Genomic DNA, 115,343 nt, shown 5'->3' with positions numbered 1-115,343 from the left:
CTCTTCCTCCGTGCGCTTCATCTGCCGCAGCGCCTGCACCTTCAGCGCGTAGCCGCTGTCGGCATCATAGCTGTCTGGCAGCAGTTCGATGAGCTTGTCGGCGAGTTTCAGCACTTCAGTCCATTTTTTGGCCTCGATCATTGCCTCCGCCTCCTTGTGCAGAGCCCAGAGATTGGTGGGATGTTTCTTGAGAAAATCGGCGAATGAGCCAGGCTCAAATGGATTGAGCTCTTCCGTTTTGGGCTCCTCCCAGTCGGCCTTGGCACCGAAGTTTTTGGCCTTGGCCGTGATGAACTGGGCAAACTCTTTCTCCACTTTCTCGATGTCACCCACATTTGCAGCGATGGCGTCATTGATCCGCTTTCCATCAGCGAGGTCGCGAAGGATGCCCTGAAACTTGTCCTTGCCGAATTTTTCCAGCAGAAACTCCACCGCCTGGCTGGACTCATAGTAGGCAAACATCAGGTGGTCCTGGGTCTTTGCCCCCATGAAGGCACCACTCAGTCGGGACATGGGCGTCAGCGTTTCCTCATCGATCACCATCTCGCGAAACTTCGCATCCATCGGCATACCCCAGGCGGGATCGCGCTGCCGCTCTTCATAAACGCTGATGCCCTCGCTGAGCCAGCGCGGCATGCGGTTTTTGGTCACGGTGAGTGTGATCACATGGCAGAACTCATGCCAGAGGGTGCTCTCCCAGTTGTTGCGGCCATGAGCCAGACTGCCGGGGCTGTTCATCGTCACCACGGTGCCAAAGCACACGCCCAGCATCCCCTGCCCGCCCAGTGCGCCGAAGGTGCGGATGGCAAAGTCCTGCTGCGCGCCGAAAAATTCCACCAGCACAGGCCGCTTCAGCTCCAGGCCATACTTCGCACCCAGCACCGTCTTCGCATCCCTCAGCAGCGCGAGCGCACGCGCACCATAGATGGGCCAGTCACGCTTGGGCATTTTCAAGATGAAGTCCTCAAAGGTCTGCGTGGTGTAGCCGTTCATCTCCTTCTCCAGCAGCGCCAGATTGTACGCCTGGATGTTGTAGCCGTCCTCTTTGCGAATCAGTTCCGCCAGCTTCCAGGCCTCCTCTTCTTCTCCGAGGCGAAGCAGGTCATGGCAGAGCTGCATCTTCGCCGGCAGATAGTTCGGCTCAAACTCCAGCGCCTGGCGCTGCCGGGCCGCGCTCTCAGCAAAGCGGTACGCACGTGAGAGACAACGCCCGATGGTGTGGTCCACCTCGGGGTTTTTGCTCCACCGCTCCAGGGCATGCTGCCGGGCCTGCTCCATCTTGCCGGCATCCGCCTGAAACAGATACGCCACCACCGCGCGCAACGACCATGCCATGGGGTGCTTCCCATCCAGATCCAGCACCTGCTGGATGGCGGCCTCGGCTTCGACAAATTTTTCACCTCCGATGAGCTGCTCCGCCCGCAGCAGATGTGCGCCTGCAAGGTGGGGATTCAATTCGAGCGCCTTCTTCAAATTTTCCATGGCCTTCTCACGGTCGCTGGACTGAAAGGCCTTCGCCAAGCCCAGGCGCAGAGCGGCCGTTTCCCCATGTGCCTTGAGGCCGGCACGAAACACATCTGCAGCACGCTGCGCGTCGTCCTTTTCGAGCGCCAGATTTCCCTCGGCCAGATAAGCCGCCTCCAGCTTGGCATCCTTGCCCTGCGCCACCTTGAAATACTGCGCGGTCACTTTCTGCGCATCAGCGCCCAGCATCAGCGCCGCCCGGCCAAGCACCACGGACTCCATGGCCGTACGATCCTTCGCAGCTTTGGATTTTGCGGCCGCATTGATCCCTTTCAGGGACTCCGCCATCACATCGGCCCGACCCAGCGCCTGCGCGAGGTCATGGCGCAGCAGGAGCATTTCAAAATGGCCCGGGTACAGCACCAGGGCCTTTTCTGTTTCTGCCAGCGCCGTTTCGAGCTGACCCATCTCCCGCAGCGCCTTGAACCGCAAGATCCGCCATTCCGGAGCCTTCAAGCCCTTCTCCGCCGCCGCCTCGCCGATTCGTGCCACGAGTTCATAGTCCCCGCGTGCGAGCAACTCCCCCACCGGCCCCAGATTGCGCTCCTCAAAGATTTTCTCGAGGTCGATCTGCTGCGCCTGCAAGGACGCGGCAAGCAACAGGAAGGCTGAGGCAAGCGTTCGGATCATGTGATGGCAGGATGGCGGCGCAAAAATCACGCCACCAGCAAAACGATCCACAGCGCCAGAAATAGCAGGGCGGTCGCAAATCGTACGCTGACGGTGTGGCGCTTCTGGAACTCGATCAGCGCGTCGCTGGTCATGCCCAGCCAGGCGAGGATGAAGATGACCACCAGCGGCAGCACAAAGGCGGTGTTGTAGAGCAGCAGATACGCCACGGCCCCGAGGCTGCCCTGCTTCATCATGTAGATGATGGTGGGCAGGTACACCTGGCCAGTGCAGGCCAGCTCCAGCAGGCTGATGACGATGCCGCTGACAAACGCGGCGATGACAAAGCGGGAGCTCTTCGTCTGCGTGCGGATGACGCCGCGTATCCGGGTCTTTAAAAACTCGGGCAGCTGCAGCGTGGCCTCCCCCATGCGCCCGCGCCACGCGCGCAGGCCATCGCGGAAGCTCAGCCATGCCAGCAGCAGGGCAAAGAAGGCCAGCAGCCGGTTCAGCCAGACCCGCACCCAGGCAAAGGCCTCCAGCCTGGCCACGAGATGGCTCAAACCGAGGCCCACGGCAAAGTAAGCCACAAACACCGCCGCGATGAACGCCGCGCCAACCATCAGGATCTCACGCGGGCTGCGCCGGGCGATGCGCAGGTAGCTCAGGAAGAAGATGATCGTGGCAAAGGCGCAGGGATTGATGCCGTCCAGCAGACCCGCCAGCACCACCCAGCCGATGCTGAAGCGATCAAACCGCCGCGCGATTTCCGCGCCCGCCTCGGCACGCTCCGTGTCGGCCATGCGGTACCAGGTGTCTTCCGGCGCCTGCTCGGCGGTCTTTTCAATGAGCCGCTGAAGGGCGTTGAAGGTGACGGCGGTTTTCACCAGCGCCCCCGCCTGCGTGAAAACAGCGGGGGTCACCTGGTGCAGCTCCGGAGTCACCTTGAAGCGCACGCACAGGGCCTCGTTGCGCTCCGCGCCGTCGCTGCGCTCCACGTTGTACTCCTCCAGGGCCATCGGCTGGTCCGCCTGAATGCTGCGCAGCATGTCGCGGATGCGCTCGCAGTCCTTGCACCCCGGCTTGTAGAAGAACAAAACACGCACAGGTCCGGCCTGGGTGGCTGCGGGGGCGGGAGCCACCGCCGCAGGTGCGGCAGCAGGCGCCGGGCTCGTGGTGGGGGCGCGGGCTTTCACCAGCGAGGCAAAGCTGGGCAGCACCCAGTCGAGCTGATCCTGAGCATCAGGATTCAGCCGATCCTGCATCCGCTTCCAGAGATCTTCATCAAACCATTCCTTGTCCACCTGATCGAGCAGGAAGCCGTACTGCGGCGAGAGATTGAGATAGGAGTGCTGCAGAAAGTTCCGCAGCAGTCCGCGACGATCTTCACTTTCGGTGAGTCCGGAGAGCGCCTCGCGCAGGGCCAGCGGCTCCACTTTCTGCCCATGGCCCAGCAGTGTCACCATGGCCTGCAGCTTGACCTGGAGGTCCGTGTCCCGTGTCAGGTTCACCAGCAGGGGCATGAGGGTTTCTGGTATGTTGTACGCCTTGGAGCGCTGGCGGTAGGGCATGGCCTCAGGCTTGAAGTCGCGCTCGCCGAACCACACACGCCAGTGATCTTCGCCATCCGTTTTGAGATAGGCCGCCGCCAGCACCTCGCGCACCCGGGGGGAGCTGTCTGCAGCCACCTGCGCCGCCCTGGAGGCAAAATCTTCGCGATCCAGCCGCAGGAGGGAGTGCCATGCCGCGCGGCGCTGCCAGACATTCGGAGTCACCAGGGCAGCCTCCACCAGGGCTTTGTTCTCCGCCTTGCCAATCGTGCCCAGCAGCACCAGCGCCAGTGTCCGGCACTCGTCCTTCGCCTGCGTCCGGGCCAGAGTCTCGGTGCTCCATGTCTGCATGACGGACCTTGCTGGCGCGTGCTCCACCGCATTGGCCAGGCTGTAGTCATACACATCCGAGGCCTCCAGATGCCCCTCGGGCCGGTCCAATTCCTCCAGCAGGAGCTTCACCTTGTCGGCCTTGTTGTTGCGCATGGCCGCATAGACAGCGTCCGTGCGCACCTCGGGCGACTCATCCTGCAGCAGGCTGCGGAGCAGGGCTGTGCCGGCCCTCAGTGCAGTGAGCCGCGAATCCTCCTGCATGAACTCCGCCAGACGCGCACGCTCATGGGGCTCCAGCCTGGGCAGCAGGCGGAGGAGCTCCTCCACCGCGCGCCGCTGCCCGCCAAAGGCCAGCTGGGTGGCCGCGTGAAACGCCAGCTCCGGGCTTTCCTTTTGCGTCATCGCCTCCACCAGCAGGTCGTGAAATTCTTTTTCCATCGGCTGCCACAGACGCCCGCCCGGTTCAGCAGGCACAGCGGCGGTCTTCACCGCAGGCGCCTCGACTGCGACACCAAATGCAGCATAGACCGCCTCCTGCACGGCATTGCGCGGCGGCGGCTCGCGCAGGATCAGCGAGTACACATCCCCTTCACCGCCTGCGGCCACACCGCTGTCATCCTCCGGCTCGTCGGCCATCGACTCACGGAAATCAAACGGCCCGGGCTCCATGCTTTCCAGCATGGCTATCCTGCCTTCCACATTGGCTTTTTGCAGCGCTTCAAAGACCCGCTTCTTGTCCTCGGGCTCCACCATGACGGCGGCGAGGTACTGGATGGCCAGACTGCGCACGTCTGGGTCCCGGTGCACGGACAGCATGCGGACGATGTTCAGCGCCTGCATCGCGGCATCGCGCTCTTTATCTTCACGGGAGCCTGAGCTTGGCTCCGAGACCTTGTACCACTCGATGTGCTCGCCATCATGCCCCGCCTGTTTGCCAAAAGCACGCAGAACTCCGAGCAACGACTCCCCCCCTTTCTCCGGCAGGACCTTGACCAGCTCCGGGGGCAGCAGGCGTCCCATGCGCACAATCGCATCCGTGGCGGGGCCCAGCAGGGTGTCATCCGCCAGTGCCATCTTGGTGATGAGCTGCACGGCATTGTCCAAAGACATGTCAGCCGCGGCCTTCATGGCGGCGTAGCGTACGAATTCATCCTTGTCATTGAAGGCGGCGGTCACCGCAGGCCCGGCGGCCTTGAGGCGCAGCTTGCCCGCGTACTCCAGCGCCGCCACACGCACGCGCCAGCGCGGGTCTGAGATGCAGGCCATCACGCCATCCTTGCCCGCCTTGGAGCGCCCGTCGGAGAGGGCATTGAGCGCCGCCACCAGCAGGTCCTCGTTCTTCGACTTCATGAAGCCCGCGATGAGCGCTGCACCTCGCTCCGACTTGGTGCTCACACGCCGCAGCACAGCGTGGATCACATTCTGATCTGTCTCCGTCTTCAGGCGCTCCTGCACGAGATCATAGACCGATTCCTCCCCGGCCTGTATGAGCGCATCCATCGCCGCCTCACGGATCAGCGCGTCCTCATGCGTCAGAAACTCCGCCAGGATGGGCACAGCCTTGCTGCGGCAGCGGGGCAGCGGCTGCATCGCCGCGAGTTTTTGATCCCGCGTGCCGAAGACCAGATCCCGCGAAAGCCGCAGCGCGTCCTTGGGCAGCGCCTCCGCGATCACGATGCGATACTGCGCCTGCTTTACCTTGGCCCGCACGCCTTCTGTGAGCTGAGGGGTGTCGTGCAGATACTGCTCCAGAAAAGCCACCGACTTCATGCCCGCCAGCGCCATGGACTCAAACGCGCGCTCCTGCCTGCCCACGTCATTGCCCACAAAGTCCACCAGATAGGCCCTCATCCGAGCTTCATCAAAAGCAGGCGTCACCTTGGGCTCTTCCGACGGCTTCTTTCCGGTGGCCCAAGCCTGCCACTGCCGCAGCGCCTCCTGGCTTTGAGCAGATTTCGGTGCCCACGGATCAAAGCTGGAGTCCTGGTTGGTGCGCTCCTCCAAAATCTCCAGCGCACCCATGCGCACGGCAAACTGCGGGTGCGTGAGCAGCCCCACAGTCACCTCGGCGGGAAAGGGCTTGGCCGCAGCCGCGTAGCCGCGCAGGCTCACATGCAGGCCGCAGGCTTCGCACACCACCGCCCACTGCTCCCGCGTCGGTTTCAGCTCATCCTCACGCATGGCATCCAGCGTGGCCGCAGCCGCGCGGAGCTTGGGATTGAGCTCGCTGGGGTCCACCCGCACGCGCTCCGGCCCGGCATCCAGCACAGGGCCGTCCTGGGCCTGCGCCAGCACCCCCGAAAGCAGCAGCATGATGGCGGCGATTTTAATGCAGCAGCGCATAGGCGACGATGTTCACATTCACTTCGAGCGAATTGCCGATCTCATTCCCCCCGCAGCAGCAGCAGCCGCTGGTGTTGGCAGTGTTGTTCAGCCCCTGGCCGGAGTACACGACAACCAGACGCCCGTTGTGCTCCACGCCCTCCAGCTTGGCCTCTCCGCTGGATTTGGAGAGCTTCATTTTGTCCAGCTCATAAACAGTGCGGAAAAGCGCATGCGTGCTCGCGATGGCCTTCATCGGCTCCTTGGCCATCACCTTCTTCATCTCGCGGCGGAAAGCGTTGTCCCAGTCCTTGTTGGAGCAGCCCGCGCTGGCCAGCAGAAAGCCGCCGTTGCTCAGGTACTTCTGCAGATTCTCACGCTCACGCTGGCTCAGGGTGAAGTCCCCCTCCCCCGTCATCACCACAAAGGGAAACGCGAAGAGGTCGTCCGTGCCCATCTTTACAAACTTGAAGCGCCGCTCCGTGGCGATGCTGGTCTTCTGCTGCACCGTGCTCAAAAACTCATCGCTGAAGCAGCGGGAGGTCTTGGTGCCCGCATAGATCAGCATGCCGCACTGGATGGCGCCGTCCTTGGCGGGAAGAGGATGCAGGAAAATGAAAAATGCCGCGTGCAGCATGAAGGCGGCAGCCCATCGGCTCATCCTTGTTTTCCCTCGGTCAATGGTCATCGCATTCATGGCTTTGCCTCCTTGGAGCTTGATGTTTCCAGCACGGCGTCCTCACCGTAAAATTTCCGCACGGCTTCGCGATAGCGCTCGGGCACGTCGCGCAGCGAGATCTGGCGTTTCGCAGCGGCACGCACGGCCTCGGTGGAAATGGAGTCGGCGCGCTGTGGTGTGACCACGATCTGGCCCTGGCCGCTTTTTCCGCGCGAGTTGTGATTGCCGCGCATGGAGCTGTCATCATTGAAGGCCATGCGTTCAGGGCCGTACACCGGCGCATTGAGCATGGGGTCCCCCTCGGTGCTGAAGCCATCGCCATTGTCCCCGTCTCCGCCGGCAGGACTTTGCCCGGGCTGCTGCCCCGGCTTCTCCCCTTTGCCCATGCCACGGCGCTTGCACATGCCTGCAAGCATCTGCGCCAGCGTCTCGGAAAGGCCCTCCTTGGTCATGAAATGGATGCCGCCGCTCTTGCAGCTCTGGCACAGCTTGTTGTCGCTGTTCATCAGCGTGTCCATGCCCACGAGCGCGAGCTGTGAATTTACAAAGGTGTTTGGCGTGTTGTCCTTCTTCGCCTGCTGCATGGCCGTCTCCATGCTGCGCTGAATGCCTGCGCTCTCGGCGGCATTGGCAAAGTCCAGCGACTCCTTTTTCAGCTCCCCTTCGCTGGCGGGCAGCGCCTCGGCGGCGGCGCGCAGCTCGGGCAGCCACTGCTTCCAGCGGTCCAGCACGGCCTGCTGCTGGCGTGCCAGCTTGTCGAGCTTGGCGGCATTGCGCATGTCCCCGATCATGATCTCACGCGCCAGCTCTTCGAGCTGCTTGGTCAGGCGCTGCTGCTGCGCGTGCATGGACTTGAACTCCGCCGCCATCTCCAGCACCCGGCCGATCTCCGCCAGCTGCTTCCCCTTGTCCTTGAGGTCCTGCGTGCGTCTGGCGGCTTCACCCAGCTCCTGCTTCATCTTTTCCATCTCCTCCTTCGAGCCCCCGGCAAGGCGCTGCTGCATGCCCTGCATCATCTGCGCGATCTTCTGCGCCTCCTGCGCGACCTGCTTCTCCGCATCAAAGGCCTGAAAATCCTTCGCCATGGCCTCGGCGAGTTCCTGTGCCTGCTGCATGGCCTGCTGCGCTGCGGCGCGGTCTCCGCTGTCGAGCGACTCGCGCACCTGCTGCACGGCCTCATTCAAGGCGCTGAACCGCGCCTGAAACTCCTTCAGCGTCGTCCGCGCCTGCATCAGCTCGGCATAGTCCTCGGTGCTGATGACCTGGATGCGGCCCACACTGGAGCTGGCGATGCCCATCAGGGTGGGATTGTGATCATGCGCCTCGGCATGCAGTTCCAGCGTCTGCCCCGGCTCCACACCGAGCTTCTTCATCTCCAGCTTTTCATCCAGCGCATACACCTGATCCGCCGCATCTTCCGTCAGGCGGCGGCCACGGTCACGGAAGCCGGTGAGTTTTCTAACAAGATCGATGCGCGCGAGGCCGAGATCGTCCTCCACCTCGATCTTCAGCGGCACTTCGCTTTCCGGTGTGGCGAGAGTCACGCCTGCCGGTGACTCCAGCGAAACCACTGGCGGATTGTCCGGCAGCATCTTCTGCTCCAGCTCCACGGGTGCCGCCGAGCTCGCCCCGGTGATGTCCTTCAGGTCCAGCCGCACGAGGCAGGGAGATTTCACCTTCCAGCGCAGCGTCACCTCCCGGCCGCCGCTGGCGCGTGCGACCACGGTCTCGGGCTTGTCGCGGCTGAGGCTGCGCGGAGGGGTCAGCGTCACCTCGCCACCGCTAAGAGGGCGGTTGCTCGTGATGCGCGCCTCGACCTCCGAGCCCGCCAGTGCCACGAGCTCCGAAGTGCCCAGGGCAAACTCACGCGCAGGTCTTTTCGAGTATGCCGGCGGAATGATCTTCAGCATCACGCTCTCCACACGCGGCTGTCGCATCACATCCACGGTCAGCCAGGGGCTGCGCGCCGCGCCTGCGGCAAAGGCGATCTGCACCGGCTGTGTGACGCGCTGCAGCCGCTGGCCAAAGCGACCGCCGCCCATGGCAAACGCGCCCGCCGTGCTGACCGGCGCACCGGCGTCTTCACGTGTGAGCAGCACCACGCCCTCCGGCACGGCACCGCCCGTGACGCGCACCTCCAGCTCCGCATCCGCGCCATACACCACCTTGGGCCGGGCGGGCGTCACTTCAAACTGCAGCGGCGAATACGGCGGCACATCGGCATAAGGGTGCAGCAGGCGTGCGGAGATGGTCTTCACCGCCGCAAAATTCGCCACGCACAAGGCCGCAAAGACCAGCAGGACGGCCAGACTCGTCAGCGCCGCGCGCCGGATGGACCGCCTTGGCAACATCGAGAAAAATGACAGCGCCTCAATCTCCCGCTCCCCGTCCCACAGCAGCTTATCGACCAGGAACTGCCGCAGCGGCGTTGCCTCCGCCTGCTGCTGGGAAACCTCCAGCGCCGTCGTCACGGGCCGCCGCGCGCCGAGGGTCTCGTCCGCATGCGCGGCTGCGCGCGCGCGATTCAGCCGCAGCAATGGCAGCAGATGGCTCAGCGCCAGCAGCACCAGCACGCTGCACCACGCCATGAACACCACCGGCCTCACCTCATCACTCAGAGGAGCCACAAAATCAAAGCCCCCCAGCAGCAGCAGCACCAGCCCGCCCATGGCCAGCGTCATCAGCACGGCCACCAGCAGCAAGCCCAGCCGCCAGAGTGCGGCGAAGCGGGAAAGCGCGGAGTCAAACGAGTTCATGAAAAGCAGATGGGTTAAAGCAGGCCCAGACGACGACGTGACCACCACTCCACGGCAAGCAGGAGGATGAGGGGAATGAGCAGCCAGGACTGCGGCCACAAGGGATGCCAAAAAGCCTGCGCACGCTCCTGCACCTGATCCAGCGACGGTGCGAGCAGCAGCTTCGCAAGTTCCGAAGCCTGCGCCGGTTTCCAGGCTTTGCCACCCGTTGCTTCCGCCAGCTCATTCAGAAAGGCGGGGTCTGCGGAGAGAGACTCCTGCTCGGTGGGTGGAGCGAGCACATTCAGCACGGCCTCGGGTCCGGCCTTGTCGCCGTTGAATGCCTGCACGCGATACGTGCCGGGATTCTCCGGCTGCAGCAGCGCAGCCCAGGAGCGGCGGCCTTCGGCATCGCTCTCAGCTTCGCTGGCGCTGACGTCCGGCAGTTGTTTGCCCTCATAAAACACACGCAGCTTTGGCTGCGGCACATCCTTGCCGCCGCGCCAGCCGATGCTCGCACGCACGCCCCGGCCGAGTTTCACATTCGACTCTCCCAGACGCAGAGAAAGCTCCTGCCCCGGCAGAAACTCCGCGTAGCTGGCGGTCCATTGCAGGAGCTGGGTCCAGAACTCCTCATACATGTTGCCGAGCTTGCGGGCCTGGGGATCGAAGTCCCACTTCCACAAGCCATCCGCGTTCAAGGCCACGACCACACCACGGCCAAAGTGGCGGGTCGCCAGCAGAGGCACGCGCTCCTCACGCCCCACGGCGGGCTTCACGCCCATGGCCATGACCTGTGTAAAAGGCTTCAGCTTCGCGATCGTCACCACATCACTCAGCGGTGGGAGCTGCCTCCACAGCGGGTCCTGCGCCTCAGGCAGCGCCTGGCCGAAGAGGCCTGCGGCTTCGCCGACGCTGCCGGGTTCAAAGCGGAAGTCGCCGGTCATGGTGGTGCCCCATTCCACCGGCTCCAGCACTTCGAGCTCGGCCAGCCGGTCGGCGTAGGATTTGCCACGCGCGAGCAGCAGCGCACCGCCGCGATCGCGCACAAAACTCTTCATCGCCTCGATGCGCTTCGCATCGAGAAATCCCTCCGCCCCCTTGCCAAGCACCAGGAGGTCGATCTTGGCAAAGTCCTCCGCTGTTTCAGGAAAGGTCGAGTCGCCGCTGACCACCGGCTCGGAAGTTCCGGCATCCACGCGGAAGTAGCGTTCATCATTGAGGCGGTAGATCGCGCGCACATCCATGAAGCCCTGCTCGCGGAGCAGCTGTGCGAGGAATTTGCTGTCCCAGTACGGCGCGCCTTCGGCGATGAAGACACGGGTGCGGCTGGTGAGCTCCTGCACGCGCACACGGTCCTCGTTGTTGCGCGTGATGTCCTCCCCCTGCTGCGGTGCAACGATGACGCGGTAGTCACCTCCGGCGAGCTTGGGCATTTCCAGCGTGATGTTTTTCCGCGCGCCGCTGTCCATCTCCACATCGCGCTCGGCCTGCGTCTTTCCATTGGCATCGACGAGCTGCACGCGCGGCTTGATGAGACCCAGGCCGCGATTCTCCAGACTCACGCCCACAGCCACCGGCTTCCCGGGCAGCGCCATGACGAGACGACGCGTGGCGTGCAGAATGAGATCGCGCCCGCCCCAGTCTCCGCCGAGAGGGACGACGTGCAGCGGCACATGCGCGGCGCGTGCGCGGAGGATGAGTTCGGCGGCGGGGTCTTCGCGGGTTTGATGGCCGTCGCTGATGATGGTGATGCTGGCGAGCTTGCGGCCGAGTCCCGAGGCACCGCTGAAGAGTGCATTGCCGCTGTGAACGATGGCGCTCGCCTGCCCGTCTGGTTTGAGCCCGGTTTTGAGCGCATCGCTTTCGAGGGTGTCGCTGAAGGTGAAGGCCTTGAGCTGATCGCCGCCTGACTTTGCGAGTGCCTGAGCCATGGCAAGTCCATCCGACCAGCGTGTGGCATCCCCGGCATCGCGCACGGCCATGGAGGCGCTGCGGTCCAGCAGCACGGCGTGCAGCTTTTCCTCCTGCTGCTCCGGCTGCTTCCATTCGCCCGGATTGAGCAGCAGCAGCGCCAGTGCGGCAAAGGCAAGCCCGCGCAAGGCCATGAAAACGCAGCGCCTGCCCGTGCTCAGCGTTACGCCGGAGCGCCAGGCCAGCCAGCCGCCGGCCAGTGGCAGCACCACGAGGGCGATCCAGGGCCAGGGTTCGGGAATGGCGGGGGCAAAGGTCATGCGTGTGAGGGATGGCGGATGGCGCTGCGGGCCACGAGGCTTTCAAGAACGAGGGCGCACAAGGCGACGCCCACGCACCAAGGCCACAGCGGCAGGCCATCGCGCTGGGCTGCGAGTGCGGCGGCGGCGCTCAGCGTGAGCGATTTGCCAACGCCGAGTGAAGCCGGGTCCAGCGTGCGGAGATCGCTCTCGGCATCGGCGGGAAAATTTATGCTGGCACGCTCAACGGCCTGGGCATCGAGCAGCCATTTGTAGTTGCCGGGTGGCAGCGCCTCGCGCGCACGCAGCACGGCGGGAGACTGCGAGGCGTCGTAAATGAAAGGATGTTCAGCACCAGTGTCATCCTGCAGACGCACCTGATCCGCCGCGACGGGCTGCTTTGGCTGCCAGAACAGATTTTGCGGTGGTATGAACTGCCTCAGCGCGGAATGCCCCCCGGTTTCGCCATGGTGCAGCAGCAGCTCTCCGAGCAGCACGAGGAAAGACGGCTGTTGCACGCGGTCGCTCACGGCTTCATCCAGATCGATGTTCCAGAGCACGAGCCAGCCTTTGCCCGCGCGCTGCACAGCGAGCGCGGGCACTCCGTCCTTGTAGCTCAGCAGTGCCTGTGCATCGCCAGCGGTGAGCTTCAGCCGCCGCCAGACGCTGCCGCCTGCGGGGTCTCCATACTCGCCGCTGCTGAAGATCTGCCACAGCGGGTGATCCTCCTGCACGGTTTGCAGCGTCCACGGTTTGTCCTTGTCGCGATTGAGCTGCTCGGCGTGCAGCGCCGCCTCTTTCGCGCCTGCATTCCAAAAGGCCATCCAAGCGTTGCCGCTCCAGTCCTCCCCCGGCTGGCAGATCACGGTGGCACCACGCTCGGCAGCAGCGCGCAGCTCTGCGGCACGCTCCGGCGCAGCATGCACGGCCAGGCGCACATCGGGGTCTGGCGCAGCGCTTTTCAGATCCAGCCAGCCCAGGGAAGCCAGCGCACGCTGCCACAGCAGGAGTCCTGCATCCTTCGGCGGCCCCTCGACGCCTACCCGCCAGCTTTCGCGAATCTCCACAGTGGCAAAGCGGCGGTCGTCCGCAGGAAAGGCATCCTCCGGCAGGGATGCGGTGATGCCCTGCAAACCGGCCGCGCCACAGGGTACGCGAAACTCCGCCACGCCCTCCCCCCAGGCCGGCAGCGTGAGAGCCCGCGTCTGCCGCACCTCGGCAAAGGCGAGCTGCACCGTCGTCTTGGATTCAGCACCGCTGAAGTTGCGCACGCGGCAGAGCACGCGCGCTTCGGTACCGCTGACCGGACGCTCCGGCTGCACCACCAGGCTGGTGAGCGCCGCATTGGCGGCATCCGTGGTGGCCACGGGGATGGTGAGCAGCTTCACATTCGGCGGGATGTTCAGGTCCGCCTGCTTCCAGGCCGTGCTTTGAAAATCACTGATGACATACAGCTCCTTCGCGCCCTCCCCACGGCCCAGCTGCTCCATGGCGCTGCGCATGGCAGCACCCACCTCTCCTGCTTCCAGCGTGACCTGCGCACGCCGTAGGGATTCGCGCAGCGCCTCCACATTCACCGCAGGATCAGGAAACTCCGCCTCCGGCTCGGCGTCCATCCAGATGATGTTTGCCAGCGTCTGGGAGCCCGCTCCCTGCAGCACCGCCTCAGCCTGCGCGCTAGCACGTGCAAAGCGTGACTGCCCCTGCTCCACAAATCCCATGGAGGCAGAGCGGTCCACCACCAGCACAATCGTCTTGCGCGCATTGGCGGCGGTGAGCTGTGCCCCGCTGAAAAGAAGCGGCTGCAGAAAGGCGGCCACCAGCGCCGTAACGATGAGCGTGCGCAGGAAAAGCAGCAGCCAGTCCTTGGGCTTGCGCAGCCGGGTGGTCTTGCGCTCCACCTGCCGCAGCCATTGCAAGGAGGGGAATGGAAACTCACGCGGCCTGGCCTTCGCAAACAAATGCGCCAGCAGCGGCACAGCGACGAGGGCCGTACAGAAAAGCAGCGCAGGATTGAGCAGCGAGAGGTTCATCCGTGGAGTTGGGTGAGGCGGTCCAGCAGAGCAAAGTAGCTTTCATCCGTTCTTGCGAGCATCCAGTCCACGCGGCGGCTGACGGCAAGGGAGCGCAGCGTCTGGATGCGCTGGCGCACCGCCTCGCGGTAGCTCTCCCGCACCTGCTGACTGTGGATGGTGAGCTTCTCGCCGGTTTCCAGATCGGTGAAGCGCGCGAGACCGACTTCGCCGATGTCGAGCTCCATCGGTGTGAGCACCTGAAAGAGGTGGATGCGGAAGCCGCGATGGATGTAGGGATTGAGCGCCTTGAACACCGCGGCGGGGTCTTCGTAGAAATCACTGAGAATGACGAGGGTGCCACGGCGGTTCAGCACGGGCAGAGAGCGCTCCAGCGCTGCGGCGAGCGAGGTCTTCTGACCCGGCTTGTTGTTTTCCAGCGCGCTGAGGCACTGGTGCAGGTGCGTGCGCGTGCTGCCCAGCGGCAGCGCAACGCGGATGCGGTCGTCAAACAGATGCAGGCTGACCTTGTCCGTCTGCCGCACCACCAGCCAGGCAAGGCAGGCGGCGAAGAACGAGGCGTGATCCAGCTTGGTCACACCATCGGTCAGCGGAAAGCCCATGCTCGCACTGCTGTCCACGAACAGGTGCATCTCCATGTTCGTCTCCTGCTCGAAGGTTTTCAGAAACACGCGGTCCGTGCGCGCAAAGACACGCCAGTCCACCAGCTTCGGGTCATCCCCCGGCGTGTAACCGCGATACTCGTGAAACTCGATGGACGAGCCGCGCTGCCGCGAGCGGTGCCGGCCGCTGAGCCAGCCCTCCACCATCAGACGCGCGGAAAGCTCATAGTTCTTGAGCTTGCGTACGTCCTCGGGCCGGAGGTGTTTGAAGGTGCTGGCCACGGCGGTGTGAGATCAAAGTTTGCCGAGCAGGTGCGTGATGATCTGCTCCACGGTGATGTTGTCGCCGGTGGCGTTGTAGTTTGGCAGGATGCGATGCCGCAGCACGGGTGCGGCCACGGCCTTCACCTCCTCGATGGATGCTGCGGCCTGACCGCGCAGCAATGCCAAAGCACGCGCGGCACGGACCAGCGACTGCGAAGCACGCGGGCCCGCGCCCCAGGCAACGTAGTTTTTGATGAAGTCATCCGCCAGCTCGCCAGCCGGGCGTGAGCGATGCGTGAGCTGCAAAATCGCCTGCGTGACGTGGTCCGGCACCGGCACCTCCACCACCGCCTCCTGCAGCGCCATGAGGCTGCTGGCGTCCAGCACCGCCTCCGCAGCAGCCACGGTTTTGCCCGTGGTACGCGCGAGCACCTCCGCCTCCTCCGCCATTGTGGGGTAGTCGAGACGGATCTCAAAGAAGAAGCGGTCGAGCTGCGCCTCCGGCAGCGGATAGGTGCCCTCGTGCTCGATGGGGTTCTGCGTGGCAAAGACCAGAAAGGGCTCTTCCAGCGCACGCGTTTTGCCAGCCACGGTGACCTGCTTTTCCTGCATGGCTTCGAGCAGTGCGGCCTGCGTCTTCGGGGGTGTGCGGTTGATTTCATCCGCGAGGATGAGGTTCGCAAAGATGGGGCCGGGGACGAAGTTGAAGCTGCGTCCGCCGCTCGCGGCCTCCTGCAGCACCTCGCTCCCCAGGATGTCCGTGGGCATTAAATCAGGTGTGAACTGAATGCGCTGAAATTTGAGGCCGAGGATCTTTCCGAGCGTGGAAACCAGCAGCGTCTTCGCCAGCCCCGGCACGCCGACGAGCAGGCAGTGGCCCCGGCACAGCAGCGCGGTGAGCATCTGCTCCACCACCGCGTGCTGCCCCACGATGACACGGCCGGTTTCTTCGCGAATGCGGGCGACTTGCTTGAGCACGTGCTCCCAGGAGGGTTGTGGAACGGGTGATGGCATAAGGATGGGGCGGTTAGTCTTTGTCTTTCTTGACGAGTGCGGTGGTGGGAGCGCCGATAAAGATGATCTGGGTGGGAACTGCTTTGGGATTTTCCACAGCCTGGGTCAGAGCCTTCCATGCCGTCTGCTCCTCCTCGCGCATTTCCTGAAGTGACTCGGCTGCTTCATCGTCATCGTCCCCGGCTTTGGGGGTTTCCTTGACTGCCTCGACCTTGGGCGAGTCCAGCCACAGCCATTGGGCATTGGCACGCGCCTGCTGAAAGCTGGCGGCAGAAAGGCGGTTGCCGAGTTTGGGAAGCTTCCCGCCCAAATTTTCAGCTGTTCGTTCCAACTGCTGCGCCTGCCACAGGCCTTTGAATTTCGGCACTTCGCTCACCTGAAGATTGAAGCCGAAAAGCGGCGCACCACGCTGAAGCTGGACCACGAGCCGCCCTCCGCCGTAGGAGGACACCTGCCTGGCGAGAGCCACGAGTGTGTCCTTGCTCCATGCCTTGCCCCGAAACGCCTGCCAGGGAGCGGCATCTGCCACGGCTTTGATCTGCACCGTTTGAATGAGGCCTGCATATTCCTTGAAGCTGCCGGGCAGGTCCGATGCGCGGGCGAGTGTTTCATTGAGCGCCAGCAGCTGGTCCACAGGAAGCGTCTCCAGACCACGGCTGATTTCTTCCGCCGACTTCTTGCTCCATTGATCGAGGAGTTTTTGGCGCTCATCGGCTTTGATGGCGGCAGCACTTGGCAGCGGCTCCACCTTCTGCCCGGCAAGCAAGGTGGTGGCGCGCTGCCGGAGAATGGCGGCGCCCCGGCTTCCCAGAAGGGATAACTGGGAGAGCTCGCCACGCTGATCCTCCCCAGTCACCATGTCTTCGAGCACCGACACGGTCAGGATGAGCAGTCTTTCCGGCTCGTCATTCGACTCTGCGGCGTCTTTCGCCGAAGCATCCAGCAGCTTCTGCCATTGCGGCCGGGTGCGCTCCAGCAGCGCCTGCCGCTGCTCAGGCCTGAGCTTTTCCCCGCCCTCCGCCTGATCTGCACGCAAGGCGAACTGAAGCAGGTTCACCGCCAGCGCCGCGGACTTGAAATCCGGCAGCGCTGCGAAGATCAGTTCGAGGCGCTCACTGGCAGACCGTTTCTGCATGAGCTTGGAGAACTCCTCATAGGCCTCCCGCACTTCCATCTGGTCCTCAGTGGGCTCTGCCGGATCGTAGGCCGCGAGCACCGCCAGCACCTCTTTGATCTCCGGCTTCTTCTTCTGCCCGCTGGCCGCTGTTTCCAGGCGCCTGAGGTTGGACTCCATCTGCTTGCGCTGCTGGCTCTGATCATCTGCGGAGCCATAGCGGCTGAGTTCACCCTCCAGCTTCTGGCGCACTTTCTTCACAAAAGCGGGCGCTTTTTCAGGACCAAGCTTTTCCACAAAGGGGACCAAATTGCTCAGGTCATAGATTTGAGCCTGCTCGAGCATGCTGTTTTCCAGCCGGGCGAACTTTTTCGGATCGGTCACTTCCAGCGCCAGTTTGAGGATGTTCTGGTCGTTCTCCCCCGCCTCCAGATAGGCGAGCGCCAGCTCCGCCGGAGGAGCGTCCTTGAGGCTGGTGTACCAGGAGAGGATCTCACCCGCCATTTCCTTGTGATTTTCAGAGTTTGAGTTGAGCAGGTCTCTCGGCAGCACTCGCGCCAAAAGCATCCAGGCCAGCTCGGCGCGGGTCTTGGGCTTGGGCAGCCGTTCGTAGGCACGCTGCAGCTTTGTGACTGCATCCTCATCGCCCCCGCCATAGTAGTGGCTGCCGAACTCCATCCCCTGCCCTTGGTTCAAATCCACAAGCGTCAGGGTGTCATCCCCCAGCAGCGCCGTCAGCAGAGGAATGGCGGCCAGTCCATGGCTGCGCGGGAAGGCCGCATGCGCGACCTGATTGAACCGACGCTCCTCGCCATCTTCACCCGCTGTCTCAGGCAGGGACCAGCGCGAGTATTCGATCTGCTTGCCGTCTTCGAGCTCCTTCAGCCACGCCAGCAGCACTTTCTGGTCTGCGTCAGAGAGCGCGCGCAGAGTCTTGAGCGGCGGCGCGGCGGGCAGCTTGGCGCGTTCGGTGACGTTGTGCAGCAGCACACGCACCGCGTCGCGGAGCTGCCAGCCGAGCGGGTACTGGCTCACCAGTTTGGCCAGCGCGTCGCGCAGCTTGCTCCAGTCGTGCTGCCCGTTGAAATCCTTCATCACCTGCTGAAAGGCCTGGTTGGCCCGGCGGTCAAAACAGCCGTCGAGCAGCTGCTTGCGGCGGGTTTCATCGGCGTTGGTCATTGCCGCATGGGCGAGCGAGAGGGCCTCGGGCTCATGCCCCGTATGCAGCAGGACGGAGGCCCACAGGAGGGCTGTCTGCTGGTGCAGCAGCAGCTGGTTGGCGCTGCCGTCATCGTCAAACCCCCGCCCGTTCATCTGAGTCGCGGCAGTGCCGGGTTTGACACGGCTGGCTTCTTTCTTCAGCCACTCCGCTGCCGCCGCCACATCCTTGGCCACGTCCGCCTTTTTCCAGGTGGCGCTGAATCTCTGCTCCTGCATCTCCTGCGGCTCCCGCACGGGACCTCCCCCTTCCCGCTCTGCATAGACCGTGAAAACCGAGCCTGCATACAGGATGAGCACGCGGGCCTCGGAGCCGGGCTTTTCATCAAAGAGGAAGGCGTTGCCCTCGGTGCGGAAGACATCCTCCTCCTGCGCGAAGATGCCAAAGCGCCGTCCCTGGCTCTCGACGAGCACCCAGCGCGCATCCTTCGGCACATCCACCGCCAGCAGGGAGGCGAGCTGCGTCAGCCCGCTGCGGAGCTGCTCATCGGAAAGCTCCGCGCCCACCACGGGCAGAGCCCACAGAAGACTGGCAAGAACCTTAAGCTTGAGCAGCGCCTTTCTGAATCGCATGATTTTTCGCCATCTTGATCAGAGCGAAAAATTTTGTCGATAAAAAGCCGCAAAAAAATGATGAATCATCCCACATCAGAAACTCACCCCACCTAAGCAAACAAGCTAGTAATGGGCTGCCCCTTGTCGGTCACGGTAAAGGGACGCTTGGTGCTGGAATAGAGAACCAGATCCAGCGGCAGGCCGAGCGCGTAGGCGATGGTGGCGTTGAAGTCGGGGACGCTGACTTTGTTTTCGGTGACTTCGATGCCTTTGTCCGTCTTGCCATAGACCTGGCCACCGGCAATGCCGCCGCCCCAGAGGACGGAGCTGAAGGCTTTGGGATAGTGGTCGCGGCCTTCGTTTTGGTTGATCTTCGGGGTGCGGCCAAATTCGGAGGTGAGGACGACGAGGGTGTCATCCAGCAGGCCGCGGCGTTCGAGGTCGGTGAGGAGGGTGCCGAGGGCTTGGTCGAGATCGCCGCAGCGTTCTGGCAGGCGTGCACCGATGTCCTGGTGCATGTCCCAGCCGCCGAGGTTCACCTCCACAAAGCGCACACCGTGCTCGACAAGGCGGCGGGCCAGGAGGCAGCCCTGGGCAAAATTGCCCGGACCGTATTCCGCATGCGTTTCGGCAGATTCCTTGCTGAGATCAAAGGCCTCCAGGTCTTCGCTCTTCATCACCTTGATCGCGTCTTTGTAAACGTCGGCATAGGCCTTCACGTTTTTGTAGTTGTAGGACTGCTGGAAGCTCTGGTCGAGCTTGGCGGAGAGGCCGAGGCGGTAGTCAAAGTCGCTTTCGCTCAGCGCGGCAGGGCGGTGGCTGTTTTGCAGGCCTTTGGAGGGATCGTTGAGAATGAGCGGCTGATACGCGGCCTCAAAGAAACCACCGCCGGGATGCTTGCTGTCCCCCGTGATGATGACGGAGCCGGGCAGGTCGGCATTCCCCTTTCCCTGAAACTTCTGCATCCAGGCGCCCAGCGTGGGGTGCCGCGTGGCACCGCGCATGGTGTAGCTGGTGTGCTGGAAGTAATTGCCCTGGGCATGCGCGCCCTGGGTGGAGGTGAGCGAATTGATGATGGCACCGCGGTGCATCATCTTCGCGGTGTGCGGCAGCAGCTCGCCGATCTGCACGCCGTCTGCGCTGGTGGGAATGGTCTTGGTGCCGCCCATGGTGTCTGCACCGGGGACGCAGCCAAAGGTGTCCAGGTGCGTCATGCCGCCGGACATGTACAGATAGATGACGCGCTTGGCCGTGGCGGCCTGCTTCGCCTTGCTGGAGCCTTCAAAGGCAGCATAGCCGCGCGGTGCGAGGGCGCTCATCACGGTGACGCCCAGGCAGGTCTTGGCGATGTTTTTGGCAAAGTCACGGCGGGTGACATCGTCACAGGAGTTGAGAAGCGTTTTCATGGGGGGCGCGTGGGTGGGGAATTACTGGACAAAAAGAAACTGCGAGCCGGTGATGAGCGCGTGGGTGACGTCCGCCACGGCCTTGTCTCCGCGCTCCTTGATGACGGTGTCGAGGATGGCCTTCTCACTGGCCGTGGGCGCACGGCTGAGCAGCGCATGGTAGAGAGTGTCGATCTTCTGCGCGGGCGATGACGCATGGGCAATGGCCTGGTTCAGCTTGGAGGCCGGGTTGCTGAGCACATCGGCAGCGGGGCCGTTGAGAAGTGTGAGCGCCTGGGGCACGGAGGCGTCGTCGCTGGCGTTCTGGATGAGCTCGCGATCGCTCTGGCCAAAGGTGCGCAGGAAGGTGCCGGGGCGTGCGGGGCTGGGCTGCTCGGAGGCGCGGGAGGTGAGGCCCATGGCGTCCTTGCCGTTGCTGCCACGCTTGTAGTTCTTCAGGAAGTCCTTGCGCTGTTCCTTGGTCATGGAGGCGAGCGTCTTGGGATCGACCTGCGGGCGCTTTTCCTGCGCCGGTTTCTCGGGGCGGTAGCCCTGGCGCAGGTCATCCGCGCGTTCCTTGCCCAGCAGGGCGACGAGGATGTCCTTCTCCGAGGACTTGCGAAGGGCGCTGGCTTCCTTGGCCAGCTTCTTCGCCTCCGCCGTGGTGTCGATGCCCTTGGCCTTGTCGGCTTCGAGCTTCGCCTTCATCTCGTCTATGCGTTTCTGGTTAGCATCCAGCTTGGCCCGCCCCTCCTTGGCGATCTGCACCAGCCCCTCCGCCCCCTTGGATTTGACGGTGCCGAGGAACATGGAGAGATCGTCGAGATACTGGTGCAGGCGGGCGTTTTCATCATCGACGCTGTCATCCACGTTGCCCTTGGAGAGCGTGACAAAGGAGTCCCAGATCTGCTCCGCGCTCATGCGGCGGAGGATGGGGCCGGTGAAGTGGTAGGTCTCCCCAAGCGGCACCTCGTTTGCCGTGGCGGCACGCTGGTAGGTGTCGGTATTGTAGAGCACGCGGAGGAAGGATTTGAGGGAGTACTGCTTTTCGACCATGAGCTGGGTGAGGTAGTCCATCAGCGCCGGATTGCTGGCCACGGTGCTGTCGGTCATTTCATCCACGGGCTCGATCAGACCCACGCCGAAGGCTTTCTTCCACATGCGGTTGGCGATGACGGTGGTGAAGCGCGGATTCTCCGGGCTGGTCATCCAGTCGGCAAAGGCGGCGAGCTGCGTCTGGCCGGGCTTGAGCACGGCGTCCTGGCCAAACATGGTCTTGGGCTCCACCTTCTGGCCGGGCTTGGCATCGGGGTATTTGTAGTCTGCAGGGAGGGAGGGCAGCCTGCCTTCCTGCCACTCGGCGCTGGTGTAGCGCAGGGGTTTCATGACGTCCTGCATGGCCCGCTTGACCTGCGCCATGTCCTCTTTGCTGATCTTGGATTCCTCGGCCTTTTTCTCGGCCTGCATTTTGGCACGGTAGGCTTTCTTTTCGGCGGCGCTCATGGCCTGCACGGTCTTCTTGTCCAGCTCCATGCTCTTGCTGGCGCTGCTTTTGAAGTCCAGCCCCCGGCTCTTGGTGTCCATGCCGTAGGTGAAGGCGGCCATGTGGTAGTAGTCCATCTGCGACCATTTGTCGAAAGGGTGGTTGTGGCATTGCGCGCAGACGATGCTGGTGCCCAGAAAGACCTGCACGGTGTAGGCGAGGTGGTCGAGCTTGTTTTCATCCCGCTGCCAGAAGCCGATGCTGCCGCTGTCCCACACACCGCCGTCGGTGGTGAGGAGGTTTTTCACGAACTTGTCATACGGCACGTTGGCTTTGACCTGCTGCTTGAGCCATTCCTCATAAGCCTCGGCAGTGATGCGGCCCTTCACGTTGTCCGTCAGGCGCAGTACATCGGCCCAGTAGTTGAACATGTGGCTGGTGTAGCCGTCGGAGGCCAGGAGGGTGTCGATGAGCTTGCCACGCTTCTGCGGGTCCTTGGAGCTGATGTAGGCCTGCGCCTCCTCCAGGGTGGGGATGCGCCCGGCGATGTCGAGGTAGAGCCGACGCACCAGCACCTCGTCGCTGGCGGGCGGGTTGGGCTTCAGGCCGGCCTTTTCCCAGTCTTTGCTGAGAAGCTGGTCGATCTTCTGGCTTTCTGGCAGAGGGGCCGCTTGCAGCGTGGCGGTGGCGAGCAGGCACGCGGAGAGGAGGCGGAGTGAGGTCATATGCAAAAGGGGCTAAGGGGGCGTCCGGCGCAGAAACGTGAGGCTTCCCTGCTTCTTACCATTAAATGTGAAAAGTGTATGGCGGAGGCCGCGACACCGCCCCAGCCGCCCGGCACGCACAAATTTATACAATGATCTGGCGGCTGAGCCGTTGTGTCGGGTAGTTTTAAGATCGAAACGACCAACCCAACCGCCCTGCATGCTCCTGCCACGCCGCTTCCTGATCGCCTGCCCCGCCCTGCTTCTGTCCCTGTGCGAACTGCCCGCGGCAGCCGAGGGCAAACCGGAACCCAAACCCGCTCCCAAGCCTGCTCCTGCCAAACCCGAGCCTGCCAAGCCTGAGCCCAAACCGGAACCGCAGCGCGATCCGAAGCCGGAGCCCAAGCCTGACCCTGCGAAGCCCGAGCCCGCCAAGCCGGAACCTGCCAAGCCAGCGCCGACGCCACCGGCACAGCCCTCCGCCCCGGCGCAGACGCCACCCGCACCCGCTGCGCCACAGACCACCAGCCTGACCAAGAGCAGCACGGACGCGGACAACAAGCCCAAGCGCAAAAGCGTCGCGGAATTCACCAAGACCTTCAAGCGCATCGACGGCCTGTTCCGCACCTACCTGGACTTTGAGCATGGCAGCCCGTGGCTCTATGTTCAGAAAAGCCAGCTCGGCCCGGAGTTCATCTACTTCAACCACAGCGTGGACGGCCCCGTGGCCTCCGGCCACAATCGCGGCCGCTACGGCGACTCGCTGGTCTTCACGCTGCGCAAGATCTTTGACCGCATCGAGCTCATCGAGCAGAACACCAAGCTCTACTTCGATCCGCAGAACGCGCTGGCCAAGGCGGACAAGGCCAACACCAGCAGCGCCATCCTGAACAGCGAGACCATCGCGGCTGAGGACGAGGAGGGCTACCTCATTCCGTGCACGAACCTGTTTCTGCGCGAAAGCCTGGCGCAGGTGAAGTTCAGCCACAGCGGCGGAGACAAGGCGGTGCTGGGCAGGCTCTCCGAGACCAAGTCCAAGATCCTGCGCATCAACGGCTACCCGAAGAACACCGCCGTCACGACGGAGTACGTGTTTGAAAACCCCACCCCCACCTGGGAAACTGAAGCTGATGTGGCCAACGCACGCTACATCACGGTCAAGGTGCAGCACACGCTGATCGCCATGCCGGAGAGCGACTACAAGCCGCGCCTGGACGACCCGCGCATCGGCTACTTCACGCACCAGATCACGGACATGACGAGCACCGATGTCGCGCCCTACCGCGATGTCATCCACCGCTGGCGGCTGGTGAAGCAGAAGCCCGGCACCGCGCTGAGCGAGCCCGTGGAGCCCATCGTCTTCTGGATCGAAAACACCACGCCCGTGGAGTTCCGCGACACCATCCGCACCGCCGTGCTGAAGTGGAACGAAGCCTTTGAAACTGCCGGCTTCAAAGACGCCGTCGTCGTCAAGCAGCAGCCCGATGATGCCAAGTGGAGTGCAGATGACATCGAGCACAACGTGCTGCGCTGGACCAGCAGTGTGGCCCCCCCCTTCGGCGGCTACGGCCCCAGCTTTGCCAATCCGCGCACCGGAGAGATCCTCGGCGCAGACATCATGCTGGAGTACAGCTTCATCACCAAGCGGCTGCTGACAAAGAAGCTCTTTGCGGATCTGGGGACCGAAGCCGGCACCAAGGCCTTTGACCCCGCTGCGTGCGACGCCTGCGGCTCCGCACGCAACGGCCTGCAGTTTGGCCAGACCATGCTGCGGCTGCAGAAGAGCGACCGCGTGGAGATGGACCGGCTGATCAAGGAATCGCTCTACTACCTCTGCCTGCACGAGGTGGGGCACACGCTGGGGCTGAACCACAACTTCCGTGGCAGCCAGCTTCACAGCCTGAAGGACATCCACAATGCCGAGATCACCGAGAAGACCGGCCTCACCGGCTCCGTGATGGACTACCCGCCCGTGAACATCGCGCCGAAAGGCGTGAAGCAGGGCCAGTACTTCACCACCAAGCCCGGCCCGTATGACCACTGGGTGATCAACTACGGCTACAGCGAGGCGCTGGAAGACCCCGTGGAGGAGGCGAAGCGCCTCGAAGAGATCGCCGCAAACTCCCACAAGCCGGAGCTGGCCTTTGCCAATGACGCCGACGACATGCGCGCCCCCGGCAAGGCCATCGACCCGCGCGCCATGCTCTATGACATGAGCAGCGACGCCATCAGCTACGGCGAGCAGCGCTGTGAGATCGTGCGCACCGAGATCGGCAACATCATGAAAGATGTGTCAGATCCTGGCAAAAGCTGGCAGGAGGTCTCACAGGCCTTTGCCTCGCTGACAAAGGAGGCCAGCAGCTCGCTCAACGCCATTTCGCGCTACGTGGGCGGTGTGTATGTGGAGCGTGCGGTGCAGGGCCAGGCCCCGGGCACAGTGCCCTTCAAGCCCGTGGAGGCGGACAAGCAGCGCCAGGCCCTGGCAGCGCTGGCAAAGCACGCCTTTGCGCCTGACGCACTGGCCGGACCGCCGGAGCTCTACGCGCACCTGCAGCTGCAGCGCCGTGGCTTTGACCACCGTGATGAAGGGGAGGACCCCAAGCTGCATGAGCGTGTGTTCCAGATCCAGCGCTCCTTGCTCGATCAGCTCCTGCACGCCCGCACGCTGCAGCGCATCGAGGACACCACGCTGTACGGCAACCAGCTGAGCCTGGATGAAGTGATGAACACACTGACGACGGCCATCTGCACCGGGGACGACCCCGCCAAGCCGGTGAGCATCGCACGCCAGAACCTGCAGCTCGACTACATCAACCGCCTGCTCAACATCGCCCACAACGGCGGCTACTACCATGCCGTGCAAAGCGTGGCGCTGCTGCAGCTGGAGCGCATCAAGGGCCTCACCTTTGCGAACTCCCCGGCGCATCAGCTTGCGATCAAGTACCGCATCCGCCGCGGGCTGGATGAGAAGTAGGCGGGCTTCAAAGCCATGGACAAAAGAGAGGTTCGCGATGGTGCCGCACAAGACTGCGGCACCAGCCGACGTACCCTCCCGCATGAAATCCCTCACCACCCTCCTCTGCCTCCTTGCCACCGCTTCCCATGCGGCGTTTTCAGACGGCTGGGTGCTGTGGTCTCCGCGTGATGAGGCGAAGCCTGCTGCGAGCACCAGCCAGACGGGCGGGCATGATGGCAAGGGAGCACTGATTCTTGAAACCGGCGAGGGAGAGCAGTGGATCGGCTGCTGGACGCACACGCTGCCGGTGGAGGGTGGAAAGCACTACCAGTTCAGCGCATGGAAAAAAGCCAGCACCATGCCCACGGCGCGCCGCAGTGTGTATGCACGCATTCTTTGGCAGGATGAAAACGGCAAGCCTGTGAGCTGGGAGGAGCCTGCCAAGCAAGGCTACGCCAAAGGCACCGTGCCGCGAGCGGAGCCGGAGTATCCGAATGTACCAGACGGGGAGCCCAAGCAGTGGATTCATTGTGAGAGCACCCTGCGCGCGCCGGCGAAGGCGAAGCAGGCAAAGATCGAGCTCTACCTGCAATGGGCCGCGAATGCGCGTGTGGAGTGGAGCGATGTTTCATTCGCAGCCGTGCCCGCCCCAGCCCCGCGCAAGGTCAGGCTGGCGACGATCCACCTGCAGCCGAAGGACGGCAAGAACCCCGCTGACAAACCGCCGCAGTATGCGCCGCTCATCGCGCAGGCCGCGCAACAGAAGGCGGACCTTGTGGTGCTCGGCGAGACGCTGACCTACTACGGCACCGGCAAGACGATGGCCGAGTGTGCCGAGCCTGTGCCCGGACCGAGCACGGAGTACTTTGGCAAACTGGCCAAGGAGCACCATCTCTACATCGTGGCCGGACTGGTGGAGCGCGAGGGCAAGACGCTGTACAACACCGCCGCGCTTCTCGGCCCAGACGGCACGCTGGTGGGCAAGTACCGCAAGGTGACGCTGCCGCGTGGAGAGATCGAGGCGGGCATCACCCCCGGTCATGACTACCCGGTGTTTGACACCCGCTTTGGCAAGGTGGGCATGATGGTGTGCTACGACGGCTTCTTCCCGGAAGTCGCCCGCGCCCTCACGATCAAAGGTGCGGAGGTCATCGCGTGGCCGGTGTGGGGCTGCAATCCCATGCTCGCTGCTGCGCGTGCCTGCGAAAACCACGTTTACATCGTCAGCAGCACCTACACGGACTCCCGCAAGAACGAGTGGATGATCTCAGGCATCTTCGACCACTACGGCGATGTGCTGGCCAAGGCGGAGGAGTTTGGCACGCTGGCCATCACGGAGGTGGATCTCAACGCGCCCACGCACTGGAACAGCCTTGGGGACTTCAAGGCGCAGATCCAGAGCCACCGGCCTCCGGCGCTCAAGGAGTGATACCACGATCTGTTAAAAACGGGTCTAAAGGTGGAGGCACGAGCTGACGGAGGGGGATCATCTTGATCCCCCCACCTGCAGCGTGTTCGCGGATGTGCGAGAGCGCTGGATGATGAGGGAGGCTCGGCTTTGCGGAGGCACGAGTATGCAGGGCGATGCGGGAGCGTGAGGGATCGGGACGATCCCTCTCCGCCAGAGGCTTCGCCGCAGAGACGGAGGGGGATCATCTTGATCCCCCCACCTGCAGCGTGTTCGCGGATGTGCGATGGCGCTGGATGAAGCGGGAGCCTGTGGGATCGGGACGATCCCACTCCGCCAGAGGCTTCGCCGCAGAGACGGAGGGGGATCATCTTGATCCCCCCACCTGCAGCGTGTTCGCGGATGTGCGAGAGCGCTGGATGAAGCGGGAGCCTGTGGGATCGGGACGATCCCACTCCGCCTGAGGCTTCGCCGCAGCGACGGAGGGGGATCATCTTGATCCCCCCACCTGCAACGTGTTCGCTGATGTGCGATGGCGCTGGATGAAGCGGGAGCCTGTGGGATCGGGACGATCCCACTCCGCCAGAGGCTTCGCCGCAGCGACGGAGGGGGATCATCTTGATCCCCCCACCTGCAGCGTATTCGCGGATGTGCGAGAGCGCTGGATGATGAGGGAGGCTCGGCTTTGCGGAGGCACGAGTATGCAGGGCGATGCGTGAGCGTGAGGGATCGGGACGATCCCTCTCCGCCAGAGCGCTGGCTAGCCGCATGGGATGCTGGCTTACATCCATAAGACCCGTTTTCAACTGTCCGTGGTATGAGTCCCTTAGCCGCTGAAAGGAGGTCTGGTGCAGGCAGGGCCGCCGCTCATGGGGCTGGCACCATCCACACCGGGCGGCTGCCTCTGGGCTGGGCCTTGATGAAGGTGGCGCGTCCGGCGCGCAGGAGGGGGGTGTTGTTCAGAGATTGCATGGTGGCATCTGCCAGCGAAACCCAGAGGGGCGCAGGCATGCCGGGAAGCTGGAAGAGCCAGAAGCCCTGGTAGCCGGTCGCGGCGGCGGCAGTGTCTCCTTTCCAAAGCTGCAGCTGGTCCGCCAGGGCGATGGAGGTGCTGGCCACGAGGGCGGAAGACGTCAGGCCAGCTCTGGCGGGTGTGGTGTCGAGCGGCCAGGGATTGGCAAAGAGGTTGTACCCCGCCTGCAACGGACGGGCGAAAGGCGTGGTGCGCACACTTCCGGTGGTGAGCAGAGGGGCGGGCGCGGGGCGGGCGATCTGCAGCATGACGCCCGTGCCGGGTGGGATGAGAGTGTCATTCACGCTTTCGTGGCTGACGCCTTCAGGCACCCACTGGCGTATGCCGCCGGAGGCGTAGAGCCAGCAGGGGACGTAGCCTGCGGGTGCGTAAAACAGGACCTGGTCGGCGCTGGCGGAGGTGGGGCCGCCCTGAAAGAGGGCGGGATCAAAGACCTCGCCCAGGGTGCGGTGCGGGCGCAGGCTCACGAGAGCCCCGGTCAGACCGGCGATGGCGCTGGCTGGCAGCGTGGTGCATGGAGAGTCTGCGGCAACGACGCAGGCCGTGGAGGTGATGCCCTGGAGATCCAGGCGGTGCCCGGCCTGCGGGCCGCTGAGAATCTCAAGGTAGTAGCTCCGGGCGGGGTCCATGACGGACACCACGGAGGTTTGCTCGCCGAGAGTGACGCCGGTGGCACCTGCTGCGCTGATGCGGCCGGTGAAAAGCGCCTGATGGGTGAGATTGAGGCCGAAGCTCTGCGTGCCGGAATTCAGAGCGGTCTGCTGCCAGCCCACCGGCGTGGTGGTGCTGCTGCCACCGCCTGCCTGCGTGATGCGCAGACGCACGATGCCGCGCGCGAGGCTCTGGCCCGGCAGACTCTGCAGGTCTGGCCAGGTCACGCGCTCCCAGCCGCCGCCCTGGCTGGTGACGGTGGGCGTCACGCTGAGCGGGGTCCAGGTGGCGAGGTCGCCGCTGCTTTCCAGCGTGAAGGTGAACGCCCCCTGCCCTGACGGGCGCAGCACGCTGGCGTCGATGCTGGTGCCACCGCCACGTGCCACGACCTGCAAGCCCGTGGCCGGCTGGACGACGCCGCTGGTGAGCGAGGTGCCGAGCGCGACTTCGAGGAGGTCTGAGGCGCCGTCCTCATCGGAGTGGCTCGCGGCCAGATTGCCGGAGAGTGAAAGGATGACGGGTGTGAGGGAGGCGAGTGTGATGGTGTTTGGCGAAGCCGCCGGCGCTGCGCCTGGCGCACTGACGAGCCACTGGCTCTGGGGGATCACCTCGCGCGTCTGTCCCGGGCTCTCCCACAGCAGCCGCGCGGTGGCGCCGCCGGTGCCTTCGTAGTACTCCATCACCACGGGCACGGCCACGCCCGCCTGCAGGGCGATGACGCCGTTGTTCCAGGTGTCGCCGTGGTCGTTCCAGTCATTGACCAGGAGCTGGCCGTTCACCCACAGACGCACGCCGTCATCCGTCACGGGGATGAGGGTGTAGGTCTGTGTGTAACGCGGGATGAGGCAGCCATGCCAGCGCACGCTGAAGCCATCGGCAGGTATCCGTGAGTCGGGGCTGCCGGTGCCCCAGGCATTGTTGAGTGTGGGCTCTGTGCGGGCAAAGCTGAACTGCTCGAAATTTTTCCCGATGTAGTAGTCCCCGGTGAGGCCATGCGTGCCACCGGCCAGACTGTAGCTCACGGTGACGGGATTGGAGGCGGTGTTCGGATTTCCCGCCGTGTCCTGCGCCATGCCGGCCGGCAGGCTGACAGTGACACTGCCCGCAGCCGCAGGCGCAACCGTGGCTGACCACACCGCCCCGGCGGCGGAAAGCGCGGTGACCGTGCCATTGCTGACGGCAAACTCGGAAGCGAGCAGGCCGCTGACGCTTTCGCTGAAGGTGGCCGTGACCACAAACGGGCCGGTGACGCTGGCTGCGGAGGTGCTGAGCAGCACGGTGGGCGGTGTGGTGTCGGGCGTCGGGGTGGTGTTGACAAACTCCATCCAGTTGAAATTGACGTTGCCGTTCGGGAACTCGATGCGCACGACCGCCGGACCTGAGTTTGCCACGGTCACGCCAGTGAAGGAGTAGGTCTTCCAGGTGTAATAGCTGCCGGAGCTGGTGATGCTGAGCGTCTTGGCCAGCGTGCCATTGATCAGCACACGCACCGGCACCGGGACTGCTGACGGGGTGCTCATGCGCACATTGAGGGTGTAGGTGCCGGCCGTGAGCGCCGTGGTGTAGCGCAGCCACTCGCCCGGGGCGATCCAGCCGACGGAGGGCGTGGCATCGGTGTCTTTGGAGGGCTCAATGTCCACCCCGCTGTCGCGGTAGCGGAGGCCGGAGACGTAAGCGCCGAGGTTGATGGCCTCCGCATCGTGGTAGGCCACCCCTTCCCCGCCCTGGTCAAAATCCTCCGCCTGGAGTTTGACCGACTGTCCGGCGACAACCGGAGCATAGGTGACCGAGAGCAAATTGGAGACGGTGTTCGGATTTCCCGCCGCATCCTGCGCCATGCCTGCGGGCAGCCGCACCGTCACCTTGCCCGCCGCCGTGGGCGTGACGGTGGCAGACCACACACTACCAGAAGATGACAGGGTGGTGACGGTGCCGTTGGTCGCCACAAACTCGGACGCGAGCAGGCCGGTGACGTTTTCACTGAAGGTGGCGGTGACCTCAAAGGGGGCGACGACGACGGCAGCCGGTGTGGCGAGCACGACGGAGGGCGGCGTGGTGTCCACAGGGGCGTAGGTCACGCTGAGCACATTGGAGGCGGAGTTTCCCAGGCTCGTGCTGTCGGTGGCGGTACCGGCGGGGACGCTGATGGTGACTGCGCCTGCGGTGGCGGGGGTGACTTTGAAGGTGTAGCTGGAGCCGCTGCCGCTGAAGCCGGAGACGGCACCATTCGCAACGGCCACATCCCCCAGCGTGAAGCCCGATGCGGAGGAACTGAACGTTGCCGTCACGGTGAAGGCGGTGGTCACGGTGCTGAGCGGCGTGCTGAGCGCGAGGGTGAAGGGCAGCGGCGCGGTGGTGGGTGCATCGTCGATGCTGGCCACGAATGCGACGAGGCTGGACAGGTCCGTGGCCGTCAGCGTCACGCCCTGGTGCGCGGTGATGGCGTCTGCCAGCGTGGCCGCAGAGCCATCGTGCAAATACGGGGCGGTGGCCCAGCTTCCGCGCAGCGTGGGCACATCCAGGCCGGTGAGCGTGCCGCCGAGGCGTTTGCCGCTGGAGGGCTTGAGGGTGCCGATGTTCGCAAAGACATTGGGCGCGCTGCTGGTGAAGTTTACCCCGCTGTGGCAGGAGGCGCAGTTTTGCGTGCGGAAGACCTGCTGCCCCGCGGTGGCGGCGGTGCTCAGCGCGCCGCTGCTGGTGCGGCTGGGGCTGGTGCCGCTGGTGGTGAGAGATTTCACATACGCGGCCAGCGCATCGAGATCGGCGCTGACGCCCGCCTTGGGATCTCCCAGCGGCTGGCTGCGCGTGCCGGTGTTGAGCTGCGTGTCCGTCATCAGCCCGGTGCCGCCGGCCAGGCTGCGTATCTGCCCTTCAAAATCCTGCACTTCGTCAAAGTTGCCGCTCCAGTGCAGCATGCCGTGATTGGCATGGCCTTTCAGCGTGATGGTGTTGCGCAGCCCTTCGCCAAAGCCGGTGAGATCCCACACGCGGCCGTCGTGACCGCCGTCGTTGTGGCAGACGGCGCAGCTCATGTACTGCTGCAGCGCGAGGCGCGGGTCCTGCGCGTCGTAGAAGAGCTGCTTCCCCTTCAGCACCTGGGCGCTGAGTTTTTCAGTGGTGACGGCATTGAGCGTGGCCGTGGTGACGGGTGCGGTGCTGCCGCCCTGCAGGAGGCCGCGCACGTCATGCACGGTGACGGTGCGGTCCATGAAATTCTGCACATACAGCGTGCCGCCGTCCGGCGAGAGCACGAGTCCCTGCGGCGCACGGCCTGCGGGAAAGCGCGTGATCTCCTTGCGCGACCACGCGTCCAGCACGGCCACCTCGCGGCTGGCCTCCAGCGTGGTGAAGACGTAGATGCCATACGGATCATACACAGCGGCGCTGGGCATGCCCGCGTTGTCGATGTCCACCCGTGACGGCAGGTGCTCCGCCTGGGTGGTGAGGTCAATGCGCGAGACGATGGCGCGCACGCTGTTTTCGTGGTTCAGCGGCAGGCCGTCGCGCAGCACACCGCGCTGGATGTTGTCCTGCTTGGAGGGCACCCAGGCCGAGAGACCGTCTGGCGAGATGACGGCCGAGCCCAGGTAGTTCGGCAGGCCGCGTGCGGAGGTGGCGGTGTCTGCGGCGGTGCTGGGGTTGAGCAAAATGGTGCGTTCCACGGCAAGCGCCGCCGTGCCGATGACGACCACCTGCCCGCCTGCGCCCAGGAGCATCGGAGTGGCGGTGTTTTCACCGGCCACACGTGGCGTGATGAAGCGCGTGGCATACACGCGCGCGCCGTCGGCGGAAATGGAAAGATGACGCACGGGGCCGCCTGCATCCACCGAGGCGAGCTGTGCTCCGGTGGAGGGGTTCAGCTTCAGCACGCGGCCGGTGCCTTCCAGCGCCACCCAGGCGGCGGTGCCTGCGGGATCAAAGGCAATTCCAAAGGGCCGCGAGCCATACGCGAGCGTGACGGTGGAGACGACGGTGCGGCTGGTGGTGCTGATGATGCTGATGGTGCCTGCTTCGAGATTCGTCACCCACAGCCTGCCATCCGGCGCCAGCGCGAGGCTGCGCGGCGCGGTGCCCACGGTGATCTCGGCGTAGCGGGCGCGCGTGACGGCATCAAAGGCGGTGACGCTGCTGTTGTCCGGGTTCACGCACCAGACGCGGTCATTGCCCGTGGCGGGGTGCTCATAAACGATGCTGCTGGAGGCGGCAGGCCTGCGCGTGGTGGGTGCGGCATACACGGCCTGGTAAAAGGTGCTGGTGACCATGAGACCCGTATCATCCGTGGCGGTGAGCGTCACCAGATAACGCCCCGGCCCGGGAAAGGTGTGCGCGATGATGGTGGTCGTGAGCCATGCGGTCTCGGGCGTGCCATCGCCAAAGTTCCACTTGTAGCGCGTGTTGATGCCGTTCGCCGATTGGGCGGTGAAGGACAGCGCACTGCCGGTGGCCTTCGGTGCGGCGGCCAGCGGCTGCAGCGTGAGCCCGGCGGTAACGTTCCAGACAAAGGCGGCGCTGGCCGGTGTGCTGATGCCATCGCTGACTGTGACGGTGACATTGAAAGCACCCGCCGCTGTCACCGTGCCTGAGATGACACCGGAGGCTGAGGAGATCGAAAGCCCCGTGGGCAGCCCGGTGGCGCTGAAGGTGATGGGATCGTTCTCAGGATCGTTCGCCGTGACGGGCAAGGACACCACCGCGCCGAGCAGCGAGGCCTGCGCCCCCGGGCTGGTGATCTGCGGCGGCTGATTCTGCGGCGCCACCGTGGGATGGCGCAGATCGCGCAGCGCGAGGATGTCCGGCTGGGAGAGCGGGGCCTGATGCAGCGTGACCTCATCCACCGCGCCTGCAAAGAAGGCGGTGCCGGGGCTGTCGGCGGCGCCCACGACGAGGGGGTTGGCAGCGTTTGGCACATAGGTGCCGGTGTCTTCGTTGACGAGTCTGCCGTTGATGTACAAACGGCGCAGGCCCGTGAGAGTCTGGCCGCTGGCGCTCGTGGTGCGGAAGGTGGCCGCCACGTGCGTCCACTGCCCCACGCTGACCGGGCTGCCTTTCAGGCCGGAGGCATCGGCTCCGGTGCGGAGCTGCCAGAAGCCATCCGCCGTGACCCACAGGCCATAGCCCTTCTTTGTGCTGGTGGATTCATCCCGCGAGGCGAGCACGCAGCGCGCCGTGCCCAGCGCGGCATCATGCCGCACCCACGCGGCGATGGTGAAGTCGTTCGGATTCAGCGCTGCGCTGTAAGGCATCACGACACTCTGGCTTGTGCCGTTGAACAACGCGCTGCCGCCCGTGCCGGGATTGCCGCTGAGCGCGGGATTGGCGCTCGTCGTATTCGCTCCGCCGCCTGCCGTGCCGGCGATGGCCACCAGACCTGCGGCGGTGGATTTCACCTCGCCTGCGGTACCATTCCAGCCCGCTTCATCAAAGCTCCACGCCACCACCGGATTCTCGATGGGGAGGTAAGGCGAGAGGTAGGTGCCTGCGATGATGGACACCGCTGCGTCCCCCGGCTTTGTCCAGCCGACGGAGAGGTGATCTCCCCCGGTGCCGTCCTTCACCAGGGCCTCGATGTAGTAGCGCCTGCCGGCCTGCAGGGGGATCTGCGCGGAGGCCTGCTGCGCATACCACGTCCAGGTCTGAGGTGGTGTGTAGCCCGGCTGGCTGGCGATCTCCACGGCGTTGGCGGGATTCGCATCGGTGCTCAGCATCAGGCTCGACTCATCATCGCTGGAAATGAAGAACTGATACTGCCCGGTGACAGGCACGTAGAGAAAGCCGCGCATGCGCTGGCCGGTGTTGTCGTCCCAGTCCTGCGGGGCGTCAAAGGACGGCTGCAGGTCGCGCCCGTTCGGGTTTGCGGGGAAGACAGTGCTGCTGGTCAGGCTGGCCACGCTGACACCGCCGATGCCCGTCCAGTACTCGCGCATGATCTGGCCGCTGCCGAGATTGGGCAGCAGCACGATCCAGTTGAAGGAAACGGAGGTCACCTGCCCTGCCGCAGTCACCAGCACGGTGCTGCGGTAGGTGCCCGGTGCAGCGGTGACGGTGCCGGAGATGAGGCCGCTGGCGGCATCGATGCCCAGCCCCGTGGGCAAGCCGCTGGCGGTATAGCTCAGTGTGCCGCCCGTGGCGCTGGCGCTGATGGGCAGGGAGACCGCGCTGTTTTGCGTCACGCTCTGCTGCCCGGGATTCGTCACCACCGGCAGCGTGGAGTTCGTCACCTGGAGGATGCGCGCGACGGACCACACGCCGTTCGCATCCACCGCAAACATCATCCAGTAGCCCGGGGTGAGCACATTGATGCTCGCGGGCGCTGTGACCGCATACACGCCTGGCGATGGATTCGTATGCGTGAAGCGCACATGCCGCAGCCCTGTGTCCACCGAATGCGTTTGCGCAGACATGCTGATGGCGCTGAAGTACTGCACGCCGTCGCTGGCGTTCACGGTGAAGATGGACGCAGGGCCGATGCGGTCCGGCGCTGCCGTGATGACGGGCCGCACGGCAGGTGTGCCATCTGCATTGAACAACTGTGGCGGTGTGAAAACCTGCGCATCCTGGTGATCCGTCAGCGCATCGCCCGACAAGCCGCCACCACCCGACCACACGCGGCCGTCTGGCAGCAGCATGGCCAGGGAGTGGTAATTGCGCGGCACGGAGATGTCCGCCACACCGCGCCACTGGCCGGAGTCGGGGTTCCAGATTTCCGGCGTCATCACTGCGCCCACATCGCTGAAAAACTCCCCCGAGGTATTGCCACCCACCACCATGACTTCACCATTGGGCAGCATGACGGAGTTTGAAAAGGAGCGCGCATTCGCCATCGGCGCGGTGGGGGCCACCACGGGTGTGGCGCCATTGAGGTCCACGGTGAAGGCCTTGCTCACCACCTTTCCGTCATCGATGGCCGTCAGGCCCCCTGCCACCACCACCTTGCCCGGCGCATACATGGCCCAGGCTCCCTGCTTGGGGTAGTGTGTGCCGGGAATGCTGGCCCCGGCCGGTGCCATCGACCCCGTGCCGCTGGCGGTGATCCAGTCCAGCGCCTGATGCGGGCCGAAGTGCGCCACACGCCCGTCAGGCGCCACGAGGAAGAAGGGATGCCAGTTGGTCTCGATGGCATTCGCGATGGGCGGATTGGCCACCGCCTGCCACGCGATGCCGCTCATGCGCCGCCAGCCGCTGCTCGCATTCCATTGCTCGATGGTGCCGTTGCCATTCGCGCCGCCATTGCCGCCAGCGGTCAGCACCTCCCCGTTTGGCAGGGCGATGCTCGTATTGTACCACCGCCCGTCCGCCATCGTCTGCGCGGGCACCCATTCATTCGTGCGCCAGTCAAAGAGGCTGGCCAGAGCCGTGGTGCCGTTGATGCCGTTGCCACCATTCACCAGCAGGCGGCCATCCTGCAGGAAGGAGAGCCCGCCGCAGAACATGTCGTGCCGGCCGTTGTTGATCTCGGTAAACTGGCCCGTGGCGGGGTCCCACACCGCAGCATAGGTAAACTGCGGCCCGTCGGGAAAGGTGGTGCGCTGATTGGAGGCAAACGTCAGCAGCCGCCCGTCTGGCAGCAGGGCGCAGGACGTGGGGATGTGCGGCGTCCAGGGGATGACGGCGCTCCAGCTCCCCTGGGTGCTGTACTCGGCCGGAGAGACCGCCCCGATGTTCAGCACCACCGCCTCCGCCGCAGGCGCCAGCCGCGCAGCCTCCGCCAGCAGGGCGTCCGCCTGGGCGTGGCTGAGGCCGTCTGCACGCAGATCCACCGCCAGGAGAAAAAGCAGTAAGAACACGCTCCCAGCCAGAGACCCTGAATGCCGCAGCCGCTGTCGAAAATTTTCAATGCCGAGATTCATAAATGACCATATTTTCAAACCTGCGAAGAAGCGGCCACCCCATGCCCCGGACAATTCAGTAGATTGTAAATGTTGTCTGAAATGACGAACAGTTGGCAGGGCTTGATAGTTCGACCTTCGGCGTTTCGCGCCCTTGCACTCCCCCCGGCACTGTCTATCCTCGCGCCCCTGTTTCTTTCCCCCTCTTTGAGCCGTGGCCAAAAAGTCCTCCAAAAAATCCGCTGACGACGCCTATTCCCCCATCCTGCCCTCCGCCGCCCCGGTGGAGCACAAGCCGGTGGACACGCTCTATGGCGACTGGTTTCTCGATTACGCCAGCTACGTGATCCTCGAGCGCGCCGTGCCGCACATCAATGATGGCCTCAAGCCCGTGCAGCGCCGCATCCTCCACAGCCTGGACGAGCTGGAAGACGGCCGCTACAACAAGGTGGCCAACGTGGTCGGCAACACCATGAAGTACCACCCGCACGGCGATGCCTCCATCGGCGATGCCATGGTGCAGATCGGCCAGAAGGACCTCCTGATTGATACGCAGGGGAACTGGGGCAACACCCTCACCGGAGACAACGCCGCTGCTCCGCGATACATCGAAGCGCGCCTGTCCAAGTTTGCGCTGGACGTCGTTTACAGCCCCAAAGTCACCGAGTGGGTGGCCTCCTACGACGGCCGCAACAAGGAGCCCGTGACCCTGCCGGTGAAGTTCCCGCTGCTGCTCGCGCAGGGCGTGGAAGGCATCGCCGTGGGTCTTTCCTGCCGCATCCTGCCGCACAACTTCATTGAGCTGTGCGATGCCAGCATCGCCGCACTGCGTGGCGAAGAGGTGGACCTGAAGCCCGACTTTGCCACAGGCGGCATCATGGACGCCAGCGACTACAACGGCGGCCTGCGCGGCGGCCGCATCCGCGTGCGCGCCAAGATCGAGGAAGGCCCCAAGAAGAACACGCTGGTGATCACCGAGATCCCCTACGGCACCACCACCGGCGGCGTGATGGACAGCATCGTGGCCGCAAACGACAAGGGCAAGATCAAGATCGCCCGCGTGGACGACAACACCGCCGAGAAGGTGGAGATCGTGGTGCACCTGCCCGCCGGCACCGACCCGGACCAGACCATGCAGGCGCTCTATGCCTTCACCGACTGCGAGGTGTCCATCGCCCCCAACGCCGTCGTCATTCAGGACGACAAGCCCCGCTTCATCAACGTCAACGAGCTGCTCAAGGCCAGCGCGGAAAACACCAAGAAGATCCTCGGCCAGGAGCTGGAGATCCTGCTGGGAGAGCTCAATGAGAAGTGGCACTTCAGCTCGCTGGAAAAGATCTTCATCGAAAACCGCATCTACCGCCGCATCGAAGAAGCCGAAACTTGGGAGGCCGTGATGAAGGCCATCTGGAAGGGCCTGGAGCCCCACCTGAGCGTGCTCAAACGCCCGGTCACCGACGACGACGTGGCGCGCCTGACCGAGATCAAGATCAAGCGCATCTCCAAATTCAACAGCTTCGAGGCCGACGAGCACATCCGCGAGCTGGAGGAGGAGATCGAGCAGGCGGAAAAATTCCTCAAAGGCCTGACCAAGTACACCATCCGCCACTTTGAAGAGCTCAAGAAGACCTACGGCGCAGGCCGCGAGCGCAAGACGGTGATCAGCAGCTTTGACCGCGTGGCCGCCGCCGAGGTCATCATCCAGGGGGAGACGCTCTACCTCAATGCCAAGGACGGCTTTGCCGGCACCAGCCTCAAGCGCGAAGGCGAGCCCATCTGCAAGTGCTCGCCGCTCGACGACGTGATCTTCTTCACCAAGGAAGGCACCATGAGCGTGACGAAGGCCGCGCCGAAGTTCTTTGTGGGCAAGAACCCGCATTATGTGAACCTCCTCAAAAAGGACGACACAGCGGTTTACACCCTCATCTACCGCGACGGCCGCCAGGGCTGCCTCATGGCCAAGCGCTTCCGCATCGGCGGCTTCACCCGCGACAAGGAATACGTGCTCACCAAAGGCACCCCAGGAACCAGCGTGCTCTACTTCATGCGCCACGAGACCGAGGAGGAATCCAACGCGCAGACCGTGGTCGTGCACCTCAAGCCCGCCCTCTACCTGCGCAATCTCTCCATCAAATTCCCCTTCAACTCCATCGCCGTCAAAGGCCGCGAGTCCCAGGGGAACATCATCACGAAGCACGCCGTGGATCGCGTGGTGCGTGAGCCGAAGAGCGGGGAGAGTGCCGAGAGCGCGTAGAATCCCACCCACAACCCGCACGCCTGCATTCTTCCTGGCATGAAGCAGATCCACGCCCCTGTACACCTCCTCCTGTGGCTGCTGGTTCTGGCCTTCGGCGCAAGCACGACCTTGGCGGCAGACACCAGTCAGGCAGCCTATGACGAGGCGAAGGCGTTGCGTAACGCCGGTCGGCTCGATGAAGCAGAGCGCGCCGCCAGGGAGCTCACCCAGGCGCGCGGCACCGCCTTTGGCGGCGCAGATAAAAGAACCATCGAGGCATGGCAGCTCCTTGTGACCGTTTACGCCAGACAGGGCCGAAGGGAAGACTACGAGGCCCAGCTCCGCGCCCTCGTGCCAGCCATCACGAAGGCCTATGGCCCAACACACCGGGAGACCCTGACCTACCAGACCCATCTCATGGCGGCCATTCTCCTGCAGGGCCAGACCGCCGAAGCCTGCGAAATGAGCCGCAGCCTCATTCCCATCCTGACGCGCGAACTCGGCCCGGAAGACAAGACCACCCTTGTGGCGCGCAAAAACTACGCAGCCAGCCTGTGGCTGCTCAATCAGGTGGAGGAGTCCGAAACCCAGCACCGTCAGATCATCCCCCTCCTGACACGAATCTGTGGTGCAGAAGATCGCGAAACGCTCATGTGCCAGGGCTGCTTCGGCACCACCTTGCTCAAACTCGGCAAACATGCCGAGGCCGAAAAAGTCTTCCGCAGCATCCTCCCAATCAACGTCCGCGTCTTCGGCAGCACCCACCAGGAATCCGTGAAGGCACGCTGCCACCTCGCAGGCGCCCTCCTCGAACAGAAGAAATGGGAGGAAAGCGAGGCGCTCTACCGCGAGGCGCTGCCGCTGTGCGATCTCACCTACGGCCCCGAGGGCGAGACGACTCTGCGCACCCAGGCCTGCTACATTCAGGTGCTGATCGCCCTCAACAGAAACAAAGAGGCCAAAGAGTACTGCCTCCGTTTGCTTCCCGTCGCCACCCGCGTGCTCGGCCCTGACGACAATTCGACGCAGCACACACGCGCAGCGTTAGACCGGCTCAAGTGAGAGTACTCGTGAGCTTGAGCTCACTCCGGAAAAGCTCTGCGGTCTCACAGCACAACTCGGCCTGTCGAGCCGCGATCAGATCGAAGGCGGCGTTTGGGATCACGTGGCTAGAAACAGAAGAGCGGGGAGAGCGTCGAGTGAAGTGAAGCACTCGCAGCAGCCTATTTGGAGTGCGGTCGCGGAGTGAGGCACGAACGCAGCTACCGCTTTCGCCGGGGCCGGTGGCCCACGCATATCTGAGACCATCCGGAAGCGGGAGCCTACTGGCACGCGCAGGCAGGGTGTGCTTTCGAGTGCCACGAGACGCTCGAAAGCGGCAGCTCCACTCGTCCCTCGTTGCGCAGCCGCACTCCAAAAACGCCGGGCCTGGCTACGCAGGATGGGGACTGCTCCAGCCTGCAGCGGCCTGAGAAACTTCACCCATTTCGCCATTTTCTCAGGGGGGATGCACGCGGGCAAATGCCCCTCCCGGCAAGCCGGAGGCTTGTGGCACATCCGGTGTCACCACCGGGTAGACTTCAACAAATTCAACAATTTCAACGGGGGGAGGTGTCCACACGACCTCCGGCTCCGGGTAGACTTCAACAAATTCAACAATTTCAACGGGGGGGTGTGTCCACACGACCTCCGGCACCGGGTAGACTTCAACAAATTCAACAATTTCAACGGGGGGGTGTGTCCACACGACCTCCGGCTCCGGGTAGACTTCAACAAATTCAACGATTTCAACGGGGGGAGGTGTGTCTGCGGCCACGTCCCAAGAGCAGACTTCAACGATTTCAACCATTTCAACGGGGGGAGGTGTGAGTGGGCGGGCCTTCCAAGGCGGCGGTCAATTCAACGCCCGGGGATTCGCGCAGCCAGCGCCGTGCAGCGCAGGTTCGACATGACGTCATTTCCAAGATTGCCACCAGGGACGTTTGGGTGATTTGTCTTTGGAGACGTTTGCCACATCGCCTGCCTTCAATGCGACGTAGCGCCTGTCGATCACCTGCTTGAGGCGTCCGTAGGCCTCGTCGTGCCACTTGGATTTGTCGCGGGCCTTGGCTGGTTCATTTCAGGATAAGCGCAGCGTAGAAATGCCTGACATGAATGGCACTCACTTAAGGGGCAGGTCTCGTGGGTTTTATGGGGCCCATCGAGCCGATGGAATCAGGGCTGGGAGCTCCGACATTTTTGTCGGCACCGGCGCAGCCCCCGCCTGAAGCACGGGCTGCTCATCCCTTTCTGGGTGGAGCGAAGCATCAGGGACGTTCGCCCAGAGGCCGACAGAATGTCGGCGCTCCCAGGGAGACGGCAGCGGCGTCCCGTTTTACCGGCTTCCCCAGTCCATGATCGTGGCTCATAACTGAGTGCCATACATGCCTGACATGGCTGCACCATGCGCACACGCACACAGTCAGGCCTTGATATGCGACAAGGAAGAAAGGTCTGGCAAATGAAAGGAGGGTTTTTACTTGTTGGACGGCAGCGTGATGAGTCCCGCACAATAATGCCATCCATTGCACTCATGTTCAGTCACTTCATACCATAGAGTGACATGCTGCCTGCTTCCAAAGGTCATGGAGACGCTTACCGTGCGGCCATGCAGCGCCCCTTGCTCCGACCTCTGGACGGCGCACCTTTTTCATCGCCTGCGGTGAGACAGACCCGCAATCACGGACCCGCAGCAGCGGTTTCCCACCGGAGGCGCCGCGCTGGGAAGCTTGGTGCACGTGCCTAGATTCCTTCCTCCAGGCGCTTTCTGTCACTCCATCCACTCGCCCCTTTCCTGATTCTTCCGGCTTGTCGGGATGGGAAGCCGTGCGCCCCCGGAGAAATTGGCGAAGTTTCTCCGGGTAGGGTGCCGCATACACCTTCCCCCGTTGAAAATGTTGAAATCGTTGAAGTCTGCCCCTGGTGGACACAGGGAGTTACACCTCCCCCCGTTGAAATTGTTGAATTTGTTGAAGTCTGGCCCCGGTGGACACAGGGAGTAACACCTCCCCCCGTTGAAAATGTTGAATTTGTTGAAGTCTGGCCCCGGTGGACACAGGGAGTAACACCTCCCCCGTTGAAAATGTTGAATTTGTTGAAGTCTGGCCCTGGTGGACACAGGGAGTAATACCTCCCCCCGTTGAAATCGTTGAATTTGTTGAAGTCTGGCCCTGGTGGACACAGGGAGTAATACCACGATGCGATGAAAACGGGTCTGAAGGTGGAGGCACGATCCGACGGAGGGGGATCATCTTGATCCCCCCACCTGCAGCGTGTTCGTGGATCTGCGACGGCGCAGGGGGGATGCGTGAGCGTGTGGGATCGGGACGATCCCACTCCTCCGGAGCGCTGGCTGGCCGCATGGAATGCTGGCTTTCACCCATGAGACCCGTTTTCAGCTGTGCGTGGTATTACACCTCCCCCCGTTGAAATGGTTGAAATCGTTGAAGTCTGCACCGGTGGCGAGGCCGGAGGTCGTGCAAGTTTCCGGCTTGCAGGGAGGGTCGGCCTCAGTGCATCCCCCCCCCGCTGAATTTGCGGAAGTTTCTCCGCTGGCGGCTCGGGCAGCAGCGCAGGGTCAGGCGGCTGCGCGCTGGTAAAACTGGAAGCACACGCCGGACGGGGCGATCATGTGAAACTCGCGCCTGCCCCAGGGCTTCATTTCAAGCGGGCCGACCCGGGCGGGGATCTCCCGATACTCCTCGTAGAGGGCATCCAGGTCGGAGACGCCGATGCTGAAGCTGGCGTTGTCCGCCCAGTTCTGGTTGTCGTTTTCCACGAGGTTGAGGGAAACGCCATCGCGCTCGATGCCCGCCATGCCATCGCCCTGCCAGAGAATGGCGAAACCCATGTGGTCCGCGTAGAAGCTCAGCGCCTCCGCCAGGCTGCCGATAGTGGGGATCATGGGAGTGATGGAGTGGAAGGCAGGTTTCATAAAACTTGGCTTCCATGATACCACCTGAAGATCATCCTGTGAATCCTGTCCAGAGCGGCAGCCTTAGGCCACCGCGTCCCCATTTAGACAGGATTCACAAGATTAACAGGATGGGACAGGATTTAGCATCCATGCACATTGAAAAGATCATCGTCCGAAGAAGACATGAACAAGGGGATGGAGTCGATGACCATCCCCGTCTCTGCAGCGATGAAGTTCATCCTCTCTCCTTGCCTTTCCAGCCTCACCGGTGCTTCAGGATCAAGAGCACTCAATCCTGCCACGAGTTGACGTACGTGAGGGATGATATCCGGCGGTGGATTGATCACCCCACGTTCGGCCATGCTCAGCCGCAGCTGCCAGATCTTCAGTAAACGCTGGGCCGGAAGATCATCCATGCAGTGCGGCTGTTTAATTTGAGCCAAATCAACCAGGAAGCCTACAGAATCACGCCCGGCTCATACTTCGCGGCCTGCGGGTACTCTTTCTTGATGGCGTCCACGTGTTCGCAGAAGGCGTCCACCTGCTGGGGGGCGTCTCCGGCGTTGGCTTTGCCGGCATCCACGAGGCGCTGCATGTCTTCGGCGGTGAGGGTGAGGCGCACGTCTTCCACGAGGCGGGCGAGGAGGTCGTTCTCGCGCACTTTGCCGGTGCGCAGGTCCTTGGCCACCTGCACGGCGTGCTCTTTGATCACTTCGTGGGCGGTCTCGCGTCCGGCCCCGGCTTTGACGGCTTCCATCATCACGGTGGTGGTCAGGAGGAAAGGCAGGTAGCGCATGAGCTCCTGCTCCACCACGGCTTCGAAGACTTCCATCTGGTTGAGCACCGTGAGCAGCGTTTCCAGCAGGCCGTCCATGGCGAGGAAGGCGTCCGGCAGCATGACGCGGCGGACGACGGAGCAGGAGACGTCCCCTTCATTCCACTGATCCCCCGCCAGACCGGAGGCCATGGTGAGGTAGCCTTTGAGGATGACGTGCAGGCCGTTGATGCGCTCGCAGGAGCGGCTGTTCATCTTGTGCGGCATGGCGGAGGAGCCCACCTGCCCTTTGGCGAAGCCTTCGCTGGCGAGCTCCTGCCCGGCCATGAGGCGCAGCGTGCGCGCAAAGCTGGACGGGCCGCTGGCGAGCTGGCAGAGCGAGGCGATGACCTGCATGTCCAGGCTGCGCGGATACACCTGACCCACGGCATTGAAGGCCGCCGGCATGCCCAGGTGCTTCAAGATGCTGCCCTCCAGCTCCGCCGCTTTTTTAGCGTCTCCATTAAAGAGAGTGATCTGGTCCAGCCGGGTGCCCACGGCACCCTTCAGCCCGCGCGCCGGGTAGCTGGCAATGAGATGCTGCAGATCTCCGAAAGCCACGAGCAGTTCCTCGCCAAACATGGCGATGCGCTTGCCCAGGGTGGTCACCTGCGCGGCCACGTTGTGCGTGCGGGCGGTCAGGGGGATGTCGCGCGTCTCCTTGGCACGGCGTGCCAGGCCCGCGAGAGCCGCCACGCATTTAGACCGGATCTCAAGAAGCGAGCGGAAGACCTGAAGCTGCTCCACGTTCTCAGTCAGGTCGCGGCTGGTCATGCCTTTATGAAGGTGCTCGTGGCCCGCGAGATCGCAGAACTCCTCGATGCGTGCCTTCACGTCATGCCGCGTCACGCGCTCGCGCTCCATGATGGAGGCCACGTTCACCTGATCCTTCACCTTCTCATAGGCTTCGATCACGCCGTCCGGCACGGGAATGCCAAGATCGCGCTGACCTTTCAAAACTGCGATCCAGTAATCGCGCTCCAGTCTCACTTTTCCTTCAGGCGACCAAAGGGCGCGCATGGAGGCTGTGGCGTAACGTTCGGCAAGGACATTGGGGATGGAATCAGACATGGGAGGGTTCATCTAGGCCATGCGCGGCGACTTGGCAAATCGGTGTTCACCCTCACCCGGCCTCAGTAGTACCATGAAACTTCTCAATTACGGGAAACGTAATTCTCGGTAATCCGAACAACCATCGTATTTGCCATGACGGAAAAAATCAAATCCATGGACTGATTCTATTGTACACGCCTGATGCTCTCCATTCTGGATTAATATCAATTGTATGAAATTCTTCAGGATTTCCAAAGTTTTTTAATTGCCATACACTTTTGGTTTGCAATTGTGGCAATAATTCGCAAATCTACCAATTATCTCGAACCACACATTTAGCCAAACGCCGATTACACCCCTGTAATGACAGAAATTATCGCTTAATGTTGTTAATAACTGGACAGCGCTTCTCAATTTCGATTTACAGGCAACCACAGGCAACCAGACACACTCCCAAAATTTATGGCCGATCTAACTACACCTGAACTCATGACAGTGAAAGAGACGGCGGAATACCTCCGCATCCCTCTTCCCACCGTCTATTATCTCGTCCAGCGCGGCCAGCTCCCCGCAGTGCAGATCGGTGGCCGCTGGCGCATCAAGCGCAGCCTGCTCGACCGCGATGTGCTGCGCAAGGAAGACGAAGCAGGCCAGCCCACCGTCATGGTGGTGGACGATGACCCCGCCCTGCAGGCGCTCTTCAAGCAGTTCCTCAAGAAGGCCGGTTTCGGGCGCCTCGTCGTCGGCACCGGTGCGGAAGCCATCACCATGGCCAAGAAGCAGAAGTTTGACTTCGTCTTCCTGGACCTGAAGCTCCCAGACGTGCCCGGAGACGAAGTTTATTCCCAGCTCAAGGCGCTCTACCCGGACCTGCCCATCGTGGTCATCACCGGCTACCCTGACAGCGAAATCCTCAGCCGCATCCTGGGCCACGGCCCGGTGACGGTGATCAAGAAGCCGATCGAGTACGACCAGCTCAATCTCGCGGTGAAGCAGCTCGGACACAAAGGTGCCGAAGCCCTCGCCTGATTTCAGCCTCCAGTCACTCTCCCGAGACTCCAAAGCCCTGCCAGCAACTCTGGCGGGGCTTTTCTTGTTTGGCGTGATGGAAGCGCCAAGTAGTGCGGGCAATCCTGCCCGCAAACAGCGCCCTCACTACGGGCAGGATTGCCCGTGCTACTGCAGACTGCCAAAGCCCCGCCAGCAACTCTGGCGGGGCTTTTTTACGTTCAATCAAGATGCCACCATGCCAGCCTCTGCGGGCAGGGCGGGACGAAGTGGCTGTGAGTCAAACCTGATAGAGAAGCATTCTCTCAAAGAAAAAGCTCTGGCTACCAAAGACCGAAGCCTTCCCGGAGAGCACGCCGAGGGGTGTCTCCAGCCCTATGCAACGGGCGCACAGTCTGAATGTAGTACACGTCAGCCCCCTTGGAAGCATGCAGGGTGCAAAAGATGTTTCCCTTCAAGATTGCCAAGCCGTCCACTTCGATTCCTTTGATCTCATCACTGGGATGGAACTCCACTGTGCCCTCAGGGCCGGTACGTGAAAAACTCGATGCTGAAGTGTCTGTGATCTCCACCTCGGCGGCAAAGACAGGCTGGCCATGTGGGTCGCACACATGCACGGTGATGGTGCCCGGACGACCATTGGGCAGATGAAACTGGGGCATGAACGGTCCCCACCATGGCCGTGCCTGCCTGAGACCCTGCACCCAGCAGGCCAGGCCGATGCCCCAGAAGCATGGAGAAGCCGAAGAGGTGCGAACGTTTTAGCAAGACGCGGAGCTTCATGGTTCAAATGACACGTTCTCGAGTTGCGAAGCGCCTGGCCGTAGGTTGGGTGTGTTTGGCGCCGAGAGCAATCCTTGCCTGCGACGCATCCTTCGCCAAACCGCCCGACTGCGAGGACGCTCGTACGCCGCAGTGTTTGCAGCACGCTGATGGACGGGCGGGCTGTCGCCACACCCATCCTACGACCGGCGATCCTGCACGCTCATGCTGAACGGCTAGGTTTGTTTGACGCCCCCGCCCCACCCAACCGGAGGAAGAGGAGGATCTCCGCCTCACACCGCTGCCGCCGAGAAAAACACCTTCTCCGCCGTGCCGCGCAGCATCCAGGCCTTGTCCTGCTCCGTGAGGAAATCGAGGCGGTCCCGGATGATGGCGATGGCGTTGCGGTAGTTGTGCCCGTGCTCCACCTGGAAGGGGCAGTCGCTGGCCCACATCACGCGCTGGGGGCCGAAGGCATCGCGCACCTGCCGCACCAGCGGGCCCATGTCGGTGTAGGGTGCCTTCTTGGCACCCAGGGCGTAAAAGGCGGAGGCCTTCACGTGCGTTTTGGCATGGCGTGCCAGACGCAGCAGGTTCTTCACCTCCTCCGGCTTGGCAGGGCTGGCCATGCCAAGGCGGGCAAAGTGGTCCACCACCACGCCGGTGTCCGGGTACCATTCGCACATTTTGTCGAGCAGCGGCAGCGTGTCGGGGTTGATCAGCGGGCAGACGTTCACCTTCAGCTCCGCCGCCGTCTTCCACAGGGTGGCCATGCCCGGAGAGCCAAGCCAGGCCGAGAGGTTTTTCACCTTGCCGGGGTAGATGCGGAAGCCGCGCACCCCCTGCTTCACCAGGCCGCGCATGGTCTCCGCCACGCCTTCGGCGGTCTCATCCACGATCGCCACGCCGCTGAAGACCCCGGGATGCGCGCGCATCATGTCCAGCATGTAGCTGTTGTCCGTCTGGTAGTAGCTCATCTGGATGAGCACGATGCGCCTCACCCCCTCCGGCCTGCAGTGGGCAAAGAGCTGCTCCGGCGTGAAGCTGGGCGGCTGCATGTCGCTCACGGCAAACCCACGGGCCAGCGGGTACTTCTGCACGTCGGGCGTCCACACATGCACATGCGCGTCGATCCAGTCCCCCCGGCTGTGTCCCGGGAGCAGGCTGCAGCCGGTGAGTGCGGCGGTGGAGGTGGCGAGGAAGGAGCGGCGTGTGGTGTTCATGTTCTCAAATATCGTAGCCAGAGAGCGCACTTTTGCGCAAGCCTTTGCAGCAGGGCACTGACAGCAGAAACGCGACAGCGGCGGAACTGCCCCTCCCCGCCCGGTTGACACCGCATGCCAGCCGCGTTCATCATGCCCTCCCATGTCCCGCCTGCGCCGAATCTGTGTCTACTGTGGCTCCTCTTCTGGAAGCGACCCCGCCCACCGCGCCGCCGCGCATGGCCTGGGCGCATTTCTGGCGCAGCACGGCATCGGCCTCGTCTATGGCGGGGGCAATGTGGGCCTGATGGGGGCGGTGGCCGACGGGGCGCTCTCTCAGCAGGGGGAGGTCATCGGCGTCATCCCTCAGTCCCTCATGGAAAAGGAGCTCGGCCACGGCGGCGTCACCACCCTGCACGTCGTCGGCAGCATGCACGAGCGCAAGCAGCTCATGGTCGATCTCAGCGACGGCTTCATCGCCCTGCCGGGAGGCTTTGGCACGCTGGATGAGCTCTTCGAGACCCTCACCTGGCTGCAGCTCTCCTTTCACGACAAACCCGTGGGCCTGCTGAACGTGGGCGGCTTCTTCGACGGCCTGCTCGACTTCATCTCCCACATGAGCCGCAGCGGCTTCCTCAAGCCCGAGCACGCCGCCTGCGTCCTCGTCGAAAACTCCCCCTCGGCCCTGCTCTCCCGCATGGAGGATTTCCGCCCGCCGGAGCTGGGCAAGTGGATCGAAAAACTGGCCGCCGAAGCGCGCTGACGCCGTGAATAAGCCACAGCGGTGCCCGCCTTCGAGAAAGACCGAATTGTTCGCAGCTTTTGCCTGCGCAGCGGGCACTTCTTGACAGGTTGTTCACAATCCATTGGGAATTCTCATTTCTGGGTTCTTCCGAGCCAGAAGGTAAAAAAACCACCCAAGACTTTATCGTGCCTTGGCTCCAAAACCCTGAACGTGGAACCCTTGTGGATGAATCGTGGAACGAGCACAGGCCCCATGACTCTGAAACACTTTCGACACACTCTAGGCCTGTCTCTTAGCTAGGCAGCAAACTCTAGTAAGCCAGCTTCAAGCCTGTTAAAAATCAAACAAAACATTGATTTTCAGCGACTTAAAAAACCTTAACACGAGAAAGAGCTAAGAGCAACAGCCCCTCAGCAGGACTCTGCCCGGCACTGACGGCGAATGATTCCTGATCCGACAAATCTCTCCCCGCTCATCTTCCACCCTACCCCCACCCCCCCGCCTGCCGAATTATTTTTTTTCAAACATAAATACTTTCATTTTTGACAACGGCACTCACCTCTGCTGGCCCCGGTCCCGCCTTCCCACAATTCGCAGGGAAATTGTTCACACACGGTGTTGAGAATATTTTCCGAGGCCCGCCTCCCTGTGAAATCTTGCCCCCGCAGCCCTCTCTTTTCCGCCTTGTTGCCACGCTGAGTGTCACTAGCCTCCTCACCCGCACCCACCACACCCGTCATGCACGCCTACCAGATCACCGGCACCACCGGCCTCCCCTCCCTGCAGCCAGTCACCCTGCCAGACCCCGCCCCCGGTCCTGGCGAGGTCCTGGTGCGCATCCGCGCCACCTGCCTGAACTACCGCGACTACATGAATGTCATGGGCATCAAAGGCGTGACAGGCCCCATCCCGCGCATCCCCTGCTCAGACGGTGCCGGCGAGGTGGTCGCCGTGGGCGCAGGCGTGACCCAGTTCAGCCCCGGTGACCGCGTCGTCTGCCCCTTCATGCCCAGCTGGCTGGCCGGGGAGTACAGCCAGGCCCATGCCTCCCGGGCGCTTGGCGGCGCGGTGGACGGCCTGCTGCGGGAGCTGGCCGCCATCCCGGCCGAGAGCCTGCTGCGCATCCCAGACTACCTTTCCACCGAAGAGGCGGCCACCCTGCCCTGCGCCGCCGTCACCGCCTGGGACGCCCTGCACTGCCGTGGCGGCTTGAAGGCGGGGGAAACCGTGCTCATCCTCGGCACCGGCGGCGTCTCCATCTTTGCCCTGCAGTTTGCCAGGCTGGCCGGGGCCCGCGTGCTGGCCACCACCAGCAGCGATGACAAAGCCGCTCGCCTCCTCGCCTTGGGAGCCGATGCCGTGCACAACTACAAGACCGATCCCGACTGGGACAAATGGGCGCTGGAGCAGACCGGCGGCCTCGGTGTGGACAAGGTCATCGAGATCGGTGGCGCGGAGACGCTCAACCGCTCCCTCAAGGCCACGCGCTTCGGCGGCCACATCGCCCTCATCGGCGTGCTCACCGGCACCAGCGCCGAGATCCAGACCGTGCAGATCCTGCGCAAAGGCATCCGCCTGGACGGCATCTACGTCGGTTCACGCGAGATGTTTGCCCAAATGCTCGCGGAGATGGAGCGCGTGAAACTGCAGCCGGTGATCGACTCCACCTTTGAGTTCAAAGACGCCCCGGCAGCCTTCCAGCGCCTCGAAAGCGGCAGGCACTTTGGGAAGATTGTGATCCGGGTGTGAGGGTCTTCGTAGGATGGGTGTGGCGACAGCCCGCCCGTCTGTGAGCGTGTGAAGACGCCGCATGACTCGGTGCCGCCAGAGTCGGGCGGTTTGGCGAAGTGGTCACTGGAAGATGCGATGTCACTACACGCCAAACACACCCAACGTACGTCCGGACTCGCGCTCGCGGCGCCTACCGCCACAACACCCCCGAAAACTTCTTCGCCACGGCCTGCCGATGCTTGGGCCATTCACGCGTCTGGAAAGCAGACCAGTCCTTCGTGGTGGCCAAAAAGCAGTTCTCCCTCTCCCCGCCGCTGGCACACGAAGAAAACGCTTATTGTTCTTCGGGGAGAGGGTTGGGGTGAGGGGACGACGGGCACCATCGCCAGCATGGGATGCCCCCTCACCCGTCCTCTCCCCGAAGGACGTTTTAGGCTTTGCCCTATCATCGGCGGGGAGAGGGGACTCGCTGGATGCCCGCGCTATACAACCTGTCTGGAAGGACTCCAAAATACTCGCATCAGCCCACAGCTCCACCTCACCGCCACAACAGCCCCGAAAACTTCTTCGCCACCGCCTGCCGATGCTTCGGCCATTCACGCGTCACAAAAGCAGGCCAGTCTTTCGTGGTGGCCAAAAAGCAGTTCCCCCTCTCCCCGCCGCTGACACACGAAGAAAACGCTTATTGTTCTTCGGGGAGAGGGTTGGGGAGAGGGGACTCGCTGGATGCCCGCGCTATACAACCTGTCTGGAAGGACTCCAAAATACTCGCATCAGCCCACAGCTCCACCTCACCGCCACAACAGCCCCGAAAACTTCTTCGCCACCGCCTGTCGATGCTTGGGCCATTCACGCGTAACAAACGCAGGCCAGTCCTTCGTGGTGGCCAGCTTCTTTCCGTCCGGCGTGCAGAGGATGAGCGTCACCGGCAGCCGCCCCTCGCACAGCGTCGGGTGCTCCGTAAGCGCAAAGCACTCATGCAGCTTCACCTGCACTTCGGGTGACTCATTCGCATAGGAGACCTTCAGGCTTCCACCTGCAGGCCATGAGATGGAAAGCGGCACCAGCTCATCCAACCAGCTCACCTGCCCCTGGGCCAGATGCTGATGGAAGGCGGCCATCAGCGGCGCGGCCTGGGCTTCCTTCACCAAGGAGAGACCTTTGAACGCACGGGCGAGGCAGGCCGTGACGGCCTCCGCATCAAAGCGCGGAAACTCCAGCTCCGGCAAGGTGGCATGCACGAGATCCACCCGTGCGATGAACTGCTTCAGCCGATGATCCATCAGCGGCAGATCAAAGGCTCCCGCACGCTGCGCCTCCGCGAGACAGCGCCCGCTGGCGATGGGATCCAGATCGCGCTGCTGCGCCTTCTGCTCGATCACGAGGTCGCGGTAACGCACCACCTTCATCGCGGCCACACGCTTGTTTTGCGCATCAAACAAATGCTCCACCGTGGTGCTCAGGTGCTGCGGAAACATCTCCGCGATCCACGACGGCTGAACAGCGGTGGCGAGGCTGAGCAGCGTCAACGGATTGGGACCCCGCGAGGGCGCTTCGCGCAGATTCGCAGCCACGAAAAACGCAGCCTCCTGCACCACGCTCTCACGCACGAGCTGGCCTTGGCGCTGCTCGGTGAGATCGCACTCCGGCTTGCCGGGCACGCGGCGTTTGGCCAGTTGATCCACGAATCCGGCCATGAGGCAGCGCAGCAGGGCTTCATCACCTTTGGCCGTGGTTCCGCTGTCGCGCTCATACAGCCGCTGCTGCTGCGCGGCGTGCAGGATCTGCTGGCAGGTCTGCTCCACCTGCCGGGCCACCTGCGCATTGATGCCGTGGCTGCGGCAGCGCTCAAAGCTGAAGCCGTTGTCTTTCGCAAACTCATAGGCCCGCATCAGCGTGATGAAGTCCGAATCTCCACTGTCTTCAAACATCTCTCGCAGGCCCTTCATTTGCGCATCATCGCGGTCCAGCCGCACCAGCAAATCGCGCCCACTGACAAGGGCGGCGCACAGGGCAGCCTCCGGCACACAGCCGCGCTGGCTGGCCTCGATCAGCATGCGTGAATAACGCGGGTGCATCGGCAGGCGCAGCATCTGGCGGCCCACCGGAGTGAGCTCCGCCCTGCCTTCGTGCAGGGCTCCCAGCATGGTCAGCAGTTTCTCAGCGCGCAGCACCGCCTGCGGATCGGGTTTGTCTAGCCAGTCAAAGGTGGCGGCTTCCTGAATGCCTAGCGAGTGCAGCAGCAGCACGACCTCCGCCAGATCGCTGCGTTGAATCTCGGGCGTGTTGCGTTCTTCACGGGTCTGGTGGCCAATCGAGGTCCACAAGCGATGACAAGTCCCGGGTGCCGTACGACCCGCACGCCCCTTGCGCTGATCGGCACTGGCTCGGCTGATCGGCTCCAGCAGCAGCGTGCCGATGCCGCGCTCCGCATCGTAACGAGCCACACGCGCCACGCCGCTGTCCACCACGTGACGGATGCCGTCGATGGTGATGCTCGTCTCCGCCACGTTCGTCGCCACGATGACTTTGCGCAGTGAGTTCGGCGCAAAGGCGCGGTCCTGCTCCTGCGGCTCCAGTTCGCCGTGCAAAGGAATGCAGGCCACACGCTCCTGCGTTCGCAGACCTCTCAAGGCGTCCAGCGTGCCATTGATCTCGCCGCGCCCAGGCATGAAAACGAGAATGTCGCCGGGCTCCCCTTCATACAAGATTCGCTCCACCGCCTCCGCCGCCTGCACCGTGAACGGACGCTGATCAGGCACCGGCAGATAGCCCACCTCCACGGGAAAGCTCTGCCCTTCGGAAACAAGGATCGGGCACTGGTTCAAATACGCCGCCACAGGCTCCGCATCCAGCGTGGCAGACATCACCAGCATCACCAGATCAGGCCGCAGGCTCTGCTGCAAGTCCTTCACCAATGCCAGCGCGACATCGCTGAGCAGATTGCGCTCATGGAATTCATCGAAGACCACCGCGCCGATGTTCGACAGAGCGCGATCATCCTGCAGCCAGCGCAGCAGGATGCCCTCCGTGACAAAGCAGATCCTCGTGCCCACGCTGGTGTGATCATCAAAGCGGATCTGATACCCCACCTCCGCACCCAGCTTCCCGCCGCGCTCAGAGGCCACACGTGCCGCCACGGTGCGTGCGGCCACGCGGCGCGGCTGCAGCACCACGATCATCTTGTCTCCCGCCACGCCCGCATCCAGCAGCATCTGCGGCACCTGCGTCGTCTTGCCGGAGCCCGTCGGCGCCACCAGCACCAGCCGGTTGCCGCCCTGCAGCGTGCGCAGGATGTCGGCGTGAATTTTCCAAATGGGGAGCGCGGTGGGGGCAGGCATGAAGTGGGGCGCCCGCTATAAACCAGAACTTCATCTTTTTCGACGAACGATGGTGGATTCCATGCACGGGCTGCGTTTCGTCGGTTCACCCAACCACCACCCATGCACCGCCTTTCCTCCCTCCTCCTCGCCCTCACTCTCTGCATCGCACCCGTTTCTCAGGCGGAGGATTTGAAAGCCGTCGCCGCCAGTCTGGATGGCTATCGTTTCGAGTTCGCCTGCAAGGACCCCATGCCGGAAAACCCCAAGCCCGGCGCAGACGGCATCTCCGCCCGTGCCACGAACGATCCCGCCACCAACGACAAGTTCACCGACGTGCGCAAGTTCGGCGGCGAGCCCGGCAAGCGCTACAAGGTGACCCTCCGCGTGCGCGGCGTGGTGGAGCCCATGATGTACAAGGACGGCCAGCAGGTGGGCGAATACTTCTACATTGGCGGCGCACCCAACAACGCCACCTACAACATCTACCAGCTCACCGTCTCCTCCCCGGCGCAGCATTTCTTTTTCAACCGCCAGGACAAGGTGGGGCATAAGATCTTCACCATCGACTACACCGCCACCATCGAAGTCGAAGGCGGAGCCACGCTCACCCTCCACGGCAACGGCCAGAACGGCCACATGATCACCAACTTCGCCAAACTCGTCGTCCCCGAAGTCGCCCCTGCCCCGCAGCCCTTCAACGGCCAGTTCATCCAGCTCAATGTGCTGGACGTGGCGGAGGTGAAGTGAGGAGGAGCATTTCGATGCTGTGCCAACAAGACCGCGTGGGATTACAGGGCAGGCTGGAAGCCCGCCAGCCACCGACAGCCGGGACGGCTATCCTCCTCTCCCAAAACCAGCGCTGCTTGCACGCCATGCCCGCTGAAACCGGGCGCATGAGCGGCCAGCGCGAATGTCTCGTGTGAGAACTTCTTCGGCAGTTCGTTTGCACATGTTCGTTTTCTTGCCCTGCCATGACCCGCCTACTCCTGCATCCCCTAGCTTCCTTGTTGCTGACGGCCACCGCCTTGTGCGCAGCCCAGCCGAACATCATCGTCATCATGTCGGATGACATGGGTTTCTCCGACCTCGGCTGCTACGGCGGTGAAATTCAAACGCCGAATCTCGACCGCCTCGCGAAGGATGGCGTGCGGCTCAGCCAGTTCTACAACGCTGGGCGCTGCTGCCCCACGCGCGCCTCGTTGCTGACCGGGCTGTATCCGCATCAGGCAGGCATCGGGCACATGATGGAAGATCGTGGTCACGACGGCTATCGCGGCGATTTGAACAACCGCTGCGTGACCATCGCCGAAGTGCTCAAACCAGCAGGCTATCGCACCTATGCCGTGGGCAAATGGCACGTCACCAAGCACGCGCAGCCGGAAGGCCCCAAGCACAACTGGCCGCTGCATCGCGGGTTTGACCGCTTCTACGGCACCATCACCGGCGCAGGCAGCTTTTACGATCCCGGCACACTGACGCGCGATGACACGATGATCTCGCCCTTCGCCGATCCGGAGTACCAGCCGAAGCAGTACTACTACACCGACGCCATCAGCGACCACGCGATTCGCTTCATCGATGAACATGCCAGCGCGCAGAAGGACAAGCCTTTCTTCATGTACATGGCCTACACCGCCGCCCACTGGCCCATGCACGCGCTGCCGGAAGACGTGGCCAAATACAAAGGCAAGTATGACGCAGGCTACGAATCCATGCGGCAGGCACGCCTGCTGCGCATGCAGCAGATGGGGCTCATTGCCAAGAACGCGGAGCTCTCCCCCACCTTCGGCGACTGGACGCAGGTCAAAGACAAGGAGTGGGAAACGCGCTGCATGGAAACTTATGCCGCGATGATCGACCGCATGGACCAGGGCATCGGCCGCGTGGTGGGCACGCTGGAGAAGAAGGGCCTGCTGCAAAACACGCTCATTCTTTTTCTCCAGGACAACGGCGGCTGCCAGGAACCCATCGGCCGTCAGGCCAAGCCGCCTGCATTCAACGAGAAGACCTTTCCCGTCATCGCGCAGGATGCGATCCGCCTCGATGTCATCCCCAAACAAACCCGCGACGGCCAGCCCGTGAAGCAGGGTCAGGGCATCATGCCGGGCGGACCGAACGACTACATCGCGTATGGTGAAGCCTGGGCCAACGTCTCCAACACACCGCACCGCGAGTACAAACACTACGTGCATGAAGGCGGCATCTCCACACCGCTCATCGCCCACTGGCCCGCCGGGATTCCCGAGGCACGGCATGGCAAGATCGAAGCCCAACCCGGGCATCTCATTGATCTCCTGGCGACCTGCGCCGACGTGGCCGGAGCCAGCTATCCCGCCGAGTTCAACGGCCAGGCCATCCGTCCCAAAGAAGGGATCAGTTTGATTCCCGTCTTCAAGGGCCAGAGTCCAGCCTCCCGCTCCATCTTCTGGGAGCATGAAGGCAACCGCGCTCATCGCGCCGGTCCCTGGAAGCTCGTGGCCAAGGAAAACAAGCCATGGGAGCTCTACAACATCGACCAGGACCGCGCTGAGTTGCATGACCTCGCCGCGGCTGAACCAGAGCGGGTACAATCCATGGCTGCAGCATGGGAGGCATGGGCGGCACACGCGCAAGTGCTGCCCGTTGGCGCTTGGAAAAAGCCGGACGTTGTCAAAAATGCGAAGGGCAAGCAGCCTAAATAAATATGCAGGCCACATTGATTTTGGAATGAAACATGCTCCCGTTCATTACCTATGGACCTTTCCCAAATCACGCTCGATGTCCCCACACTGAAACTGAGTTTGGCGGTCGTAGGAGGCCTGCTTCTTCTCTCGATGGTCCGCATCGTGTTCCTGCTGCGCACCAACGCCCGCCTGCGTGAGAGCACCGCCAAGATGGAGCAGCAGGTGCTCAACCAGCACCAGGCCCTGCTCTCCGTGCGCTCGGACTCCAATGCCTGGCGCGGAGAGCTCCAGCGCATGTTTGATTCCTTCCGTGCGGAGTTTTCCAAGCGGCTGGACGAATCCGAACAGCGCTACCACGACATCCAGAAGCGCGCTGAAATCATCAGCAAACCCTCCAAGCCAGCGCATCTCTCCGCGTCGTCCATGCCCCCGCCGTTTGTGGTCATCAACACGGAGGAGCCCGAGGAAAAGCACGTGCTGCCCGTCCCGGCCCTGAACATCTCCTGATGCCGCGCACGACCGACCAGGCCCACCCCTTGCTGAAAAAACAGGCATGAACCAAGCACTGACGCAGGACCCTCAGACTTTGATCCTCGGACTCGGCATCGCCGCCGGACTTTTCCTCCTTTCACTCTTCCGCATCTACCGCCTCTCCCGCTCAAACGCCCGCCTGGGCGGAGACGCCGGCAAGATGGAAAAGCAGGTCGTGCTTCAGCAGCTGGAAGCCACCTCCATCCATCACGATGCCATGTCATGGAGGGCCAAAACTCAGCGTCAGTTTGACGCCCTCCGCGCAGAATTCTCCCACCGTCTGCTCCAGTCTGACCAAGGCGGTGCCAATGCCCTGAAAGAATGGGACCAGGCGCACCAGAAGGCGCTCTCCCAGGCGCTGGCCAGGATCTCCGATCTCGAGGCCGCACTGGCCGCCAGGCCGGTGGCCCCTCCGCCCGCTCCCTTCGTTCCACCGCCCCCCTCCAGACCTTCCCTGCCAGCCGTTGACAGCGCACGCGTCCAGTCCCTCGAGGCAGAGCTCGCAGCCGCCAAAGCGGAAATCGCCAGCAGCAGGCAGCAAAACGCCGCCCTGCAGCGTGCCCTCCTGCTCGCACGGCGCCGGCCTCAGCCCCCCGTCATGCGCAAAAGCTCTCCGCGGAGTGCGGCGCGAGGCGCCTGAGTGAAGAAATCGTCCGCCTGTCTTTTTCCTCTCGCCAACAGGGAGAGAATGTCTTTATTCTGTGACATAAAGCAGTCCTTCAGACTTCCTTGCCACCCCCACCCCCTTTCGCACCATGACTGACACCCCCACCGCAGAGACAGCCTTTGGCAGCAGTCCGCCTCATGACCCCTTCCAGGCTGCGAAAGCCAGCGCCATGAAAGCCGCCGAGGAACTGCGCGCCGCCGCAGCGCAGAAGGCCACGGAATTCCGCACCGCTGCCGAAGCCCGTGCCCAGCAGCTCCGCACCACTGCCGAGCAGAAGGCCACAGACATCAGGGAAAAGGCCGGTGAATTTGCCGATCACACCTTCAGCGAAGCACGCGTGCGCTATGACGACCTGCGTGCCGAGGCGGAAAAATTCGCCCGTGAAAAGCCGCTGCAGGCGCTGCTTACCGCGTTTGGCATCGGCTTTGTCGTCGGCGCCATTCTGCGCCGCTGATCCACATCGCGCCCCTATTCATGAACCCAGGCACGCCGCCCGCCCCCGAGGAACGCGCCAGCGCAACAGGTTTGCTGCGTGCCTTGGCCCTGTACATCGAGGCACGCGGACGCCTGCTGCACATCGAAGGCCAGGAAGCGGGCAGCCGCCTCTCCAACCTCACCGGCATGTTCATGCTGGCTCTCACCGCCTTCGTCATCGGCTGGATGCTCGCCACCCCGGCCTTGGTGTGGATCATCGCTGAATCCAACGGCTGGCACTGGACGCATGTGGCGCTGGCAGGTGCCGGCATTCACCTCTTTCTCGGCCTGCTCCTGCTCGCCGGGCTGAAAGCTAGGCTGCGCGGAATGCAGCTCTTTGAGGAATCATTCAACCAATTCCGCCGTGATCGCGAATGGCTCGCAAGCAACAAGAACAACTGACCCCCAAGCAGCAGGCCCTGCGTGATCTTGAGGACGCCCGTGCGTCCCTGGCCCACCATGCCGCCCATGCCGTGGAGGAGTGGAGTCCCCGTGCCCTCCTGACCCGCAGCATGCAGAAGCACCGCACCCTCTGGATCGGTGCCGCTGCCGTGGCAGGCCTGGCCGCGCTGAAGGCCCTCTGGCCCTCCTCTGCACGCGGTCTCTCCCATCATCCTGAAGGTTCCCTTAGTGGCGCCCAGAGGAGCGGACTGTTTGCTCTCCTGCTCAGCCCCCTGCTCGGCTTTGCGCGCAAATCCCTGATGAGCTACGGCACCCAGCTCTTTGAAAGTTACCTCCGCCAGAATATTTCTCCGAACGTCCAAGATTCAGACGCAGTCTAGCGTCACCTCCATTTCATGTCTGATCCCAACCAACCCCCACAAGACCTCCTCCCTGTTTTAGGCTCAGTGGACGACTATCTGCGCTTTTGCATGCAGTATGACGCGTCCGACCTCCATCTCGCCACCGGAGCGCAGCCCGTCTGGCGGCGCTATGGCAACCTGCAGCCCATCTGGGACAACGCTGCCATCCTGACTCCTGAAGACGCCCGCCGTCTTGCCTACGGTTTCCTCGGCGAGGCGCAGATCAAGAACCTCGAAGCGCGAGGTGACGTCGATTTTGCCTACTCCCCCGGCTACGGGCGCTTCCGCTCCTCCGTCGTTCAGCAGCGCCTCGGCATCGACATGGTCTTCCGCGTCATCAAGACGCAGATCAAGTCCGTGGACGAGCTCGGCCTCCCGCCCACCGCCAAGACGCTCACCCGTTTCCACAACGGCCTCATCCTCGTCACCGGCCCCGTAGGCTGCGGTAAATCCACCACCCTCGCCGCCTTGGTGGACTCCATCAATGAGGAGCGTGAAGACCACATCATCACCCTGGAAGACCCCATCGAGTACATCATCGAGCCCAAGGGCTGCCACGTGAACCAGCGCGAGGTGCACACCCATACCGCCTCCTTTGCCGCCGCTCTTCGTGGCGCCCTCCGTGAAGACCCGGACGTCATCATGGTCGGTGAAATGCGCGACCTCGAGACGATCTCCCTCGCCATCACGGCTGCTGAAACGGGTCACTTGGTGCTCGGCACCCTCCACACCGGCAGCGCCGCCCGTACCCTGGACCGTGTGCTGGACGTGTTCCCCATCGACCAGCGCGACCAGATCCGCATCATGGTGTCTGAATCCCTGCGCGGCATCCTCTCCCAGCAGCTGGTGCCCAGAATCGACGGCAACGGCCGTGCGATGGCCTTGGAGGTCCTCGTCAACACCCCTGCCGTGGGCAACTGCATCCGCGAAGGCAAAACCTACATGCTGGCCGGCGTCATGCAGACCGGCAAAGGCGTCGGCATGATCACCATGGACGATTCATTGCGCAACCTCTACTCCACCGGGCAGATCAGCCGTGAGGAGTGCGAGTTCCGCGCCGAGGACAAGGTCATGATGAAGAAATTCTTCGAATCCTGAGCCTCCATTCACGCCAACCGACCACTGACCACGTCTCATGCCCATCATTGACCAATATTTTCAGAAGCTCATCGAACTGGGTGGCTCTGACCTTCACCTCAGCCAGAAGCAGCCGCCCAAGGTGCGCGTGCACGGCAGCATCAAGCCCATCTCAGACCAGATCCTGGACGAGCGCCTCATGGAGACCATGATGCGTGAAATCTGCGAGCCCCGCGCCTGGGACCGCTACAAGGAAAAGGGAGACCTCGACTTCGCCTACGAGATGGACGCGGACAACCGCTTCCGCTGCAACTACCTCCGCCAGCAGCACGGCTACGGCGCGGTGTTTCGTATCATTCCCACCAAGATCGCCAGCCTGGAGCAGCTCGGCATCCCGCCCGTGGTCAAGGAGTTTGGCCACATGCGCAGCGGCCTCGTCCTCGTGACCGGCCCGACGGGCTCCGGCAAGTCCACCACCCTTGCGGCCTTGCTCGACTACATCAACACCAACTTCCGCCGCCACATCATCACGATCGAAGAACCGATCGAGTTCGTGCACCGCAACAAGAAGAGCATCATCACCCAGCGTGAGGTGCCCATTCAGACCCCCTCCTTCGCCGACGGCCTGCGCGCCGCCCTGCGTGAAGATGCGGACATCGTGCTCGTGGGCGAAATGCGCGACCTTGAGACCATCTCCCTCGCGCTCACCGCTGCAGAAACCGGCCTGCTCGTCTTCGGCACCCTGCATACGAACAACGCCCGCAAGACCGTTGACCGTATCATCGACGTCTTCCCCTCCGACCAGCAGAGCCAGGTGCGCACCATGCTCGCCGCCTCCCTCAAAGGCGTGGTGGCCCAGCTCCTCATGAAGAAGTCAGACGGCAAGGGCCGCGCCGCCGTGAATGAAATCATGGTGTCCAACCCCGCCGTCGGCGCCATCATCCGTGAAGGTGCCACCCAGAAGCTCTACGACGTCATCATCGGCGGCAAGGCCCAGGGCATGCAGTTCATGGACGAAGCCATCTGGCAGAAGCTCCGCGACGGCTACGTCACGCCGATGGAGGCCTACATGAAAGCCATCGACAAGAACCGCTTCAAAGCCTTCCTCCCACCCGAAGATGCCGGACTTGCCGTCGCCAGCGGTGGCGATGCCAACAAATAGGCAGACACGGATTGTCAGCGAAGCAGTTGAGTCTTGCCGCAGCTTCTGCGGTGAATTAACATCGTTTTAATTCAAGGATGAGCACGGCTTCCGAGGACCCTCCGCCAGACCCGCCGCAGCACGGCACCCGCCGCCCAGGCCCTCTGGCCATCCTGGCCGCCACGGCGGTCGGCGGGGCTATTGCTGCGCGCGTCAGCAAAGCCCCACTGCTCTTCGCAGCAGGAGCTGCCGCCATGGCCCTGCTCAGGCAAAAACGGCCCGCCCCTGCTCCCGCCCCAGCGGCACCACCGCCTCAGCCGCCGCCTGCCCCGCCGGTCGAAATACCCGCTCAAACCCAGGTTGAGCAGTGGCTTTCACGCCAGATCATGCGCGAGGAGCAGACTCCTCTCGTTGATCTCTCCCAGGCGGCCGCCATCACACCGGACGCCCCTGAGGACGACTACCATCCAGGGGCCTTTCTTCTGGAGGATGCAGAAGATCTCTTCCGCCCTCTGCCACCGGGAAAGGATGCCATCGCTGCGCTCGCCGACCCTGTGCCCCTGCTTTTTGAGGAGCCAGAGCCCAGGCCACAGCCAGCCTTGCAAGACTGGGCAGCCCCACCGCCACCGCCCCAGATCCAGGTGCAGGCACCGCCGCCCCCTGCTGTGGCAGATTCGGCATGGACTCTCGGGGTGGACCCCATGCCAAGCTTCAACGAAGCCGCGCCCCACGCCGCCCCGCCGGGCAGCAGTTTGTTCAGCACCCCGGAGCCGCCGCCGGTCCCCTTCAGCACCCAGGCCTACCCGCGCAGCGAGGTTTTCTCCACCGCGCCTGTGCGGCAGGAAGAGCTCGAGCCTCCGCTCTATTTTGCCACAAACGTCTTCCAGGGAGCCACCCTGCCAGATGAAATCCAGGTACAGCCCGCCCTCGCTTCCGAACCCACGCCGCCGTTTGTGCCGCACCCGCCTGTGCGACGTCCGGTGGCTCCGGTATTTTCAGCCCCCTCTGAGCCGCAAGCGCCTGCCTCTCCTGAGATCTTGGTGGAGCTCGCAGCGCATGGCGAGGCCTCTTTCGACCCGCCCTTTGCCGCAGCCCCATCAAACCCCTGGCAGCCGCCGCCAGAATACTCCGCTGCGGCTTCCGCCCCCGCGTCGCCCTATGCACAGATGAGCAGCACCGTGGTCGAAGCCGAGCTCATCCTCCGCCCCCGCGCACCGACTCAGAACGCCGTCGTCGCCAAATCGAAATTGCCCACGCCCGCCGAAGACACGGGTGACGCCCATTTCCCCGCCCCCCTGCAGTCTCAGCACAACCCCAAACCCCGGCCCGCCTGGCGTTCGTGGTGGCGCGACGATTGATGCAGCCTGCACAGTCACCGCTTCTTCCATCCCAGCATCCACACGATCACGCAGACGCCCAGCAGCGAGAGTGCAAACCAGTCGCCGTAGCGTGCGTAGAGCGTCATCTGCCCCGAGCGCGGCACCTTCACCTCTCCGGGCAGTGTGCCTTCGATGAATGAGGAGCCCGTCTCAGGATCGCTGAGCTTTGAGGTGACGCGACCGCAGGTGTCGATGAAGCAGCTCACACCCGTGTTCGTCGCACGCACCATGGGCCGCCTGAGCTCGATGGCGCGGAAGAGAGAATTGATCATGTGCACCTCCGGCTCCTCGCTCTGCAGAAACCAGCCGTCGTTGGTGATGTTCACGATCATCTGCGGTGCCTCGCGCACAAAGCGGCGCGCCAGCCGGCCCACGGTGTCTTCAAAGCAGATCAGCGGGATGATCTGCACCTCCGGCTTTTCCAGCTTCAGCGGCTCGGTTTTCACCCCTGGTGTGAAGGCCCCTTCAAACATGCTCTGAAACAGGGAAAACGGCGGGATGTTCTTCAGCGGCAGGTATTCGCCAAAAGGCACGAGGTGCACCTTGTGGTAATCCTGCCGGTGCTCGATGCTTCCGCGCGCCAGCACGGCGGACACATGCCCGGCATGCTCTCCCTCAAACAGCTCCGTGCCAAACAGCAGGCTGTAGTCTCCTGCACGCAGCATGTCATTGAAGTAGTTCTTGTGGTAGTCCGCCGGCAGAATCGGCCCCTGGTACTCCAGATGAATTGGCAGCGCACTCTCCGGCCAGATGATGAGGTCTGTGGCGGTTTTCCCCTCTTTTGCCGTGCCGTACATGCGCGTGAACTGATCGAGGTGCTGATACACCTGCTCTGCGATCCGGCCCGTCATCGCATCCACCAGCGAGACATTGGGCTGGATCAAAACCGTGCGCACCGTGATCGAGTCCTGCTCCTTCGCGGTGAGCTTCAGCATGCCATAACCCGCCGTGATGAGCATGAGGATCAGGGCCACCGTGAAGTCCAGCCGCGTCTTGCATTTCCCCTCCCCGCGATACGCCAGGATGAGCCGTGTCAGTGTGTTCCAGGCCGTGCAGGCCACAAACACTGGCAGGAATGAGAGTCCGAAGACACCCACAAGATCCGCAGCCTGGATCAGCGGCAGATTGCCATGCATCGCCACACCCAGCCCGTTCCAGCCAAAGCCGGTGAAGACCGTCATGCTCCGCAGCCACTCGCATGCCACCCACGCCGCCGCCGCCAGAAAGGAGCAGGCCAGCGAATGCAGTGTGCTGGGCCACCAAGAGTCCTGCGTCAGCGTGGCAATCCTGGGCCGCGCAAAGCGGTGCGTGAACCACGCCCACACGCCAAAGTAAAGCGCGCAATAGCCGGCGAGGCCGAGCAGCGCCCCCCAGCCCAGCAGCTCCGGCCCCAGCCCCACCCAGGTGTCATCCACAGCGCCACCCATCCTCACCCGTGCGGAATGATGCACCCATTTGAGATTGATGAGGAAAAAAGCCAGGCCCGCCAGATAGCCGCGCCAGAACGGCCGCACTTTGACATGCTCCACGTCCTTCCACGGCCACAGCACCGCCAGCAGCGGAAACAGCCACAGCCACACCGCCAGGTTCGAATTCCAGCCTGGAAAAGCAAACGTCAGAATGATCCCGCTGAGCAGCGGGGAGATGAGCATGAACAGGCGCAGGCGTTTGGAATCAGTCACGGGCCGGGATCATGCCGTCATCACACGAAAAGCCAAACGCACATTCCGTCATTTTATCAGCGTCCGATTCCACCCAAAAGTTGTCCGCACACCGGACTGGCCATGAGGCGTTCTTTCGAGTGACAATCTGCATCACCGACCATGAAAGCCATCCTGCTTGTATTTGCCGCCGCCGTTTTAGCCCATGCCGCGCCCACCGGGCCTGTGCGCGTGCTGTATCTGGACACCGAGGGAAAGGAGCAGGCCGCCGCCGGAAAGCTGCATGAAGCCATGCGCGATCTGGGTCGCGACGCCATCTGGTTTGACTACGCCAAGGAAGACCTGCCCGCCAGTGACTACGACCTGGTGGTGAAACCAGGCAGCGACCTGAGCAAGGATGCGCTCCTTTCCAAACTAAGCCCTGAGCGCAAAGCCAGCTACGAGGCCTTTCTGAAACAGCGCGACCCCGAGGAGCGCAAGAAGCACCCGCAGGTGGCCAACTACGAAAAGCGCCCCGAGCCGCTGACGCTGCAGCTGCCGATGAGCGTGAAGGCAAGCATGGAGCGCACCCAGGTGCCCGCCGACTGCGAGCTGAAGCTCTTTGCCAGCGAGCCGGACATCGCCAAGCCCATCGCCTTCGCGTGGGATGAGCGTGGCCGCTGCTGGGTGGTGGAGACGCGCGACTACCCGCATGGCGTGACGGACAGCGGCGAAGGCCAGGACACCATCAAGATCTGCGAAGACACCGATGGCGATGGCAAAGCCGACAAGTTCACCGTCTTTGCCGACAAGCTCAATCTCCCCACCGGCATCGTCTTCGCACGCGGCGGCATCATCGTCAGCCAGCCGCCGAAGTTCATCTTCCTCAAGGACACCGATGGCGATGACAAGGCCGACGTGCGCGAGACGGTGATCGACTGCTGGGGCATCCGCGACACGCACGCGCAGGCCAGCAATCTGCACTACGGATTCGACAACTGGCTCTACGGCTGCGTGGGCTACAGCGGCATCGAGGGCTACGTGGGCGGCAAGAAGCACCAGTTTGCCATGGGCACCTACCGCTTCAAGGCAGACGGCAGCGCCATCGAGTTCCTGCATCAGTTTACCAACAACGCCTGGGCCCACAGCATGAACGCTGCGGGCGACCAGTTTGGCGGCACGGCCAATGGCGCACCCATCTTCTTCGGCGGGATCCCGGCCACGGCCTACCCTGAAAACACACGCGGCATGACGGCCAAGAAGATCAATGTGGTGGAGATGTGCCACACCATCACGCCCAATTTCCGTCAGGTGGATGTCTTTGGCGGCTACACCGCAGCAGCCGGCAGCAATTTCATCTACAGCGGCAACCTGCCCAGGCGCTTTCAGGGAAAGGCCATGGTGTGCGAACCGACGATGAAGGTGGTGTCCGTCTTTGACGTGCAGCCGGATGGCGCAGGCTGGAAGGCGCTCGACTTCATGAACATCTACGCCAGCAGCGACGAATGGAACAGCCCCGTGCATGCCGAGGTGGGCCCTGATGGCGCGGTGTGGGTGGCCGATTTCCAAAATTTTATCATTCAGCACAATCCCACCCCGAGCTTGGAGCGCGGCGGCTTTGTGGCCACCACCGGCAAGGGCGGAGCTCATGAAAATGACCTGCGCGACCACAGCCGCGGGCGCATCTACCGCATCGTGGCCAAGGGCACGAATCCGAAGGCTGAGAAGCCTGCGCTCACCGCCAGCACGCAATACGCACGCCTGGAGGCCCAGCGCGAGAAAGTGGATAGCGGCGCTGCTGATGCCAGCCTGCAAAAGATCGTGCTGGATGCAGACACCACGGCAGCCATCCACGCGCTGTGGACGCTGCAGGGCCTCGGCCAGCTGGATGAGGCCACGCACAAGGCCGCGCTGCTGAGCAAGGACGCCGGTCTGCGCCGCAATGCCATCCGTGCCCTGGGCAGCGATGCCAAGGCGCAGTCGCTGCTCTTTGGCGCAGGCGTCATCAGCGATCCCGATCTGCACACACGCCTTGCGGCTTTTGTGAAGCTGTCCGACTTCCCCACCACGCCGGAGATCCAGACGCTGGTGAAAAAGCTGGCCTCTGATCCCGTGGTGAAAAACGACGAATGGCTGGCCGAGGCCGCCAAGATGCTGAGCCGCAAGCACCAGGCGCTGAACTACAAGGAAGGACCCAACCTGCTGCCCAACCCCGGCTTTGAAGAAGTGGTGGCCAATGCCAAAACACCCACCGGCTGGAAGCTGCGCAACTACGGCACAAAGCCCGGGAATGCTGGCGCTGAGTGGAGCATCGTGACCGATGAGAAGATGGTGCACAGCGGCAAGAACGGCTTCCGCGTGATCACCCGTGATGAGGCAGACACCAGCTTCTTTGCCGATGTGGCGCTGAAGCCCAACACCGAGTACAAGCTCAGCGCCTGGATCAAGACCCATGGCTTCCGTGGCAAAGCCAGCCTGAATGACCACCTGGGCCGCGCTGAGACGAGCACGATCAAGCGCACGCAGGACTGGACCGAAGTGGAGGTGACCTTCAACAGCAAGACCCGCGACAAGGCGAGCATCAACCTCCTGCACGTGGGCAAAGGCGACACCTACTTTGATGATGTGAAGCTGGTGGAGATGATCCCCGAGGCGGAGGATGATGAGTCCAAGCTCGTCGGCGATGTGAAGCGCGGCGAAAAGATCTTCTGGGAGCATCCCGTGGCTGCCTGCAAAAACTGCCACATGCTCAAAGGCCAGGGCAGCACCGTGGGCCCCGCGCTGGATGGCATCGCCGGAAGAAAGGATGCGGCCTACATTCTGGAAAGCCTCGTGAATCCCAACGCCAAGCTGGCCGAAGGCTACACTGCCACACCGATCAGCCCCATGCCGCCGATGAACCTCATCCTGAAGCCGCAGGAGTTTGCGGATGTGAAGGCCTTCATCATGAGCCTGAAGTAAAACGTGATGAAGCCCACCACATACGTCCTGCTGATGATGCTAACAGTGCTGCCTGCGCAGGAGCCGCCCGGCCAGCCGCGCAAGGCCTGGAGCCCCATCGTGCTGCATGAGGATGACAAGCCCGCCTTCCCTCCGCCCCCGAGCGGCTGGGATGTGCGGCGGCAGGACATCCCGCACGGAAAGGTGACGATGATCGAGTATGACTCGAAGAGCGTGGGCACGCGGCGGCACATGAATGTGTACACCCCGCCGGGATACACGCCGGAGAAAAAGCTGCCCGTGCTCTATCTGCTGCACGGCATCGGCGGCGATGAGACCGAGTGGCAGCGCTTTGCCCAGCCGGAGGTGCTGCTGGACAACCTGATCGCCGACGGAAAAGCGGCGCCCATGATCGTGGTGATGCCCAACGGCCGCGCGCAGAAGGACGACCATCCCAAGGGCGATGTCTTCAAGCACGCGCCCGCGTTTTCGTTCTTTGAGCGCGATCTGCTGGAGGACATCATTCCCACCATCGAAGCACGCTACGCGGTGCTGGCAGACCGCGAGCATCGTGCGCTGGCAGGTCTCTCGATGGGCGGCGGGCAGTCGCTCAATTTTGGCCTGGGACATCCGGAACTCTTCACCTGGGTGGGCGGCTTTTCCTCCGCACCGAACACCCGCAAATCCGAAGACCTGCTGCCCAGCGCAACCGCTGCCAAGCATCTGCACCTGCTCTGGCTCTCCTGCGGCAGCAAGGACGGCCTCATCCACATCAGCCAGGATTTTCACTCATGGCTCAATAGCCATGACGTGCCCCATGTGTGGCACGTGACCGACCACGCCCATGATGCTCCCGAGTGGAAGCAGGCGCTGTATTACTTCCTGCAGCAGCTGAAGTTCGACAGTTCGGGACACTAGGACAGCAGCAGCCTGGCCCATGAAAGTCGCTTCAGACATGTGCGTATGTTTCACTGCCAGCCATGTCCTTCTCATCCTCCGCCTCCCAACGCCGCTGCGCAGGCCCCATGTCGCGCCGCAGCTTTCTCAGCATGGGCACGCTGGGGCTCACGGGCTGGAGCCTGGCTGACACGCTGCGCGCAGAAACAATCGCCAAGGCTGCCGGGAAGAGGCTGAAGGACAAGTCCGTCATCTTTGTGTGGCTGCCGGGCGGCATGTCGCAGCTGGAGAGCTATGACATGAAGCCGAATGCGCCGGTGGAGTATCGTGGTGTGCTCAATCCCATCCGCACCAATGTGCCCGGCACGCACATCTGCGAGCTGTTTCCACGGCAGGCCAAAATCGCGGACAAGTTCAACATCATCCGCAGCGTGCATCACGAGTTCGCGGATCACGGCGGCGGGCACAAGCGCTTCATGACCGGACGCAATCCCGCCCTGCCGGTGGGCTTTGTGAATGATGCGCCCTCCGTGCAGTCCATCATCACACGCAAGCTCCAGCGCGCCGGGCAGGCCATGCCCACCTGCGTGGCGGGCGTGGATCGCGGGCGCAGCGGCATCGATGTCTTCTCCATGGGTGCGGCCTATCTCGGCCCCTCGGCCTCCCCCTTCATGGTGGTGGGAGATCCCAGCGCCAAGGACTTCAAGGTGGAGAACATCGGACTCACACCGGACATGGAGGCGCGCATGGATGACCGCATGCACCTGCTCAAGGGCATGGACAATCTCACGCGTGAGATGGACCGCAGCGGCCTGATGGATGCGATGGACAGCTTCAGCCAGCGCGCCTTTGGCATGCTGACCACACCCGCTGTGCGCGATGCCTTTGATCTGACCAAGGAATCCACTCAAACCCGCGAGCGCTACGGCTACAGCACCTACGGCCAGCGCGGCCTCATGGCACGCAGGCTGGTGGAGGCTGGCTGCCGCTTTGTGACGATGGTGTGGGAAAATCCCTTCTCAACGACCATCCCGAAAAACTGTACCTACAACTGGGACAGCCACGCCGTGAACTGCGACATGTATGCGGATGCACGCTGGCGCATGCCGGTGTATGATCAGGCAGCCTCCGCGCTGATCGAGGACATCCACCAGCGCGGGCTGGACAAGGACGTGCTCGTCATCATCACAGGCGAATTTGGCCGCACGCCCAAAATCAACACGCAGATCGGCACCCAGACGGGCGTCAGCCAGCCGGGCCGCGACCACTGGCCAAATGCGATGTCCTTCATCGTCAGCGGCGGCGGCATGCAGACGGGCCAGGTCATCGGTGCCACGAATCCGCGCGCTGAGTTCCCCATCGAGCGTCCGCTGAGCCCGAACGACCTCTGGGCCACCGTTTACCAGCACCTGGGCATAGATCCGAACGACACCTTTGATGATTTCCAAGGCCGCCCCATGCCCATCCTGCCCTTTGGAGATCCCATCAAGGAACTGCTGCCGCTGGTGGCCTAAATCGGCAGCGCATCCGAAGCAGAGGACTGCAACGTTAGTTTGACCTGAAGGCGAGTCTGGCCTTGATACCTGAACTCCTGGCCACCCGGCCTGAACGCAACCCATACCCACATACCCTCCATGGCACTCTCCGTCGGTTCCAAAGCCCCTGGCTTCACCCTCAAGTCCAAATCCGCCTCCGGCCTCAGCGATGTCTCGCTCCCTGCCGGCAAGAACACCGTCCTGCTTTTCTTCCCCCTCGCTTTCACGGGCGTCTGCACCCAGGAACTCTGCGACATCACCGCAGGCCTCAGCTCCTACAGCGACCTGAACGCCGAAGTCATCGGCATCAGCGTGGACAGCCCCTTCGCGCAGGAAGCCTGGGCCCAGAAGGAAAAGATCGGCATCACTCTGGTCAGCGACCTCAACAAGGAAACCACCAAGGCCTACGACGTGCTCTTCCCGGGCCTTGCCGGCATCGGCGACACCTCCGCCCGCGCCGCCTTCGTCATCGACAAGAACGGCGTCATTCAGTACTCCGAGCAGACCGCCACACCGAAGGACCTGCCAAACTTTGAAGCCGTGAAGGCCAAGCTGGCTGAGCTGGCGTAAGCCACCTGCCGCAGCAGATAATCAGATGCCATGTGATGATGAGTCACATGGCATTTTTGTTGTTGCTGCCGTGGCTTCACTTGCGCACCCTTTCCTCCTATGGCCGCTCTCGCTGATCAATTCACCCTCCCCACACGGGGCAAAGGCACCTATGAGATCACGGAGCGCTGCCAGGAGATTGTGCGCACCAGTGGCATCCGCACCGGCACGGCCACCGTTTTCGTGCAGCACACCAGCGCCAGCCTGGTGATCTATGAAAATGCCGATCCATCCGCACGGACGGACCTGCACAGTTTCTTTGACCATCTGGTGCCGGAAAACACGCCGTACTTCGTGCATACCTATGAAGGCCCGGACGACATGCCCAGCCACCTGCGCATGGCGCTGACGCGGACTTCGGAGGTCATTCCTGTGGTCAACGGCCGCCTGGCTCTGGGCACATGGCAGGGCATCTTCCTCTTTGAGCACCGCCGCGCGCCGCACACGCGGAGCATCGTGGTGAGCGTGGTGGGGGAATAAATGGCCCTCAGGGAAACCTCTCCACAAACCGTGAGACCGCGTGCTCACCTGCCTCCAGCGCGAGACCTTCATCAAGTGTGCTGTCATTGATCACCTGGATGATCTCCTCCAGTGCCGCACGCATTAACTCAAACTCTGCCTGCGCCTCCGCCTCTGAGCTGAAAAAGCGCGTATGGACCATCCACCCATAGATTCCGCACGTGATGCTGCAGGGAGCAATGCTGCCCCCGCGCTCGATGGTGATGCGTGCACCTTCTGAGTGCTCTTCATCCCGAAGGATCATGCCATTCTCAGACCCGGCGTGCCCGATGGTTTTCCCTTCGTCAAAGCTCGACCAGTTCATGGCAATGCCATCAAACGCCGTTCAGCGCCCGCAGATAGTCAAAGGTGTACAGCCCCGTGTTATGCCCGTCGCTAAAGTCAAACTGGATGGCGTAGCCGCCGACCATGCGCCAGTCCTTCACGGTGACGCCGGGAAAGTGCTTCTGATCCGTGCCGCCGATCTTTTTGCCCAGCAGGTCGCGCTCTCCGGTGTTCTCGGCGCTGGGAGAGGCGGCACGTAGCTGCTCCATGGAGATATACTGCTCGGTGCCGTCGTTCCAGACGAGGGCCACTTCGTTGCCAATGAGTTCCAGGCGGGTCGGGGTCATGGGGAAAGTCTAGGGAGAGAAGCCAGAAAAGCAAAAGGGACGCTCGAAAGCGTCCCTTTTGAAGTTTGAAACCGAATCCGTGAAGATTAGCGGGAGTAAAGTTCGACGACGAGCTGCTCGTTGGCGATCGGGTTGATCTCCTCGCGCACTGGGACGCGATTGACCACACCGCTCATCTTGTCACGATCCACAGTCATCCAGTCGGAAGCAGGGGTGCCCTGGGTCATTTCCAGGAAACGACCGACGAGCTGCTGGCTGCGCTGGCTGCTGGCACGGGCGGCGACGACGTCACCGGGCTTGACCTGATAGCTGGCGATGTTCACCACCTTGCCGTTCACCGTGATGTGACGATGGCTGACAAGCTGACGGGAGGCAAAACGGGTGTTGGCAAAGCCCATGCGGTACACCACGTTGTCGAGGCGCAGCTCAAGCATCTGCAGAAGGTTCTCACCGGTCACGCCCTTGCGGCGCTGAGCTTCGGCAAAGAAGCGGCGGAACTGCTTTTCCATCAGGCCATACTGAAAGCGCAGCTTCTGCTTTTCAGCGAGGGCGGTGCCGTATTCAGAAGTCTTGCGGCGGGTGTTGCGAGCACCGTGCTGTCCTGGCGGGAAGTTACGGGTTTCGAGAGATTTGGAAGGACCGAAAAGAGCAATGCCGAAACGGCGGTTGATTTTTTCGCGAGGACCTGTGTAGCGTGCCATAGTGAGTAGAAGAAAGGAGCTGGGAGATTAGACGCGACGAGCTTTCGGCGGACGGCAGCCGTTGTGCGGGATGGGGGTGACATCCTTGATGGTGGTCACTTCGACACCGAGGGCCTGCACGGCACGCACGGCGGACTCACGGCCGGAGCCTGGACCACGAAGGCGGACTTCCACTTCACGAAGACCATGTCCCATGGCCTGACGGCAGGCGTCCTGTGCCACGACCTGGGCGGCATATGCGGTGCCTTTACGGGAACCACGGAAGCCCATCTTGCCAGCAGTGGACCAGCCGATCACACCACCCACGCGATCCGTGATCGTGACGATGGTGTTGTTGAAGGTGGCATAGACGTGCACAATGCCCTGGGAGATGTTCTTGGAGCCCTTGGCCTTGACGACTTTCTGCTGCTCGGCGCTTTCGCCACCGATTTCGAGCCAGACGCTCTGGGAAACCTGCTTGTCACCGCTGGTGGATGCGCGCTGGTCTGCGGGTGCGGCAGGAGCAGCTGGGGTTGCAGGTGCGGCAGGAGCAGGAGCTGCTGCGGCAGGTGCGGCGGGGGTCGTTTCGTCAGCCATGGTAGGTAAAAAGTGGGACTTTGCTTGAATTCAGATTACTTCGCCTTCTGGGCACCCACAGTCTTACGTGGACCTTTGCGAGTACGAGCATTGGTGTGAGTGCGCTGGCCGCGCACTGGCAGGCCGCGACGATGACGGTGTGCACGGTAGCAGTTGATGCCCAGGATGCGCTTCATGTGCATCTGCAGCTCACGACGAAGGTCGCCTTCGATCGGAATCTTCATCGCCTGAACGGTCTGAGTGATGGCAGCGATCTGCTCATCGGTCAGCTCACCAGCACGGATGTTCGGGTCAATGTTGGTGGCGGCAAGAATCTTGCGGCTGACGGGAAGACCAATGCCGTAGATGTACGGCAGTGAGTATTCGATTTTCTTTTCGTTCGGGATTTCGACTCCAAGCAGGCGGGCCATAATTCAGTGTATTAGGATTTAGTGAAAGGATTAACCCTGACGCTGTTTGTGGCGTGGATTTTTGCAGACAACACGGACAACACCTTTGCGGCGGATAACACGGCAAAGTTCGCAGAGAGGTTTAACGGAGGTACGGACGCGCATACAGGAGTAGGGAAAAAAGGTGAGCCTGGGGGGAACTCAAAACCCCGCTTTTGGAGCAGGGGGCAGGATGTCTAACACAGACGAAAAGAGGCGCAAGCTGGAATTTGATGAGTTATTCACATTTGTGGAGAGCAGTTGCCCCCGCCTCGATGAAAGGCATCATGCACGCCCGATGAAAAACGTTCTCTGCTTTGGCGATTCCAACACCTGGGGCTTCGTCCCCGAAAGCATCTCCCTCCCCTCCCCCGAACGCCACCCGCACGACGTACGCTGGACGGGCATTCTGGCCCGCGAACTCGGCTCGCGCTTCCGCGTCATAGAGGAAGGCCAGAACGGGCGCACCACGGTGCATGATGACCCCTTTGCCCTGGCGCGCAATGGCAGGGCCGTCCTGCCAGCCATCCTGGAATCCCACAAACCGCTGGATCTGGTGGTCATGATGCTCGGCACGAATGACCTCAAAGCCGTGTATGGCGTCTCCCCCGGAGAGATCGCCACCGGAGTCAAAATGCTGGCTCAGATGATCCTGGGCAGCGATGCGGGCCTCGGCCACAAAGCCCCAAAACTCCTGCTGCTCTGCCCGCCGGCCATCGGCGATCAGATGCACCTGCCAGACGTGGCCGCCAAATTTCCCAACGGCCAGAAAGACAGCCGCAGGCTGCCCAAATATTATGAGTCAGTCGCCAGCGCGCTCGGCTGCGCATTCCTCAACACCCAGACACTGGTCGAACCCGGCAGCGACGGCATTCATTTAGACGCTGCTGCACATGGACGGCTGGGCAAAGCCGTGGCAGCTCTCGTCAAATCCATCCTCCCCCCTGACGCATGACATTGATCGAATCCTTTTACCCCGTGCTGAAACCCTGGCTCTTCCGCCTGGATGCGGAGCGCGCCCACACACTCACGGTAAAGATGATGATCATTGCCCACCGCCTGGGCATGCTGAAGTCTGTGGTCCCAGGCACCCCTCGGCCGCGCAGCGTGATGGGCCTCACCTTCCCCAATGTGCTCGGGCTCGCCGCAGGCATGGACAAGTCCGCCAGCGCCGTGGAGGCCTGGGGAGCGCTTGGTTTTGGCTCGGTCGAAGTAGGCACCCTCACACCACGCCCGCAGCCAGGCAATCCAAAGCCCCGCCTCTTCCGCCTGCCCGAGCACGAAGCCTTGATCAACCGCATGGGCTTTAACAATCCCGGCATTCAGTCTGCCGTGCAAAAGCTCAAAAACCGGCGCACCAAGGCCGTCGTCGGAGTCAACATCGGCAAGAACTTTGACACCCCCAACGAAGATGCGGTGAAAGACTACCTCATCTGCCTGAAAGCCGCCTACCCCGTGGCAGACTACATCGCGGTAAACATCTCTTCTCCCAACACCAAAGGCCTGCGCGATCTTCAGGCGGAGGATGCGGTCCGGGATCTGATCTCTCAGCTCAAGAAAGAGCAGGCCGCGATGAAGCAGGAGCATGGCAGGCAGGTGCCGTTTCTCGTGAAGATCGCCCCGGATCTCACTGACATGCAGATCGAGGCGCTCGCACGCGTCTTCAATGAGCAAAGCATCGACGGCGTCATCGCCACAAACACCACCATCGATCGCACCGCCATCACAGGCCATCGCCTGCAGAGCGAAGCAGGCGGCCTCAGCGGCGCCCCCGTGCGCGAGCGCTCCACCCTCGTGCTGCAGGCCTTCCACAGTCTGCTGAAGGAGCAGATTCCCCTCATCGGCGTAGGCGGCATTCTTTGCGGGGCAGATGCAGCTGAAAAATTGAAGGCAGGCGCCGCCCTCGCACAGGTGTACAGCGGGCTGGTGTATCGTGGCCCCGCACTGGTGCGGGAGGTTCTGGAGACCGTTCAATGAACAAACCAGCGTACGGAGGCGCAGCATCTTGACCTTCCCTGTCCGTTCTGCCAGATTTACCCCATGGAAAATCTTCCCAAAATCCACGATAAACAACCCGTCGCTGTTGAACTCCCTGCAGGAGACCACTGGTGGTGCGCCTGCGGCCTGAGCGGCCACCAGCCCAAATGTGACGGCAGTCACAAAGGCACGGGATTCGGCCCGAAGAAGTTCACCCTGCCCGAGGCAAAGAAGGTCTGGCTGTGCAACTGCAAGCACACCAAAAACCCTCCTTTCTGCGATGGCAGCCACAAGGCTCTCTGAGTCGTAGATTCCAGTCATCTAATATCAGCGCAACGCGCCGTGATGGGAATAACCCGCACGGCGCGTTCTCCTACCTGCCAACAACTCCCCAACCATGAACCGAAGCTGTTTCCTGACTCTTGCCGCCTTGCTGCTCGCCGCCGTCGCATCCCATGCGCAAACTTTTGGCCTGGGTGAAGTTGCCGCGCCGAAGGAGCAGCGCGTCACCGCAGACGTGGTCGCCGCCGTGTCTGCCGCAGCGCCCGGACAGCCGTTTCAGGCCGCCGTCAAACTGGTGCACGCCAAGGACTGCCACACCTACGGCAAGATTCTGCCCCCCGGCGTCGTGGGCAAGCCCACCAAACTGACCTGGACGCTCCCGGAAGGCTGGCAGATCGAGGAACTCCCCTGGCCTGCCACGCATGATGTCCCCTCCACCGGCGGAGAGCTCAGCAACGGCTATGATGGCACCGTGTACCTCCCGGTGAAGATCACCCCGCCCGCCAGCGCCGCCGTGGGTGGCAGCGCCGAGCTGAAAGTGAAGGTGAACGCCCTCGTGTGCGATCCGAAAAGCTGCCTGCCCTTTGTCAAAGAAGTCTCGCTCACTCTGAATGTGGCCGCTGCACCGGTGGTCAATGAAGCGAATGCCGCTGCTCTGGGCAGCACGCCCGCCGCTGAAAAAAAAAGCGCTGAGAACACCGCCGTAGCGCCTGCTGCGAGTGATACAAAGCCCGCTGCAACCAAGGTCGTGGAACCGGCCGCCACCAGCGCAGCCGCACCAGCAACCGCACCTAAAATCCCTCTGACCTTTGCGGAGTTGCTCCTCTACGCCTTCATCGGCGGCTTGATCCTCAACATCATGCCCTGCGTGTTTCCGGTGCTCGGCATCAAGGTCACCAGCGTAGTGCAGCAGGCGGGTGAAGACCGCCGCAAGGTGGTGCTGCATGGCCTGATGTACACTGTGGGAGTGCTGCTCTCGTTCTGGGTGCTGGGCGGATTCGCCATCGCGTTGAACAAGGGCTGGGGTTCACAGCTTCAATCACCGGCTTTCAATTTTTTCCTTGCCGCCTTCTTCCTCATCTTTGCCTTGAACATGGCTGGCTTGTTTGAGATCGGCACCTCGGCCATCGGTGTTGGCTCCGGATTGCAGTCCAAAGGTGGCCTCGGCGGCTCCTTCTTTTCTGGCTTGCTTGCCACCGTGGTCGCCACCCCCTGCTCCGCTCCGTTTCTGGGCACCGCCCTGGGAGCCACGCTCGCGATGCCTGCCTCGCAATCGATGCTGATCTTCACACTCATCGGCCTCGGACTCGCCAGTCCCTTTTTGCTGCTCTCCCTTTTCCCCGGCCTCATCTCGGCCCTGCCACGCCCCGGCGCATGGATGGAAAGCTTCAAGCAGGGCATGTCCTTCCTGCTCTTTGGCACCGTGGGCTTCATGATTTATGTGCTGACGAATCAGATCGAAGGCCTGCCCGTGCTGTTCGCCATCCTGAGCCTCGTGCTCATCGCCCTCGGCTGCTGGATCTACGGCCGCTGGGCCCTGCCCCACAAGCCTGCACGCACGCAGAACATCGCCCGACTGCTCACCTTCCTCGCCATTGCAGGCGGCCTGTGGTTCGGCTTGCCCAATGCCTCGGCCAAACGCTCGCATGCCGAAGAAGCCGTGAATCTCAATGACCCCGATGCACTCCACTGGGAAACGTGGTCGCCCGAAAAAGTGGCTGCGCTACGTGCCGCCAAGCAGCCCGTCTACATCGATTTCACCGCCTCCTGGTGCTGGACCTGCCAGGTGAACAAACGCGTCTACTCAGACACCGGCCTGCGCGCGCTCTTCAAGCAGCACAAAGTCGCCACCCTGAAAGCCGACTGGTCGGATGAAAACGAAACCATCCGCCTCGCCCTCGAAGCCCTCGGCAAACGCGCCGTGCCGGTGAATGTGCTCTACATTCCGGGTGTGGAAGAGCCTTTCATTTTGGATGAACTGCTCACCGTGGGGAATGTGACGGCGGCACTGAAGAAGCTGGGGGAGTGAGATACTGGCGAACACCATGCATTACGTTAGTTCACCTCAGGTCCGTTGGCCGAATGAAATATTCGAAACGCACCCGATTCCTGTCAGCTCCAGAAAGTTTTTGATATCGGTTGGACTGCCTGAGGTATTCGAGTGGCCGAAGTTTGAATTTGGCGTTTACGATTCCGACCTTCCCGACCTTGTCATTGGCGAAGCCGAAAATCAGCCAATCTTGATCGACGTAACAACTGGCATTGTGTGGCTCGAAATCAATCAGCCAGCCCAACGCTTATTCTTCAACAGTTCAGCAGAACTGCTCTCGCGCTTCTTTTACCTTGTTCACGAGTTTCAACAGACACCTGATGACGACTCATCGCAACAACGTGCATTCGCCCACATGCGCTCCGAGATGCTGGAGCTTGACCCTAAAGCAATAACCACAACCGAGACCTGCATTTGGACTCGCTGGCTTGATGAATGGGAGATGAACCTTCCAACCGTATGATCTGCAAAAGCCGTCGGTCTTGCCCGTTAAGCGATGAAAATGCCCCAGATGGTGTTCAGGTCCCTCTATGAGTTCCGCGTCACTCAATCTCGTCGTTCTTCGCTCCGCTGATCTGGAACGCGCCCGAGGTTTCTATGAATGCCTGGGCCTGCAGTTCACCCGGCACCGGCATGGGTGCGGACCTGAGCATCTGGCCGCAGAACTTGGCGACTGTGTTTTTGAAATCTACCCCCTGTCTTCAAACGGGGCTTCGACACTCGGCACCCGCATCGGCTTCCGGGTTCAATCGCTCGATGCCTTGATCACAGCCCTCTGCGACTTCCCAGATGCCATCGTCACCCCGCCGCAGGATTCCCCCTGGGGACGTCGTGCGGTTATAGTGGATCCGGATGGGCATCGTATTGAGCTTGTACAGACATAATGAATTGACTTCCCTGAAACGCCGATCTTTTCATCACTTGCTCTGCTAGCGAGTGATACTAAAGTGGTACTCCTTGGGAACGGAACTTGTCACGCCCCTGAAGTGCAAGGCCACGAAGATCATAGCGGAGCTCGATCCCGGCCAAGATCCGGCACTCATCATCCAGCATGGCAAACCGGCAGCGTATCTGATGGCCGTTGAGACATTGGACACACTTACCCGGCGGCTTGATCTTCTGGAAGGCATTGCGCGCGGCGAGCGTGCCATTGAAGAGGGTCGGATTGTTTCCCACGCCGAAGCCAGGGAACGCATGTCGCGATGGCTCAAATAATCTGGACCGAACCGGCTCGCAGCGACCTCAATGCCATTGCCGGTTACATCGCATGGATGACCGCTGGCGACACGCAATCTGCGTTCGGAAAGTTTTCGAGCATGTCGAACAACTTGAAAAGCATCCTGACAGCGGTTCACGCCTTCCGGAGATGCGCCGACCTCGCTACCGCCAGATTGTCGAAGCTCCATGCCGTGTTTTTTATCGCCACGATGGAGACAAGGTTTTCATCCTGCACGTCATGCGTGGAGAGATGCTCTTCCGCAAGGCAAGGCTGATCAAACGCGACAAAGGGAATTGATCCACCTACACCTTCGTCAGCTGCCTGCGCAAACTCAGCTCCACCGCTGCGATGATAAGTGACAGCGTAAACAGAATCACGATGCTGTTGATCCAAAGGGTGTTGTACTTGGTGCCCAGGTAGGTTTTCCGTGTTCCGAAGAAAACGTTGGGACTGGCTTTGCGGCGGTAGTCTTCGCGCTCCATTTCGGCCTTGGTCACGAGGTCCAGCACCTTGCGGTTTACGTAGATTTCCTCCGCACTGACTCCATCATTCTGCTCCAGCATGCTGTCGAGCATCGGCGGCTCGATGCGTCCGCTGAGCACGGCTTCGCGGATGGAGCCAAGGCGCTTGGAAATCTCGCGCGGGTTCTCGGCGTAGAGGCCGGAGACGACGGCGAGCGACTGCTTGGTGAGCTCCAGCTCATGGCGCTGGCGGTCGCTCATGTCCGCGCCGGACGGCGGCAGCAGGGACTGGATGCGCTCGTCCAGAAAGTCCTGGTTGCGGGTGAGCGGATTGAGCTTGGACTGGGAGATGACCATGCCCTCGTAGGACCAGCGCAGAGGCATGAACTGGCAGATGAAAGGCACCTTCAGCTTGCTCGCATTTTCTTCATCGTTGCCCGACTTCCTCAGCCAGCGGCCCACGGAGTAAACCAGGTCCAGGTTCTTGTTCATCTCCTCATACTTGATCAGCGCCCCACCCAGGATGATCTGCGGAATCAGCAGAAGAGGAATGGCGTTCACCGCCGTGCGGTTGTCACTCACGATGCTGGAAATGAAGAGTCCAAGACAGACCCCCGTGAGCGAAGTGAGGAACATCCACCACAGGTGAATGAGAAACATGTCCCGGATCTCCAGCACCCAGTTTCCGATCAGCAGGTAGATCACGCACTGGGCCAGCGCAAAGGTGGAGAGCGAAATGATCTTGCCGCTGAGATAGTAGAACGTGCGCAGGTTGTGATTGCGCTCGCGGCTCAGCGTGTGCCGGTCACGGATGATTTCGTCAGCGCTGTTCGTGAGCCCCAGAAACATCGCCACGACGAGGCTCATGAAAAGATACGTCGGGATGTGAAAGGCGGTGGCAAAGGTGTAGTGCGCCTCCTCGGAGTACTTGAGGACGCTGGAGATGAGCCAGGCCAGCAGCGGCGCTTCGAGCAGGGTCGTCAGCAAGTTCGTGCGGTTGCGCAGCTTGCTGAGGAATGAACGCTTGAGCAGCGTGTAGAAAAGAATGCTCTCCTCGCGGAAGGTGTGCTTCGGAGGTTTCGGCGTGCTGCGCATGCGGCTGGCGCTGTGGCTCTCGTCACGCTTGGGCCGGGCGATGAGGCTGGTGCTGCCCGGCGCGGCGCGCTGCTTGGCCATGCTCTCCATGATGAGATGCCGCTGGTAGGAGTCCCGCCAGAAATTCGGCGGAAAGCGGCGGGCGGCGACAAGGTGCCCGTCCGCGCTGCGTTCATGGATGATGTCACCGCTGATGTCTCGCAAAGGCGTCTCCAGCACATCAAAAACAAAGTCCGGGGTCAGGTTGTTCGGTGGCTGCGCCTCGGCATCGGTGGACTGGCCTGTCTCAGCATGGTACACACGCCAGAAATACTCGATCATGCCCTGCGGCGTGCCGAAGTAGGCCAGCTTGCCGCCCTTGTCCAGCAGCAGCGCCTTGTCGAACATCTGCAGCAGCCTCGAACTGGGCTGATGAATGGAGGTGATGACGATCTTGTTGCGCGCCAGACTGCGAATGATCTCCAGCACATGCTCGCTGTCCTTGGAGGAGAGGCCGGAAGTCGGCTCATCAAAGAGGTACACGTCGGAGATGCCGATCATGTCCAGCCCGGCATTAAGGCGCTTGCGCTCTCCACCGCTGAGAAATTTCTGCTGCGGCGTGCCCGCGAGGCGGTCGCGCAGATCCGCCAGCCCCAGTTCCGCGAGCTTGGCATCCACCCGCTTGCGTCGCTCCTCGGTCTTCAGGTGGGGGCAGCGCACCGACACGGAGAAGTCCAGGTTTTCCTGCACCTTCAGCAAGGGATCAAAAGCATCCTCCTGAGGAATGTAAGCGATGTAAGGCGTCAGATTGTGCAGGTTGTCATAGAGCGCGAGGCCGTTCATCAGCACCTCCCCGCCCTTGGGTTTCAGCTGGCCGCCGAGAATGCGCAGCAGCGTGCTCTTGCCGCAGCCGCTGGGCCCCATGACGCAGATCATCTCCCCGCGCCGGGCGATGAAACTCACACCATCCTGTGCAGTGTCACGTCCGTCAAAGCGGTGGCTGAGTTCGCGCACCTCGATCTGGCGCACCGTGTTGCGCTCCTCTTCGATGATGCGGTCCGCAAAGTGGCAGCGGAGGTACTGCCCCTCCCCCAGCGTGATGGTGTCTCCGTCATTGAGGGTGATCCGGTCGCGCACCGGGATCACTCCGATGTACAGCGGGCGCGAGGAGCGCAGAACCTCCAGCACCCCCGTTTTCTGTGCGTAGTTGCACTCAATGCGCAGGAGGATCTCCCCGTCCGTGTCTTCTGAGAGAAGGATGTCCCCCTCGTCCAGCAATTCAGGCTTGTTGGAGACTAGGTAGGTATTTCGGCTGCCCTCCAGCCGGAACTGGCCGCCAAACTCCTGGGCACGCAGCCGAAGATCGCGCAGGGCGATTTCCACTTCACCATGGGCGATCAGGCTGTCTTCGATGCTGGCCTCCACCACCGTGCCGCTGCTGAGGACCACCCCGTTCAGCGTGGCCTTGGTCGTTCGCAGGGCCTCCACTGTGACCCCCAGTCCAAAGCTGAGGCGCAGGTTGGTGCCGCGCGTGCGCTGCGGGGCGATCTCCGCGCTGCCATTCTCCGTGAGTGTCAGGTAGATCTGCGTGCCTGACAGCGTCTTCTTGGAGTTGAAGTAGGTGATCAGGTCATTGTAGTCCAGCGTCACGTCCTCCATCACCACACGCTCGCCAGGATAAAGGCGGGAGAACTCCCCCGGCGGCTGCCGCCGGCTGCGCACCAGGATGGAAATGCTGCCCGTATTTTTCAGCAGCACCAGGTTTTGAAAGCGGAACGCCACCACGGAGCAGTCGTCCGAAAGCGAGCGCAGCAGCACGTCGCAGTTCTTCGTGGCTCCAATGCGCAGCGTGTCCAGCGGCTGCCCCCCCTTGGTCGAAAAGCCCTCCTCCGGCGGCTTGTCCCCGGCATTGAGCTGATAGACAATGTCGATGGCCTGGGCGGCAATGCCCAGGTTCGTCATGAAGAGATAGAACTCCACCATCTGCCGCTGATTCTGCTGCGCACGCGAGATGAGCAGGTACAACTGCACGCCCAGCAAAATTTTCTGCTCCTGGGTGAGCTTCTGGCTGAGTTCCTTGGCACGCTGCGTGAGATCCTGCGGCTCCTGCAGGGCCTCAAAGTACAGGCGGCGCATGTCGGAGTAGATCGCCTCCGGGTAGTCATAGCGCAGGTAGCCGAGGCTGGACTCGACTTCCTCCTCCTCAATGTTGCCGTCCAGCTTGCTGAATGCGGCAAAGACCTCGATCAGCACCGGCAGCATGGTGTTCGCCGTGGCCGCAGCAGCGGCAGACACCGGCGGCTGGCCGTTCCAGAGATGAGCCCACCGCTCCGGCTCCCACCACGGCAGTTTCGCCAGCCCATGCACTCCGTTCGCAGCATTCTGCGCGTTCGTGTTGAACTTTTTGGCGAGTTTTTTGACCAAGCTCATGCAGTGGGGATCTTAGCAGTCCGTCCAAGGGGGCTGGCCGGGCGGGCTGATTATGGAGTTCGTTTGCACAAACACAACTCACCAGACGCAAATGCATCGCGTAAAAATGCAAAAAAAGCGGCCTGGTTGCCCAGGCCGCCACTCCATGACTTTTCACACACGCAGGCATCATGCGCTGCGCTCGCGCGGCGGGCCCTCACGCCCACGCTCATGATTCATCGGCGGCAGTGCCGGATGTCCTGGACCACCATGTTCAAGACGCTCTCCCCCACGAGGTGCAGGCCCACGGCCGCGCTCTCCCCCGCCCGTGCCACCCTGCTGAGGCCGATGCATCGGACCATGGAAAGGCTGCGCTCCCGGACGGTGGAACTCACCGCCACGTGGCGCCCCAAAGGACTGGGGTCCAGGACCGCGATGCTGGTCAAAACGCGGCGCAGGACCACGCTGCCCCCCGAATGACGGCCCCCGGCGTGCGCCTCCGAACGGCCGAGGATGCTGCCCGCCGAACCGATGTCCGAAACCACGCCCCATCCAGCCACGCCCCCACTGCCGCTGCCAGCCTTGCTGCCCAGACCGTGGAGAGCGGAAGCCCGGCCCACCACGGGGCGCACCAAACCCGCCACGCTCTGCGTATGGCTGCGGCCCACGGCCCTGTGCATGAGGCCTGAAGCCATGCTGATCACCACCACGCGGTGCCTGCGGCTGCCTGAAGTGATCCTGGTGGCCAGGCTGTCCCTGCCCACGGCCGCCCTCATGCTGTGGGTGCGCCATGGGGCCCGGACGCCCTTCGTGCTGGGGCTTGCCCGGCCCGGGATTGCCTTGCGGCGGAGGATTCATCGGGCCACGACCGCCCTCTGGCTGCCTCTTGGGCTCACCACTGCCCTGCCCATCCATGGGAGGACGGCGAAATCCGTCACGCCCCCCCTGTTCGCGCCCCCGGTGCTCAGCATTTGGGGGATTCGCCGGGCCACGCGGCGCCTCGCGTTGCGGCTGAGCCCCATCGTTGCGCGGACCACCCGAGTCTGGGCGGCGTTGCGGCTCGCGCACGCTGTCAGGCTTGGATCCATCGGCCTCCCGGCGTCCCTCCGGCCTGGGCTGGTCACGCTGTGGAGGGGGCGCATCCGCCCTGGGTGCTGCCGGGAGAGGTTGGGCCGCAGATGGCGGCTGATCTGCGGGCTTGGCTTCCTGAGCAATCAGGGGGGTGATGCCGAGTGCGAGCGCCCCACAAAGCCACGAGAGTTGGTTGGTTTTGAAGTTCATGATAGAGTGCTGTTTGGATTGACTGCGGAAGGAGAAACCCTCGTAAGGATCAAGAGTTGCGCTCCCCCAGCTTCAGACAGGAAACAGCCGCCCGGCAATCAAGGCTGACAAAGACCCCCCTTCTCTCAAGAGGCTGACAGACAGGCGTTCACAGCACTTTTAGCGGTGCTTCGGCAGGTTCTGGGAGCACCTCATTCTCCTTTTTGAGAATCTTAAATTGACGCAATCCTGCGAAACGTTTAGCTTATTTAACAATCAATCCTGCCTCTCACTTAACGAAAATAATATGGCTAAACTGGTAATCATAGACGACGAAGCCGCTATTCTGGAACTCATGACCAAGCTTTGCAAAGCGGCGGGTCACCAGGTTTTTGGCTGTACCACTGGTATTGACGGCATCGCGGCCATCCGTTCCAACCAGCCCGACCTCGTCATCGTTGACCTGCGCATTGGCGACGTCAACGGCCTCGACCTCGTCAGCATGTGCCGTGATCAGTTCCCCACCACGGCCGTCATCATGGTGACGGGTCATGGTAGCGTGGAAACCGCCGTGGAAGCCATGCGTCTGGGCGCGTTTGACTACCTCACCAAGCCCTTCGATCTCGGAGATCTCATCAAAACGGTGAACCAGGCCCTCCAGCGCAACGGCATCGCCGCAGCCACCCCCACCAGCATTCCCAGCGCCACCCTGCGCTCCGCCTCTGCCTCCAAGCTCATCGGTCACAGCGACGCCATCCAGCGCATTTTTGACATCGTCCGCCGTGTGGCCAACAACGACAGCCCCGTCCTTCTCGAAGGCGAATTCGGCGTGGGCAAGCACATGGTCGCCCGCGCCCTTCACGAGGCCAGCCGCCGCAGCAGCTCCCCCTACAAGGAGCTCCAGTGCAGCGCCATGCCGGAAGACGTGCTCGAAACCGAGCTCTTCGGGCAGACCGCCATCTTCAACCGCGTCTCCGGCGGCACCGTCCACCTGGCGGAGGTGAACCAGCTCCCCTCCCGCATCCAGGCCCAGCTCAACACCTTCCTGGACGAAGCCCAGTCGAAGAAAAGCTGGTCAAACAGCTCCAGCAGCGCGGATTTCCGCCTCGTGGTCTCCAGCACCGTCTCACTCGAAGACGCCGTGAAGGCGGGCAAATTCCGCGAAGACCTTTTCTACAAGCTCTCCGTTGTGCCTCTCAAAATCCCGCCACTGCGTGAGCGCCGGGTGGACGTGCGCCCTCTAGTCGAGCATTTCCTCAAAGATCTGGCCGACCGCACCGACGCCAAGCCCAAAACCATCGACACCAGCGCCATCGAGTTCCTGGAAAAGTACACCTGGCCCGGCAACGTCAGCGAGCTGCGCAACGCCATCGAGCGTGCCTGCGCCTTCGCTGAAAACGACCGCGTCCGCCCCTCCGACCTGCCTGCCAAAGTCACCCAGCAGATCGAGATTCCCACCCCATCCACCACCGAAGGCGTCACCAAGCTCCCCATCGGCTCCACGCTCGACGACTTCATCAAGGGCCAGGAACGCGCCTTCATTCAGGAAACGCTCAAGTACAACAGCGGCTCCCGCGAAAAAACCGCCAGCATGCTCGGCGTCTCCATCGCCACCCTGTATCGCAAAATGGGCCTCAACGTCGAGCGCAAGACGACCTCATAGGCCTGCGTATCAGCAAATCCGCGCTTAAACCACAAAGTCGGCCCCGCGCCGACTTTGTGCTTTCAGGCCGGAATTCGTCATGCCCTTCCTCGCTGGTGTTGCGTAGTACGCCACCTGAGCCCACACTGACCACCACCTTTTTCCAACGCGCCCATTTGAGCACTCCCGCCACCATCCTCTACTGCCGCTGTGCCTACGCCCAGGTCGTTCCCACAGGCGTCAAAAACGAAGTCCTGCAGAAGCTCTGCGACTCGAACGCCAGCTTTGAAACCGTGTCCGATCTCTGCGAAATGGCCGCCCACCGCGATCCCCGCCTGCAGGCCATCGCCTCCTGCGGCAAGCTCCGCATCGCCGCCTGCTACCCCCGCGCCGTGAAAGGCCTCTTCCAGCAGGCCGGCTCTCCACTGCCCGCCGACACCGAGATCCTCAACATGCGCACCCAGACCGCCCAGGAAATCGCCGACGCGCTCCTCTCCCCCGCCTCCTGAGCCCTCACAGCGCCCCGCCACAAACCGAGAACCGAGAACCGAGAACCGAGAACCGAGAACCGAGAACCGAGAACTCCGGTAACTTTAAACTTCAAACCTTAAACTTGTAACTCAACTCGACGCGCCATGATCACCCACACCCACCGCCCGCTCCGCGTCGTCCTCTACGAAGGAAACGGCAGCATCCAGCTTCCCGCCGAATCCCGCGCCAAGGTCATGATGGCCCTGCTGGACAAAGGTTACACCGTCACCCGCAGCGGTCTCGGGGCCAGCGCCATGCCGCACGATGACCGCAGCCTGCTGGTGCTCGGCGCCTTTGAGGGCAAGGCCCCCGCGCTGGAAGACGCCACCGGCCAGATCAGCATCGACACCCGCGACATCACCGGCCTGGAACCCGACGCCATCGTCGCGCTGGTGGACAAATCTCGCGGCGAGAAAACCATGAACGAACCCGGCAAATGGAAGCCTTGGTTCCCCGTCATTGACTACTCCCGCTGCACCAACTGCATGCAGTGCCTCAGCTTCTGCCTTTTCGACGTCTATGGTGTCAGCGAGGACAACAAGATCCAGGTGCAGAACAACGACAACTGCAAGACCAACTGCCCCGCCTGCTCCCGCGTCTGCCCGGAGGTCGCCATCATGTTCCCCAAATACCAGGCGGGACCGATCAACGGCGATGAGATCAACGAGCAGGAAGCCGGACGCGAGAAGATCAAAGTGGACATCTCCTCCCTTCTCGGCGGCGACATCTACTCCGCCCTCAAAGACCGCAGCGCCGCCGCCAAGTCCCGCTTCAGCAAAGAACGCAGCCCCGACAAAGCCCTGGATGAACGCAAGAAGTGCCTCACCAAGCTGGTGGGAGATGGGTTCATCCCCGCGGATGTGCTGGCAAGCCTGCCGAGCACCGAGGAGATTTTGAAGAAGGCGGAAATCGCCAAGGCGAAGGCCGCAGCGGCGTTGGCGGCGCAGTAGGTGACAAAATTGTTTTCTTTATAAGTAAAGAGTCGGCGAGCCCACCGCCCTCCACGACCATCTGTTCACCGCATGGCAGAAGCAAAAACCCAATACTACACCGCCACCAGTCTCGATGGATTCATTGCAACGGAGGATGACTCTCTGGATTGGCTGTTTCCCTTGAGCGACCTGAACACGTCCAGCTATCCGGCGTTCATCGCAGATGTTGGTGCCCTGGCCATGGGCTCCACCACATATGAGTGGATGCTCCGCAACGCAGAAGCAGTGATCGCCGAAACAGGCTCCCCCTGGCCCTACACCCAGCCAGCTTGGATATTCACCAGCCGCCAACTTCCCACCATCCCGGGAGCGGACATCCGCTTCGTCAGCGGCGGTGTGCCCGCAGTACACGCGGCAATGCGCGCGGCAGCTGTTGACAAGAACATCTGGATCGTCGGCGGTGGCGATCTCGCCGGCCAGTTTCACGACGCGGGTCTGCTGGATGAACTCATCATCCAGGTCGGCTCCGTCACCCTCGGCAAGGGCAGACCTCTCTTTCCGAGAAGAGTTCTGAATCCGGTTCTACGGCTGGCATCGGTTCGTCAGATGGGCACGAGCATGGTGGAATTGCGTTATGAGGTGGAAAAAGGCAGGTGAACCGAAGGTGACGCGGTTCAGCAGGCGGTGAAACGCTGCGACTTCTTCCTGCACGGACCCGGCAACGTTCCCCCCTCGCAAATGAAGGAAATCAAGAGTGTCATCAAGGCGTGAGCGCGATTGCTGCAATCGAGTCAGCATAGCAGCCATCTCGCTTCGCGAGATGAGCTCAGCGCTCACGCCATGTTGCATGGTCCTCACAACTCGCAAACGCTCTTATCCTGCGAAGGCACTCGGCACCTCTCGCGGAGCGGGAGACTAGTTTGCCTGTGCCTTCGTCGGCTGCACGCGGAACAGGTGCAGAATGACCACGAAGTACAGCGGCACAAAGAATAGCCCCAGCAGCGTGGTCGTCACCGCACCACCGACGATCCCCGTTCCAATCGCGTTCTGGCTCCCAGAACCCGCGCCGGTATTAATCGCGAGCGGCAGCACCCCAAGACCGAAGGCGATGGAGGTCATCAAGATGGGACGCAGACGCTGGCGGACGGCATGCAGGGCGGCCTCGATCAGCGTGGCACCTTGATCAAAATGCTCCTTGGCAAACTCCACCACAAGGATGGCGTTTTTGGCCGAAAGCCCGATGATGGTGATGAGGCCGATCTGAAAATAAATGTCATTCGGCATTCCGCGCCAATGGGTGGCGGCCACAACGCCCAGCGCGCCGAGCGGCATGTCCATCATCACCGAGAACGGGATGGCCCAGCTTTCATACAGCGCGGCAAGGCAGAGGAAGACCATCAGCAATGCGATGATGTAGAGCGAGGACGACTTGGAGCCGGAAAGCTGCTCTTCATATGACAGACCCGCCCAGGCGACGCCGATGCCCGAAGGCAGGGATTTGGCAAGGCGCTCGATCTCATGAATGGCCTCCCCGGAACTGTGCCCGGGAGCCGGCTCACCTTGGATGGAAAGCGATGAAGAACCATTGAAGCGCTCCAGCTTGGGCGAGCCCATCTTCCACGTGGCGGAGGAGAACGCTGAGAACGGCACCATCCCGCCTTGCGCGTTGCGCACATACCAGCGGTTGATGTCTTCCGGCAGCATTCGGAAGGGCGAATCCCCCTGGATCATCACGCGCTTCACGCGGTTCTTGTCGATGAAGTCATTGATGTAGGTGGAGCCCAGGATGGTGCTGAGGGAGGCATTGATCTCCGAAAGGGAGAGGCCCAGCGCGCTGGCTTTCTCCTGATCGACATTGATCTGATAAACAGAAGTGTCAGCAAGCCCGTTGGGACGCACAGAGGTGAGGATGGGGTTCTTCGCCGCCATGCCGAGCAGCTGACCCTGGGCCTCCATGAGCGCATCGTGCCCGAGGCCGCCGAGATCCACCAAGCGGAGGTCGAAGCCGGTGGCGGTACCGAGCTCCAGCACGGCGGGCGGTGCAAAGGCAAATGCCATGGCCTCTTTGATCTGCATGAATTTGCCCATGGCACGGGCATGAATGGCCTTCACCTTCTGGCTCGGCAGCTTGCGCTCCTCCCAGGGCTTGAGCTTGATGAACATGAGCACCTGGTTCTGCGCGTTGCCGCTGAAGCTGAAGCCCAGCACGCCGAAGCCGCCTTCCACGAGTTCCTTTTCCTCCTCGAAGAAATGGCGCTCCATCTTCTTGAGCACCTCGTCCGCCTGCTCGCGCGTGGAGCCAGGCGGCAGCTGCGCCATCGCAAACAGCACGCCGGTGTCTTCATCCGGCAGGAAGCCCGTGGGGGACCGCATGAACAAAAGCACCACCGCGACAGCAATGGCCCCATAGGGAATGAGCGCCAGCACGTAGTGCTTCAAAAACTTCGCCACCGCATAGACATAGCCGTCCGTCGCACGCTCAAACGCCCTGTTAAACCAGCCGAAGGGACCTCTCTTGTTGATGCCGTGATCCTTGGCCACGGGCTTCAACAGGGTGGCGCACAGGGCGGGTGTGAGGATCAGCGCCACCAGCACGGAGAGCGCCACGGAGCTGACGATGGTAAGCGAGAACTGGCGGTAGATCACGCCGCTGGAGCCCGTGAAAAAGGCCATGGGCACAAAGGCCGCCGAGAGCACCAGGCCAATGCCGACAAGCGCCCCGCTGATCTGGTCCATCGACTTGCGCGTGGCTTCCTTCGGCGACAGCCCTTCCTCCTGCATCACACGCTCGACGTTTTCGACCACGACGATGGCGTCGTCCACCAGCAGGCCGATGGCGAGCACCAGGCCAAACAGCGTGAGCGTGTTGATGGAATACCCCGCCGCAGCCATGACGCCAAACGTCCCCAGCAAAACAACCGGCACCGCGATGGTGGGGATCAGCGTGGCACGCCAGTTCTGCAGGAAGATGAACATGACCACAAAGACGAGAATGATGGCCTCGATGAGCGTCTTCACCACCTCCTCCACGGAGATGCGCACAAACTGGGTCGTATCATACGGAAAGATCGCCTCCACCCCGGGCGGGAAGAACTGCGAAAGCTCCGCCACCTTCTTTTTCACGATGTCCACGGTCTCCAGTGCATTGGCGCCGAGCGCAGGCCGGATGGCCATGCCGCTGGCAGGCATGCCGTTGTAGCGGGCCATCACGTTGTAGGACTCGCTTCCCAGCTCCACCCGCGCGACATCGCGCAGAAAGACGCGTGAGCCATCCTGGCTCACACGCAGCAGGATGCCTCCAAACTGCTCCGGCGTCTGCAGGCGGCTCTGCGCCATGACGGTGGCATTCAGAAGCTGGCCCGGCATAGCCGGCAGCCCGCCCAGCGCTCCGGCGGAGACCTGCGCATTCTGCGCACGCACGGCGAGGATGATGTCATTCGAGGTGAGCTGGTATTTGTTCAGCTTGTCCGGGTCCAGCCAGATGCGCATGGCATACTGCGTGCCAAAGGCCTGGATCTCCCCGACACCCTGCAGGCGGCTGATGGGATCGCGCATCACACTGGCGTTGTAGTCGGCCAGGTCGGTGTTGGACATGCTGCCATCCCTTGAGATGAGGCCCACCACGATGAGGAAATTGCGCACGGATTTGTTCACCTGCACGCCCTGCTGCTGCACCTCCAGCGGAAGAGAGGGGATGGCCAGCGCCACCTTGTTTTGCACCTGCACCTGCGCGGTGTCCGGATTGGCCTCGCCATCAAACGTCACGGTGATCGTCGCCGTGCCGTCCGAAGTGCTGGACGACTCGATGTAGCGCAGGTGGTCGATGCCGTTGAGCTTCTGCTCAATGACCTGCGTCACGGTGTCTTCCAGCGTCTTGGCAGACGCACCGGGATAAGTCGCTATGATCGCAATGGTGGGCGGCGCGATGCTGGGATACTGCGCGATGGGCAGGCTCGTGATGGAGAGCGCCCCCGCCAGCATGATGATGATGGCGATCACCCACGCAAAGACAGGCCGGTCAATGAAGAAGCGTGACATCGTGGATTACTTGGAGGCGCTTTGAGGCGGGGCCGGTGCATCTGCGGCGACTTTGACCGGCACACCGGGGCGGATCTTCTGCAGATTGTTAATGATGAGCTGGTCACCCGGCTTGAGCCCGGAGCTCACCAGCCACTGATTGCCAACGGCACGCGGCGTTTCCAGCACGCGCAGCTCCACCTTGCTCTCCGCACCGACGACCATCGCCGTCGGCTCCCCCTTGGTGTTGCGGCTGACAGCCAGCTGCGGCACCAGGATGGCGTCCGGCGTGGTCCCCTCCTCCAGCCGCGCACGCACAAACATGCCGGGCAGCAGGTCGTTTCGCGGATTGGGAAACACCGCGCGTACCGTAACGGAATTGGTCAGGGGGTTCACTGTCACGTCCGCCACTTCCAGCGAACCTTCCTCGGAGTAGATGTCGCCATTTTCAAAGACCAGCTTCACACGCGCCTGACCGGAGGCGTTGGGTTTGAGCGTCCCATCCGCAAGCGCATGCTTCAGCCGCAGCAGGTCGCTGCTGGGCTGGTTCACGTCCACATACACCCGGTCAATCTGCTGCACCGTGGCCATCAGCGTCGCTTGGTCAGTACGCACATAGGCCCCCTCCGTCACCTGCGAAAGGCCGATGCGGCCGGTGATGGGGGAGGTCACCTTGGTATAATCCAGATTGATCTTCGCCGTCTTTACAGCCGCCTGACCGAGCAGCACCTCCGCTTGGTTGACCCGCTGGCTGCCCGAGGCTTCATCATAGTCCTGCTTGCTCACGGCATGGGAGTCGATCAGTGACTTCATGCGGTTCAGTTTCAGCTGGGCGGAATTCAGCCCTGCTTCGGCACGGGCCAGCGTTCCCAGCGCGCTCTCATACGAGGCTTCATACTGCGCTGGATCGATCTCATAGAGCACCTGGCCCTCCTTCACATCACTGCCCTCCTTGAAAAGCCTTTTCAACACGATGCCGCTGACACGCGCCCTCACCTCAGCCACGCGGATGGCCGAGATGCGACCCGGAAGATCCTGCGTCAGCGTCACCGGCTGGGCTGCGACGGTGACAACTCCCACCTCCATCGGGCCCATCGCCATCGGCGCAGCTTGGGGCGGGCCTCCTGATGGAGTGCGCCCGCAACCAGCAAGCAGCAGCGCCAGCGCAGCCAGGGTAGGTTTAGAATGAATACTCATGCACTGAAATTTGTTTCTTGCCGCGTCCTTAGTTCGTTTCGTGCGTCCGCCTGGACGCCGCTGATCTCATGCAGCACATGTAAATACAGCAACCCTTGAATCTGCCAACTTCCCGTCAGCTTCAGTTTGCAGGACCGTGGCGGCCACCACATACGGCCAAGCAAAAACGATTAGGCGCGGAATACGCAAACCCGCAGTCATTCAGGCCCGCAGGACAGCCCTTGCATCCAAAGCCACGATGCCTTCCGCAGTCGCCAGCAGAGGATTGATGTCCAGCTCCACAATGCGCCGCTCATGCTGCACCAGACGGGCAAATTTCACCAGCACATCATCCAGCGCCGCCAGATCCACCGCAGGCTGGCCACGCACACCATGCAGCACCTTGGCGATTTTAGTCTGCTCCACCCAGCGCCGCGCCAGCGCATGATTCAGCGGCGGGAGGGCCAGGGCGTGATCCTGCAGCACCTCCACCAATGTCCCGCCCGCACCGATGAGCAGCACGGGCCCGAACTGCGCGTCCGTGCTTGCACCGAGGATCAGCTCCATGCCCTTCTGCGTGACCATTCGCTGCACCGTCACACCGTCAAAGGCGGCAAGCCCATGCAAGTGCGTCACGTTGTCCTGGATCAGACGCCATGCCTGCCGCACGGCCGTAGCATTCAGCAGGTTGAGCTGCACACCACCGCAGTCGCTTTTGTGCGTGATCGTGGATGAAAGCAGCTTGATCACCACCGGATATCCCAGGGCATCCGCAGCAGCTATCGCAGCCTCCTCGTCATAGGCGGCCCGAGTTTCCACGATGGGGATTCCCGCCACATGTAGCAGTTGCTTGGCCTCCTGCTCCGTCATCAGCGTGCGCCCGCTGCCGAGCACCGCATCGATCAGCTCGCCCACGCATGGCAGAGCCTCCCCCTCGTCATCATCCGCATGGGCGCTGAGCGTTTCGCTCAGCCAGATCAGTCGCAGCCGGTGCTCCCGCATGCGCACAAAAGCCTGCGCAGCCTCGTCAGGGTAGTCATATGTCGGCACCCCGGAGGCATTCAGGATGCCGCGCCCCTCCAGCACGCTCTGCGCCCCCATCCAGCTCGCCAGCAGCGGCTTGCCTATCTCACTGGCGATCACAGCGACCTCACGCGCAATGTTGGTAGGATGCGTCATGGACTGAGGCGTCAAAATGGCCAGCACACCGTCAACCGCCGCATCCTGGCACACGATGCGCAGCGCCTGTGCAAAGCGCACCGCATCGGCATCCCCCAAAACATCCACCGGATTGTGGTGGCTCCACTGGGCGGGCAGCAGCGTGTTCAGCTCCGCCATGGTCTGTGGCGAAAGCTCCGCGAGCTCCCCTTTGCCCAGCACCAGTGCATCCGTCGCCAGTGCGGCAGGCCCACCCGCATTTGTCACCACAGCCAGCCTTTTGCCGGTCGGCAACGGCTGTTTGGCCAGCACCTCCGCCATGTCAAACAGCTCCTCGATCGTGTCCACGCGCAGCACACCGCTCTGCCTGAGCGCCGCATCCAGCACCGCATCGCTGCCGGTCAGCGCACCTGTGTGCGAAGCCGCCACACGCGAGGCCTCCGCCGTGCGCCCGACTTTGATCACCACAATCGGTTTCTGCGCAGCCACCGCCCTGGCCGCAGCCAGAAAAGACGCCGCATCATCTCCCACCGACTCCATGTAAATCACGATGCTTTTCGTGTGCGGATCATCCCCAAAATGCCGGATGAGATCGCCCCAGCCTACATCAGCCATCGCCCCCGTGGAAACAAAGGCGCTGAAGCCCACATTCTGGTCATGGCTCCAGTCCAGAATGGCTGTGCACAGAGCCCCGCTCTGGCTTAAAAACGCCACCCGCCCCGGCCGCGCCACACTGCTGGCAAAGCTCGCATTCAATCCTGCATGCGGATTCATCAGGCCAAGGCAGTTCGGCCCGATCAGCCGCATGCCATGCCGTTGCGCCGTTGCCAGCACCTCCGCTTCGAGCTGAGCCCCATCCTTCCCTGTTTCTTTGAAGCCCGCAGAAATCACCACCGCCGCTCGCACACCCGCCAAGCCAGCCTCCTCGACAAGCTGCGGAACCGTCGTTGCCGGAGTCACGACAATCACCAGCTCCGGCACCTCTGGCAGAGTGGCGATGCTGGGATAGGCCTTTGCCCCGCACACCTCCGCACGCTTTGCATTCACCGGATACACCGCTCCTGAAAAGCCTCGCAGATTGTCCCAGATCGCACGGCCCACGCTCCCTTCGCGTTCCGAGGCTCCGATGAGGGCGATGCTTCGCGGCTGGAAAAAGGCGGTGAGAGACATGCGGAAACCTACGGAAGTAACGCCAGGTGTCTCAACACATGTTGTGCTTTATTGGCAGCATTCTGCCACGCTGTCTTCGCCTGGTGGGAGTCCCGGCCTCACTCCTCATCTCCAGCGCAGCAGGAGCCGCAGGCAGCGTAGCATTCATCGCAGATGAACTCGTCTCCAAACTTCACCGCCTCGGGTGCCCCGCAGCGTTCACAGGCAGCTTGCAGTTGCTCTTTCACCTCGGCGGTTGTCTCGTCATTCATGCGTCAGTTTCTTCTCTTCCTCTTCATCGCGCAAATTGCCTGTGCACAAAACACGGATCCCTTCCCTGCGCCTCCGAATCAAAAGGGCCTCCAGGTTCAAATGGTGGATGACGCTCTTTCGCTCGGCATTCACCACGCAGGGATCAATGTGAACCTCACCGCGCTGTATGACGCCCGCTCCAAGCCGGAGAGCGGAGACTTTGTGTTCAATCAAAATTACCTCGCTTCACTGGACCGCCAGATCAAGCCTCTTTCAGACAAGGGTGTCCTGGTCTATCTCATCCTCATTGCCTACCCCTCCAAGAATCCGGCCATCGACGCGGTCGTTCTTCATCCCGGACACCGCAAAGACTGCAAGTTCAGCGTTGGCGCGGTGAACACCACGAACGGCTATCTTGAGGCGGTCATCAGCCTGCTGGCGGAGTACTGGAGCGGCGCGCACCCCGAGCACGGCCGCGTGTGGGGCTGGATCATCGGCAACGAGGTCAACTCCCACTTTCTCTGGAACAACATGGGGCCCGTGCCCCTTGAAACCGCCGCCAGTGAATATGAAAAGGCCTTCCGCATCATGCATCTGGCCATTCGCAGGCATTCGCAAAATGCACGCACCTACCTCTCCTCCGATCATCACTGGAGCAGCAGCATGCACAATGTGAGCTCCCTGGAGGCCACACCGGGCCGCGACTTCCTCGACACTTTTGCCAGGCTCGTGCGCAAGCGCGGCGACTTCGACTGGCATGTGGCCTGGCACCCTTACCCGGAAGATCTCGGCAATCCACGCGCCTGGGCTGACAAAACGGTCACGCATGATGATGGCACGAACAAAGTCACCTTCAAAAATCTCGAGGTCCTTCCAGCACATCTGGGCCAGCCCGAACTGCTCTTCAAAAATGCCCCGCGCCACATCATCCTCAGCGAACAGGGTTTCCACACACTGCTCACACCGGAGGGGGAGCAGCTTCAGGCAGCAGCCTATGCGTATGCATGGGAGAAGATTCAGACCCTTCCCACAGTCGACGCTTTCATTTACCACCGCCACGTGGATCATGCCCACGAAGGCGGCCTGCGCCTTGGATTATGGCGCAACGCTCCCAACTCTGTGGCAGACCCCTACAGCAAAAAACTCATTTATGAGCTGTTTAAAACAGCTGGCACCCCGGGTTGGCGAACCGCCGCCGATGCCCTCCTGCCGGTGACTGGGTTGAAATCCTGGCATCAGTAGCGCATTCAGCCTTGCGACTTCCGGGATGATACGAATGTCGCAGATCAACAAACATCTGTGCGGAGCATGGGCACAGCACCGCCGGGTGGCACACATGCTGCACTGGGAGCCCCTCGGAAGCCTTCATCTGAAGGCCAGCCCACATCATTCATTTTCATGATTCTCCGAGCCTGAAACCAACCATTCTCATAATTATACGCCCCAAATATGAGGTGCTGCATGCCACTTTGATTCGTATCAATTCATGAACGATTTCATAAGTTCCACATCTGAAATGGCAGGCCTGTACACCTGCATGTTTCTCAGCAACCGCAACTGATGAAGCCCATCGTTGAAAAGCTTTCACCTCTAGCAGCAGCCGAACCGGTGGTCTGCGAGCTCGTGCGTGGGCAGGATTTCGGCTGCGTGTGGCACTACCACCCGGAGTGCGAGATCACATTGGTCCTGAAAGGCGGAACCGAACGCCTTGTCGGCAACAACATCTCTCCGCTTTCCCCTGGAGACCTCGTATTCATGGGCCCAAACGTGCCTCATGACTACCGCAACCAGCCTTCCGCAGGAAAACCAGTCACTGACGTCGAAGCCATCGTCGTGCAGTTCACGCCAGAGCTGCCCGGGCATGGAGACTGGCTGCAGCGTTCATCCATGATTCCCGTGCGCCGCCTGTTCCAGCGGGCCGAGCAGGGCCTGGAAGTCAAGGGCATCACCCGCCTGACTGCCACGCGCATCGTTCAGGAAATGCTCCTGGCACATGGAATGAAGCGTGTGATCCTCCTGCTGCAATTGCTCGATCTGCTTTCAAATTCGGAGGAACTCGAGGAAATTTCGTCAGCCGTTCTTCCGCAGCCAAGACCGGGAACATCAGATCGCGTCAGCATGGCCTGTGAGTTTATTGCCACTCATCTGCCGGAGCCAATTTATGTGGCTGATCTGGCGGCGATCGTGGGGCTGGGCAAGAGCGCCTTCAGCCGCCTTTTCAAAAAGAGCACCGGCCGCACAGTGCCTCAGTATGTGAATGAGCTTCGCATCGCACGCGCCTGTCTTCTGCTCGCAGAAACCGATCTCACCGTCAGCCAGATTGCCATGGACTGCGGTTTTGTTTCACCCGCGCATTTCCAGCGTCAGTTCAGGGAGCACCAGCACTGCGTCCCGCTGGCTTATCGCAGCCGCGTGATTCAGTCTTCCTGAAGCCGAGTGCATAAAGAGCGTCTGCTTTGCACGATTCGGGGTCTGTATGGCTGAAGTGATGGTCCCTGACATGCTTAAAGCAGAAGTCCAAGAGAGCCTGCTGACAGCTTTTGCCGCATGCTCCTAACCCAAAAATCACTAACACGATGCCTCAGACAAAAGGACTGCTGATCGACATGGACGGTGTGATCTACCGTGAAAACCAGCTGCTGCCCAAGGCGGCCGAATTCATTCATCATCTCATCGAGACCTCGACACCGTTCGTCTTCGTCACCAACAACTCCGCCCCCACGCCTGAAGATCTCGTCGTCAAACTCAATCATCTTGGCATCACCGGCATTTCGGCACGGCATTTTTACACCGCGGCCATGAACACCGCGGAGTTCCTGGCGGAAAACCATCCCTGCTGCACCGCTTTTGTCATGGGAGATGCCGGCCTGACTCTGGCGCTGCAGAAGGCGGGCATTCCCAATGATTCGATACGGCCCACCTACGTGGTCGTTGGTGAAGGCATGCAGTCCACAGAGAAACTTTCCAAAGCGCATGAACTCATCGAGAAAGGCGCACGGCTGGTTGCAACCAATCCTGACAACTGGTGCCCGGTGAAGAAAGATGTGACCCGTCCCGGCGCAGGCGCCCTGGCTGCTTATCTGGAGGCGAGCACCGGCCAGCGCGCCTACTTTCTTGGCAAGCCCAACCCCTACATGTTTCAGCGCGCCCGTCGTCTGCTGCAGCGCCATACAGAAGAGGTGATGATGGTGGGGGACACCATGGAGACTGACATACGCGGTGCCATTGAGGTCGGCATGCAGGCATGCCTGGTACTGACAGGTTCAACGCGCCTTGAAGATCTCAACAACTACGTGTACCAGCCCACCTGCGTATTGGAGGGTGTTGATGAATTGCTTGAAGAGCTTCAAGGCACAGGCACCAGCAGCAGCCGCCTGCAGTTTCTTTCACGGACCACCGCCAGCGCGCAGAAAAAGCCTGCGGCAAAGCACCCGGATCAGCGCAGCGAAATCGCCTATCCCCGCCCACGACCGGCCATGACCAAATAGCCGCTTCTGAGGCATTGCATGCACAGCCCTCAAAACTGGCACGCGCATTGGCACTCATGAGCCCGTCAGGTCTTGCGTGCACAAATAGAGTCTTCTTTGCGCAATTCGGGGACTGCACGGCTGGCATGGGTGGTCCCGCATATGCTTAGCGAACGAAGGACGCCGAATCCCCCGCCTATGCAACTCCTCCTTCCTGCTCGTTACGCACTACGTTTCCGCCACGTTTTTGCAGCGGTGATTTTGCAGATGTCCGTCGCAGCCCAGGCACAGACACTTACTTGGGATGCAGACACATCCACATCCGGCCTGCAAAATGGCAATGGCAACTGGAACACCTCCAACACCAACTGGCTCAGCGGCTCCACCAACACATCCTGGGTCAACTCCGCCACGGCAGTCGCAGACATCGGCGGCGGCACCGCCATCACCACCGGAACATCTTCGGCACCGCTCACCATTACCGTTCAGTCAGACATTCAGCTCACCACACTGAACTTCCGTGGCTTCACGACAGCTCCCACCAGCTTCAATATGTACACCCTGCAAGGCGATGTGGCAGGACGCATCATCGACTTCGGAGCCAATGGCATCATTCAAATGGAAAACCTCTCCTCCGGTGGCTCGCAGTTTGTCGGCCTGGGTGCCAATCTCCGTCTGAAAGGAAGCAACCTGCGCATTCAAAAATACGGCACAGGCACGACCTTCCAGTACATCACACTTTCCATGGTTACAAATCCTGACCTGACAGGATCGTTCACCATCGGCGGCAGCATCTACGCCACCATCAGTACGCCAGGAACGCTTCAGGCTGTGGACCGCATCGTGGTGGAGGCAGGCGGCACGGCGGCGCTCAGTGGCACGGGTGCCAATTACACGCAGGCGTTTTCTCTGGCTGGCATTGGCAACAGCCTCACTTTTTCCGGCACGGCCTATGGAGCCATCCGTCTCGTCGCCAACAACATCACCCTCTCAGGCCCCATCACCCTGACGGCAGATGCCGGAATTCATACAAACTTTAGCGGCTCGAACGGCTTCAGCGGCACGATCTCTGGCTCGATCGGAGACAATGGGAACAACTTTTCCTTCAACCGCTTCACCTTCACACGGGGGGGAGACAGTGTGGTGACCATGACCGGAGCCAACACATATGGTGGAGCCACCATCCTCGGACGCAATGTGGCCAGTTACTCCGGCGGCACCACCATTCTGGATTTCAGCGCCGCAGGAGCCCCGCAGACCAACATCCTGTACAATGGTCTCGCCACCCCGGGAAACCTCGTGATGGCCAGCGGAAACTCCGCGACCACGCTGCGGCTCCAGGGCAATGCCGGACAGACAAACAGCCAGGCCTTCAAAGACCTCAGCGTTTCCGGCGCCTACAATGTGATCGAGCTCATCTCTGGCACAGGAGGCACCATCAACATGAGCATTGGCAGCATCAGCCGTGTGGAAACAACCGCGGTGCTCTCCGTGCTGGCCCCTTTCTCCGGCAGCATTGCCACCACACAGGCAGCGGGCTTTGCCGGCCCATGGATGACCTACAGCAGCGCCTACGGAGCCCGAAGCTGGGGACAGGTGGCAGGCGGGATCATCGCCGGAGGCTACACGGGAGACACCGTGCTGGCCGCAGGGCAAAATCTGGGGTCTGTACCCTTTTCAGCAGCCTCCAATGCCACCATCACCAGCGGCACCTCGGGCGCAGTCACAGCCGGCGCAGGCGCCACCAACCTCAACACGTTGACCACCACGGACAACACCGCCGCCCGTCTGGTTTCGCTCGGCGCCGGGCAGACGCTCCGCCTGGGTGTTCAGGGCGGCATCCAGATGCTCAATGGTGCTCTGGATCTCACCATCGGCTCTGCAGGCGCAGCCAGCACTCTGTCTGCAGGCGGCAGCGTGACCAACACCGCAGGCGTTCTCTTCCTCACCAATCTCTCCAGCACAGGCACTCTGACGGTCAATTCCGTCATCGCAAACAACGGCTCCGCAGCAGTCACTCTGGTGGCCAATGGTGCAGCCGGGTCGATTACGGCCCTTAGTGGCACCAGCACCTATTCGGGCGGCACGCAGATCTCCAGCGGCATTGTGCAAGTCCTCAGCGCAGGCGCACTCGGCACCTCGGGCACGGTCACAGTCCTGGATGGGGCCACACTCGCCCTGTCAGGTGGCATCACCCTGAGCCGTGCCCTGGCCGCCATAGAAGGCTTTGGGGATGGTGGCAATGGCGCCATTCGCAACCTCAGCGGCACCAACACCATCACGGGATTGATCACGCTCGCGGCCCCGGTGCTGATCACCGCAGACGCTGGCACCGTGCTCAATCTCGGCACTTCACCTGCCACCACCATCCTTAGCGGCAGCAATTTCCTGAACTTTGGCGGTTCTGGCACGATCAATGTGGGCGGCGCCATTGCCGCCGTCTCCGGCTTTGTCAAAACGGGTCTTGGCACGCTCGTGCTGAGCGGCACAAACACCTACACGGGTTCCATCACCCTGAGCCTTGGCACCCTGAAGCTCGGCACGGCCACCACCTTGGGCTCTGCCTCGGTGGCCCTCAGTTCAGGCGGTGTTTTGGAGCTGAACGGCTTCAGTGTCAGCAATGCGGTTAGCATTGCCGGTGCGGGCAGTGGCAGCGGAGCCGTCATCAGCAGCAATGGCGCAGCCACCTTGACCGGCGCCGTTTCATTGACGGCCTCCGCCATGCTCGGCGGCGGGGGAGATCTCACCATCAATAACTCCGGCGGCCTTACCGGCAATGTGCTGCTGACCAAGACCGGCAGCAGCACACTCACCATCATCAGCACCGCCACCAGCGCACGCACCGGCACAACACAGATTGACTCCGGCATCCTGCGCCTTCAGGCCACGGCAGCCTCCATTGCCCCCATAGGCACAGGCGCCTTCGCGCTCAATGGCGGCACCCTGAGCCTGGGCTTCGATGCCACCACCACTTTCACCAATGTGGTCAATCTGATCAAGGACAGCACCATCATCGCGGACCGTGCCTCATCGGGCGCCGGCTCCACGGTCACCACACTCAGCACACTCACCATCGGCGGAAACACCCTGACTGTGAAAGCTGGCGGCAATGTCACCAGCGGCACGATCGGTCTCACCCTGGGCTCAGTCAGCATAGGCGGTGTCTCGATGCGCCCCGGAAATCCGACCTTCGACGTGCAAAGCTCGGACAATGCCGCACTGACTCTCACCCTTGGGGCCTTCAACGATCAGGCTATCGCACCGCGCACCCTCACCTTTCAAAACAGCGGCACAGCGGCCAGCTCCATCACCCTGGGCTCGGCGGCCAGCAGTCTGGTGGACGGCACCATCGTGAACATAGCAAACACGGGAGGTGCCGTGAACTTGACCCTTTCCACCACGACATCTCTCGGCAGTCTGGCCCAGGTCACAGTCGGCAGTGGCAACACCCTCACGGCAGGCATCACCAACATTGTCCTCGGCTCACTCTCCGGAAGCGGCACCGTCAGGGCTGCAGGTGCCTACACACTCATCGTGGGCAACAACAGCAGCGCCACGCCCCCCAGCAGCACTTTCACCGGCATCCTGGCCAACGGCTCCGGCACCCTGGCATTGACCAAGGCAGGTCTTGGCACTTTGACACTCAGCGGCAGCGCCTCAAACACCTACACCGGACTCACCACCGTCAATGCGGGCACTTTGATTCTGGGCAAAACAGGCGGCGCAACCTCCACGGGCGGCGGAGCACTCACCATCGGGGTAGCGGCCGCCAGCACCGTCGGCAATGCCACCGTGCGGCTCGACGGCGATGAGCAGATGGCTGTCACAGCCACCTCGGACCTCACCATCAATGCAGGCGGCACGCTGGACATGAACGGCCATACACTGACGGTCAACACCCTGGTGGCCTTCTTCGGCTCCACCGTTTCCGGCTCTGGCACGCTGACCATCAATCGCACTGCGGGCACCATTGCCTTTTCCGGCATCAACACCTTCAGCCCGACCCTCCAGATCACCACCGCTTCCAGCGCTATCGCAACACGCACGGTCCAGGTCACCAACGTCGCCGACAGGCTCACCCTCAGCGGCTCAATCACCGAGACATCAGGCATTGCAGGCTCCATCACAAAGACCATGTCCGGCACCTTGATTCTCAGCGGAGACAATAGCTACACCGGTCTCACCATTGTCAGCGCCGGCATTCTCAACATACGCAGCGCCACCGCCCTCGGCACCATCACCTCCGGCACATCCGTCACCAGCGGCGCCACCCTGCAGATTCAGGGCGGCATCACCACTCAGGCAGAAGCCCTGACTCTTGCCGGAGGCTCAGGCTTCGTCGGCTCCGCAGGTCTGGGCATCCAAACCGGCGCCTTGGTCAATGTCAGCGGCATCAACAACTATGCAGGGCTGATCACCCTCTCCACCTCTGCCGTCACGATTTCGTCCGACAGCGGCACCCTCAATCTCACCAACACTGGCCCGCTTACAGGCGCAGGCATTGGTTTGATCCTGGCAGGCGCTGGTGACGGCAGCATCTCCAGCGTCATCGGCACCACCACCGGCACCCTGACCAAGAACGGCACAGGCACCTGGACACTCAAAGGCGTCAACACCAGCACAGGAGCCATCACCATCAACGCAGGCACCTTGAAACTGGGAGACGGAACCTCCGGCAGCTGGAGCACCGCCCCGGGTCTGACCTACACCGGCAGCGGCATTTTCGAGTATGCTGGAGGCGCTGTTTCTGGCACACAGGCTTTTGGCGCACTGACACTCACCACCGGCAGCGGAGTGCTGAAAGTGGTCGCCCCGGCCTCCGGCACCAATTCACTGTCGTTCACCTCGCTCGTAGCTTCAGCTCTTGGCACCGGGCTCAACATTGTCTCGCCGGCAAACACCAGTGTGACCATCACCGGCGCCGCAAATACCAACGGCATCGTCAATCCGCGCATCACCTACAACGGCGCTGATTTCGCCGCCGCCACCTCTGGAGTCATCGGGGCCTCAGCCACCACCACGGCCACCAGCAGCCTCACAGCCGGCAACACCACCCCCTACCTCATCAGCGGCTCATTCCTGCAAACCACCTCCTCCATCATCAATGCGGGCTTGAAATTCACAGGCGGCGACACCCTGACGCTCGACACCGGCATCCTTCTCACCATCAACAATGGCACAAACGCCCCCGGCGGCATCCTCGTCACCGGTGGCGTGGCCGCAGTCATCGCTGACGGCCTCTCCGCCACCGGCCTCACCACGGGCGGCAGTGGAGATCTGGTGATCGGCACCAATGCAGCCGGCGACAGCCTCAGCATTCAGGTCTCCATCACTAGCACGACCACCGGAGGCGTCACCAAAAACGGTGCAGGCACACTCACCCTTGCCGTTGCCAATGCCTACACGGGCGCCACCAACATCAACGCCGGAACTTTGATCCTCGGCAACGCCGCATCTCTCAGCAGCTCTGCGGCGACTGTTCAGGTGGGCGGCGTGCTCGACCTCAACGGCAAGCTCATCATCAACACGGCCACACTCAACGGCACCGGCATCGGCAGCAGTGGCGCGCTGCTCAACAACAGCAGCACGGCGGCCGCCATCGGTGCTCTGACCATTGGCTTGGGCAATGGCACCGGAGGCATCGGGGCCAGCATCGGAGGCAGCGGCGACATCACCTCCACCGGCGTTCTCTCTGGCAACAACATCCTCGTCAAAACCGGCACCGGCACCCTCACCTTTGGCAACAATGCGGGCACCGCGCTGGCAAGCACACGCACGGCGGCAGTCCGCATCGACTCAGGCACCCTGCGCATCAGCAACTCCACCTCCGCCATCGGCACATCTTCTGCGGCCATCATTCTCAACGGTGGCACGCTGAGCCTCGGCAGCACAGCCAGCGTGGTGGCATATCCGGTCTCCGTGACGTCCAGCTCCACCATTGTCTCCGATGTCTTCACCTCGGGTGCCGGACTCACTCACACCCTCGGAGCGCTCGCCATAGGCGCACAGACACTTACCATTCAGGCTGGCGGCAATGTCACTACGGCTGGAACCAATGCCGGCATCACCTTCGGAGCCACCACACTGCTCGACAGTCCCACGTTTGACGTTCAGAGCCCCACCACGGCCTCCAGCGGCACCACCACACTGACACTGGGCGCATTGAGCGACCTCGGCGTGGCCAGGACCCTCACGTTCATGAACAGCGGCACATCCACCATCAACAGCTCCGTCATCCTGGGCACCGCCATGGCGAGCCTCATCGACGGCACGGTGGTAAAGGTCAACAGCGGCGCCTTTGCCGGCGTGACCCTGAATTTGAACATCGCGGCGGCACTCGGCACACTGGCCCAGGTGACGGTCAGCGGAAACAGCCAGATCAGCCTCGGGGCCGCGCAGACGATTGGCTCACTGGCCGGGGATGGCACAGTCAAAGCAGCCGGCGTCTACACCCTGACCATTGGCAACGCCAGCAGCGCCACACCGTTGAGCACCGAATTCACCGGAACACTGAGCAATGGCTCCGGCACTTTGGCGGTGACCAAGTCCGGCCTCGGCACGCTCACCCTCAGCGGTACAAACTCCTACACCGGCGCCACCACCGTCAGCCTCGGCATCCTCAGGCTGAAAAGCAGCTCTGCGCTGGGCAGCACCACCGGCGTGATCATCAGCGCGGGTGGCACGGTGGATTTGAACGGCCAGAGCACTGACCGCAGCTTCACCAGCATCAGCGGAACAGGGCACAACGGCATCGGAGCCATCATCAACTCCAGCAGCACGACCGCAACCATCACCGGCACAACGGTGCTGGGTGCTGCGTCCAAAATCGGCGGCACAGGCAACATCCTCATCAGCAACTCCGGCGGCCTGACCGGCAGTGTCCTGCTCACCAAATTTGGCAGCGGCACGCTCACCTTCATCAGCACCAGCGCCAGTGCACGGAGCGGAACCAATCAGATCGATGAAGGCACGCTGCGCTTGCAGGCGGCGAGCGCCATTGCCGTGGTCGGCACCGGCTCCATGGCCATGAATGGCGGCACTCTCAGCCTGGGTTTTGACGCCAGTGGCACGATCAGCAATCCGGTCAATGTGCTGGCCAGCTCCACCATCATCGCAGACCGCGCCACCGCCGGCGCAGGAGGCCAGACCTTCACCATGGGCGCCGTTGTCATCGGCAGCAATACCCTGACGGTGAAAGCAGGCGGCAATGTGACCAGCGGCACAATCGGGCTGACCCTGACCACCATCACCATCGGCGGCCCGGCTCTGTCTCCCGGCAATCCGGTCTTCGATGTCCAGGGCACCTCCAGCGCAGCCATGAATCTGACATTGGGCGCGCTGACTGACCAAGCCATCGCCCCTCGCATCATCACCTTCCAAAACAGCAGCGCGGGAACCACTGGCAGTGTGACTCTCGCCACTGCAGCCAGCAGCCTTTTGGACGGCACTCAGATCGTCCTCGCCGGCACCGGCGGCGCCATCACCTTGAATCTCAACAACGCCACGGCCATAGGCGCATTAAGCCAGCTTTCCATGGCTGCTGGCAGCACCCTCTCGCTGGGCACCTCGCAAACCATCAGTTCCCTCAATGGCAGTGGCACTGTGACCGCCACGTCCAATTCGCTCCTCACCATCGGCAACCCTCAGAGTCAGACCTCACCAGATTCCGCATTCTACGGCTCCCTGACCGGCGCAAACCTCTCCGTGGTCAAAGCCGGCACCGGCACACTGACCTTGGGCGGCAGCACTGACAACACTTTCTCCGGCTCTTCGGGGCTGGCAGTCAGCAGCGGCACGCTCGTGCTGGCAAAAAGCTCTGGTGCAGTGGCCGTTTCCTCCAAGCTCATCATCGGCACCGTCGGCGCATCATCTGGCAGTGCCACGGTTCAGCTGGCCGGAACTGGCCAGATCTCCACATCGGCCACCGTGATCATGAATGCCCGCAGTTTTCTGGACCTGAACGGCTACAACACCACCTTGGGCACATTCGTTGGCACCCCAGGCGGCACGATTTACAACAACGCCTCGGGCACCGCCACCACCCTCACTGTAGGCGCTGGGGACACCTCAGGCCAGCACCTTGGCTCCATCCGGGACAACACCAGCGGCACCGGCACCGTGGCTCTGACCAAGACCGGTTCAGGAGCCTTCGTTCTGGGAGGATATAACACCTACACCGGCACCACCCTCGTTCAGGCAGGTTCACTGCAGGTAGGCCTCACAGGCATGGGCACCAGCGGCACGGGCGCAGTCACTGTGCAAAGCGGGGCCACCCTCCTCGGCTCCGGAGTCGTTCAGGGCTCCAGCTTCACCGCAGCCAGCGGCGCTACCGTTCAGGCTGGAGACAGCACAGCCCAGAGCAGCTTCGGCACCCTCACATTCCAGCCCGGCACAGGCTCCGGCACCATCGATTTCCAGGCAGGCAGCACCATCATTCTTGGCCTCAATCCGGGAGGCACATCAGACCTGCTCAACATTGTTGGCAACGGCTCCACCTCTCTCCTCTTCAATGGCAGCCTCACCGTCACCGCCACGGCTTTCACTCCCGCCGCACCGGCCGTCTTCAATCTCGTGGACTGGTCCGGACTCGCGGCATCCCCCACCTTTGACAGCCGCTTCAGCTACACCGGCCAGCTTTATGGCAACGGAGATGAAGCCAGCGGCTTCGACCTCCCTGATGTGTCAGGTTCGGGCTACATATGGGACATCAGCAGCTTCACCACCGATGGCACCATCGCCCTCGTCCTCGTGCCAGAGCCATCCCGCTGGATGCTGCTGGGCGTCGGCCTTGGCATTCTGATGCTCCGTCGCAGACGCTAGCTCGCCACCTTTTCTTGGCATTCCTGTCAAATGCACAAAAAGGGTCTCCTTCGCCTTTTTTAGCGTCTGCACGGCGTCCTCCATGGTCTCATGGATGCTTTGCAAAGAGGGGCTGAATCCCCCCTCTCATGCCAATTCCCCCCCTCACATGCCGCCGGACTCGCATCCGGCATTTCTGCGCACCACTGGCTGCAGCTTTTTTACTCCCCTGCCTGTCCTTCGCCGCCTCAAGCCTGACCTGGGATGCCGATGGCACAGCAGGCGGCGCCACCGGGGGAACAGGAAACTGGAACACCACGTCGTTGTTTTGGAATCTTTCCAATGTTATGCGGGCATGGAATAATGCCAGCAGCGACATCGCCATCTTTGGCGGCACGGCCGGAACGGCCACACTGACGGAAGCCATCACGGCAGGCGGGCTGACTTTTAACGTCGATGGCTACACGCTCGCTGGCAATGGCAACACGCTGACTCTGGGAGGCAATGTGACCGTCACAAACACCGGCACTCGCGCACTGCTTCAGTCCAGCATCACCCTGGCCGCAGCCACGACCTTCACCGGCTCGGGAGATCTGACCTTTGACACCGGCTACAGCATGAGTGGCGGGAATTTCGGCATCTCCAAAACCGGCACGGGAACCCTCTATCTCAAAGGTTCCATCACGGACGGAGGCACTCTGACCATCAGTGGCGGCACCACCAATTTGTCGGGAAGTTACACGCGCACAAGCTACTCCACATCCTACGGCTTGTCTGTGACCGGCGGCGTTTTCAATGTCACCGGCACATTGGGCACGTCAGCGGCCAATCCCACCGGCCAGACGGCTTTTTCAGGCGGCAGCATCACCAACTTTTCAGGCACCGCCTATCTCTCCGGCTCCTCCTCCACGTTCAGGGTTGGGGAAGGCACCAGCGCCACGGTCAATGTCACCGCCGGCACTCTGACAATTGGTTCGAGTTCAGGTGGCCTGGTTCTGGGGCGCAGCGCCTCCATCGCAAACGGTTATTTGAATATCTCAGGCGGCACGCTCAACGTGGCAGGCAGCGCCTCCCGCATCCGCATCGGCGCAGGCTACTCAGACACAGAGTCCAGCGGCGCCAGCGTCATGACCATTTCCGGAACGGGCGTGTTTGACACCAATGCCTCCTCCTCGGACACCATTCTGCTCGGCTCCAATTTGCTTGGCAACACGACCAGCACCGGCACCATCAATCTCGACGGAGGCACACTCGCCACCAACCGCACCATCACCGGCGGCCTCTACGCAGCCTCCATTTTCAATTTCAACGGCGGCACACTGAAGTCCAATGGGACTACCGTCACTCTGGCCACCAGCCTGACCACGGTCAACATGCGCAATGGTGGCGCGGTGATCGACACCAACGGCTTCGCCATCTCCATTGCCAAGGCGCTGACTCATTCCAGCATCATCGGAGACAATGCCACGGATGGTGGTCTGACCAAAATCGGACTCGGCACACTGACCCTGTCCGGCACCGAAGCCAACACCTACACAGGCATCACCCTCATCAAAGCCGGTGAACTGGACCTTTCGAAAACCACCGGAATCAACGCCATCTCCGGCCCTGTTACCATTGGCGATGGCACCACCTCAGCCATACTGAAACTCATCGCCAGCGACCAGATTGCCGACACCAGCGTCATCACCTTTTATGGCACTGGGGCAACCGCTGGCATCTTCCGTCTCAACAACAGGAGTGAAACCATCGGCGGCCTCAGCAGCACGGCCGGCGCGGGCATCATTGAAAACGAGTCAGGCATCGCCGCGACGAGCACACTCACCGTCAATGTTGACTCAGGCTCCCAGACTTTCAGCGGCATCCTCCGCAATGGAGACGGCACAGGGACAGATGGCACGCTCGCTTTCACCAAAGCAGGCGCCGGCACCCTGACCCTCGGCGGCACAAACACCTACACAGGCGCGACGGTGGTCAGCTCGGGCACATTGATCCTCACCGGCACCAGCACTTACGCAGGCAGCACAACGATCAACGGCGGCATGCTCACTCTTGGCAGCACCAACTCATTTTCGAACAGCACCCTGATCAACGCAGGCACCCTGCTTATCAACGCAGCCAGTGCCTTCTCCGGCAGCATCACCATCACTGCCGGCGGCACGCTCCAGTTTGGAACCAGCAACGCCATTTCGACCACCCCGGTCCTGAACCTCACCGGAGCTGGCGGGAGCAGTACGGCGACGTTCGCCCTGAATGGCTATAACTGGACTTCCGGAGCCATCAACTTTTACGACGCCACCTCGGGAGCGACGAGCACAGGCACCATCAGCATCGGCAGTGGCGGCACGCTGACTCTGGGTGGCACGGTCACCGTCACCAGCACCAGCAATCCCCTGGGCGCACTCATTAGCGGCGGCACACTGGATCTCGGAGCCGCCACACGCACCTTCGCCATCAATGACAGTGGCAATGCCGTGCATGATCTCACCATCTCATCCGCCATCACCTCTGCGGGCGGAACGTACGGCATCATCAAAACTGGCATGGGCAGTCTGCTGCTGAGCGGCGGCGTGAACATCGCAGGCGGTGTCACCGTCTCCAGCGGTGTGCTGGAGATCGCTGGCACGTTCACCAATGGCACCAGCACCACCAGCGTGGGTGCGGTCTCCACACCAGGAATGCTGCTGCTCGGCACGGGGGCAGATTATTCCACCAAAACGCTCGCCATCGGCAGCAGCGCAGGTTTTCAAGGGGCCCTGCTCATGCGCGGCGGCACGCTGACGCTCACACCCACAGATCCCCAGACAGGCATCTCTCTTGGGGGCCCGGGCTATGGCAGCCTGTTCCTGTCCTCCGGAACCATCAACACCAAACGGGTTGACTCGCTGGACGGCACCACCGCCGCATCCATTGCTGTCATGCAGATCAGCGGCGGCACGCTCAACACCTCCAACTACATCATGTTCCGTAACGAGCGCTGGGAGTTCACCGTCACTGGCGGGCAGGTGCTGCGAACAGGAGACGCCATCGCGCTGGGCTTCCGCAGCGGCGGCACTTCGGGCACGGCCACCACCACCGCACAGGGCGTCATGACAATGGCCGGAGGTGTGGTCAACAACGCCGGCTACACCATCACCATCGCCCAGCAGAACAACAACACGGCGCTTGGCACCACCTATCTCAATCTCGATGCCGGCACACTGATCAACAACCAGATCGTCCACTACAACAACACGGGTGCCGCCAACAATGCCGTCGTCAATTTTAACGGCGGCACGCTGCAGGCGGGTGGAAACACCACCGCCTTCATCACAGACAGCGGCACAGGAGGAACGGGAACCCTGACCGCATATGTCAACGGCGCTTTCGGCTCCTTCAATGGCGGCGCTGTGATCAATACGAACGGATTCAACGTCACCATCCCCATCGCCCTGAGCACGCCCACTGGGAACGGCGTCGCCAGCATTGCCGTCACAGACGGTGGCAGCGGATATTATGGGGCGCCGTATGTGGAGATCAGCGGCGGTGGTGGCACCGGAGCCACGGCCTTTGCCACAGTGGACCTCGATCCCGCCAGCCCCACGTATGGCAAAATCCTGAGCGTCACCATCAGCAATCCCGGCGTCGGCTACACCTCCGCCCCCACCGTGACCTTGCTCGGCGGCGGTGGCAGCGGCGCAGTTCTGGGCACCGTCACCACCGCGGCAAACACCTCCGGAGGACTCATCAAAAACGGCCTCGGCACGCTCACGCTCTCCGGCTCCGCAGCCAATACCTTCACCGGTGGCTCCTTCATCACCGCAGGTGAACTGGACCTCGCCAAAAACACAGGGGTAACAGCGATCGCCGGCAGTATTACCGTGGGAGACGGCACAGCCTCCGCCGTGCTCAAGCTCATCAACAGCGAACAGATCGCCGACACGAGCGTGGTCACACTTGAGGGCAGCGGCTCCAATGCCGGAATCCTGCGCCTCAACAATCTGGCAGAAACCATCGGCGGGCTCAGCAGCACCGGCGGCGCAGGCATTGTTGAAAACGAGTCCGGCTCCGTCTCCACCGGCACGCTCACCGTCAACGTCGCCTCCGGCACACAATCCTTCAGCGGCACGCTGCGCAACGGTGACGGCTCAGGCACGGACGGCACGCTCGCATTTGCCAAAACTGGCGCAGGAACCCAGGTGCTCTCAGGCACCAACACCTACTCGGGCACAACAACCGTCAGCGCGGGCGTGCTGCAGATCGGCAGTGATGGAACCGGATCCTCCGGCACTGGCGCCGTGACCGTGCAGAATGGCGCAACCCTGACTGGCACAGGCATCGTTCAGGGCACCAGCTTCACTGCGGCCAGCGGTTCCACAGTCCAGGCCGGAGACGGCACCTCTCAGGCCAACTATGGAACCCTGACCTTTGCCCCAGCGTCAGGCTCGGGAACAATCAATTTTCAACCTGGCAGCACCATCATCCTCGGCATACGCCCGGGCGGCACCTCCGACCTGCTAAACATCGTGGGCACCGGCACGAACACCCTGCTCTTCAACGGCAACCTCACCGTCACCGCAGACGCCTTCATGCCCACAGCACCGGAGGTCTTCAATCTGCTCGACTGGACGGGGCTCACCGTCGCCCCCATCTTCGCCAGTCGCTTCAACTTCACTGGACTGCTCAGCGGCAATGGTGATGAAGCCAACGGCCTCGACCTCCCTGACATTTCCGGCTCAGGCTTCTATTGGGACATCAGCGGCCTCACCTCCAACGGCTCCGTTGCCATCGTCCTCATCCCCGAACCTTCGCGCGCTTTTCTGCTGGGGCTGGGTCTGGCATTCGCTTTTTTCAGGCGCAGACGCTCACAATAAATCAGCCGGGCATCACTGCCCGGCTGATGAGTAGATCCAAAATGAACCGTTCAAATCACGCCTTGGGCGTGTCTGCGGTGCTCTCAGGCAGCTTCGGAGCCTTGATGTAATCGGCTGGGAGATCCCCTTTCAAAGCCTTGAGGAAGGTGACGATCGACGCCGTTTCTTCGTCACTGAGCTGTTTGCCAAGCTGGTATTCGGCCATCTTCTTGACCATCTCGTCCAGGGTCTTGACCGAACCATCGTGCAGGTAGGGACCTGTTTCAGTGATGTTACGCAGGCTTGGCACTTTGAAGAAGGCCTTTTCCCCCTCGTTCTTGGTGACGTCCGCACGGCCATTGTCCTTGAGATCAGGCCAGGCCTTCACCAGACCGAGCTTCTGATACATCATGCCGCCTACGGCCACACCGTTATGGCAGGTGACGCAGCCGGTTTTGGCAAATGTGGCAAAACCTTTCTTTTCCTCGGCGCTGAGAGCCTCCTTGTTGCCCTTCAGGAACGCATCCCACTTGGAAGGCGTGAGCAGCTTGCGCTCAAAGGCACCCACGGCTTTGCCGAAGTTGTTGTAGTTCACTGGGTCAGCCTCACCCGGGAAAGCCGCTTTGAAGGCCTCCACATAGCCGGGCATGCTCTTCAGCACCTTGATCACAAACTCCTCGCTCGGAGCTCCCATCTCGACAGGGTTCAGCACCGGCCCCTTGGCCTGCTCCTCCACACTCGGTGCGCGGCCATCCCAGAACTGGGCGATGTGAAGCGCTGCATTGTAAACTGAAGGCGAGCTCCGGCCGCCGAGCTTGCCCTCATGCCCCGGAGAAAACGGCAGGTTGTCATTGCCGTATTTGTCCAGCACGTGGCAGGAGTTGCAGGACATCTTTCCGCCCTTTGAAATACGGGTCTCAAAGTAGAGCTGGCGTCCCAGGTTGATCTTCGCTTCTGTGAGTTCGTTCGTGGGAGATGCCGCCTCGGCTGGCAGCGGCATGAACATCGGCAGAAAGGCTTCGGAGAGATCCGCCTGCGCAAAAGCAGAGGATGCGCTCAGGCCGGTGATAAGAGCAAGGATTCGTGCGGTGGACTTCATGTGGATGATTGGGTTTAAAACAGCTGGTCGATACGTCCCCTGAATGCCGTGGGTTTCAAGGGAATGCGACTGAGACGATTTCTCATCATCCAAGTCAGCTTCAAATTGACGGAAACCCGCACAGACGTCTAGGCTGAAAGAATGATCTCAAAATCTTTTCTCCTCCTGCTTGCTGCAGCAAGCATGGCTCTGGGTCAGCAGCCAGTCGGCGATGGCAAGACGGATGACACAGCCGCGCTCCAGCACATGTTCGACACGGTCGGAAGCGTGAAGCTGCCCAAAGGCACATATCGCATCACCAAGACCCTGAAAATCGACCTGACCAAGACGGGATATGCCGCCCTGAGTGGTGATGGCACGGTCCGGCTCGTCATGTCTGGGCCGGGCCCCGCGCTGCATTTCCTAGGCACGCATGAAGGCTCCGCGGCACCCGAGTCCTTCAAACCCGAAGTATGGGAAAACCAGCGCACCCCCATGGTGGAGGGCATCGAAATCGTGGGAGCGCACGCCGAGGCAGACGGGATCGAAGCCACCGGCACCATGCAGATCACCCTCAGCCGTGTCGTCGTTCGCGAATGCCGGCACGCGGTGCATCTCTCCACTCGTAATCGCAACGTGCTGATCTCCGCCTGCCATTTCTACCACAACACCGGCATCGGCGTGTTTTATGACAACGTGAACCTCCACCAGTCCAACATCGTCGGCAGTCACATCAGCTACAATGGCGGCGGCGGTGTCGTCTCTGTCGGCGGCAACGTACGCAACCTCCACATCGGCACCTGCGACATCGAGGGCAACCACGCCAAGGACGGCCCTCCCAGCGCCAATGTGATGCTCGACTCACGCGGCGGCTCCATCGGCGAAGTCACCATCACCGGCTGCACGCTCCAGCACACGCACAAGTCGCCCGACTCAGCCAACATCCGCATCATCGGCTCCGGCACGGATCCGTCCCTTCTCCGCCGCGCAGGGCGCGAGCACACCCGTGAGGGCAATGTCACCATCACTGCCAACGTGTTCAGCGATGTGCAGGTGAATGTGGAAGTCCAGCACTCGCGTGGCGTCACGATCACCGGAAACACCTTCTGGGAAGGCTTTCAGCACGATCTCGTCGTCGCAGACAGCAGCAACATCGTGGTCACAGGCAACAATTTTGACCGCAACCCGCGCTACCTCGTGAATGGCAACGACAACGCGGAAAAAAACGGCGTCGTCTTTCTCCGCTGCGATGACAGCGTTCTCAGCAGCAATGTGATCAGCGGCGTGTGGAAGCAGCGCGCCGCAGTTGACGTCCAGTCCTGCAACCGCCTGCAGATCGCCCACAACAGCATTCTCGACTCCGATGGCGCCGGCCTTCACCTCGAAGAGGTGAGCAACAGCATGATCGTCGGCAACATCATCCGGGATGACCGTGAAGAGGAAAGCCGCAGCAAAGCCCCCTCCCTCAGCGTTGTCGGCGGCAAGGCAAACGTCATTGAGCAGAATGTGCTTGGCAACAAATAACCTGGCCATCGACGCATGACCGCAGCATCCGCCACCTGGCTGCTGGCACGGGCCCATGGCCGGATGCTGCGTCACAAGCTGCGCTCCGGCATGCTCGAAAACCGTCTGCTCAGCCTGACGGTCGGCGGCTTTCTGGGGCTTTACAGCCTCGCTGCCTACCTCCTGGTGGGACGCGGGCTGGATTTCATAATGAAGCTCCCCCTCATCGGCCCCCTGCTCACGGAGCGCCTGGTGTTTCTGCTCTTCTTTTTCTTCTTCGTGATGCTGGTCATTTCCAATGCCACCATCACCGGCATGAGCCTCTTCCGGCGCAAGGACATGGAATGGCAGATTGCACTCCCGCTGCCGCCGCGCAGCCTCGTTTTGTGGAAGACCCTCGAGGGCATGCTGCTCGCCAGTTGGGGCCTTTTTCTGCTCAGCACTCCCATCCTGCTGGCTCTTGCCCAGGCTTACAAGGCGGACTCACGCTTCATGCTTGCCGTCCTTCCCGCAGTGCTCGCCCTGGTCACGATCGCCGCCAATGTCTCCACCTGGCTGCTGATCATCCTGGTCCGCTGGGCCAGACGCTGGATGTGGAAGCCCCTGCTCGCTCTCGTGCTGCTCCTGCTGGTCCAGACACTCCCCTTCTGGCATTCCAGTGTCGAAACCCTGAACTCAGGAGACTTGAGCGCCAGCCTCAACCAGATCCTGCGGCACACGGAGATCTGCATGCATCCGCTGCTGCCCAGCTCATGGGTGGCTGAAACGATCCAGGCTGCCGGGCGCGGCACCTTTGAGCGCACGGTGTTCTTCAATCTCGTGCTCCTCGCCAACGCACTGATGAGCATCCTCGTCACCACACGCATCGCCAGCGCCCTCTACTACCCCGCCTGGAACCGGATCATGAGTGCGGCACCGGAAGCGACTCGCAAAGCCAGATCCCCCGTTTCTCGCGCCAGTTCCGGACGCCTCACTCAATGGCTCCGCAGCATCCTGGCGCTTGATCGCGCCTCCTTTGCGCTCCTCGTCAAAGAGGTCCGCACTTTCCTGCGCGAGCCCGTCCAGTGGGGGCAGTCAGCCATCATCTTCGGACTGCTGCTCATCTATTCCATGAATCTGCGCAAGCTCGGTTACGACCTGCAGAGCCCCTTCTGGATCACCGTGGTCAGTCATCTGAATCTGCTGGTCTGCTGTCTCGCCCTTTCCACCCTGACGACGCGTTTCATCTACCCTCAGTTCAGCCTCGAAGGCCAGCGGCTCTGGATTTTAGGGCTCTCCCCCCTCCCACTGCACCGCGTGCTGTCCCTGAAACTACGCCTCAGCGCCAGTGTACTCGCTCTCATCATGGTGACGTTGGTCGTCGTCTCAGGTGCCTCCCTCGGACTGCCCGGCCAGCGCATCCTCTTTTTCAGCGCGGCTATTCTGATGCTCAGCTACGGCCTGACCTCGCTGGCCCTCTCCCTCGGAGCCCTGGTGCCCAACTTCCGCGAGTCCAATCCGGCACGCATTGTCTCTGGCTTCGGCGGCACGGTCTGCCTCATCGCCAGCTTTGTTTACATCGTCGGCGGCATGGTCCTTCTGCTCATCCCTTCCTGGCAAAATCTACGGCAGGACGCCGTGGCCATGGCAGGCTACAATGGCAGGATCGAGCTGGCGGCCCTGACTGGACTGGCTCTGTTAACCGTGGCTTTTGGAGGCATTCCTTACTTTTTTGCCAAACGCCAGACGAAAAATCTGGAATACTTAAGACATCTGTAGTATCTGGATACTGGAAATAATTTCCAGTACTCCCATGATCACCCGCAAAGCACCCGCCCTCGCCACAGCAAACGGCCACAATGAGG

At 62.2% G+C, this 115,343-nt stretch carries 74 protein-coding genes and 2 pseudogenes (2 of these 76 only partly in view); 43 read left to right on the top strand and 33 right to left on the bottom strand.

All coding sequences use genetic code 11. The features are described 5' to 3' along the window. The 11 genes from ACFQDI_RS13545 to ACFQDI_RS13495 form a co-directional block, all read right to left on the bottom strand. Positions 1-2,154, bottom strand: partial view of a peptidase MA family metallohydrolase gene (locus tag ACFQDI_RS13545; RefSeq protein WP_377167426.1) — the 5' portion only. It extends 384 nt beyond the left edge of the window; 2,154 of the gene's 2,538 nt are visible here — the first part of the coding sequence; it begins with the start codon at positions 2,152-2,154; its stop codon lies beyond the left edge, outside the window. 26 nt (positions 2,155-2,180) lie between these two features. Beyond that, on the bottom strand, positions 2,181-6,359 hold the full coding sequence (locus ACFQDI_RS13540; protein WP_377167423.1) for a HEAT repeat domain-containing protein: 4,179 nt from the start codon (positions 6,357-6,359) through the stop codon (positions 2,181-2,183). Continuing rightward, a complete protein-coding gene (locus tag ACFQDI_RS13535) occupies positions 6,343-6,999 on the bottom strand; it encodes a DUF4159 domain-containing protein (protein WP_377167420.1) in 657 nt (218 codons plus the stop codon). Before ACFQDI_RS13535 ends, ACFQDI_RS13540 begins: the two co-directional genes overlap by 17 nt. Positions 7,000-7,031: 32 nt before the next feature. Next, positions 7,032-9,773: a hypothetical protein gene (locus ACFQDI_RS13530; protein WP_377167417.1), complete on the bottom strand. Its 2,742-nt coding sequence runs from the start codon at positions 9,771-9,773 to the stop codon at positions 7,032-7,034. Between the two features lie 14 nt (positions 9,774-9,787). Continuing rightward, entirely contained in the window at positions 9,788-11,986 is a 2,199-nt protein-coding gene (locus ACFQDI_RS13525) for a hypothetical protein (protein WP_377167414.1), read from the bottom strand. After that, positions 11,983-13,998, bottom strand: a complete 2,016-nt coding sequence (locus ACFQDI_RS13520) for a BatA domain-containing protein (RefSeq protein WP_377167411.1) — start codon at positions 13,996-13,998, stop codon at positions 11,983-11,985. Before ACFQDI_RS13520 ends, ACFQDI_RS13525 begins: the two co-directional genes overlap by 4 nt. Beyond that, positions 13,995-14,882 (bottom strand): DUF58 domain-containing protein, encoded by an 888-nt coding sequence (locus ACFQDI_RS13515; protein WP_377167408.1) that lies wholly within the window; start codon positions 14,880-14,882, stop codon positions 13,995-13,997. The genes ACFQDI_RS13520 and ACFQDI_RS13515 overlap by 4 nt, the downstream gene beginning before the upstream one ends. 12 nt (positions 14,883-14,894) lie before the next feature. Continuing rightward, positions 14,895-15,878 carry an AAA family ATPase gene (locus tag ACFQDI_RS13510; RefSeq protein WP_377167405.1) on the bottom strand — a complete coding sequence of 328 codons (984 nt, stop codon included), beginning with the start codon at positions 15,876-15,878 and terminating at the stop codon, positions 14,895-14,897. Between the two features lie 13 nt (positions 15,879-15,891). Next, a complete protein-coding gene (locus ACFQDI_RS13505; protein ID WP_377167402.1) occupies positions 15,892-18,783 on the bottom strand; it encodes a hypothetical protein in 2,892 nt (963 codons plus the stop codon). 92 nt (positions 18,784-18,875) lie between these two features. Next, positions 18,876-20,171, bottom strand: a complete 1,296-nt coding sequence (locus ACFQDI_RS13500) for a DUF1501 domain-containing protein (RefSeq protein ID WP_377167399.1) — start codon at positions 20,169-20,171, stop codon at positions 18,876-18,878. Positions 20,172-20,192: 21 nt separating this feature from the next. Beyond that, complete coding sequence (locus tag ACFQDI_RS13495; RefSeq protein WP_377167396.1) at positions 20,193-22,358, bottom strand: DUF1549 domain-containing protein; 2,166 nt, start codon at positions 22,356-22,358, stop codon at positions 20,193-20,195. Between the two features lie 199 nt (positions 22,359-22,557). On the opposite strand from ACFQDI_RS13495, the gene ACFQDI_RS13490 reads away from it, so the two are divergent. Both ACFQDI_RS13490 and ACFQDI_RS13485 read left to right on the top strand, forming a co-directional pair. Then, positions 22,558-25,311 (top strand): zinc-dependent metalloprotease, encoded by a 2,754-nt coding sequence (locus ACFQDI_RS13490; protein WP_377167393.1) that lies wholly within the window; start codon positions 22,558-22,560, stop codon positions 25,309-25,311. 82 nt (positions 25,312-25,393) lie between these two features. After that, positions 25,394-26,722 (top strand): carbon-nitrogen hydrolase family protein, encoded by a 1,329-nt coding sequence (locus tag ACFQDI_RS13485; RefSeq protein WP_377167390.1) that lies wholly within the window; start codon positions 25,394-25,396, stop codon positions 26,720-26,722. Positions 26,723-27,568: 846 nt separating this feature from the next. Here ACFQDI_RS13485 and ACFQDI_RS13480 read toward each other — a convergent pair. After that, positions 27,569-36,169: an Ig-like domain-containing protein gene (locus ACFQDI_RS13480; RefSeq protein ID WP_377167387.1), complete on the bottom strand. Its 8,601-nt coding sequence runs from the start codon at positions 36,167-36,169 to the stop codon at positions 27,569-27,571. A 325-nt stretch (positions 36,170-36,494) separates the two neighbouring features. On the opposite strand from ACFQDI_RS13480, the gene ACFQDI_RS13475 reads away from it, so the two are divergent. Then, the gene (locus tag ACFQDI_RS13475) at positions 36,495-38,465 is read left to right on the top strand and encodes a DNA gyrase/topoisomerase IV subunit A (RefSeq protein WP_377167784.1); all 1,971 of its coding nucleotides are present in this window, start codon (positions 36,495-36,497) and stop codon (positions 38,463-38,465) included. Between the two features lie 39 nt (positions 38,466-38,504). Continuing rightward, complete coding sequence (locus ACFQDI_RS13470; RefSeq protein ID WP_377167384.1) at positions 38,505-39,509, top strand: tetratricopeptide repeat protein; 1,005 nt, start codon at positions 38,505-38,507, stop codon at positions 39,507-39,509. Between the two features lie 436 nt (positions 39,510-39,945). Here ACFQDI_RS13470 and ACFQDI_RS13465 read toward each other — a convergent pair whose 3' ends face one another. The 4 genes from ACFQDI_RS13465 to purB form a co-directional block, all read right to left on the bottom strand. Continuing rightward, positions 39,946-40,296: a hypothetical protein gene (locus ACFQDI_RS13465; protein WP_377167381.1), complete on the bottom strand. Its 351-nt coding sequence runs from the start codon at positions 40,294-40,296 to the stop codon at positions 39,946-39,948. 1,767 nt (positions 40,297-42,063) lie between these two features. Next, positions 42,064-42,390, bottom strand: coding sequence for a VOC family protein (locus ACFQDI_RS13460; RefSeq protein ID WP_377167378.1), 327 nt, complete (start codon positions 42,388-42,390; stop codon positions 42,064-42,066). A gap of 152 nt (positions 42,391-42,542) precedes the next feature. After that, positions 42,543-42,818, bottom strand: coding sequence for a hypothetical protein (locus tag ACFQDI_RS13455; protein WP_377167375.1), 276 nt, complete (start codon positions 42,816-42,818; stop codon positions 42,543-42,545). Positions 42,819-42,859: 41 nt separating this feature from the next. Then, complete coding sequence (gene purB, locus ACFQDI_RS13450) at positions 42,860-44,287, bottom strand: adenylosuccinate lyase (protein WP_377167372.1); 1,428 nt, start codon at positions 44,285-44,287, stop codon at positions 42,860-42,862. A 471-nt stretch (positions 44,288-44,758) separates the two neighbouring features. On the opposite strand from purB, the gene ACFQDI_RS13445 reads away from it, so the two are divergent. Further along, positions 44,759-45,298 carry a response regulator gene (locus ACFQDI_RS13445; RefSeq protein ID WP_377167369.1) on the top strand — a complete coding sequence of 180 codons (540 nt, stop codon included), beginning with the start codon at positions 44,759-44,761 and terminating at the stop codon, positions 45,296-45,298. A gap of 302 nt (positions 45,299-45,600) precedes the next feature. Here ACFQDI_RS13445 and ACFQDI_RS13440 read toward each other — a convergent pair whose 3' ends face one another. Both ACFQDI_RS13440 and ACFQDI_RS13435 read right to left on the bottom strand, forming a co-directional pair. Then, a complete protein-coding gene (locus ACFQDI_RS13440) occupies positions 45,601-45,939 on the bottom strand; it encodes a hypothetical protein (protein WP_377167366.1) in 339 nt (112 codons plus the stop codon). A gap of 393 nt (positions 45,940-46,332) precedes the next feature. Beyond that, entirely contained in the window at positions 46,333-47,262 is a 930-nt protein-coding gene (locus ACFQDI_RS13435) for an amidohydrolase family protein (RefSeq protein ID WP_377167363.1), read from the bottom strand. 142 nt (positions 47,263-47,404) lie between these two features. Between ACFQDI_RS13435 and ACFQDI_RS13430 the strand changes: the two genes are divergently transcribed. Together ACFQDI_RS13430 and ACFQDI_RS13425 are read left to right on the top strand one after the other, a co-directional pair. Continuing rightward, positions 47,405-48,004, top strand: a complete 600-nt coding sequence (locus tag ACFQDI_RS13430; protein ID WP_377167360.1) for an LOG family protein — start codon at positions 47,405-47,407, stop codon at positions 48,002-48,004. Positions 48,005-48,724: 720 nt separating this feature from the next. Beyond that, on the top strand, positions 48,725-49,735 hold the full coding sequence (locus tag ACFQDI_RS13425) for a zinc-dependent alcohol dehydrogenase family protein (RefSeq protein WP_377167357.1): 1,011 nt from the start codon (positions 48,725-48,727) through the stop codon (positions 49,733-49,735). 773 nt (positions 49,736-50,508) lie between these two features. Here ACFQDI_RS13425 and hrpB read toward each other — a convergent pair. Then, positions 50,509-53,058: an ATP-dependent helicase HrpB gene (hrpB, locus tag ACFQDI_RS13420; RefSeq protein WP_377167354.1), complete on the bottom strand. Its 2,550-nt coding sequence runs from the start codon at positions 53,056-53,058 to the stop codon at positions 50,509-50,511. 102 nt (positions 53,059-53,160) lie between these two features. Between hrpB and ACFQDI_RS13415 the strand changes: the two genes are divergently transcribed. From ACFQDI_RS13415 to ACFQDI_RS13370, 10 genes are all read left to right on the top strand, one after another. Beyond that, complete coding sequence (locus tag ACFQDI_RS13415) at positions 53,161-53,787, top strand: hypothetical protein (RefSeq protein ID WP_377167351.1); 627 nt, start codon at positions 53,161-53,163, stop codon at positions 53,785-53,787. 224 nt (positions 53,788-54,011) lie between these two features. Next, a complete protein-coding gene (locus tag ACFQDI_RS13410) occupies positions 54,012-55,721 on the top strand; it encodes an arylsulfatase (protein ID WP_377167348.1) in 1,710 nt (569 codons plus the stop codon). 51 nt (positions 55,722-55,772) lie between these two features. Next, entirely contained in the window at positions 55,773-56,210 is a 438-nt protein-coding gene (locus tag ACFQDI_RS13405; RefSeq protein ID WP_377167345.1) for a hypothetical protein, read from the top strand. 46 nt (positions 56,211-56,256) lie between these two features. Next, the gene (locus ACFQDI_RS13400; protein ID WP_377167342.1) at positions 56,257-56,874 is read left to right on the top strand and encodes a hypothetical protein; all 618 of its coding nucleotides are present in this window, start codon (positions 56,257-56,259) and stop codon (positions 56,872-56,874) included. 115 nt (positions 56,875-56,989) lie between these two features. Continuing rightward, positions 56,990-57,355: an ElaB/YgaM/YqjD family protein gene (locus ACFQDI_RS13395; RefSeq protein WP_377167339.1), complete on the top strand. Its 366-nt coding sequence runs from the start codon at positions 56,990-56,992 to the stop codon at positions 57,353-57,355. Positions 57,356-57,375: 20 nt separating this feature from the next. After that, positions 57,376-57,777: a phage holin family protein gene (locus ACFQDI_RS13390; RefSeq protein WP_377167337.1), complete on the top strand. Its 402-nt coding sequence runs from the start codon at positions 57,376-57,378 to the stop codon at positions 57,775-57,777. Beyond that, the gene (locus ACFQDI_RS13385) at positions 57,750-58,157 is read left to right on the top strand and encodes a hypothetical protein (protein ID WP_377167335.1); all 408 of its coding nucleotides are present in this window, start codon (positions 57,750-57,752) and stop codon (positions 58,155-58,157) included. Before ACFQDI_RS13390 ends, ACFQDI_RS13385 begins: the two co-directional genes overlap by 28 nt. Positions 58,158-58,172: 15 nt before the next feature. Further along, a complete protein-coding gene (locus tag ACFQDI_RS13380) occupies positions 58,173-59,276 on the top strand; it encodes a type IV pilus twitching motility protein PilT (RefSeq protein ID WP_377167333.1) in 1,104 nt (367 codons plus the stop codon). 37 nt (positions 59,277-59,313) lie between these two features. Further along, on the top strand, positions 59,314-60,417 hold the full coding sequence (locus tag ACFQDI_RS13375; RefSeq protein WP_377167331.1) for a type IV pilus twitching motility protein PilT: 1,104 nt from the start codon (positions 59,314-59,316) through the stop codon (positions 60,415-60,417). A gap of 77 nt (positions 60,418-60,494) precedes the next feature. Further along, positions 60,495-61,754: a hypothetical protein gene (locus ACFQDI_RS13370; protein ID WP_377167329.1), complete on the top strand. Its 1,260-nt coding sequence runs from the start codon at positions 60,495-60,497 to the stop codon at positions 61,752-61,754. Positions 61,755-61,768: 14 nt separating this feature from the next. Here the strand turns inward: ACFQDI_RS13370 and lnt are convergent, their stop codons facing one another. After that, positions 61,769-63,457 carry an apolipoprotein N-acyltransferase gene (gene lnt, locus ACFQDI_RS13365; RefSeq protein ID WP_377167327.1) on the bottom strand — a complete coding sequence of 563 codons (1,689 nt, stop codon included), beginning with the start codon at positions 63,455-63,457 and terminating at the stop codon, positions 61,769-61,771. 141 nt (positions 63,458-63,598) lie between these two features. Here lnt and ACFQDI_RS13360 point away from each other — a divergent pair, with 141 nt between their 5' ends. From ACFQDI_RS13360 to ACFQDI_RS13340, 5 genes are all read left to right on the top strand, one after another. Further along, positions 63,599-66,376 (top strand): PVC-type heme-binding CxxCH protein, encoded by a 2,778-nt coding sequence (locus ACFQDI_RS13360; protein WP_377167325.1) that lies wholly within the window; start codon positions 63,599-63,601, stop codon positions 66,374-66,376. 6 nt (positions 66,377-66,382) lie between these two features. Continuing rightward, positions 66,383-67,273 carry an alpha/beta hydrolase gene (locus tag ACFQDI_RS13355; protein ID WP_377167323.1) on the top strand — a complete coding sequence of 297 codons (891 nt, stop codon included), beginning with the start codon at positions 66,383-66,385 and terminating at the stop codon, positions 67,271-67,273. 62 nt (positions 67,274-67,335) lie between these two features. Continuing rightward, positions 67,336-68,766, top strand: a complete 1,431-nt coding sequence (locus ACFQDI_RS13350) for a DUF1501 domain-containing protein (RefSeq protein WP_377167321.1) — start codon at positions 67,336-67,338, stop codon at positions 68,764-68,766. A 120-nt stretch (positions 68,767-68,886) separates the two neighbouring features. Continuing rightward, complete coding sequence (locus tag ACFQDI_RS13345; protein WP_377167319.1) at positions 68,887-69,357, top strand: redoxin domain-containing protein; 471 nt, start codon at positions 68,887-68,889, stop codon at positions 69,355-69,357. Positions 69,358-69,456: 99 nt separating this feature from the next. Next, positions 69,457-69,876, top strand: coding sequence for a secondary thiamine-phosphate synthase enzyme YjbQ (locus ACFQDI_RS13340; RefSeq protein ID WP_377167317.1), 420 nt, complete (start codon positions 69,457-69,459; stop codon positions 69,874-69,876). A 7-nt stretch (positions 69,877-69,883) separates the two neighbouring features. Here the strand turns inward: ACFQDI_RS13340 and ACFQDI_RS13335 are convergent, their stop codons facing one another. The 6 genes from ACFQDI_RS13335 to rpmJ form a co-directional block, all read right to left on the bottom strand. Then, positions 69,884-70,219: a hypothetical protein gene (locus tag ACFQDI_RS13335; RefSeq protein WP_377167315.1), complete on the bottom strand. Its 336-nt coding sequence runs from the start codon at positions 70,217-70,219 to the stop codon at positions 69,884-69,886. A gap of 10 nt (positions 70,220-70,229) precedes the next feature. Then, positions 70,230-70,526 (bottom strand): gamma-butyrobetaine hydroxylase-like domain-containing protein, encoded by a 297-nt coding sequence (locus ACFQDI_RS13330; protein ID WP_377167313.1) that lies wholly within the window; start codon positions 70,524-70,526, stop codon positions 70,230-70,232. A gap of 86 nt (positions 70,527-70,612) precedes the next feature. After that, positions 70,613-71,227: a 30S ribosomal protein S4 gene (rpsD, locus tag ACFQDI_RS13325; protein WP_377167311.1), complete on the bottom strand. Its 615-nt coding sequence runs from the start codon at positions 71,225-71,227 to the stop codon at positions 70,613-70,615. 27 nt (positions 71,228-71,254) lie between these two features. Next, a complete protein-coding gene (rpsK, locus tag ACFQDI_RS13320; protein ID WP_377167309.1) occupies positions 71,255-71,803 on the bottom strand; it encodes a 30S ribosomal protein S11 in 549 nt (182 codons plus the stop codon). Between the two features lie 35 nt (positions 71,804-71,838). Then, complete coding sequence (rpsM, locus tag ACFQDI_RS13315; protein ID WP_377167307.1) at positions 71,839-72,213, bottom strand: 30S ribosomal protein S13; 375 nt, start codon at positions 72,211-72,213, stop codon at positions 71,839-71,841. Between the two features lie 30 nt (positions 72,214-72,243). Then, complete coding sequence (gene rpmJ / locus ACFQDI_RS13310; RefSeq protein WP_133796336.1) at positions 72,244-72,357, bottom strand: 50S ribosomal protein L36; 114 nt, start codon at positions 72,355-72,357, stop codon at positions 72,244-72,246. Between the two features lie 172 nt (positions 72,358-72,529). On the opposite strand from rpmJ, the gene ACFQDI_RS13305 reads away from it, so the two are divergent. From ACFQDI_RS13305 to ACFQDI_RS13270, 8 genes and pseudogenes are all read left to right on the top strand, one after another. Further along, positions 72,530-73,186: an SGNH/GDSL hydrolase family protein gene (locus ACFQDI_RS13305; protein WP_377167305.1), complete on the top strand. Its 657-nt coding sequence runs from the start codon at positions 72,530-72,532 to the stop codon at positions 73,184-73,186. Next, a complete protein-coding gene (locus tag ACFQDI_RS13300; RefSeq protein WP_377167303.1) occupies positions 73,183-74,208 on the top strand; it encodes a quinone-dependent dihydroorotate dehydrogenase in 1,026 nt (341 codons plus the stop codon). Before ACFQDI_RS13305 ends, ACFQDI_RS13300 begins: the two co-directional genes overlap by 4 nt. A gap of 63 nt (positions 74,209-74,271) precedes the next feature. Further along, positions 74,272-74,511: a CDGSH iron-sulfur domain-containing protein gene (locus ACFQDI_RS13295; protein ID WP_377167301.1), complete on the top strand. Its 240-nt coding sequence runs from the start codon at positions 74,272-74,274 to the stop codon at positions 74,509-74,511. A 94-nt stretch (positions 74,512-74,605) separates the two neighbouring features. Beyond that, positions 74,606-76,519 (top strand): protein-disulfide reductase DsbD family protein, encoded by a 1,914-nt coding sequence (locus ACFQDI_RS13290; RefSeq protein WP_377167299.1) that lies wholly within the window; start codon positions 74,606-74,608, stop codon positions 76,517-76,519. Between the two features lie 16 nt (positions 76,520-76,535). Further along, the gene (locus ACFQDI_RS13285) at positions 76,536-77,003 is read left to right on the top strand and encodes an SUKH-4 family immunity protein (protein ID WP_377167297.1); all 468 of its coding nucleotides are present in this window, start codon (positions 76,536-76,538) and stop codon (positions 77,001-77,003) included. A gap of 67 nt (positions 77,004-77,070) precedes the next feature. After that, positions 77,071-77,424 (top strand): VOC family protein, encoded by a 354-nt coding sequence (locus ACFQDI_RS13280; protein ID WP_377167295.1) that lies wholly within the window; start codon positions 77,071-77,073, stop codon positions 77,422-77,424. A 73-nt stretch (positions 77,425-77,497) separates the two neighbouring features. Then, positions 77,498-77,755 (top strand): type II toxin-antitoxin system Phd/YefM family antitoxin, encoded by a 258-nt coding sequence (locus ACFQDI_RS13275; RefSeq protein ID WP_377167293.1) that lies wholly within the window; start codon positions 77,498-77,500, stop codon positions 77,753-77,755. Next, positions 77,743-78,056: pseudogene (locus ACFQDI_RS13270) on the top strand (type II toxin-antitoxin system RelE/ParE family toxin). The gene ACFQDI_RS13275 and the pseudogene ACFQDI_RS13270 overlap by 13 nt, the downstream one beginning before the upstream one ends. 5 nt (positions 78,057-78,061) lie before the next feature. Here ACFQDI_RS13270 and ACFQDI_RS13265 read toward each other — a convergent pair. Next, a complete protein-coding gene (locus ACFQDI_RS13265; protein WP_377167291.1) occupies positions 78,062-81,724 on the bottom strand; it encodes an ATP-binding cassette domain-containing protein in 3,663 nt (1,220 codons plus the stop codon). Positions 81,725-81,939: 215 nt separating this feature from the next. Next, positions 81,940-82,479: a hypothetical protein gene (locus tag ACFQDI_RS13260; protein ID WP_377167289.1), complete on the bottom strand. Its 540-nt coding sequence runs from the start codon at positions 82,477-82,479 to the stop codon at positions 81,940-81,942. A gap of 791 nt (positions 82,480-83,270) precedes the next feature. Here ACFQDI_RS13260 and ACFQDI_RS13255 point away from each other — a divergent pair. From ACFQDI_RS13255 to ACFQDI_RS13240, 4 genes are all read left to right on the top strand, one after another. After that, on the top strand, positions 83,271-84,626 hold the full coding sequence (locus tag ACFQDI_RS13255; protein ID WP_377167287.1) for a sigma-54-dependent transcriptional regulator: 1,356 nt from the start codon (positions 83,271-83,273) through the stop codon (positions 84,624-84,626). 155 nt (positions 84,627-84,781) lie between these two features. Beyond that, positions 84,782-85,114, top strand: coding sequence for a hypothetical protein (locus tag ACFQDI_RS13250; RefSeq protein WP_377167285.1), 333 nt, complete (start codon positions 84,782-84,784; stop codon positions 85,112-85,114). 126 nt (positions 85,115-85,240) lie between these two features. After that, the gene (locus ACFQDI_RS13245) at positions 85,241-86,086 is read left to right on the top strand and encodes a ferredoxin family protein (RefSeq protein WP_377167283.1); all 846 of its coding nucleotides are present in this window, start codon (positions 85,241-85,243) and stop codon (positions 86,084-86,086) included. A gap of 72 nt (positions 86,087-86,158) precedes the next feature. Next, on the top strand, positions 86,159-86,725 hold the full coding sequence (locus ACFQDI_RS13240; RefSeq protein WP_377167281.1) for a dihydrofolate reductase family protein: 567 nt from the start codon (positions 86,159-86,161) through the stop codon (positions 86,723-86,725). Positions 86,726-86,983: 258 nt separating this feature from the next. Here ACFQDI_RS13240 and ACFQDI_RS13235 read toward each other — a convergent pair whose 3' ends face one another. The 4 genes from ACFQDI_RS13235 to ACFQDI_RS13220 all read right to left on the bottom strand — a co-directional run bounded on the left by ACFQDI_RS13235 (position 86,984) and on the right by ACFQDI_RS13220 (position 93,840). Further along, positions 86,984-90,106, bottom strand: coding sequence for an efflux RND transporter permease subunit (locus ACFQDI_RS13235; protein WP_377167279.1), 3,123 nt, complete (start codon positions 90,104-90,106; stop codon positions 86,984-86,986). A gap of 6 nt (positions 90,107-90,112) precedes the next feature. Continuing rightward, complete coding sequence (locus ACFQDI_RS13230; RefSeq protein WP_377167277.1) at positions 90,113-91,282, bottom strand: efflux RND transporter periplasmic adaptor subunit; 1,170 nt, start codon at positions 91,280-91,282, stop codon at positions 90,113-90,115. Between the two features lie 201 nt (positions 91,283-91,483). Continuing rightward, positions 91,484-93,589, bottom strand: coding sequence for an acetate--CoA ligase family protein (locus tag ACFQDI_RS13225; RefSeq protein ID WP_377167275.1), 2,106 nt, complete (start codon positions 93,587-93,589; stop codon positions 91,484-91,486). 98 nt (positions 93,590-93,687) lie between these two features. Next, positions 93,688-93,840: a hypothetical protein gene (locus tag ACFQDI_RS13220; protein WP_377167273.1), complete on the bottom strand. Its 153-nt coding sequence runs from the start codon at positions 93,838-93,840 to the stop codon at positions 93,688-93,690. Between ACFQDI_RS13220 and ACFQDI_RS13215 the strand changes: the two genes are divergently transcribed. From ACFQDI_RS13215 to ACFQDI_RS13190, 6 genes and pseudogenes are all read left to right on the top strand, one after another. Next, positions 93,839-95,062, top strand: a complete 1,224-nt coding sequence (locus ACFQDI_RS13215) for a DUF5722 domain-containing protein (RefSeq protein ID WP_377167271.1) — start codon at positions 93,839-93,841, stop codon at positions 95,060-95,062. The genes ACFQDI_RS13220 and ACFQDI_RS13215 overlap by 2 nt on opposite strands. Positions 95,063-95,380: 318 nt before the next feature. Further along, positions 95,381-96,250 (top strand): helix-turn-helix domain-containing protein, encoded by an 870-nt coding sequence (locus tag ACFQDI_RS13210; RefSeq protein ID WP_377167269.1) that lies wholly within the window; start codon positions 95,381-95,383, stop codon positions 96,248-96,250. 146 nt (positions 96,251-96,396) lie between these two features. Further along, positions 96,397-97,308 (top strand): HAD-IIA family hydrolase, encoded by a 912-nt coding sequence (locus tag ACFQDI_RS13205; protein WP_377167267.1) that lies wholly within the window; start codon positions 96,397-96,399, stop codon positions 97,306-97,308. A 141-nt stretch (positions 97,309-97,449) separates the two neighbouring features. Beyond that, positions 97,450-99,816: pseudogene (locus tag ACFQDI_RS13200) on the top strand (beta strand repeat-containing protein); the annotation flags it as partial. Positions 99,817-100,008: 192 nt separating this feature from the next. Further along, positions 100,009-106,107 (top strand): autotransporter-associated beta strand repeat-containing protein, encoded by a 6,099-nt coding sequence (locus ACFQDI_RS13195; RefSeq protein WP_377167781.1) that lies wholly within the window; start codon positions 100,009-100,011, stop codon positions 106,105-106,107. Between the two features lie 128 nt (positions 106,108-106,235). Further along, positions 106,236-110,939: an autotransporter-associated beta strand repeat-containing protein gene (locus ACFQDI_RS13190; RefSeq protein ID WP_377167265.1), complete on the top strand. Its 4,704-nt coding sequence runs from the start codon at positions 106,236-106,238 to the stop codon at positions 110,937-110,939. Positions 110,940-110,994: 55 nt separating this feature from the next. Here ACFQDI_RS13190 and ACFQDI_RS13185 read toward each other — a convergent pair whose 3' ends face one another. Then, positions 110,995-112,017 (bottom strand): cytochrome-c peroxidase, encoded by a 1,023-nt coding sequence (locus ACFQDI_RS13185; RefSeq protein WP_377167263.1) that lies wholly within the window; start codon positions 112,015-112,017, stop codon positions 110,995-110,997. Positions 112,018-112,158: 141 nt separating this feature from the next. Here ACFQDI_RS13185 and ACFQDI_RS13180 point away from each other — a divergent pair, with 141 nt between their 5' ends. The 3 genes in view from ACFQDI_RS13180 to ACFQDI_RS13170 are tightly spaced (at most 34 nt apart) and all read left to right on the top strand, a layout consistent with a single transcriptional unit that may run on beyond the window. Then, on the top strand, positions 112,159-113,520 hold the full coding sequence (locus ACFQDI_RS13180) for a right-handed parallel beta-helix repeat-containing protein (RefSeq protein ID WP_377167261.1): 1,362 nt from the start codon (positions 112,159-112,161) through the stop codon (positions 113,518-113,520). A gap of 15 nt (positions 113,521-113,535) precedes the next feature. Then, entirely contained in the window at positions 113,536-115,257 is a 1,722-nt protein-coding gene (locus ACFQDI_RS13175) for a putative ABC transporter permease subunit (protein WP_377167259.1), read from the top strand. Positions 115,258-115,291: 34 nt separating this feature from the next. Beyond that, positions 115,292-115,343, top strand: the 5' end (the start) of a protein-coding gene (locus ACFQDI_RS13170; RefSeq protein WP_377167257.1) for a hypothetical protein. The gene runs 635 nt beyond the window's last position; the window shows 52 of its 687 coding nt (coding positions 1-52); the start codon lies at positions 115,292-115,294; its stop codon lies off the right edge, out of view.

This window comes from Prosthecobacter fluviatilis, from assembly GCF_042655725.1.
GTDB lineage: Bacteria > Verrucomicrobiota > Verrucomicrobiia > Verrucomicrobiales > Verrucomicrobiaceae > Prosthecobacter > Prosthecobacter fluviatilis.
This window is presented reverse-complemented; position numbering and strand designations above follow the sequence as displayed.

What these genes read in the sequence shown, in the direction of transcription:
- ACFQDI_RS13360 (WP_377167325.1), top strand. Translation starts at nt 63,599, where the DNA reads ATGAAAGCCATCCTGCTTGTATTTGCCGCCGCCGTTTTAGCCCATGCC.
- ACFQDI_RS13330 (WP_377167313.1), bottom strand. Translation starts at nt 70,526, where the DNA reads ATGACCCCGACCCGCCTGGAACTCATTGGCAACGAAGTGGCCCTCGTC.
- ACFQDI_RS13210 (WP_377167269.1), top strand. Translation starts at nt 95,381, where the DNA reads ATGAAGCCCATCGTTGAAAAGCTTTCACCTCTAGCAGCAGCCGAACCG.
- ACFQDI_RS13305 (WP_377167305.1), top strand. Translation starts at nt 72,530, where the DNA reads ATGAAAAACGTTCTCTGCTTTGGCGATTCCAACACCTGGGGCTTCGTC.
- hrpB (WP_377167354.1), bottom strand. Translation starts at nt 53,058, where the DNA reads ATGCCTGCCCCCACCGCGCTCCCCATTTGGAAAATTCACGCCGACATC.
- ACFQDI_RS13300 (WP_377167303.1), top strand. Translation starts at nt 73,183, where the DNA reads ATGACATTGATCGAATCCTTTTACCCCGTGCTGAAACCCTGGCTCTTC.
- ACFQDI_RS13490 (WP_377167393.1), top strand. Translation starts at nt 22,558, where the DNA reads ATGCTCCTGCCACGCCGCTTCCTGATCGCCTGCCCCGCCCTGCTTCTG.
- ACFQDI_RS13350 (WP_377167321.1), top strand. Translation starts at nt 67,336, where the DNA reads ATGTCCTTCTCATCCTCCGCCTCCCAACGCCGCTGCGCAGGCCCCATG.
- ACFQDI_RS13260 (WP_377167289.1), bottom strand. Translation starts at nt 82,479, where the DNA reads ATGAGGGCGGCCGTGGGCAGGGACAGCCTGGCCACCAGGATCACTTCA.
- ACFQDI_RS13190 (WP_377167265.1), top strand. Translation starts at nt 106,236, where the DNA reads ATGCCAATTCCCCCCCTCACATGCCGCCGGACTCGCATCCGGCATTTC.
- ACFQDI_RS13205 (WP_377167267.1), top strand. Translation starts at nt 96,397, where the DNA reads ATGCCTCAGACAAAAGGACTGCTGATCGACATGGACGGTGTGATCTAC.
- ACFQDI_RS13410 (WP_377167348.1), top strand. Translation starts at nt 54,012, where the DNA reads ATGACCCGCCTACTCCTGCATCCCCTAGCTTCCTTGTTGCTGACGGCC.
- ACFQDI_RS13235 (WP_377167279.1), bottom strand. Translation starts at nt 90,106, where the DNA reads ATGTCACGCTTCTTCATTGACCGGCCTGTCTTTGCGTGGGTGATCGCC.
- ACFQDI_RS13430 (WP_377167360.1), top strand. Translation starts at nt 47,405, where the DNA reads ATGTCCCGCCTGCGCCGAATCTGTGTCTACTGTGGCTCCTCTTCTGGA.
- ACFQDI_RS13255 (WP_377167287.1), top strand. Translation starts at nt 83,271, where the DNA reads ATGGCTAAACTGGTAATCATAGACGACGAAGCCGCTATTCTGGAACTC.
- ACFQDI_RS13500 (WP_377167399.1), bottom strand. Translation starts at nt 20,171, where the DNA reads ATGAAAACGCTTCTCAACTCCTGTGACGATGTCACCCGCCGTGACTTT.
- ACFQDI_RS13280 (WP_377167295.1), top strand. Translation starts at nt 77,071, where the DNA reads ATGAGTTCCGCGTCACTCAATCTCGTCGTTCTTCGCTCCGCTGATCTG.
- ACFQDI_RS13345 (WP_377167319.1), top strand. Translation starts at nt 68,887, where the DNA reads ATGGCACTCTCCGTCGGTTCCAAAGCCCCTGGCTTCACCCTCAAGTCC.
- ACFQDI_RS13535 (WP_377167420.1), bottom strand. Translation starts at nt 6,999, where the DNA reads ATGAGCCGATGGGCTGCCGCCTTCATGCTGCACGCGGCATTTTTCATT.
- ACFQDI_RS13445 (WP_377167369.1), top strand. Translation starts at nt 44,759, where the DNA reads ATGACAGTGAAAGAGACGGCGGAATACCTCCGCATCCCTCTTCCCACC.
- ACFQDI_RS13285 (WP_377167297.1), top strand. Translation starts at nt 76,536, where the DNA reads ATGCATTACGTTAGTTCACCTCAGGTCCGTTGGCCGAATGAAATATTC.
- ACFQDI_RS13505 (WP_377167402.1), bottom strand. Translation starts at nt 18,783, where the DNA reads ATGCGATTCAGAAAGGCGCTGCTCAAGCTTAAGGTTCTTGCCAGTCTT.
- ACFQDI_RS13405 (WP_377167345.1), top strand. Translation starts at nt 55,773, where the DNA reads ATGGACCTTTCCCAAATCACGCTCGATGTCCCCACACTGAAACTGAGT.
- ACFQDI_RS13425 (WP_377167357.1), top strand. Translation starts at nt 48,725, where the DNA reads ATGCACGCCTACCAGATCACCGGCACCACCGGCCTCCCCTCCCTGCAG.
- ACFQDI_RS13355 (WP_377167323.1), top strand. Translation starts at nt 66,383, where the DNA reads ATGAAGCCCACCACATACGTCCTGCTGATGATGCTAACAGTGCTGCCT.
- rpsM (WP_377167307.1), bottom strand. Translation starts at nt 72,213, where the DNA reads ATGGCCCGCCTGCTTGGAGTCGAAATCCCGAACGAAAAGAAAATCGAA.
- ACFQDI_RS13370 (WP_377167329.1), top strand. Translation starts at nt 60,495, where the DNA reads ATGAGCACGGCTTCCGAGGACCCTCCGCCAGACCCGCCGCAGCACGGC.
- rpsK (WP_377167309.1), bottom strand. Translation starts at nt 71,803, where the DNA reads ATGGCTGACGAAACGACCCCCGCCGCACCTGCCGCAGCAGCTCCTGCT.
- ACFQDI_RS13415 (WP_377167351.1), top strand. Translation starts at nt 53,161, where the DNA reads ATGCACCGCCTTTCCTCCCTCCTCCTCGCCCTCACTCTCTGCATCGCA.
- ACFQDI_RS13380 (WP_377167333.1), top strand. Translation starts at nt 58,173, where the DNA reads ATGTCTGATCCCAACCAACCCCCACAAGACCTCCTCCCTGTTTTAGGC.
- ACFQDI_RS13215 (WP_377167271.1), top strand. Translation starts at nt 93,839, where the DNA reads ATGCGTCAGTTTCTTCTCTTCCTCTTCATCGCGCAAATTGCCTGTGCA.
- ACFQDI_RS13265 (WP_377167291.1), bottom strand. Translation starts at nt 81,724, where the DNA reads ATGAGCTTGGTCAAAAAACTCGCCAAAAAGTTCAACACGAACGCGCAG.
- ACFQDI_RS13455 (WP_377167375.1), bottom strand. Translation starts at nt 42,818, where the DNA reads ATGGATGATCTTCCGGCCCAGCGTTTACTGAAGATCTGGCAGCTGCGG.
- ACFQDI_RS13465 (WP_377167381.1), bottom strand. Translation starts at nt 40,296, where the DNA reads ATGGTTGAAATCGTTGAAGTCTGCTCTTGGGACGTGGCCGCAGACACA.
- ACFQDI_RS13340 (WP_377167317.1), top strand. Translation starts at nt 69,457, where the DNA reads ATGGCCGCTCTCGCTGATCAATTCACCCTCCCCACACGGGGCAAAGGC.
- ACFQDI_RS13495 (WP_377167396.1), bottom strand. Translation starts at nt 22,358, where the DNA reads ATGACCTCACTCCGCCTCCTCTCCGCGTGCCTGCTCGCCACCGCCACG.
- ACFQDI_RS13220 (WP_377167273.1), bottom strand. Translation starts at nt 93,840, where the DNA reads ATGAATGACGAGACAACCGCCGAGGTGAAAGAGCAACTGCAAGCTGCC.
- ACFQDI_RS13390 (WP_377167337.1), top strand. Translation starts at nt 57,376, where the DNA reads ATGAACCCAGGCACGCCGCCCGCCCCCGAGGAACGCGCCAGCGCAACA.
- ACFQDI_RS13180 (WP_377167261.1), top strand. Translation starts at nt 112,159, where the DNA reads ATGATCTCAAAATCTTTTCTCCTCCTGCTTGCTGCAGCAAGCATGGCT.
- rpsD (WP_377167311.1), bottom strand. Translation starts at nt 71,227, where the DNA reads ATGGCACGCTACACAGGTCCTCGCGAAAAAATCAACCGCCGTTTCGGC.
- ACFQDI_RS13485 (WP_377167390.1), top strand. Translation starts at nt 25,394, where the DNA reads ATGAAATCCCTCACCACCCTCCTCTGCCTCCTTGCCACCGCTTCCCAT.
- ACFQDI_RS13290 (WP_377167299.1), top strand. Translation starts at nt 74,606, where the DNA reads ATGAACCGAAGCTGTTTCCTGACTCTTGCCGCCTTGCTGCTCGCCGCC.
- ACFQDI_RS13175 (WP_377167259.1), top strand. Translation starts at nt 113,536, where the DNA reads ATGACCGCAGCATCCGCCACCTGGCTGCTGGCACGGGCCCATGGCCGG.
- ACFQDI_RS13385 (WP_377167335.1), top strand. Translation starts at nt 57,750, where the DNA reads ATGGCTCGCAAGCAACAAGAACAACTGACCCCCAAGCAGCAGGCCCTG.
- ACFQDI_RS13395 (WP_377167339.1), top strand. Translation starts at nt 56,990, where the DNA reads ATGACTGACACCCCCACCGCAGAGACAGCCTTTGGCAGCAGTCCGCCT.
- ACFQDI_RS13195 (WP_377167781.1), top strand. Translation starts at nt 100,009, where the DNA reads ATGCTCGGCGGCGGGGGAGATCTCACCATCAATAACTCCGGCGGCCTT.
- purB (WP_377167372.1), bottom strand. Translation starts at nt 44,287, where the DNA reads ATGTCTGATTCCATCCCCAATGTCCTTGCCGAACGTTACGCCACAGCC.
- ACFQDI_RS13400 (WP_377167342.1), top strand. Translation starts at nt 56,257, where the DNA reads ATGAACCAAGCACTGACGCAGGACCCTCAGACTTTGATCCTCGGACTC.
- ACFQDI_RS13525 (WP_377167414.1), bottom strand. Translation starts at nt 11,986, where the DNA reads ATGACCTTTGCCCCCGCCATTCCCGAACCCTGGCCCTGGATCGCCCTC.
- ACFQDI_RS13375 (WP_377167331.1), top strand. Translation starts at nt 59,314, where the DNA reads ATGCCCATCATTGACCAATATTTTCAGAAGCTCATCGAACTGGGTGGC.
- ACFQDI_RS13185 (WP_377167263.1), bottom strand. Translation starts at nt 112,017, where the DNA reads ATGAAGTCCACCGCACGAATCCTTGCTCTTATCACCGGCCTGAGCGCA.
- ACFQDI_RS13245 (WP_377167283.1), top strand. Translation starts at nt 85,241, where the DNA reads ATGATCACCCACACCCACCGCCCGCTCCGCGTCGTCCTCTACGAAGGA.
- ACFQDI_RS13440 (WP_377167366.1), bottom strand. Translation starts at nt 45,939, where the DNA reads ATGCCCCAGTTTCATCTGCCCAATGGTCGTCCGGGCACCATCACCGTG.
- ACFQDI_RS13435 (WP_377167363.1), bottom strand. Translation starts at nt 47,262, where the DNA reads ATGAACACCACACGCCGCTCCTTCCTCGCCACCTCCACCGCCGCACTC.
- ACFQDI_RS13295 (WP_377167301.1), top strand. Translation starts at nt 74,272, where the DNA reads ATGGAAAATCTTCCCAAAATCCACGATAAACAACCCGTCGCTGTTGAA.
- ACFQDI_RS13460 (WP_377167378.1), bottom strand. Translation starts at nt 42,390, where the DNA reads ATGATCCCCACTATCGGCAGCCTGGCGGAGGCGCTGAGCTTCTACGCG.
- ACFQDI_RS13520 (WP_377167411.1), bottom strand. Translation starts at nt 13,998, where the DNA reads ATGAACCTCTCGCTGCTCAATCCTGCGCTGCTTTTCTGTACGGCCCTC.
- ACFQDI_RS13540 (WP_377167423.1), bottom strand. Translation starts at nt 6,359, where the DNA reads ATGCGCTGCTGCATTAAAATCGCCGCCATCATGCTGCTGCTTTCGGGG.
- rpmJ (WP_133796336.1), bottom strand. Translation starts at nt 72,357, where the DNA reads ATGCGCGTCCGTACCTCCGTTAAACCTCTCTGCGAACTTTGCCGTGTT.
- ACFQDI_RS13225 (WP_377167275.1), bottom strand. Translation starts at nt 93,589, where the DNA reads ATGTCTCTCACCGCCTTTTTCCAGCCGCGAAGCATCGCCCTCATCGGA.
- ACFQDI_RS13240 (WP_377167281.1), top strand. Translation starts at nt 86,159, where the DNA reads ATGGCAGAAGCAAAAACCCAATACTACACCGCCACCAGTCTCGATGGA.
- ACFQDI_RS13470 (WP_377167384.1), top strand. Translation starts at nt 38,505, where the DNA reads ATGAAGCAGATCCACGCCCCTGTACACCTCCTCCTGTGGCTGCTGGTT.
- ACFQDI_RS13230 (WP_377167277.1), bottom strand. Translation starts at nt 91,282, where the DNA reads ATGAGTATTCATTCTAAACCTACCCTGGCTGCGCTGGCGCTGCTGCTT.
- ACFQDI_RS13530 (WP_377167417.1), bottom strand. Translation starts at nt 9,773, where the DNA reads ATGAACTCGTTTGACTCCGCGCTTTCCCGCTTCGCCGCACTCTGGCGG.
- ACFQDI_RS13510 (WP_377167405.1), bottom strand. Translation starts at nt 15,878, where the DNA reads ATGCCATCACCCGTTCCACAACCCTCCTGGGAGCACGTGCTCAAGCAA.
- ACFQDI_RS13335 (WP_377167315.1), bottom strand. Translation starts at nt 70,219, where the DNA reads ATGAACTGGTCGAGCTTTGACGAAGGGAAAACCATCGGGCACGCCGGG.